We start from the raw sequence: 112,773 nt of genomic DNA, 5'->3' as shown, positions 1-112,773 counted from the left end.
CACGAACGCTTGCATGCTGTGGACGTCAAGCATTTCATTCATTCCTGGAATCGTATTAAAGCATTCTAATAATAGTATTGGACTTATGAAACGCAAGCGTTTATTTGTTTGCCCAATGAAACAAGGGGGATTGCCATGAACTATAAGCTTCAGCGTTATGCTTGCTTGGCAGCACTCAGCATTCCCGTGTTGCTCGGCGGCTGGGCCGCGGTGGCGCAGCCCAAGCCGAATGAGGAGCTGGTCATCGTCACCTGGGGCGGAAGCCTCGGCGATCAGTTGCGCGAGGTGCTCTTTCGCCCGTTCACCGCCCAGACCGGCATCCGGATCCGCGAGGATACGGGTCCCCAGATCGAGCGGTCCCGCGCCGAGGTGCAGAGCGGCAAGCCGTCCTACGATACGACGGCGACGAACCTCGCCTTCTTCCTGATCGGGGAAGCGCAGAATCTTTGGGAGCCGATCGATTATACCAAGTTCGATCCGCGCGACCTCGAGGCGTTGCCTGCGGACGTCCGGCTGCCGAACGGCATTGGAGCCTATGTCTACGCGCACGGCATGAGCTTCAGCGCGAAGGCCTTTCCGGAGGGGAAGCCGCAGCCCAATAGCTGGGCCGATTTCTGGGACGTGGCGAAGTTCCCCGGTAAGCGCACGCTGGCCGATTGCGGATCGGCGACGCGGCCGGTGCCGGAGGCCGCGTTGCTGGCCGACGGCGTGCCCATGGACAAGCTCTATCCCATCGATATTCCGCGCGCCGCCAAGAAACTGAAGGAGCTCGCCCCGCACGTCGTCTGGTGGAAGAATCCCAATCAGCCGGGGCAGTTCCTGGCCACCGGCGAGGTCACGATGGCGATGGCTCCGACGAACCGGATCCAGGCTCTCATCGATCAAAACGTGCCGCTCAAGATCGTCTGGAACCAGAGCCAGTGGACCTTCGACATCTGGTACATCCTGAGGGGGGCTCGCAATTCCGCCGCGGCGTCCCGCTTCTTCGCCTTCGCGTCGCAGCCGGAGCAGCAGGCGAAGTTCGCGGCCGTTTCCGCCATGGCCCCGACGAACCCCCGGGCCATCGACCTGATCAAGCCGGAGGTCGCCAGGACCCTTCCGACCTCGCCTGAAAACTTCAAGGTCATGTACAAGAAGAACGAGGCCTGGTGGGAAGCCAACCGCGAGAAGTGGACCGAGGCTTGCCTGGCGGCGCTCACGCCCTGAATCGAGGTCGGGAATGCGCCGGTCCGGACGCGATTTGCAATCGGCGGCGATGCTGCCGATTGTCCCGATCCTCGTCTTTCTCGCCTTCTTCTATGTGTTTCCTCTTCTGTCGGTGCTCAAGCTCAGCGTGACCGAGCCCGCCATCGGCCTTGACCATTACGAGCGATTGGCGACGACCCCGATCTATCTGAAGGTCTTGTCGAACACCTTTCAGATCGCATTTATCGTCGCTGTTCTCGCGGTCGTATTGGGCTATTTCATAGCTTATCTGATCGCGAATATCGGGCAGAGATGGTCAACCCTGCTCCTGATCTGCGTCCTGGTGCCGTTTTTCACCGGCGTGATCGTCCGTAACTATGCCTGGATCTTCATGCTCGGCAGCAATGGTGTCGTGAACGGAACCCTGAGGTGGCTGGGGATCACCAGCGAGCCCATTCAGCTGATCTTCAACCGGCTCGGTGTGATCGTGGCGATGGTCCATGTCCTGCTGCCCTATACCGTGCTCGTGCTTCTCAGCGTCATGCGCGGCATCGACAAGCGGCTGCTCACGGCCGCGGCCAGCTTGTCGGCGGGCCCATTCACCGCCTTCCGCAGGGTCTTCCTTCCGCTGACGTCGGCGGGGGCCGGCGGTGCGTTCGTTCTGGTCTTCGTGCTGGCCCTGGCCTTCTTCGTCACGCCGGCCATGGTCGGCGGCCCTGCCGAAACGATGCTGGCGAACCTCATCGCCCAGCAGACGGGCTTGCTGAACTGGGGCTTTGCGGCCGCGCTGTCGACCTGCCTTCTCGTGGCGAGCCTGCTTCTCATCTGGTTGATGCAGCGGCTCTTCGGCGGGCTCGGCCTGGTCGATCGCTCGTTCTCGGCGGCGGCGCCGGCACGCAAGCGTGTCCGGGAAGGCGCGATCATGCGCCGGATCGACCGGATCCTGGACCCCGTCTGGCCGGCGCTGCCTCATGCGATCGGCGGCCTCGGGCTTATCTATCTCGCCTTGCCCATTCTCATCACCTTGCCGCTGTCCGTGAACGACGCCCCCTATCTGTCCTTTCCACCCCAGGGCTTCACCTGGCGCTGGTACGACAAGTTCTTCTCGGATCCGGACTGGATCGAGGCGACGGTCAACAGCCTCAAGGTCGCGGCCCTGGCGACCGCGATCACGATGGCCCTGGCCGTGCCGGCCTCCATCGCCATTGCGCGCTCCTCCTCCTCCTTCGTGGCGCGCTTCGCCTATGCGCTCATCCTCTCGCCGCTCATCCTTCCCGGGATCATCATCGCGATCGCGGTTTTCGCCCTGCTGACCACGCTGGGCCTGACCGGGACGATCACCGGCGTCGCCCTGGGCCACGTCATCGGCTGCCTGCCGCTGGCGACCGTCGTCCTGGTCGCGGCGCTGCGCAGCTTCGACCGCAATCTTGAGCGGGCTTCGCTCAGCCTCGGCGCCGGTCCGGTGCGCACCGTCAGGCTCGTCGTCCTGCCGGTCGTGGGCACGGCGGCGTTCTCCGCGACGTTCTTCGCTTTCCTGCACTCGTTCGACGAGCTCTTGGTCTCGCTGTTCGTCAGCGGCGTGTACGCGCGGACGCTGCCGAAGAAAATGTGGGAGAGCCTGGAGGAAATCGATCCGATCATCGCTGCCGTCTCGACTCTCCTGATCCTGGTCAGCGTCGCTGCGGTCCTGATTTACGGGTTCCTCGGGCAGCGCAAGCCGCGGCGGGCGGGGGCTGCCCGATGACCCGAGCGCCCATTCTCGGCCTTCGCTCGGTCACGCGCCGGTTCGGCCCCGTGACGGCCGTCGATTCCGTCGACCTCGATGTTGAGCGCGGTGAATTCCTGACCCTGCTGGGGCCGAGCGGCTCGGGCAAGAGTACGCTGCTCATGATGATCGCCGGCTTCGAGCGGACGGATTCCGGCGAGATCCATCTCGACGGCGTCGCCCAGCGGGACATCCCCGCCTACAAGCGTGGCATCGGCGTCGTCTTCCAGAGCTACGCCGTGTTTCCCCATCTCAGCGTGTTCGAGAACGTCGCCTTCCCTTTGCGGAACCGGGGTTGGACGGAGGCCGACATCCGCGGCCGCGTGGAGGAGCTTCTGGAACTGGTCCGCCTCGACGGCATGGGCTCGCGCTGGCCGAACCAATTGTCGGGCGGTCAGCAGCAACGTGTCGCGCTGGCGCGCGCGCTCTCCTTCAACCCGCCGCTGCTGCTGCTGGACGAGCCCCTGGGCGCGCTGGACAAGCGGCTGCGCGATCACATGCTGGCGGAGTTCCGTCGCATCCATCGCGCGCTGGGGACGACGATGCTCTTCGTCACGCATGATCAGGACGAAGCCCTCGCGATGTCCGACCGGATCGCGGTGATGGACCGCGGCCGCATCGTCCAGCTCGGCCGGCCGCGGGCGATCTATGAGCGCCCCGCCAACAACTTCGCGGCGGGTTTCGTCGGCGATGCGAACCTGCTCTCGGGAATCACCATGCCGGATGGCATCGTGCGCCTCGAAGGGGGGTGGGACGTCCGCTGCGGGCATGAGGTTGCCGAAGGACAACCCGTCAACCTGCTGGTGCGGCCGGAGCACCTGCTGCCGGGCGCGCCGGCCAATCCGATCCAGGCCGAGGTCGAAGAGCGCCTCTATCTCGGACACACGACCAGATACGTGCTTCGCGCGGTGAATGGCCTTCTCCTGCAGATGCGGGTGACCAATCGCTTCGATACCCCCGATCTCGAGATCGGCGCAAAAATCTCGGTCGGGTTCGAACCCGGATGCGCCTGCCTGCTGACAAAGTGAGATCAATCATGGCTCTTCTTTTCAAAGGTCTTCCCGACAACATCGACGTCTGGCGCCGCGAGCTCACGGCGCTGATCCCCGATCTGGACATGCGCGTCTGGCCCGATGTCGGCGACCCGGCGGAGATCGATGTCGCGTTCATGTTCAGGCCCCCGCATGGCGAGTTCCTCAAATATCCCAATCTGCGCGCCATCCTGAATCTGGGCGTCGGGGTCGATCCCCTGTTGACCGATCCGGACCTGCCGCGTCACCTGCCGATCGCCAGGATCGTCGATCCGAGCCTGACCAGCGAGATGGCGAGCTATCTGGTTCATTCCGTTCTCCACTACCACCGGCGTTTCGATCACTTCAGGGAGCTGCAGCAGCAGAAGCGCTGGGAATACGAGCGGCCGCGCGGCAATGCCTCCTGCCGTGTCGGCATCATGGGGCTCGGCGTTCTCGGGGGCGGGGCCGCCGCGACATTGCGGGATCTGGGCTTCACCGTCGCCGGCTGGAGCAAGTCTCCCAAGACGATCGAGGCTGTCCAGTCCTTCCACGGTCGGGACGGGCTCGACGCCTTTCTCAGCCGGACGGACGTTCTGTGCTGCATTCTCCCGTCCACCCCCGAAACCAAGGGTTTGCTGAACGCCGCGCTGTTCTCGCGCCTGCCGAAAGGCGCCAGGTTCATCAACATCGCCCGCGGCGCGCTGGTGGTCGAGGCCGACCTGCTGGCGGCCCTGGACAGCGGGCATTTGGCCGGTGCCACGCTGGACGTGTTCGCGACCGAGCCGCTGCCTGTCGAAAGCCGGTTCTGGGACCATCCGAAGGTGATCGTGACGCCGCATGTCGCCGGCAGCACCACGCCTGCGACCTCCGCCCCGATCGTGGCGGAAAACATCCTGCGCGCGCGCGCCGGAAAACCGCTGATCAACCAGATCGACGTCGACGCCGGATACTGATCTTCCGGCTGCCGGAGATCCTGCTTCGCCTCGATCCCTTCCAGGAGAGGGTGCCTCCATGAATGCGCGCGATCTGATCCACTGCGTCGACGAGGCGGCCTGCCTGGCGCTGCTTTGCGACTGGGTCAGGCACAAGAGCTACACGGAGACCGATGGGGAGAAAGCGCTCGTCCATCATGTCGTGAAGCAGATGTCCGCCATGGGCATCGCGGCCGAAGCGCAGCCTTTCGACGAGGGGCGTCGCGCCAATGCGATCGGGCGCTGGCAGGGGATCGGGGGCGGAAAAAGCCTCCTGTTCAACGGCCACCTCGACACCAACCCCGCGACCGAGGGCTGGACCGTCGACCCGTGGGGCGGCCTCGTCGATGATCGCTTCATCTACGGTATCGGCGTGTCCAACATGAAAGCCGGCGATGCCGCCTCCTATTGCGCGGTGAAGACGCTGCGCGATGCCGGCGTCAGGCTGAAGGGCGACGTCATCCTCACCTATGTGGTCGGCGAGCTGCAGGGAGGTGTCGGCACGGTCGCCGCCATACGCAACGGTGTCCGGGCCGACTATTTCGTCAACAGCGAGCCGACCGACCTGCAGGCGGTGACGATGCATGCCTGCTCGTTCATGTATGAGATCGAGCTTTTTGGCGACACGCGCCACCTTTCGAAGCGCGAGGAGGCCGTTGACGCGGTCATGGCCGCGTGCGACCTCGTCCCCCGGCTGAACGCGATGACCTTCTCGGGCGCGCCCTCGGCCGAGCATGAATCGATCAACAGGATGCATGTTGGCATCATCCATGCGGCCCTGGGCAAGGAGCTGCACGAATGGCGGCCGCCGCAGGTCGCCGACTATTGCAGGATCAAGGGTTCCGGCCGCTTCGCGCCGGGGCAAACGCAAGAAGGCGCTGCCTCCGACGTGAAGCGGGAACTCGCCGCCCTGGAGCGGCGCTTCCCCGGTCTCAGGACGAGCTTCCGGATCACGAAGAGGGAAGGGCACCAGTCGATGCCGGCCTTCGAGGTCGCCAAGGATGCGCGGATCATTCGGGCCATCAACGCGGCCTATGAGTCCGTCCGGGGCTGCGAGCAGCCCACCGGGGCGATCAAACCACCGGGCTTCTTCGGCACCGATGCCGGCCATCTCTACGCCGAGGCGGGGATGGAGGGCGTCGTTTGTGGCCCCGGCGGCAAGTACAACACCATGCCGGATGAACGCGTGGAGATCAGCGAGTTCCTCGACATGATCCGCATTTACATGCTCACCATCATCGATATCTGCGAACTCGCCTGACGCTGTTCAATTCTCGCGGCGCGCAAAGCAACGATCCGCGGCCAATCTGCTAGAGCATTTTCGAGCGAAGTGGGCACCGGTTCGCGTGAAGAAAATGCGACAAGACAAGGAGCTGGAGCATTTCTGCGATTCGGAGAAACGCGGAAATGCTCTAGGAAACGACATGAATCGGACGACATCGAAGATGTATAGCTATTTCAAGCATCGGCGCGATGCGCGTTACCGGCTCGTCATCTCCAGTGAAGCTCCGTTTCCGCCCGAGCTTGAGGCATATGACTGGGTCTTCCTGGAGGAGCGGCCGCCCGCGGGCGTTCACATCGAGGTGATGAACGACATCGCGCAGAATGGTTTTGGCTTCTTCGAGAGGGGTATCCGGCTTCAGGATATCCCAGCCGCCTGAATGGTCGAAAGGATCAGGTCATGGCTGAGTTTTATTGCGACTACGTCCATCGGCGCCTGCCGAACTACCGGATGGTCATGCCGAAGGATGTTCCCATTGCGGCCGGTGGCAACATCGATGATTGGGATCTGCTGCGGGTGAGGGCAGCCAATCAGCTGAATCCCACCGGGCGCGGCTATGTCGATACGGCAGGCTATACCATCATCAGGGTTCACGTGCCGCTGGAAGAGATCCGGAAGCTTTGATCTCGGCCGTCCCCGAGGCGCAGGGATCTCTCAGCCGTGGAGCAGGCGGCGGCCGAGCTGCGCCGACGCGGGCGCCGCAAGCCTGGCGGCCGGCCTGAAGGCGGATCAGGTGTAGCGGATGAAGGGACTCGAGGCCGAGAACGCCCGGCTGTGCCGTGCAGTCGCGGACCTGACGCTCGACAAGTCGATCCTGAAGGAGGCGGTTTGGGGAAACTGGTAAGCCAACGATCTCGAAGGGATACGCAGCTTCATTAACCGGACAGGTCGAGCTCTACCGCCGCTGCGAGCCCACGACCGCCCGCAGGTAACCACGATCTTTCGGAGCCGCTTGGAAATAGGGCTGAACCATCTGAGCCCCAAAAAGCAAAAAGCGCCGGGAAACCCGACGCTTGCATGCTTCTCAAGCCTTGAGATTGTCTGGAGCGGGCGAAGGGATTCGAACCCTCGACCCCAACCTTGGCAAGGTTGTGCTCTACCCCTGAGCTACACCCGCATCCGAGACAGCCGCGCCTTGATGACGGCGCGGCCGGGTTTTGCCTCAAAGCGCCGTGAAGCGCAAGCTCCCCGGCGAAAGTTTTTTCGCCCCCTCCGCGTGAGGCGCAATAACCCTCGCTGCAGGGGATCATTGGCACCCGGGCCCGCAACACCCCGCGGCGCCTGAAACGGCCGAAGCCGCCATGGGGTGGTCCCCGGTGCTGTGGCGGCATGCCGCCTCGGCCGTCCGCTGCCGTCACGGCGTCTTTCTGCTCGCGTAGCGCGCCTTCGTCTCCTCGTTCATGGGATATAGCCCCGGCAGCGGCACGCCGCGGTCGATCTCGTTCATGATCCAGGCCTCCATGCGCTCCTGCTCGGGCGCCTCCGCGAGGACCTGCTCGAGATAGGTCGCAGGGATCAGGACCGCGCCGTCCTGGTCGCAAACCACGACGTCGTTCGGGAAGACGGCGACGCCGCCGCAGCCGATCGGTTCCTGCCAGGCGACGAAGGTCAGCCCCGCCACCGAAGGCGGCGCCGAGATGCCGTTGCACCAGACGTCGAGGCCGCTGTCGAGCACGCCGGCGACGTCGCGCACGACGCCGTCCGTCACCAGCGCGGCGACGTTGCGCTTGGCCATGCGGGCGCAGAGGATGTCGCCGAAGATGCCGGCGTCGGTGACGCCCATCGCGTCGACCACGGCGACACAGCCCTCCGGCATCGCCTCGATGGCGGCCCTGGTCGAGATCGGCGAGGCCCAGGACGCCGGCGTCGCCAGATCCTCGCGCGCCGGGACGAAGCGCAGCGTGAAGGCCGGGCCGACGATGCGCGGCTGGCCGGGCTTGAGCGGCCTGGTGCCGCGCATCCAGACGTTGCGCAGGCCCTTCTTGAGCAGGACCGTGGTGAGGGTGGCGGTCGAGACCGCCTGCAAGGTCTGGATAGCTGCTTGGTCGAGAGCCATGATCGTCCTCAGATGCTGGCAATGAGGCCGCCGTCCACGCGGACGATCGAGCCGGTGACGTAGGATGCCTTCGCGCTGGCCAGGAACGCGACGACATCGGCGTATTCCTGCGGGTCGCCATAGCGGCCGGCGGGGATCGTGCCGGTGCTCTCGGCCGAGACGTCGGCGGCGCTGCGGCCCTCGCGCTTGGCCTTCTGCTCGTCGAGGAAGGTGATGCGCCGCGTCGCGATGCGGCCGGGCACGACGACATTGCAGGTCACGCCGTCGCGGGCGACCTCGCGCGCCAGCGTCTTCGACCAGCCGAGAAGGCTCGCCCGCAGCGCGTTGGAGACGCCGAGATTGGGGATCGGCGCCACGGCGCCGGAGGAAGCCGATGTGACGATCCGGCCCCAGCGGCGGGCGCGCATGCCGGGCAGGACGCGATCGGTGATCGCGATGACCGAGAGCACCATGGCGCGGAAGCTGCCCTCCCACAGCGCCGGGTCCTGGCCGGCCGCCGGCGTCGGCGGCGGGCCGCCGGTGTTGTTGACGAGGATGTCGACGCCGCCATGCCGCGCCTCGATGCCGGCGATATGGGCCTCGATCGAAGCGAGATCGGCGAGGTCCCAGGCAAGCGCCTCGGCCTTGCCGCCGGCGGCCGTGATCGCCGCCGCGGCCTCCTCGGCCGCCGCGAGGTTGATGTCGGCGGCGACGATGCGCGCGCCCTCCTGCGCCAGGCTGCGGGCGATCGCGCCGCCCAGCCCCCCGCCCGCGCCGAAAACCAGCGCCGTCTTGCCGTCTATTCCGAAGTCCATCGCTTTGGTCCCATGAGAGTGCCGTGTCTTGCGGGGAGATCTCCCCGTCAGAGCGGCGTATTGAATTCCTTGATCAGCCCGTCCTTCGGCCAGAGCCCGGTGCCGGGCCTGGTCGAGACATGGAGGAAGCCGTCGACGGGTTGCGGCACCTCCTCGAAGATGGCGTTGTAGGCCATCCATTTGTGGAAATGATACTCGACCAGCGTGCCGTTCATCAGGCCCGCCTGCAGCGCCACGTTGTGCGGGCCGGCGCCGTTGCCATGGCTGATCGGCTTGTTGAAGGCCTTGGCCATGCCGGCGATGCGGATGCCGGCGGTATAGCCGCCATCGTTGTTGACGTTGGGCTGGACGATATCGACCGCGCCGGCGATGAGCTGGTCGCGGATCGAGTATTTGGCGTTCTCGGCGATCGCCATCGGGATGCTGGTCTTGGCCTTGAGCTCGAGCATCAGCCGCGGGTCGTTGTCGAGCAGCGGCTCTTCGAAGAAGGCGATGTCGAGCTCGCGGCACATCTCGCAGAGGCGGATCGCCTGGACCGCGGTCATGCGGGCATTGCCGTCCATGGCGATCTTGACGTGCGGCCCGACGGCGTCGCGCATCGCCTTCATGCGGATATAGTCGTCGTCCGGGTCCGGCACGGTCTGGCGGCCGACCGTGTTCTTCAGATGGTTGTTGCCGAGCGCGACGAGATGCTTCGACTCGGCCGCCAGTTCCTCGACGCTGTAGACCGGCGCCCCGCCATAGGCGGCGCCATGGGTGATGTAGACCGGGATCTTGTCGAAGGCGCCGCCGAGCAGTTGGTGCACCGAGAGCCCGCAGGCCTTGCCCTTGATGTCCCACAGCGCGATGTCGATCATCGCCAGGCCGCTGACCAGGGAGCGGCCGAGATCGCGATGGGCGAAGATGAACTGCTTCCAGAGCTTGTAGGCGATGCGCTCGATCAGGATCGGATCCTCGCCGATGAGCACCGGCTGGACGTAGCGGTTGATGAAGTTGACGATGATCGGATGGGCATAGCCGCCCATCGCCCAGCCGACGAGCCCGTCGTCGGTCTCGATCTCGACCATGATCGCCTGCTCGACATTCGGCAGCTTGCGGAAGGGCGGCGGCGTGATCGGGATGTTGGTGAGGTGATAGGCCTGGACGCGTGCGATCTTCATGGGCGTGGCTTCCCGTCGTGATGGGCTAGAGCATCGAACCGGAAAGTGGAATCCGCTTTTCGGAACAATCCGATGCTGAAACAAAAGCCTGGATCGCCGCTTTGCGTCCGGCGGGACGCGCGGCGATCCGGGATCAGGTGCTGGCCGCGATGCCGCAACATCAGCCGTTCCAGGCCAGGTGGCCGAAGAAGTCGCGCGTGCGCTGCTCGCGCGGCTGCTCGAAGACCTCGGCGGGCACGCCCTCCTCGACGACGCGGCCCTTGTCGAAGACGACCACCCAGTTGCCGACGCGGCGCGCGAAGGTCATCTCATGGGTGACGACGATCATCGTCATGCCCTCTTCGGCGAGGTGCTTCATGACGTTGAGAACCTCGCCGACGGTCTCGGGGTCGAGCGCCGAGGTCGGCTCGTCGAAGAGCATGACCTCCGGCTCCATCGCCAGCGCCCGGGCGATGGCGACGCGCTGCTGCTGGCCGCCCGAGAGCTCGCTGGGATGGCTCGCCGCCTTGTCGCCGAGGCCGACCTTGACGAGCAGGGCCTGCGCCTTGTCCTCGGCCGCGGCCTTGTCGGTGCCGAGCACGGTGCGCGGGCCGATGGCGACGTTCTCGAGCGCGGTCTTGTGCGGGAAAAGCTCGAAATTCTGGAAGACCATGCCCATGCGCCGGCGCACCGGGGCGGCCAGCGCGGGTGTCGGCAGGGTCTGGCTCTCGAAGACGATGCGCCCGCCCTCGATCGCCTCCAGCGCGTTGGTGCAGCGCAGCAACGTCGACTTGCCGGAGCCGGAGGGGCCGATCAGGCAGACGACCTCGCCCTTGTGGACCCGCGCCGAGACGCCGTTCAGCGCGACGAAGTCGCCATAGCGCTTGATCACCTCCTCGTAGACGATGACCGGCGGCCGGTCGGCGCCGACGCGGGCCGCGTTGACGGGATCGGTCATTCCTTCACTCCGTAGCGCTTCTGCAGCCAGTCGACGAGCTTCGCCTGGGGAAAGCCCAGCGCCCAGTAGATCACGGCGAGCGCCGTCAGCACCTCGAGGATCCGGTAGGTCTGCGAGCGGATCTGCATGGCGTTGTAGGCGAGGTCGCCGACCGCGATGACCGAGACCAGCGAGGTGTTCTTGAACAGCGAGACCCAGTTGTTGGCGATCGCCGGCACGACGCGCGAGACGGCCTGGGGCAGGACGATCTTCAGGAAGGTCTGGCTGCGGGTCATGCCGAGCGCCAGACCCGCATTCCATTGCCCCTGCCGGATCGAGCTCACGCCGGCGCGGAAGGCCTCGGCGTTGTAGGCGGTGACGGAGAGCGCCAGGGCCAGAAGCCCGGTGGTGAAGGGCGGAATGTCGATCGACGCGATGATCGGCAGGACATAGAAGGTCCAGTAGACCAAAAGGATCGCCGGCACGTTGCGGAAGAACTCGACATAGGCCGTGCCCAGGAAGGCGACCGGCGCGATCGGCGAGCGCCTGAGCAGCATGATAAGCACGCCGCCGGGCAGCGCGATCGCCATGGTCAGGACCGAGAGCAGGATGGTGGTGCCGACGCCGCTGAGGAAGGCGCCGCGATATTGCCAGATGACGCTCCAGTCGTAGGTCATGACCGCCCCAGATGCGCAAGGCGGCGGTAGATCCGGTCGACGCCGCGGGCCACGGGGAACATCAGCAGGAAGTAGACGACGAGCGCCACCGTGTAGACCTCGAGCGGGCGCAGGGATTGCGAGGAGACCACCTCCGAGGAGCGCATGAACTCGGGGACGGCGATCACGGCCGAGACGGCGGTCTCCTTGATCGTCATGGTCACGATGGTCGCGTAGGGCGGCAGCATGCGGATCGCCGCCTGGGGCATGACGACCTGGCGGATCGCCTGGCCGGTCGTCATGCCGAGCGCGAGCGCCGCCCGCATCTGGCCGGTGCGCACCGACTCGATGCCACCGCGCACGATCTCCGAGACATAGGAGCCGACATGGAAGGTCAGCGCCACGAAGGCGGCGATCAGCGGCGGCAGGGTGACGCCGAAGGCCAGCGGAAAGGCGAAGAAGGTCCAGATCAGCACGACGAGGACGGGCAGCGCCCGCATCGAGTCGACATAGAAGGTCAGGATGATCTTGAGCCAGCCCGGCCCGTAGACCCGGCCGGCGCCGACGAGGACGCCGAGCACGGTTGCGGCGACGATGACCGACGCCGACAGTCCGAGTGTCACCGTGAGGCCGAGAGCCAGGAAGCGCCAACTCTCGACAAGCGGCGAGAAATCGAAATCGAGCACTGGACCCTCGCCCCGATCGGACGGCTACCGGAAGCCTCCCGGGCCGCCGCTCACATCTTCTCGTTGATGACGCGCAGCTCTTCCGCCCTCAGCTTCTGGGACATGCCGTCGGCGACCTTGCGCATCCAGTCGCGGAAGACCGCCTCGTTCTTGTTGAGCGCCAGGCCGACGGGCTGCGACTTCTCCGTGCTGTCCTGGCAGTTGTTCTCCTTGGGCAGGACGGAAAGGCCCTTGACCTTCCGGCTGAGCGCGACCCAGGCGAAGGTGTTCACCGGGGCGGCGTCGGCCCGGCGCGCCACGATCTCGTCGACCGGCACGACGTTCGAGGTGATCTGCCCGCGCAGCTTGGCCTTGGCGAAGCGCTCCTTGACCCAGGCCTCCTGGGCGGCGCCGACGAGATAGGCGATGGTCATGCTCGGATCGTTCAGGTCGTCGATCGTCTTGGCGTTGGCGAAGCGCTCGTTCGCGGCAAGCCCGAACATGCACAGGCTCTGGCGCGTGTAGAGCACGAAATCGACCACCGCGAGGCGCTCCGGCGTCTCGGCGACGGGAGCGAGCGTGATATCGACCTGGTTGGTCGGCAGCACCGGGATCTTGGTGTCGTTGCTGACCGCGACCTCCTGGATCTTGACGCCGAGCAGCCGGGCATATTCGTTGGCCAGCATCCAGGCCGGGCCTTCCCAGCGCTGGCCGCCGCCGGTCGTGTTCTCGAACAGCCAGGGCGGGTTCGCCAGCATGCCGACGCGCAGCACGCCCGATTTGCGGATGGCGTCGACGCGCGGGCTCTCGCCCGGCTTCGGCGCCTCCTGCGCCAGCGCGGCCGAGGCGAGGCCGGCGACCGCAAGCGAGATCAACAGCTTGGACCATGTCTTGAAACGCATCGAAAGCCTCCCCTGAAGAGCCTGGGCGGGGCTCGTCGTCCCCACCTCCTTGTCATGTCGAGGGGGAGTATGCTGAGCCGGAAATCGATCGGTCAACCTATGCTGGCCTACCTTCTGAACATCATAAAAAGTGATGTCCCGTGCTACGTGTCCTCCGCTAGGTTTGCCGATGCGCGCGCCCCGATCCGGGGCTTTTCCGCCGCAAGGAGGCTCCGGCATGTTCCGCTCCATCCTGCTCACCGGTGCCGCGGGCGCGCTCGGCCGCCGGCTGCGCCCCCTCCTGCGCCAAAACTTCGCCGAGCTGCGCCTCTCCGACGTCGCCCCGGTCGAGGCGGCGCAGGAGAACGAGGAGATCGTGCCCTGCGACCTGCGCGACCCGGACGGCGTCGAGCGGCTCGTCGCCGGCATGGATGCGGTCGTCCATTTCGGCGGCTCGCTCAGCCGCAACGACTGGGGCAGCGTGATGGAGGTCAACATCGCGGGCACCTACAATCTCTACGAGGCGGCGCGCCGGCAGGGCGTGCTGCGCGTGGTCTATGCCAGCAGCAACCACGTGATCGGCATGTATCCGCGCAGCGAGCCGCTCGATCTCGACGCGCCCTTGCGGCCGGACAGCCTCTACGGCGTCAGCAAATGCTTCGGCGAGGCGCTCTCGCGCTATTACTGGGACAAATACGGCATCGAGAGCGCCTGCCTGCGCATCGGCTCGGCGCTGGCCGAGCCGAACGACGAGCGCTCGCTCGCAACCTGGCTCAGCTACGCCGATCTCGACCAGCTCGTGCTGCGCTGCCTGACGACGCCGCATCTCGGCTGGACGGCCCTCTACGGCGTCTCCGACAACGACCGCTCCTGGTGGGACAATCGCAAGGCCGGCTATGTCGGCTTTAGCCCGCGCGACAATGCCGAGGATTTCGCGGGCCGGGTCGCGGGCTCAGCCTCGGCGCTCGACCCCGCCGATCCCGCCCTGTTCTTCCAGGGCGGCGTGCGCTCCTCGCACGATTACGTCGACGAGGCGGCCCGCGCCCGCTTGCGGCGCGAGCGTCAGTCGAAGCCGTAGAGCCGCGCCGGATTCTCGACGAGGATGCGCCGGCGCAAGCCTTCGTCCGGCAGCCAGGAGAGGAATTCCTCGAACTGCGCCGCGTCGTCCGGCTTGTTGCCGATGGCAAAGCGCGGATGCGGCCAGTTCAGGCCCCAGACCAGCCGGTCGGCACGCGCTTCGGTGAGCCTGCGCACGCGCAGCGCCACTTCGGACCAATCGTTGCCGTCGCCGAGGCCGTAATAGAGCGCCGAGAGCTTGAGCCAGACCTTGCCCGTGCCGAGCAGGGCGATGAGCCCCCTGAAGGCGGGCCCGTCGATGCCGCCGCCGAGCGGCAGGCGGCCGAGATGGTCGATGACCACCGCGGTCGGCAGCTTTGCGATCACCGCCGGCCAGTTGGCGATGTCGCGGCCATCGCCCTGGATCTGCAGGTGCCAGCCCAGCGGCGCGACACGCCGCGCGATCGCCGGCGCATCGGCGAGGCCAAGCGCGCCGGGTTCGGTCGTCATGATGCGCAGGCCCTTGACGCCGGCCGCCGCCAGCGCGCGCAGCTCCTGCTCCGGCGTATCGGGTGCGACGATGGCGATGCCGCGCGCATGATCTGCGCCGGCCTCGGCCATCGCCGCCAGCATGGCGCCGTGGTCGGTGCGATAGGCGAGCGGCTGGACGAAGACCGTGCGGGCGATGCCGAGCCTGGTCGAGAGCGCGCGATAATCGGCCAGCGTCCGCTCCGGCGAGGTGTCGCCCGCCGGCAGCGGGAAGCGGTCATAGGGTCCGTAGATATGCGTGTGACAGTCGCAGACCGGCCCGAGCCCCTGCGCCGCCTTGGCTTCCTTCAGCATCGTCATCGCGTTCCGTCACCCCAGCCGGTCCTGCGGACCTCGTCCACGAAGGCCCGGATCAGCCGCGAGCGCGGCGAATTCCTGAGCCAGATCAAACCGATGCGCCGGCCCAGAACCGAGCCGGGCAGCCGCAGTTTGTTCAGGGCGAGCCCCTCCGGCCAGGGCGGCGACCAGTCCGGCACCAGCGAGACGCCGAGCCCGCGATCGACCAGCACGGCGATGGCGTCGAGCGCGTCGAGCTCGAAGCGCTCCTTCGGCCGGATGCGGAGCTTGCGCAGATAGGCGTCGCTGTAGCGCCCGCCCCAATGGTTGCGGTCGTAGCGGATGAAAGGCTCGCGCCGCAGGATGTCCTTGACCTCGGTCCGCTCCATCGCGGCCGGGGTGATCAGCACGAGCGGCTCCTCGCGGAACATCTGCCAGCCGCAGGTCTTGGGCAATGGAAAGGGCGGCTCGACCACCACGGCGGCGTCGATGTCGCCGCCCAGGATATCGGCATAGAGGTTCTTGGACGTGCCGGGCACGACGTAGAGGTCGAGATTCTCGTAACGTGTCGAGAGCCCCTGCAGCACGTCCGGCAGAATGCCGGTGAGAGCCGACGAGATGGCGCCGAGCCTCAGTTCGCCGGCGATGTCTTCGCCCGCCGCCAGCGCCCTGAGGTCGCGGACTTCGCGCAGGAACAGGCGCGAACGCGGCAGGATGGCGGCACCGGCTTCGGTCGGCTTGACGGTGCGGCCGGTGCGGGCGAGGAGGTGGACGCCGAGTTCCCGCTCGAGGGCCCGGATGCGCTGCGCCAATGCGGCCGGCGTCAGGTTCAGGCGCCGCGCGGCCTCCGCCAGCGAGCCGCTTTCGACAACGGTCGTGAAGCTTTCGAGGAAGCGCGTATCCATTCCCGCCTTGTAGCGGCGCTTCGGGCACGCCGGCAACAGATCTCAGCCTGCGGCATGCAGCATAGGGTGCCGACGAAAGGTTGGAGACGAGGAACAGGCTTCACGACGCAGGAGACCGCCTTCGCGCAGCCGGTGTCGCGCGTGATCGCGACGGATTCTGGATGCCGATGACAAGGAGATCCAATGGTCGGAGTGGCAGGATTTGAACCTGCGACCCCCTCGTCCCGAACGAGGTGCTCTACCAGGCTGAGCCACACTCCGATCCGCTGGTGGGCGGCTTATAGCCAGCGCGCGGCTCCGGCGCAACAGGCTGTTTAGAGGTTGCGGAGGAATTCTTCCGGGCGGGAGCGGACAAGGCGGCTTCGCGGTTGCGTGCGTCTCCTCGGCGTTCTAGAAGGCGCCACATATTGGGGCGTCGCCAAGTGGTAAGGCAGCGGTTTTTGGTACCGCCATTCGGAGGTTCGAATCCTCCCGCCCCAGCCACGCAGTTTGCGGTTTCCGGGTTTCACTTCGCGCTCGAACTGTGTGGGAACGGTGACGGGACATGGGCTTCCATCCTTCGAAAGCCCGGCTCCCCGGTCAATTGCTGGCCGTCACCATGTCCGCCTCAAGGGGCGCGCTCCACCCGAAAATGGGCCAAAATCGGTCAATCATGAGGGCCGTTGGTATTAGGCGAACTTGGAAGAGAGCTGGCTCGGTTTTAGGCAGCATTCCAGCGTCAGCTAGAGCATTTTCGAGCGAAGTGGACCCCGGTTCGCGTGAGGAAAATGCGATAAAACAAAGACTTGTAGCAATTCCGCGATTCGGGGAATTGCGGAATTGCTCTAGTGGCGCGGACGAACCTGCGTAGCGTGCTCAGCCTGGCCGCCCTCGCACCAGCAGCCAGACGAAGACCGGTCCGCCGATCAGGGCCGTCAGCACGCCGAGCGGGATTTCGATCCGGGCTCCGCTGCGAGCGATCGTGTCGACCGCGACCATGAAGCTGCCTCCGAGGAGAACCGCCACGGGCAGGAGCCTGTCGAAACGCGGGCCGGCGATCATGCGGGCCATATGCGGCACCATCAGCCCGACCCAGCCGACGACACCGGAGATCGCGACCGCCGCGGCAGTGATCAAGGTCGCGGCGGTGATGACGATGCCGCGCAGCCAGACCGTGTCGATGCCGAGCGCCCTCGCCTCCTCCTCGCCGAGGCCGAGCACGCCGATGCGCCAGCGCAGCAGGACGAGCGGAGCAAGCCCGATCAGAACGACCGGCGCCGCCGCCAGGACGTCGCCGCGCTGGATTCCCGAAAGCGAGCCGAGCAGCCAGAAGGTGATGGCGGGCAGTTGCTCGTAAGGATCGGCCAGGACCTTGACCAGCGCGATCGCCGCGCCGGCCAGCGCGCCCACGACGATGCCGGATAGCACGAGAACCAGCATATCGGCGCCGCCACGGAGCGCGCGGGCCAGCAGGGCGACGAGGAGCACCGTCGCGATGCCGCCGGCGAAGCCGAGCAATTGTACGGCGAGGACGGGCAGGCCGAGCAGGATGCCGAGCACTGCGCCGAGCCCGGCGCCACTGGAGACGCCGAGAATGTCCGGCGAGACGAGCGGATTGCGGAACAGGCTCTGATAGGCGCTGCCGGCGGCGGAAAGCGCCGCGCCGACGAGCAGGGCCGCCAGCACGCGCGGCAGGCGGATGTCGAAGACGACACGTGCGGCCGCCGGGTCCGTCTCCGCTCCCACCAGCAGGGCCAGCACCTTCCCGGGCGCAAGCGGATAGGGGCCGACGCCGCAGGCGATGACGACGGCCCCGGCAAGGATCAGGACGAGCGCCGGCAGGACGGAGCGATGCATCGCGCGGGTCAGGGCGTGCCGCCGAGCAGCCGATCGAGCGCCGCACCGTCGATCTCGACCTGATAGAACAGCCGGTAGAAGGCCGCGACCTCGGCGCGAAGATCGCCCGCGACCTTGCCGGGATAGAGCTTGTGCATGAGCCAGCTCAACCCGATCAGCCGGTTTGCCGATGGCGGGGAATCGATGAAACCGAAGGGCAAGGCCGGCGCGACGAAGATTCGGCCGGCCTTCACCGCGGCGAGTTCCGACCAGGGCGGGCGCGTGGCCAGGCTGTCGCGCAGCGCGGCATCGAGCGTGACGATCGCATCGGGAGCGAAGACGAGCAGCCGCTCCGCGCCGACCCGGACCAGCCCGCCGCTTTCGCGCAGGCCCTCGACCGGGTTGATCGCGCCGACGCGCTCGATCATCTCCGTGTTGATCGAGCCGCGCGTGCCGCTTTCGAACCCGTCCGGGCCGCGCGCGAGATAGACCTTCGGTCGCTCGGCCGAGGGGATATTCGCCAGGGTCGCGTCGACCGCCGCGAAGATGCGCTCGGCCTCCTGCGCCAGCGCCTCGCCGCGTGCTTCCACGCCGAGCACCCGGCCGAGCAACCGCAACGCCGCCGGCGTGTTGGCGAAGCGGCCGTCGATCAGGAGATAGGGAATGCCGGTCTGGGCCTGCACCCGATCGGCGAGCGAGCGGTAGGTGTCGTTGAGCGTGCCGAAATCGATGATCAGATCGGGCTTCTCGGCCAGCAGCCGCTCCAGGCTCAGCGTATTGCCGCGGCCTGTCAGGCGGCCGAGCTCGGGCAGGTGGCGCGTCGCCGGCAGCAGGAAGGGCTTTTCCTCGGTGCGCGGCGCCCTGACCCAGCCGATCATCTTGTCGGGCGCCACGACATAGAGGAGCGTCGATGCCGGCGGCCCGGCCGCGAAGACGCGCACTACCCTATCCGGCACCTCGACGACGCGCCCGGCCGAATCCGTGACCGGGCGGGCGAAGGCATGGGTCGCGCAGCCGAGCCAGAGCAGCAGCACCGCCGAAACCGGGACAAGCAGCCGCCTCATCGCTCACCTTTCTTGTCATGGGGTGCCATAAAGCCGTTTCGGAGCAGCACGTCCCGAGCCTCGCCGCTTAGGAGCAAGGCTGCAAGATCATGGCCGGCTCGCGTCGCGGTGCGCGCCACAGCCAGGCCGTAGCTCGCGGTGACGGCGCAGTCCCGGGGCAGCGTCACGACCGCACATGGGCCCGCAGCGTCGAGTCCCAGCGTGCCGGAGCGATAGCCCAGGACGATATCGGCCTGCCCCGTCTCGATCAGCCAAGCGCTCGGCGCTTGCCCCACCGGCACTTCGGAGGTGAAGCCGCCGCCGAGGAGCCGCCTTGCCCTGGCCGCGAGCGCGGCTCCGGCGCCGGGCCGCAGATGGTCGATCCGCGCGAAGACCAGCTCGGCATAGTCCCCCGAAGGGTCGGCGCCCGGCGTCGACGTCGCCAGCACCAGCTCCGGATCGAGCATGGCGTCGACCAGCCCGGCCGGGCCGATCGCGAGATCGCGGCGAACGAGCGCGCAGATCTCGTTGCGGGCAAAGCAGACCGGCTCGCCGTACCGCCCGGCTTCGAACAGGCGGCGGGGATGCTCCATATTCGCCGAGGCGAAGACCTGCGCGCCTTCCCCGGCCTCGATGCGCCGGCGCAGCAGGCCGGCCGGACCGAACAGCGCCTCGACCCGCACCGCATGGGCCTGCTCGAACAGGGGCAGCAACTCGCCGAAGGCGCGGCGCAGGCTGCCGGCCGCATGGAGCGTGACAGGCTCATTCGGCACGGCGGCCTCCCGGCGCGGTTTCGGCACCGCGCGCGACCTGGCTGCGGAAGACCGGGGCGAAGGCGGTCAGCTCCCGGCCCTCGGCGGTGAAGCGCAGCAGGCGCACCGGCACCTTGTAGAGATCGGCGAGATGGGCCTCCGTCATGGTCTCGGCGGTGGGGCCGATCAGATGCCGCTCGTCGTCACGCATCAGCAGCACCCTGTCGGCGATCGCGAGCGCATGGTCGGGATGGTGCGTGGTGAACAGCACCGCGAGCTGCCGCTCGTCGGCGATCTTGCGGATCAGGGCGATCACCTCGTCCTGATGATGCAGATCGAGCGCCGCCGCCGGCTCGTCGAGCAGCAGGACCGGCGTCTCGCCGGCAAGCGCCTGGGCGATCAGGACGAGCTGGCGCTCGCCGCCCGAGAGCGATGTGAACGAGCGCTCGGCCAATCGGCCGATGTCGAGCTCGGCGAGGCAGGCAGAGGCGATCTCGCGGTCGCGCCGGCCTGGCGTGCGCAGCAGCGGGATGTGTCGCGTGCGGCCCATCAGCACGATGTCGAAGGCGCTGTAGGAGAAGGCCGGCAGGAACGCCTGCGGCACGAAGCCGACATCGCCTCGCGCCTCGACGCTGCCGGTGCTCGGCCGGATCAGGCCCGCCACCGCCCTCAGCAGCGTCGACTTGCCGCGCCCGTTGGGGCCGAGCACCGCGACGATCTCTCCCGACGAGACGGTCAGGTCGAGGTCGCGAAACTGCCAGCGCTGGCCGTCATAGGAATGGCCGGCCTTGATCGTCCGAATGCGATGCTCAGCCATGGCCGCGCCCCTCACCGCCGGTGCGCAGGAAGACAAGCGCGAAGATCGGCGCGCCGATCAGCGCCGTCAGGATGCCGAGCGGGATCTCGCTCTGGCTCAGCGTGCGCGCGACATCGTCGACCAGCACCATGAAGAGGCCGCCGGCCAGCATGGCGCCCGGCAGCAGGGCGCGGTGGTCGGGGCCGACCAGCATCCGCGCCAGATGCGGCACGACGAGCCCGATCCAGCCGATCACGCCGCTGACCGCGACCTGCGCCGAGACGATCAGGCCGATCAGCGCGAGCACCAGCCAGCGCGTCGGCCCGGCCCGCACGCCGAGTGCCTGCGCCTCCTCATCGCCCAGCGAGAGGATGTTGATGCGCCAGCGCAGCAGCAGGATGAGCGCGGCACCCGGTACGAGCGGCCCCAGCATCAGCGCGAGCCTGGCGTAGTCGGCCGTGGCGAAGGAGCCGAGCAGCCAGAACACGATGCGCGGCAGCTTCTCCTCGGCATCGGCGAGATATTGCGCCAGGCTCACCAGCGCCCCGAAGAAGCCGCTGACCACGACGCCGGCGAGCACCAGGACCAGCATGTTGCGCCGGGCCACGACCGCGCTCAGCGCGTAGACCATCAGCAGCGCCAGCATGCCGAAGACAAAGGCCAGCATCAGCAGGAGGCCGCGCGACTCGCTCAGCAGGATCGCGAGCGTGCCGCCGAAGGCCGCTCCGGTCGAGACCCCGATGATGTGCGGACCGACGAGCGGGTTTCGGAACACGCCTTGCAGCGCCGCTCCGCAGAGAGCGAGTCCGGCGCCGGCGAACAGGGCGGTCAGGACGCGCGGCAGCCTGACCACCAGGACGACATGGCGCTCGATCGCGTCAGGCTCGCCCGCCGCAAGCAGGATCTGTCCGACGCGGACGGGCGAGATGCCGTAGCGGCCGATGCCGAGCGAGACCAGCACGGCGATGATGAGCGCCGCCGCCAGCAGCCCCAGCGCGAGGCCGGGGCCGGCACGAGCCGTCAGGCGCATCCCGGAGCGATCGGCGCTCGCCGTCAATGGAAGGAATCGTAGCCGGTGCGGTAGAAGCGCTTGTAATAGGCATCGGCTTCCGCCTGCATGTCGATATCCGCGAAACGCTCGGGGTAGAGCTTCTTGGCCATCCAGAGCTCGCCCAGCGCCATCGCCTCCGGCATCGGATAGCCCCAGGCCTTGGCGTATTCCGGCATCAGGTAGATGTGGCCGGCCTTGACGGCCCGGATCGGCTGCCAGGCCGGCGCGGTCTTGATCTCCTCGACTACGGCCGGATAGCGCTCCTGCACGAAGATGACGGCGGGGTTCCATTTCAGGACCTGCTCCATCGTCACCTGCTTGAAGCCCTGCAGCTCGGCGGCGACGTTGGCCGCCCCGGCGCGCTTCATCATGATGCCTGTATATTTGCCCGAGCCATAGGTGGCGAGGTCGGGATTGGCCATATAGGCGCTCACCCGCTCGGCCGGTGTCACCGCGGCCAGGCGTTCGGCGACGAGCCTGCGCTTGGCGCTGGCGGTGGCGATCAGGGCCTCGGCCTCGTCCTTGCGATCGAGCACCGTGCCGATCAGCCTCACGCCCTCGGCGAAACCGCTCTCATAGGCGGCCTCCTCGTCGGCGACGACCGGGCTGACCTTGGCCGCTTCGCCGGCCGGCGCGGTCAGGAGCGAGATCGCGATCACCGGAACGCCGGCCTTCTCGATCTGGCCGATCATCTCGGCCGGGGCGTAGTTGGTGACGAAGACGACATCGGGCTTCAGTTGCAGCAGCGCCTCGATATTGACCTTGGTCAGGCCGCCCGGCATCGCGAGCTTCGCCAGTTCGGGGGCGAGCCGTGCGTAATTGGCGCCGAGCTGCTGCTTCCACTGGTCGAGGATGCCGACGACCTTGCCGGTCGCGTTCATCTGGACGGCGAGATTGAGCGTCTGGTGCTGGAGCACGACGGCCCGCGAGACGCTGTCCGGCAGCGTCACCTGCCGCCCGAGCTGGTCGGTGACCTGGCGTTCGGCGTGTCCAGCCGCGGCCATCAGCGGCGTCAGCAAAAGGCCGAGAAGGAAAGCTGCGAAGCGACGTTTCATGGCAAATCCCGCAGATATCGACGCAACGCCGCGATCACCAGCGTTGTATCTGCATGGGAATAGCGCGTGCCGCTTCGGGCAGCAAGCGTGGCGCCACGACATGATTGCTGGATGGGGATTTGGCAACTGAGAGCGAAAGTCCGCTTCTTTGCGACAAGCGAGTGTCAGCCGATGGCGCCCTCGCGCAGCGGATGAGGTATCATGATCTTGGGTGCGGCATCCTGATGAAAGATGCATCGTCGTATATGGCGTGCACAGTGGCGGCGACCCCAACCAGCAGCAGCGCCGCGCCCGCGAGCGAGCACATGGCGGGCATTTCCCCGTCGATGATGCTGCCCAGGATGATGGCGAACAGAACCTCGGTCATCATCAATTGGGCCGCGAGCGCGGCCGGAACCCGCTGCGACGCGTAGGACCAGGCCCAGGTCGCGACGAGTGAGCAGAGGACGCCGGTCGCGACGCCCCAGGCGATCAGCGGTAGGGCCTCGGCGCGGAAGAGGCCAAGATTGGCCAGCTCCAGCATCCCGACGATGGGCGCCGCCGGCAGAAACGCCAGCATCGTGGCTCCGCTCCCGACCGAGATCAGCGCAGCCCAGGTCAGCGCATCGATGCTCTTTCGGACTGCGAGCACGCGCTCGTTCAGCAGGGCGAACGCGATCCAGATCCCCAGCGCTGCGAACGAGGCGGCGAGGCCAAGCACGAAGCCAGGCGGCAGTGCGGACGTATCCGAGAGCACCACAGCGCGGGCATTGACCAGCAATAGTCCGGCCGCGACCAGCAACATCGGAAAAACGATCCGCACCCGGGTGCGGGGATTAAAGTAGCGAAACCCGATGATGCCGAGCACGATCGGAACCAGCGAGATGATCAGCGGCGGCAGCAAGCCCCCCGCGCTCCGGATGGCGATCGCGACCGCGAAAAAATAGCCAACATAGCCAAAGGCTCCGAGCAGGAAGCTCATGACGATATCGCCGGCCGAGATGCCTGCGAGTGCATTGTGCCGATAGAAAAGGACGGTGAAGCCTGTGATCGCCGCGACGATGAAGCGGACAAGCGCGAGGTCGACCGGCGAGTAGGGTTCGACCAACCGCGGCGCGATGAAATTCAGTGACCAGATCGCGCCTGCCGCAAGCGCGGCAAAGATGCCCCAGCTCACGGAACTGCTCCTCGCGGCGCTCGCATCCGCGGGGGTCCGCTCCTCACAGCGATCCGACAAAACCGCCACCCGCCTTCCTGTCTGCCTACCCGGTTGAACGGGTTTGCGGTGCGAGGTCGAACTCGGTGTTGTGCTCGCCGAGGGCCGGCGGAAGCCGACGATAGGTCGCAGGCGTCCGGCTCAGCTTGATCGGAGCGCCGGTGCCGCTGTAGCCATCCTTTTCGACGATCATGCCGCGATGTCGGGTATGGGGATGCCTGATCATCTCCTCGACACTTCGCACCGCGCCGCAGGGTACGCCGTTGCGCACCAGTCTTTCGGCAAGCTCCTCGCAGTCATGCTGGGTCAGGCGCTCCTCCAGTTCGCGCTTCAGCGCGTCGCGGTTGAGCACGCGCCCGGAATTGCTTGCGAAACGCTCGTCCTTCGCGAGATGGGGGCATCGGAGCAGGCTCGTGAGCTTGGCGAACTGCCCGTCATTCCCGACCGCGAGAAAGAGTGGCGCGGTCTTCGTCGCATAGGAATCATAGGGAGAGATGTTGGGGTGGGCATTGCCGGTCCGGCCCGGCACCTTCCCGGACAGGAGGTGGTTCGGGATCTGCGGATGCAGTACCGAGATGCCACAATCATAGAGCGACACGTCGACAGACTGGCCTTTGCCGCTGCGGGTGCGCTCCTGCAGCGCCAGCATGATGCCGAGCGCGGCGTTGAGTCCGGTCACAAGGTCGACGATCGGGACGCCGATGCGCAGCGGCCCACCATCGGGTTCGCCGTTGACACTCATCAGCCCGCAGGCGGCCTGAACGGCGGCATCGTACCCCGGCAGGCCACCGAGCGGGCCGTCGGCGCCGAAGCCCGAGACGCAGCAATGGACCAGGCGGGGAAAGCGCTGCGAAAGCACCTCCTTGAAGCCCAGCCCCCAGCGCTCCAGCGTGCCGGGCTTGAAGTTCTCCACCAGCACGTCGCTATCGGCCAAGAGATGTAGCAGCGCCTCGCGCCCGGCTTCCTGGGCAAAGTCGAGCACGATGCTGCGCTTGTTGCGGTTCACGCCGAGGAAGTAGGCGGAGAAGCCATCCTTGAAGGGAGGGCCCCAGGCCCGCGTCTCGTCGCCGCCGGGCGGCTCGATCTTCAGGATCTCCGCGCCATGATCGCCGAGGATCTGCGTGCAATACGGGCCGCCCAGCACGCGCGTGAGATCTACGACGCGCAGGCCGGCGAGAGCCCCGCCCGATTTCGTTTCGCCCATCGGGGTCTCCTTCAAGCGCTTGTCGATCAGTAGGATTTGGGAAGGCCGAGGACCTTCTCGCCGATGAAGTTGAGAATCATCTGGGGGCTGACCGGCGCGAGGCGCGGAATGAGTGCTTCCCGCAGGTAGCGTTCGACGTGGTATTCGGACGAATAGCCCATGCCGCCATGGGTCATCACCGCGGTTTCGCAGGCCGAGAAAGCCGCTTCCGCGGCGAGAAATTTCGCGGCATTGGCCTCTGCCCCGCAATCCTGCCCGGAATCGTAGAGGCGCGCGGCTTTGGTGACCATGAGCTGCGCGGCCTCGAGATTCATCCAGCAACGGGCCAGCGGGTGCTGGATGCTCTGGTTCTGGCCGATGGGCCGGTCGAAGACCACGCGGTCCTTGGCATATTGGACGGCCCGCGACAGCGCAGCGTAGCCGATACCGATCGCTTCCGACGCGATCAGGATGCGCTCCGGGTTGAGCCCGTGCAGGATCTGCTTGAAGCCCTGACCCTCGACGCCGATGAGGTCCGCCGCCGGTACCTCCAGGCCGTCGATGAACAGCATGTTCGAATCGACCGCGTGGCGACCGAGTTTGTGAATCAGCCGGACCTCGACCTTGCTGCGGTCTAGGTCGGTGTAGAACAGGCTGAGCCCATCGGTCTTGCGCTTGACCTGATCCAGCGGCGTGGTGCGGGCGAGCAGCAGGAACTTGTCGGCCACCTGCGCCGTCGAGATCCAGATCTTCTGGCCTGTGATGACGTAGTGGTCGCCACGGCGTTCCGCCCTGGTCTTGATCTGGGTGGTGTTAAGCCCGGCATCGGGCTCGGTCACCGCGAAGCAGGCCTTCTGCTCGCCACGGATCAGCGGCGGCAGCATGCGCGCCTTCTGCTCCGGCGTCCCATAGACCACGACCGGCTGGAGGCCGAAGATGTTCATATGCACCGAGGATGCACCCGACATCGCCGCGCCGCTCTCGGCAATGGTGCGCATCATCACCGCCGCTTCGGAGATGCCGAGGCCCGACCCGCCATGCTCTTCCGGCATGGCGATGCCGAGCAGTCCGGCGTCGGCGATGGCGCGATAGAATGCTTCTGGGAAGCTCGCGGTCGCGTCCTGCTTCTGCCAGTAGCTGTCGTCGAACGGGACGCAGATCCGCTGCACGAGTTCGCGGATCTGGGCCTGTTCGGGGGAAAAGGAAGCTTCCATTCGGAATCTCATTTCTTGTCTGGTCGTCGAGCGCTGCCGATCGGGGCGTTTCGGCCGGCGCGGATGCGAGCCGGCCGTGCCGGAGGCCGTTACGCCCGGGCGATCGGCTGCGCCTTCGGGCCGTAGGGGTAGTAGGGTGGATGATCGCCGATGGCGGTCATGTCGACCTCCACCAGTGTCGGGCCCTTGGTGGCGATCGCGGCCGCGGCGGCCGGCCCGAACTCCTCCTTCGAGGACACGCGCCAGAATGGAATGCCTGCAAGGGCCGCGACCTTCTCGAGATCCGGCCCGAGCAGGTTGTCGAAACGGCGGCGGCCACCGGCTGCCGCATCCTGGATGTGACGGATGACGCCGTAACCGCGATCGTTCATCACCAGAATCGTCACGTCGAGGTCTTCCTGCACGGCCGTCCAGAGCTCGGTCATGTTGAGGAAGAAGCCGCCGTCTCCGGTCATGATCACGACCTTGCGCTTGTCGGGGCAGAGGGCCGCGCCGATGCCCAGCGACAGGCCCTGTCCGATGCCCGCTCCGATCGGGTAGATGTTCGCCCTGGTCTCGAACAGCGACAGCAGCTTGTTGCCCCAGGTGCTGTTGTTGATGGTGATGTCGCGCGCCCAGATCGCATCCTTCGGCATGACGTCGCGCAGGGTCTGGGCGAAATCGCCATAGGGGCCGAGCGTGGCCTTGAAGGCTGCGCGGGTCTCCTGCTTGAGCGCCCGGAATTCGGCGCCGAAGCCGGGATCGAGCGCGAGCTTTCCCTCGATGCGGTCGGCAATCGCGGTGAGTGTCAACGCCGCATCCGCGCACACGAAGGTGTCGGCCGCATAGGTCCGGCCGTTGGCGAGCGGATCGACGTCGATCTGGATGCGCGTCCGGGGCAGCGCCAGCGCGCCGTCGCCGGTTTCATGGCCGCGCAGGCGCGACCCGGCCACGATCATCAGATCGACGGTTTCGTAGAAGCTTTCGACCATAGGCAGGCCATTGCCGTTCAGCGACCCGAGGCACATCGGGTGATCCTCCGGGACGACGCCGCGCCCGGCCCAGCTCGTGACCATGCCGAAGCCGAGATCGAGCAGGCGGCGCGCGGCCGGGCCGGCCTGCGCGGCGCCGCGCCCGAGCCAGAGCATCGGCCGCTTCGCACGCAGGATGCGTGCGACCACGGCGTCCAGTTCGGCCTGCGCCGGCGGCCGGGGCGGCGATAGGGGTGGGGTAAAGGTGTCCAGCGTTTCAGGGCGCTGGAGCGGCGCGCGCTGGACGTCGATCGGAATCTCTACGCTCACCGGGCCGGTGGGCGCCTCGAGCGCATCCGCGACGGCGCGCGTCAGCACGCCTAGCGCTTCTTCTGGCGTCCGGATCCGGTAGGCCGATTTGCCGACGCTGCGCAGCATGCCGAGCTGGTCGGCGACGTCGTGGACCGTCCCCGCGCCGCGGTCGACGAACCGCGTTGCGGTCTGGCCGGTGATATGGAGGAGAGGGGTGCCGGCGAAGCGCGCCTCGAGCAGGCCCGTGACGGCATTCGCCGCGCCCGGCCCCGTGCTGGTGAAGAGGACGCCGAGCTTGCCCGTCGCCCGTCCGTAGCCGTCGGCCATATGCCCCGCGCCGAGTTCTCCGCGGGTCATGACGAACCTCACCCGATTCCGGCGCGAGATGGCGTCCAGCATCGGGATGTTGTGCACGGAGACGATGCCGAAGACAGTCGAGACTTGGCAGAGGTCGAGGAACTCCGCGACAAGGTCGCTGACTGTATAGGGAGTATTCATCGGGTTCTTCCTGCGGACAAACGAGTCATCTTCGCTCACATCTGGCTGACGAGCTTGGTCGAGAGATAGGCGTCGAGCCCTTCGATGCCGCCTTCCGAGCCGTGGCCGCTTTCCTTGACGCCACCGAACGGGGACTCGGGAACGGAGACGAAGAAGTTGTTGATGCCGAGCATGCCGGCCTCGACCGATTCGGCAAGCGCGCTGACGTTGCGCTGCGCCTCGGTGAAGGCGTAGGAGGCCAGACCATAGGGGAGACGGTTGGCCTCCTTGATCATGTCATCGAAATTGCCGAAGCGATTGATGATCGCGACCGGCCCGAACGGCTCCTCGTTCATGATGCGAGCGCTGATGGGCACGTCGGCGAGCACGGTCGGCTTGTAGAAGTGGCCGGCATTGCCGATCCGCTCGCCACCCGTGCGCAGGGTCGCGCCGTGCTGGCGGGCATCCGCGATGAGCGTATCCATCGCCTCGATTCGCCGCTTGTTGGCGAGGGGGCCCATCTGGATCCCGTCGTCCAGGCCGTTGCCGACCCGCAGGCCCTCCGCCAGCCCGGTGAAGGTATCGACGAAGCGCTCATGCAGCGATTCATGCACGTAGAAGCGGGTCGGCGCGATGCAGACCTGGCCGGCATTGCGGTACTTGAAGGTGACGCTGGCGGTGGCTGCCTTGATCGCATCGGCATCGTCGAGGACGATGACCGGAGCATGGCCGCCGAGTTCCATCGTCGTGCGCTTCATGCCCTCGGCCGCGAGCTTGGTAAGCTGCTTGCCGACCGCGGTCGAACCGGTGAAGGAGATCTTGCGCACGATCGGCGAACCGATCAGATGGGTCGACACTTCGGCTGGGTCGCCGAATACCAGTCCGAGGATACCCTTCGGCAGGCCCGCATCGGCCAGCGCCCGGACGAGGGCTATGGCGGTCGAGGGGGTCTCCTCCGCAGCCTTGAGGATGCAGGCGCAGCCTGCTCCGAGCGCGCCGGCGATCTTCCGCGCGGGGGTGAGGGACGGAAAGTTCCAGGGCGTGAAGGCGGCCACGACACCGACGGGCTCGCGCAGGACGAGATGGCGCTGGCCCGCAAGGCGCGTCGGTACGATGCGCCCGTAGGCCCGGCGGCCTTCCTCGGCGTACCATTCGAAGGTGTCCGCGGCGGCGATGGTCTCGACCCGGGCTTCCGCCAGCGTCTTGCCTTCTTCAAGCGTCAGCTGGGTCGCGATGTGGTCGGCCCGCTCCCGGATCAGGTCTGCGGCCTTGCGCAGGATCCGGCTGCGCTCGTAGGGCGAAGTCCGGCGCCAGACCTCGAAGCCGGCCTGCGCGGCCTCCAGCGCCCGGTCGAGGTCGGCGGCGGTCGCAAGCGGCAGTTCGCCCAGGACTTCGCCGGTCGCCGGGTTGATCACCGATTTCGTGTCGCGCCCTTTCGCGCCGATCCATTCTCCGGCGATGAACAGGGAAAGCTCGTCATATGTGGCGGTCATGATGTTCGTTATCCTTGTCGATGACGGGTTCAGTCGCGTTCGGCAGTCACGCAGGACCGTCTCTCGCCAGATCTTTCAGGCTGACACCCGAAGCTTTTCGATCCCAGACTTGGTCGAAAGCGGCTGTCATCAGGAGCTTCTTCTGAATCTTGTTCGTCGGCGTCCGTGGCAGGGCGGCGAGGAAGGCGATGTAGCGGGGCACCATGTAGTGCGGCAGCGTGCGCGCGAGGTGGCGGAGCAAGGTCTCCGGATCGGCCTGCCGGCCTGGCTTCAGCACGACGCAGAGCTTAACGTCGTCGTCGTCCTCGAACTCGGAGGGAACCCCCACCGCCGCACATTCGGCGACGCTGGGGTGCCCGGACGCAGCGCTCTCGATATCGTAAGAGGAGATGTTCTCGGCGCGGCGCCGGATGCGGTCGCCCAGGCGGTCGACGAAATAGACATAGCCGGCGTCGTCGATGTAGCCGGCGTCACCGGTGTGAAACCAAAGGTTCCGCCAGGCGTCGACCGTCTTGTCGGGCATGCCGTGGTAGCCCTGCATGATGAGCCAGGGCTTCGTCGGCCGGATGACGAATTCGCCGACCGAGCCTGTGGCGACCTCCTCATCGCTGTCGGGATCGACGACCCGGAAATCGTACCAGTCGGCGTCGACCTTTCCGCAGGATCCGGCCCGCAGCGGTTCGTCGTAGGGCGCCCAGCAGACCGCGTTGATTTCGGTCATGCCCCAGCATTCGATCCCGCGGATGCCGAAGCGCTCTTCGAAGGCGTGGGCGACGGCGCGGGGGAACGGCACCATGATCATGCGCCGGAGCAGGTGCTCGCGATCGTCGGTGCCGGGGGGACGGGCGTGTATCATCTCCACCATCGGCCCATGGCCGAGGCTGACGGTGGCACCATGGACGCGGACGCGGTCGAGCCAGTGGGCTGCGTCGAAGCGTTGGTCGAGCACGATCGAGCCGCCAGCCATAAGCATGGCCTGGACCCCCATGAACTTGCCGGCCATGTGGAAGAGGGGATGGGCGCAGTAGAAGCGATCCGAGGCCTGCAGGCGCAGCTTGTCGACGGTACGCTGCGCTAGGAAGGCGATCTGCGCAAACGGCATGCGCACGGCCTTGGCCGGCCCGGATGTGCCGGAGGTGTATATCATCGAGCCGATGTCGGTATGGCTGACTGCGACTGGCGCGGCGAGCGGTTCGCTCTCGATCAGGCTCGAAAAGGGGATGAGCTCGATCCGGGCGAAGGCTGGTGGCTCGGCGGTTGCCTCCTCGTCGGTGCTGAAATAGATCGCCTTGCGAAGATGGGTCAGCGCCGCCTCGCTCGCGCGCAGGACCGGAAGGTGAGCTTGCGCGATGATGATGATTCCGGCGCCGATCGTGTTGAGGGCGTGCTCGAGCACCGCGCCCCGGTATGCGCCGTTGAGCGCCACCTCTATGCCCCCCGCGCAGTTGATGCCCATCCATGCATGCAGCGTCGCGAGGCTTGTCGGCCCCATGACGGCGACCGTCTCGCTCTTCGCGACGCCCAGCCGACCCAGCCCCGCCGCGATGCGCAAGGCTGCCTCATAGGAGGTTGCCCGGGTTGCGTGCCCCTCGCCGAGGACCGTGATGAACGGGGCATCCGGCGCCAGCGCCGCTTGCTCGCACAATATGTCGGGGAGCGTGTTCAAGCGGGGATCGGCTGTCATGCCGGCCGGCCCTTGCCGGCTGGCCCGAGGGCGCCCGCCCGCAAAAGCTGCGCGATCTCATCCGTGTCGTAATCGAACTGCGCGAGGATCTCGCTGGCGTGATACCCCAGCGGCGGTGGGCCACGCCGGATCTCGGGGCCGGTTCGCGACAGCTTCAGCGGACTCCCGACCAGCTCGACCTCGCCCTGCCCGGGTATGGTCATGCGCGCGACCATGCCGTTGTGCTTGACCTGGGGGTGCGAGAGCGCCTCCTTCAGCGGCAACACCGGGGAGCAAATGATGTCTTGTGCCTCAAAGCGCGCGACGCATTCCTCGGTGGTGTATTTTGCGACCTCGCGGCTGATCAGCGCGCTGAGATCGTCCTTCCGTGCGATCTGCAGGTCGATGGTCGCGAATTCCGGCTCCTGGCTCAGATCGGAGATTCCCAGAGCCTGGCAAAACAAGCGCAACGGATTGGGCCGGAAGAAGCCGAGGATCGTGACCCAGCCGTCACTGGTCGGCACGACGAAGCTCAGGCCGCGCTTATGCCAGTTGGTCTCGTAGTCATACATCAGCAGAGACGCGGCCTCGGCGCTCTGGATTGCCATCGCGGTATCGAGCAGGCAGGCATTCACCTGCTGGCCCCGGCCCGAACGGGTGCGTTCGAGGAGGGCGAGAAGAATGCCCTGGACCAGGATCATGCCGGACGAGAAATCGACTGCGGCGGCGCCCATGATCCGTGGCTGCTCGCCGGGCTCGACGCCGGCCAGCGCGATGCCGCTGAGGCTCTGGGCGATCATGTCCTGCGCCGGGCGGTGGGCGATCGGGCCATCCTCGCCGAACCCGGTCGCAACCGCATAGACGATACGCGGGTTGATCGCCGCGACGTCTTCATAAGAGAGGCCGAGGCGCTCCATGACGCCCGGACGGTAGTTGTGGATCAGGACGTCCGCTTTCTCGATCATGCGCAGCAGCGCTACGCGGCCTTCGGGGACCTTCACATCCAGCGTGATCGAGCGCTTGTTGCGGTTGGCGGAGGCGAAGTAGCAACCCACCAGCCCGCGGTCGCGGGCGTATGAGTCCATGTTGCGCATGACGTCGCCGGCGCCCGGACGCTCGACCTTGATGACGTCGGCTCCGAAATCGCCCAGCACCTGCGCGGCGAGCGGGGCCTGGTAGACCTCGCTCATATCGATGACCAAGGTATCGGCGAGAACTGATGGGCTCATGACGCTATCCTCAGTCCTGATAGACATGCTTCGCGATGATCAGGCGCTGAATCTGGTTCGTTCCCTCGTAGATCTGGGTGATCTTCGCATCCCGCATCATGCGCTCGACCGGATAGTCCTCGAGATAACCGTAGCCGCCATGCAGCTGGACTGCGTCGGTCGTGACCGCCATTGCCGTGTCGCTGCACAGCAGCTTGGCCATTGAGGCGAAGGCGCGCGCCTGCCCGGGGTCGGTCTCGATCAGGTTCACGGCGCGATAGAGCAGGGCGCGCGAGGATTCGACCTTCACCGCCATGTCCGCGACCATGCCGCGTATCATCTGGAAGCGAGAGATCGTCTGCCCGAACTGCTGCCGGCCCTTGGTGTAGCGGACGGCTTCGTCCAGCGCGCCCTGGGCGATGCCGAGCGCCTCGGCCGCGATCACCGCGCGCGAATTGGTCAGTCCGACATTCATGTACTCGTATCCCTTGAAGGGATCGCCGACGACGCGGTCTGCACTGATGCGGCAGTTCTCGAGGATGACGTCGGCCGTCGGCGAGCCGCGCACGCCCATCTTCCGCTCGCGCGCTCCGAAGCTGATGCCGGGATCATCGCGATGGACCGCGAAGATGCCGAACTGCCGGCCCTCCCCGGTTCGGGCCAAAACCATATACCAGTCAGCCCAGGTAGCGTTGGTTATGAAGCGCTTGGTGCCGTTCAGCATCCAGCCGTCGCCGGCCTGTTCCGCCCTGGTCTTGATGCCGGCGAGGTCGGAGCCGCCCGCAGGCTCGGTCAGACACCAGGCTGCCACCTGCTCTCCCGAGGAAACCGGTCGCACGATCTCCTCGACGAGCATGGGAGAGCCGAAGCGGACAAGCGGATCCAGAACGATCCAGCTCGTGAACAGAGAGAGCGCGGACGTAGCGCAGACGCGGGCGATTTCCTCGACGGCAATGACCTGGGTCATCAGGTCGCCGCCTTGGCCGCCGAACTCCTCGGGGAAAGGCAGTCCGATCAGATTGGCGTCGCGAAACGCCTTGATCGATTCCTCCGGCAGGGAGCGGGAACGATCGACCTCCGCGGCATGGGGGGCCACGCGCTCGTCCGCGAGCCGCCTGACCGTCGCGCGAAACTGTTCATACGCCTCGGCATCGAGCATGTACCTTCTCCGCGTAGTGAAATTCAGGTGCCAAATACCGGTGGCCAGTCGATGCCGGTTTTCCGGGGGGCTTCCTCGGTCGCGACCACAGCCGCGATCTCGTCGGCGGTGAGGCCAATCTGTTTCAGGACGTCAGCGGTTGCGTCGTCGAGGTCGACCGGCCGCGCCTGCCCGGGCGTTCTGCTGAAGCGGGGGACGACGGGCGCAGGCGTGGCTCCCCCGGTCGGTTCGCCGGCCTCCATCACGGCCTCGTCGGGCGCGAGCACCGGGGTTACGCATGCATTCGAGCCGACGAAGCGCGCTCCCCAATCGGCCATGGGCCGGGTCGCGAAGGCCACTTCAAGCGTCGAGGCAATGAAGGGCCATTGCCGCGTGTCCATATGGTCTGGCGTCGGTCCGGACCCGACCGCCTGCCAGAGTGTCTCGAAGAAGCCGCGCTCGAACGCGCCGACGGCGACATAGCGCCCGTCGGCACAGGCGTAGCAGCGATAGAAGGGAGCATTGAAGAGGCCCTCGCCGCGGCTCGGCATGACCGGGGTGCCCCAAAGCGGGTAGACCATCGCCAACAGCGAGCGGGCCCCTTCGACCATCGAGACATCGACATATTGTCCGCGGCCGGACGTGTTGCGCTCGATCAGAGCCGCGAGGATCCCGAAGGCGGCCAGCATGCTGCCGGCGGCGAGATCCGCGACGATGTTCAGCGGAGGCTGCGGCGGCCCGCCGGCGGGACCTAGCGCGCCCAGGACGCCGCTCACCGCGAGATAGTTGATGTCGTGGCCGGCTTCCTGCGCCCGCTTGCCGGTCTGGCCGTATCCCGTCAGCGAACAGTAGACGAGGCGGGGGTTGCGCGCCGAAACCGCCTCCCAGCCGACGCCAAGCCTGTCGGCGACGCCGGGCCGGAAGCCCTCGACCAGCACATCGGCTGCGTCGATGAGGCGGAGCAGGGCCTCGCGCGCAGCATCGATCTTTAGATCGAGCGTGATGAAGTGCTTGCCACGAGACAATTCTGGGATTGCATCGCCCGCACGGCCGCCGGCTACCGTGAAGACCTCGGCACCGAGATCCGCCAGAAGCATTGTCAACGGCGGTCGGATTCCAGGCCAGCGTGGCGGAGTAAAAGCAGGCCACTGGCGTTGAGGGTGGCGGATATGGCAGGGGCCCCGATCGGGGCCCCTGCCATATCGCGCTGTCGGGATTGATCAGGGGATGATCTCGCCGGTTTCTGGATCGGCTTCGTTGGCGGTGGTCTGTTTTTGCCCCGCCGCGGCGGAGGCGCGCCGGCGGCCGGCCGATTGTTTGAGGCGGTAGCTGTCGCCGTTCATGGCGAGGATGCTGACGTGGTGGGTCAGGCGATCGAGCAGCGCGCCGGTGAGGCGCTCCGATCCCAGGACGGACGTCCAGTCCTCGAAGGGCAGGTTCGAGGTGACGATGGTTGAGCCGCGCTCGTAGCGTTGCGAGAAGATCTCGAACAGGAGCTCGGCGCCGGTCGGCGACAGCGGCACATAGCCGAGCTCGTCGACGATCAGCAGCTTGACCGCCTGCAACTCGCGCTGGAGCCTGAGCAGGCGCTTCTCGTCGCGGGCTTCGAGGAGCTGGTTGACCAGCGAAGCCGCCGTCGTGAAGGCGACGGAGAAGCCCTTCTGGCAAGCGGCCAGCCCGAGCGCGAGGGCGACATGGGTCTTGCCGGTGCCGCTGTTGCCGAGCGCGATGATGTTCTCCCGGCGCAGGATGTAGCCGCAGCGCGCCAGCTCCAGCACGAGCATCTTGTTCAGGCTCGGGATCGCCGTGAAGTCGAAGGTGTCGAAGCTCTTCACCGCTGGGAAGCGCGCCGCCCGGATCCGCCGCTCGACCGTGCGCCGCTCCCGGTCGATCAGTTCGAGCTCGACCAACCGTAGCAGGTAGCGGGGATGATCGACGCCGTCGCGGGAGCATTCCCGTGCCACCTTGTCGTACTCGCGCAGGACGGTTGGCAGCTTCAGTTGCTTGAGGTGGTGCGCCAGCAGGACCTGCGGCGTTCCAGCGGTCGTGCCCGCCGGCATCGTCTCTTTCCCCGAGCCCGTCATGCCGCGGCTCCCGGCAGGAGCACGGCGTAATCGGCCGCCGAGGTCGTCTTCACCGTAGTCCTCGGCAGATACGGATAGGCCGCCAGATCCAGACGGGCCGGGCGCCGTTCCAGCCGCGCCAGCGCGATCAGCTTCACCGCATCGAAGCCGATCGCGCCCAGCCGGATCGCCTCGCCGACGGCGAAGCTCACGACCTCGCGCGGCAAGGCCTCCAGCAGCCGCAGCACCTGGATGAACTCGCGCTTGCCGCGATTGCCCATGCGCGCTTCCAGGAGATGGCGCAGGTGCTGGAAGGCCTCGGGCAGGTCCCAGCCCTGCAAGGCCGCGGCCTGGTCGAGGGCGTTCGGCTTCTCCTCGATTAGCGCCAGATAGTGCAGCGGATCGGAGACGAACACGCCCGTCCCGTAATTGCGGGGATGGCGGGCAATCTCCTCGCCCCGGCACAGGATCACGACCTCCTCGACGAAGCCCTTCACCACCACGTCCTGGAAGCCATAGGCCGTCGGGACCGAGTAGTCGTTCGACCGATATCGGACCAGCGCCGTCGACGAGACCCGCGCACCACGCTTCTCGCACGGCTCCAGCGGCACTGCCGGCAAAGGGCGCAAGACCCCGAGATCGGCAACAAGCCGCTCTCCGATCGTCTGGGCATGCCGGCCGGCCCGCTCGTCCTGTCGCCGGCGGCAGCGCTCGGCCAACATCGCGTTCAGTTCGGCGAAGCTCGCCGCCAAAGGGATCGGCGTCATGAAGTTCGAGCGGGCATACTTCACCAGCCCCTCGACCTTGCCCTTGTCATTGCCCTTGCCCGGGCGCCCGAACCGATCCCGGAACAGATAGTGGCTCACCAGCTCCGTGAAGGCCCGCGTCCGCTCGCGCCGGCCATCGCCGCAGATCTTCGCCACCGCAATGCGGGTGTTGTCATAGAGGATCGACAGCGGCACACCGCCGAAGAAGCCAAAAGCCGAGACGTGACCGTCCAGGAACGCTTCCGTCGTCTCGCGCGGATACGCCTTCACGAAGCAGGCATCCGACTGTGGCAGGTCCAGGCAGAAGAAGTGGATCTTCTGCCGCACGCCGCCGATCACCGCCAGCGCCTCGCCAAAATCCACCTGGGCGTGACCGGGCGGATGGGCCAGCGGAACGAAGGTCTCGCGGCCCCGCGCCCGGCAGAGCCGCACATGGTCCTTCACCACCGTGTAGCCGCCGGCAAAGCCGTGCTCGTCCCGCAGCCGCTCGAAGATCCGCTTCGCCGTATGGCGCTGCTTCACCGGAGACGCCCGGTCTCCGTCCAGGATCGCCTCAATCACCGGCAGCAGCGGACCGAGCTTCGGCTTCTCGACCGGCTTCGTGCGCGTGTAGCCCGGAGGGATCGAGAACCGGCACATCTTGGCGATCGTTTCGCGGCTCAGCCCGAACACGCGAGCCGCTTCCCGTCGGCTCTGCTTCTGATTGAAAACGAAATCGCGAACCGCCGCGTAGACCTCCACAGCGAACATCCCCGCCGACCCCGAAAGGGATCAGCCTATCCAGTGGACGACTTTTACGCCGCCCGCGCCCGCACAAACGCAGGCGCTTCACTGGATGGTTTTCTCACCGCCCTGCACATTGGCTGCAGCAAGCCGCTCGCCTGGCAATCAGGGGGAGATCTGGCCGATCTCCTCGGCATGGTCGACATAGACCAGCCCCTGCCGCGTCAGCTCTTCGCGCATCTTGTACATGTCGAGGCCCAGCACGCCGGAAGCGAGACGCTGGCGCTTCTCATCCTCGTTGGCCTTGCGCGCCTTTGCCTTGGCGGCGACATCGGCGGCCTGCAGGCGCGGCACGACCAGCACGCCGTCGTCATCGGCGACGATGACATCGCCCGGATTGACCACCGCGCCTGCGCAGACCACCGGCACGTTGACCGCGCCCAGCGTCGCCTTGACCGTGCCCTTGGCCGAGATCGCGCGCGACCAGGCCGGAAAGCCCATTTCGTGGAGCGACTTCACGTCCCGCACGCCGGCGTCGATGACGATGCCGAGGACGCCGCGCGCCATCAGCGAGGTCGCGAGCAGGTCGCCGAACATGCCGTCGGTGTTGTCGGTGGTGACGGCGACGACAAGCACGTCGCCGGGCTGGCACTGCTCCACCGCGACATGCAGCATCCAGTTGTCGCCGGGTTGGGCAAGCACGGTGACGGCGCTGCCCGCGATGGCGGCGCCGGCCCAGGCGGGGCGCATATGGGGCTTCATCAGCCCGGTGCGGCCCATCGCTTCATGGCTGGTGGAGACGCCGCATTCGGCGAGATCGGCAATGGCGCCTTTATCGGTGCGGGGGATGTTGCGGACGACGACGGTTTTCACGCGAGTTCCTCCAGAACCATCGGGAAGAGCCGCTGATAGGCCTCGCCATAGGTCATCGACCGGCCGGAATTGCGGCCGCCCTGCATGCCACGGTTCAGCGCGACGCGGGTGTAGTACTCCCAGAGGTGCTTCTGGGCGGCGAGGATTTCGAAGGCGGCGCGCTTCTTCTCCCAGACATCATCGATGTTGAGGATGACGTTGGGCTTGAAGTCGCACTGCTCGGGCTGGTGCGGCTCGAACAGGAAGACCGGCGGGGCGGAATAGGCGCGGTTCGGGTCGGGCTTGTGGCCGGCCGCCTGCGCGATGATGCGGGCCTCCTGCGCCAGCCGCGTCGCCTCGGGATGGTCGATATTGTAGGGATCGGCCAGCGCGTGGGTCAGCACGAAGGACGGCTTCAGCTCGTGGTTGATGTCGACGAGCCGGCCGAGGATCTCCTCCGTGCCCCGCAGCGGATAATCGCCGGCATCGAAGAACTCGATCTCCGCGCCGAGCAGCTCGGCGGCGCGCTGCGCCTCGTCGCGGCGCTGCTCCTTGACCGCGGCCATGCTGACGCCCGCCTTCTTCCAGGCGAACTGGCTCTCGCCGCGCTCGCCATAGGATAGGCAGGCGATCTTGACGCGATAGCCCTTGGCGGTGTGGAGCGCGATGGCGCCGCCGGCACGCCAGACGAAATCGCCGGGATGGGCGGTGACGACGAGGCCGGTCTTCTGGGAAGCAGTCATGGGTTGAACCTTCGAGGTTGTGTTTGGGATGTCTCAGGCCGCTTCGGCGCGGGCATAGGCGGTGCCGTCGAACAGCAGGCGGGCCGTTCGCAGCAGGCCGGCGCGCTCGACGACGGGCTGTTCGGCCGTGCCGCCGACCTCGATGCGGACGCTGAACTCGCCGGTCGGATGCTCGACCGAGAGAGTCTTCACCCGGCCTTCGGGGATTTGGGCGACCGATGCCGCGGGCGACCCGGGCAGGACGCAGGCCGTCGCCACCGTCACCGCCGCAAAGACGCCGATGGAGGCGTGGCATTCATGCGGGATGAAGCTGCGGGTCGAGACATGGCCGCCCGGCTGCTGCGGCGGAGCGAGGAGCGCGATCTTCGGAACGACCTTCTTTGCGACATCGCCGAGATTCATCAGCGGCCCGGCGGCCAGCCGGATGCGCTCGATGTGCGCCTTGAGCTCACCGTCCTTGTCGAGCTCGTCGCGTGGCTCGTAGCCGGTTCGCCCGACATCGGCCGCCCGCATCACGATCACCGGCATGCCGTTGTCGATCAGCGTGCAGGGCACGCCGTCGACGATATCCACGGCGTTACCGGTCGGCAGCAGCGAGCCGCAGACGGAGCCGGCTGCGTCGAGGAAGTCGATGGTGACGGGCGCCGCCGTGCCCGGCACGCCGTCGATCCGCGCGTCGCCCCCGTAGTTCACGCGTCCGCCGGGCGTCTCGATCAGCAATTCGGCGATGGTACCGGTGTTGATGGTGCGGACGCGAACCCGGGTCCGGTCTCCCGTCGGCGCGATCAGCCCGCGCTCGATCGCGAAGGGCCCGACACCGGAGAGGATGTTGCCGCAGTTCGGCGTCGTGTCGACGACCGGCTGGGCGATGCCGACCTGGCCGAAGAGGAAGTCGATGTCGCAATCCGGCAGGGTCGAACGGGAGACGATGGCCGTCTTGCTCGTCAGCGGGTGGGCGCCGCCGACGCCGTCGACCTGGCGCGGATCGGGGGAGCCGAAGATGCTGAGCAACAGACGGTCTCGCGCGGCGGGGTCGGACGGCAGGTCTTCCGCGAGGAAATAGGCGCCCTTGGACGTGCCGCCGCGCATCAGCGCGCACCTGACGGGAATCTGCATAGTCTATCTCCCTCGCGTTGCGGTCGCCGTGGTGCCGGATTGTTCTCAGTGCGCCAGGATCTTCGACAGGAATTCGCGGGCTCGCTCGCTCGCGGGAGCGGCGAAGAACTGCTCCTTGGGGGCGTCCTCGACGATGCAGCCCTGGTCCATGAAGATGACGCGGTCGGCGACGCGCCTCGCGAAGCCCATCTCGTGGGTCACCACCGCCATCGTCATGCCCTCACCGGCGAGCTCGATCATCACGTCGAGCACTTCGCTGATCATTTCCGGGTCGAGCGCCGAGGTCGGCTCGTCGAACAGCATGACCTGCGGGTCGAGCGCGAGCGCGCGCGCGATGGCGACGCGCTGCTGCTGGCCGCCGGAAAGATTCGCCGGCCTCGAATCCGCCTTGGCCTCGAGGCCGACGCGCTTGAGCAGGCTGCGCGATCGGGCCTCCGCCTCGGCGCGCGAGCGCTTCAGGGCGCGGACCTGCGCCAGCATGATATTCTCCAGCGCCGTCATGTGCGGATAGAGCTCGAAATGCTGGAAGACCATGCCGATGCGCATGCGCAGCTTCGGCAAATTGGTGCGCGGCGAGCCGACCTCGACATCCTCGAATCTGATACTGCCGGACTGGAAGGGCTCCAGCCCGTTGACGCACTTGATCAGGGTGCTCTTGCCGGAGCCGGACGGGCCGCAGACGACGACGACCTCGCCCTTGGCGATCTTCGTGCTGCAATTGTGGAGCACCTGCGTCGAGCCATAGGCCTTCGAGACGCTGTCGATGACGATCGTGGGATTGTCCATTGCATTGACCTTGAGAGCGAAGGCCATCAGCTGACCGCCAATCGCGCATAGAGCCAGCGGCCGATGCCCGAGAGGATCAGGCAGATCACCAGATAGGTGAGGGCGACGAAGGCGAGGATCGTCACCGGCTGGAACTCACGGGCGTTGACGAGCATGGCGTTGCCGGTGAACTCCGCGACGCCGATGACCGAGGCTACTGAAGTGAACTTGAAGAGCCGGACATACTGATTGAACAGCGTCGGGATGATGCGGCGCACCGCCAGCGGGACGACGACGAAGCGCAGAGCCTGGCCCTGCGTCAGCCCGGTCGCCAGCGCGGCCTGGTTGAGCGTCGGCTTGACCGTCATCAGGCCGCTGCGGATGTCCTCCGCGAGGTAGGCGCCGATGAACAGGATGAATGCGACGATCGTCGCCTTGTAGGCGGTGGTTTGATAGCCGAACAGCGCGGGCAGGCCGAAGAAGGCGATGAACAGCACGACCAGCAGCGGTGTGCCGCGGATGAACTCAATATAAACCCGCGCTACGGCCGAGAGCACCGGCACGCGGCTGTAGAGAATAACCGCAACGACCAGTCCGAGCAGCGTGCCGCCCAGCGCGACCATCGCCGAGATCTGAAGGCTGGTCGCCAGCCCCTGCAGCATGAAGGGCAGGTTCTTGAGAATGACCTCAGGCATCGGCCACCCTCCGGGCGAGACCGTCGCGCGTGCCTGACAGGATGGTCAGCGTCTGGCTGACCAGCGTCACCAGCGCGAGATAGAGCAGGCAGACGGTGATGTAGATCTCGAAGGTGCGGAAGGTCTGCCCCTCGATCGCGCTCGCCTGGTAGGTGATGTCGGCCACCGCGATCACCGAGGCCAGGGAGGAATCCTTGATGAGCTGCGAAAACACGCTGGCGAGCGAGGGAATAATGGCTCGGATCGCCTGCGGATAGACAACGAAGAGCATGGCCTGCGCATTGGTCAGCCCGCTGGCGAGCGCCGCCTGGCGCTGGCCGCGCGGCACGCTGCCGATACCCGAGCGGACGATCTCGGCGACATAGGCACCCGAATAGAGCGAGAGTCCGAGGACACCGCACCAGAAGGCCGGGATCTTCAGGAAAGACAGGCCGTTATACCAAAAGTACATATGGATCAGCAGCGGGATGTTCCGCATCGACTCTACATAGGCGATCGAGAGCGCGCGCAGCGAGCGGGACTGCGCCGTCGCCGCAGTGCCGACCAGGATCCCGATGAGGATCGCGAGCACCAGCGCCGCCGCCGAGAGCAGGACCGTGGTGATGAAGCCGTCGATGATGAGCGCGCGGTTGTCCCAGATCGGGCCGAACTGCAGGGTATAATTCACCGGTCAGACTTTCTGTGCCGGCGGGCCTTTCGGCCCGCCGAAGCCCGTTCTCACGGCCAGGTTTCGATGGGGTAGGTCGGATCCGCGTTGAACCACTTGCGGTAGAGCGCGGCGTACTCGCCGGAGGTCCACAGGTCCTGGAGGGCGAAGTTCACCGCGTCGCGAAGCTCTGCGTCGCCCTGACGGATGCCAATGCCGAACGGCTCGATGCTGAAGAGCTCACCGACGATCTTGAACTTCGGGTTGTCCTTCTGGAAGCCCTGGAGGATGTTCAGGCTGCCGGTCAGCGCGTCGACACGGCCCTGGGCCAGCGCCAGCCAGGCGCTGTTATAGTCCTTGAAGGCGGTGACCTTGGCCTTGGGCGCGGCCGTCGCGATATTCTTCTCCAGCGTCGTGCCCTGCTGGACCGCAACCTCCTTGCCGTCGAGGTCCTTGAGGCCGGCGACCTTGCTGTCGCTGGCGACCATCAGCGACTGACCGCCGGTGTAATAGGTGATGCTGAAGTCGATCGCCTTGTCGCGCTCGCGCGTGTGGGTCATGGACGCCGCGACGATATCGACATTGCCGCTGACCAGCAGCGGCACGCGGGTCGGCGATGTCACCTTCACGAACTCGACCTTGACGCCGAGCTTCTCGCCGATCTTGCGGACGATATCGAGATCGAAGCCGGCCGGCTCGTTCTTGTCGTCGAGGAAGCCGAAGGGCGGCGTGTCATATTTGACGCCGGCCCGGATCGTGCCGCGCTCCTTGATCTTGGACATGCTGTCGGTCTGCGCCTGCGCGGCGCCAAGCGGCGCCAGAATGGCCGCCGCGGCGAGGGCCGCCGCGAGCTGGAGTTGTCGGCGATCGATCATGGTCTTCGGTTCCCCTGGTTTTGGTTGACGACATGGTTTCAGGCGGCGAGGCCGATGCGCGCGATCCGGTCGAGCGCTTCCTCGAGGTCGGCATCCGGGCAGGTCAGCGACAGGCGCAGATGGTTTTTGCCCGGCGTGCCGAAGAAGGAGCCTGGCAGCGACGAGACGTCGATCTCGTCGAGCCAGCGCTTGGCCACGGCGACGTCGTCGCCGGCGATTGCCGGGAAGAGGTAGAAGGTTGCCGGCGGCATGCTCGCCTCTATGCCGTGGATCTTGGACAGGCCGGTCACCGCGATCTCGAGGCGGCGGCGGAAGGTCTCGCGATATTGCGGCACGACCTCGTCATGGAGCGAGAGCGCTGCAATGCCGGCGAGCTGGATGAAGTCAGGCACGCAATAGACCGAGTGCTGCATGAACTTGAGCACGGCCTTGGAGAGCCCGGCCGGCATCATCAGCGCGCCGAGGCGCCAGCCTGTCATGCCGAAGGTCTTGGAAAAGCTGTCGACGACGAAGGTGCGCTCGCGCCCGCCCGGCAGCGCCTGCGGGCTCGGGAAGCGGCCGCTATGCAGCAGGTCGCAATAGACCTGATCGAAGATGATCCAGATGTCGTGGCGAACGGCCAAGTCGACGAGGCCGGAGATCTCCTCGGCGGCCAGCACCCGCCCGGTGGGGTTCACCGGCGAATTGACGATGACGGCCTTGGTGCGCGGCGTGACGGCACGCTCCAGCACGTCCAGGTCGAGCCGGTCGAGCAGCGAGAGCGGCACGGGCGTGCCGCCGCAGAGCCTGACGCAAGGGCCGTAGCTAACCCAGCCGGGTTCGGGCACCAGGACCTCGTCGCCGGCCTCGACCGTCGCCATCAGCGCCGTGAGCAGCGCGAACTTGCCGCCCGGCGTAACGATGATGTCGGCGGGATCATAGGCCGTGCCGGAGCGGAGCTGCTCGCGCTGGGCGATGGCTTCCCGCAGCGCCGGCAGGCCGGCCGCCGGCCCGTAATGCGTTGCGCCGGCGCGCATGGCGCGCTCGGCCGCGTCGATGATGCGCGGATCGGTGTCGATGTTCGGATCGCCGCTCGACAGTGCCAGGATACGGCGGCCGGATGCCCGTGCCGTGCGGACCCGCTCGGTCATCTCGACGGTGGCGGACGGCTTTAGCGAGGTGACGCGGTCGACGAGTGTGCGTGGCATAATGGCAGAGTCCTGGAAGCAGGTGTTCAGGCGGTTCGGTGAATGGCGGGCGTGAAGCCGAGCTGCCCCCGGTCGCAAGGCGGGGCGCGGAAGCCGGCGGCGGCGAAGGCGACCATCTCGGCGAGCGCCGCGTCCAGATCAGACGGGTCGCACTGGCCGTCGGAGAGCGCCTGAATGCGGCCGGGGTTCGACAGCGTGTAGTAGTGCGCGCCGAGCAGGAAGTGGAAGCGCCAATGGACGTCATTGGCCGAGAGATGCGGAGCCGCAGCGGCGATGGCCGCGATGAAACGCTGGCTCGTCGCGTTGAAATGTTTGGCGATCAGGTTCTTCGACAGCTCTGCCTGCTCATGCGCGACGACCGAGCGCAGTCGCATGAAGCGCCGCGCGCCCGCGTCGTCGGAGGGCTGGGCGAAGGACGGGCGCAGGAAGGCCGCAAGAACCTGCTCGAGCATCGGTGCACGGCCGGCCCCTTCGCCGCAAGCGTCCAGCAAGGCGAGCCGGGCCGCGTTGATGGCACCCGAGCGCCGCGCGAAGATCTCTTCCAGAAGGATCTGCTTCGAGCCGAAATGATAATGCACGGCCGCGATATTGGCGTCGCAGGCGCGGGTGATCGAGCGCAGCGAGACGGCCCGATAGCCCTGCTCTGCGAACATCTCCTCAGCCACATCCAGAATGCGATCTGCCGTGGCAGCCGGCTGGCTATCGCCCATGCCAATCCCGTTCATACGACCTATTCAATCACTTTATTGAAATAGGTGTTTGCGAGAGTCAAGCTGCTATGGGCAAGGCAAGAGGTGTTCCAGCCCGTGAGGCAACGTTCATCCGGGCTCAACTGGCACCGGGCGCGGCCTCGCGCCACTGCCGGCACGGCGATGGCTTGAAGACCGGCCTGATCCGTGGCGGCCTCGTCTTCAGGCCGCGCGTCGCTCGCCGACGCCGAGCCAGCCCAGCAGCCTGGCCCGCAGGCCCGGCAGCGCGGCGTCGTCGACCCGGCGCGGGCGTGGCAGCGCGACCTTCACCTCATGCGCGATGACGCCGTCCTTCATCACGAGGACCCGGTCGGCGAGCAGCAGCGCCTCCTCGACGTCGTGGGTGACCAGCAGCACGGCGCAGCGGTGGCGCTGCCAGAGCTCGCCGACCAGGGCCTGCGCCTTGAGTCGGGTCAGCGCGTCGAGCGCGCCGAACGGCTCGTCGAGCAGGAGCAGGTCGGGTTCGCGCACCAGCGCCCGGGCCAGCGCCGCGCGCTGCGCCTCTCCGCCCGAAAGCACTTTCGGCCAGGCTTCGGCCCGATGCGACAGACCGACCTCCGCCAGCGCCGCATCGGCGCGGGCGCGGCTTTCGCCACCGGGCAGGCCGAGCGTGACGTTGCGCCAGACCGGCTTCCATGGCATCAGCCGCGGCGCCTGGAAGGCGACGGCGCGGCGGACCGGAACCACGACCTCGCCGCCGATCTCGTTGTCGAGATCGGCGAGCACGCGCAGCAGCGTGCTCTTGCCGCAGCCGCTCGCCCCGACCAGCGCCACGAATTCGCCGGCGGCGATGTCGAGGTCGAGATCGCGGATCACGGCGCGCTCGCCAAAGCGGCGGGTCAGGCCGCGCACCTTCACGGCCGGCTGGGCGTCGCTCATGCTCAGGCTCCCGAAAAAGCCGGCCGCCAGGCCAGCAGCACGCGCTCGAGCAGCCGCACGACGGCATCGACCGCAAGGCCCAGCAGCGCATAGATCGCGAGGCAGACCACGATGACATCGGTCTGGAAGAACTCGCGGGCGTTGTTCATCAGATAGCCGATGCCGGCCGTGGCGTTGATCTGCTCGCCGAACACCAGCGCCAGCCACGCCACCGCCAGCGAATAGCGCAGGCCCACCAGCGCGCCCGGCATGGCGCCGGGCAGGATGACGTGGCCGATCAGCCCCGCGCGCCGCAGTCCCAGCGTGCGCGCCGCCTCGACCAGCGACTGGTCGACATTGCGGATGCCGGCATAGACGTTGAGATAGAGCGGGAAGGCCGTCGCCAGCGCGATCAGCGCGATCTTCGGCTGCTCGCCGATGCCGAACCAGATGATCAGCAGCGGGATCAGCGCGATGGCCGGGATGGTGCGCAGCATCTGGACCACGGAATCGATCAGGTCCTCGCCGATGCGCGACAGGCCCGAGACGAGCGCGAGCCCGACGCCGATCGTGCCGCCGATGGCGAGCCCCGCCACGACGCGGCCGAGCGAGGCCAGGATCGCGGCCTGCAACTCGCCGCTGGCGATGAGATCGCCCGCACTGCCGACGACGGTCGCCGGCCCCGCCAGCACTTCCGCCGGCAGCAGGCCGAAGACCGAGGCCAGATGCCAGGCCAGCACCAGCAGCACAGGCCCGCTCGCGCGCCGCAGCAGCCGCGGCGGGCCGCGTCGCCTCACGGCGGCGGGCTGCACGCGGGCCAGGCGCCGTTCGCCTTCGACCGGAACGGGGCGGGACGCGTTCGCGGGACGCACCGCGGCGATGCGCGGAGCGCCCGCGCGCAGGAACGAGATGTCGGCCTGGGTCATGGTCAGGCTCCGATCGCCAGCTCGCGATAGAGGATGCGGTCGAAATCGATCTCGCCGCTCAGCACGCCTGCCGCCGTCCAGGTTTCGAAGGTCTTCTTCAGCCCGGCCGCGACGCCGTCGTCGACTGCGAGGCGCCGGTAGGCCAGATCGTCGTCCGAGAGCTCGCGGGCGATCTCCTCGTCCTGTTTGGCGAAGCCGCGATACCAGGCGACATAGGCCTCGCGATTGGCGCGGCCCCAGCGATAGGCGCGCTCGACGCGGTCGGCGTAGTCGGCGAGCGCCGCCCGCTTGCCGGGATCGTCGACGGCGCTCTGCGAGGCGGCATAGATCAACAGCCCCGAATTGATGCCGGCGCCATCCGACAACACGCGCGCGCCCAGCGCGCTGCGGATGCGTGCGCCATAAACCCCCCAGGTCGCCCAGGCGTCGATGCTGCCGGCGCCGAAGGCCGCGCCCGCATCGACCGGGTTCAGGAAAGCGAGCTTGACGTCGCTCTCCTTGAGCCCCGCCTTGGCCAGCTCGCCGATCACGAGATAATGCGAGACGCTGCCGCGCGTCGTCGGCGAGATCGTCTTGCCGGCGAGATCGGCGACGCTTCCCGCCTTGCTGCCCTTGGGCACATAGAGCCGCGTGCCGCGCCCGCCATTGCTCCAGGCCGCCACGACCTTGATCTTCGAGCCGCCGGCGATGGCGCTGACGGTCGGTGAATCACTGGCCGCGCCGATATCGATGGCGCCGGCCTTCAGCGCCTCGTGCAATTGCACTGCGGCGGGGTAGACCGACCATTCGATCTTGTAGGGCACGTCGTCGAGCAGGCCCGCGGCCTTGAAACGGCTGTGGTTCTGGCCGACCTGGTCGCCGATCCTGAGCGTGACCTTGCCGAGCTCGGGGCCGGCGGCGCGGACGACATGGGGAGCGGTGACGAGACCGGCTCCCAGGCCGGCCGAGAAGAGGCGACGGGTGAGCGTCATCGAAGAATCCTTCGCTGTTCAAGGGCTGGAGTCAGCGCGCCGTGCCGGGATGGGCGTGGATCGGATCGACCCAGTAGACGTCCTCGGGCTTCTCGACCGGGTCGACATCGGTGATGTTGACGACCACGGCCTCGTTGTCGGAGCGCACGAGAACGCATTCGAGAATCTCCGCCGGATCGGCATTGATTTCCTGATGCGGGACGAAAGGAGGCACGTAGATGAAGTCGCCCGGGCCGGCCTCGGCGACGAATTCGAGCCTGTCGCCCCAGCGCAGGCGAGCCCGGCCACGCACGACATAGATCACGCTCTCGAGCGCGCCGTGATGGTGCACGCCGGTCTTGGCATCGGGCTGGATCGAGACCGTACCGGCCCAGATCTTCTGCGCGCCGACGCGGGCATGGTTGATCGCCGCCTGCCGGAACATGCCCGGCGTCTGTGCCGTGTTGGAATCGAGCCTGTCGCCGGCGATGACGCGTACGCCGTCATGTTTCCAGCGGTCCCGGCCGTCCGCGCCCGTCTCGGCGGAGCCGTGACCGTGATCGTGATGATGATGGTCGCCGCACATCTCTTCGCTCCAAATATCGATGCCATGACGATAGCATTACGATCAGATATTGCGAACGGGGAGGCGGTTTGTATCGTCGGGCGGCAGGCAAATTATGATTTTGGGTCGTAACGAATACTTTGTTCTGCGATACCGATTGGGAGATAAAATCTTTTTCTCTCTCCGCCGCCGCCCCGAGCATGACCGTCTCCGCTCATGCTCGCTCGTCCTCGGCAGCGTCCTGAAATCGAGACGATGTATCTCGCGACACCCCGAAAAACGAAAAGCCCGCCTCCAATCGATCGTATCTTTAAAAGATCATTTCGTTTGACTAAACGAACGATTTTGCCGAATTCTCAGGGCAGGCAGGCGCCTCGCCGACAGCAGCGGAGGCGTTTCGGCGTCTCAAGGCAAGGAACGGCAGGCAAGGAACGGCCGATGGCAGATCTTCGCATCACGGGCTTCTCGGGAAATCCGGCCCGCCCCTCCCGCACACGCGCTCTGGTGACGACCGTAGCGGAGACCGCCGCGGCGCGGCTCGGCGGCGAGGCCGCGATCCACGATCTCGTCGATCTTAGTCCCTCGCTCGGCACCGCGCGCCGGCTCAGCGAGCTCGACCCGCAGGCGAGGGGAATCGTCGAGGCGATCCTCGCTGCCGACGTCCTCGTCGTCGCCAGCCCGACCTACAAGGGCAGCTATTCCGGCCTGTTCAAGCATCTCTTCGACCTGATCGACCCGCTCGCCCTGGCCGGCAAGCCCGTGATCCTGGCCGCGACCGGCGGCGGCGACCGGCACGCGCTGGTCGTCGAGCATCAGCTGCGGCCGCTTTTCGGCTTCTTCGCCGTCCACAGCGCGCCGACCGCCCTCTACGCCGCCGAGCGCGACATCGAGGACGGTCGCGTCACATCGCAGGCGCTGCTCGCCCGGATTCGCCAGAGCGTGGACGAGGTCGGACGGCTGCTGCCGCAGGCCCGGCGGGTGCCGGCCCTGCTCGCCGCCGAATGACCCCGAATCGCCCATCCCCGCTACAGGAGCTTCGACCATGAGCATCGAATTCATCGGCTTTGTCGGCAATCATCCGGCCTCGGAGACCGTGGCGCGCAGCGGCCCCGTCATCGACCTCACCTATGTCGAGACTCTCGCCAAGGCGCAGGAACAGGGCGGCTTCGACCGCGTGCTCTTCGCCTTCCACGCGACATCGCCGGAGAGCATCCTGATCGCGCAGCATGCGGCCTCCGTGACGCGGCGGCTGAAACTGATGATCGCGCATCGTCCCGGTTTCACCGCGCCGACCGTCGCGGCCCGCCAGCTCGCGACGCTGGACCACATCAGCGGCGGGCGCGTCGGCGTCCACATCATCACCGGCGGCGACGACGCCGAGCTCGCGCAGGATGGCGACGCCCTGACCAAGGACGAGCGCTACGCGCGCACGAGCGAATATCTCGACATCGTCCGCAAGGAATGGTCGAGCGCCGAACCCTTCGACTATGACGGCGCTTATTATCGGGTCCGCCGCGGTTTCTCCGAAGTGAAGCCGCTCAAGGCGCCGATCCCGGTCTATTTCGGGGGGGCTTCCGACGCGGCGATCGCGGTCGCGGGCCGCCATGCCGACATCTACGCGCTCTGGGGCGAGACGCACGACCAGGTCCGCGAGCTGATCGCCCGCGTGCGCGCCGCCGCCCAGACGCACGGGCGCCAGCCGCGCTTCTCGCTCTCGCTGCGGCCGATCCTGGCCGATACCGAGGAAGCGGCCTGGGCCAAGGCCGACCGCATCCTCGAAACCGCCAAGGCCCGCATCGCCCTGAGCGGCTTCGCCCGCACGGCGCAGGGACCGGCGAACGAGGGTTCGCGCCGCCTGCTGGAGGCCGCCGCGAAAGGCCCGCGGCTCGACAAGCGGCTCTGGACGGGGCTCGCGGCGCTGACCGGCGCCAAGGGCAATTCCACCTCGCTCGTCGGCACGCCCGACCAGGTCGCCGAAGCCATCATCGACTATTACGATCTCGGCGTGACCAGCATCCTGATCCGCGGCTTCGACCCGATCGCCGACGCCGTTCAATACGGCGGCGAACTGATCCCGCGCGTGAGGCAGCTGGTCGCCGCCAGGGGCGTCGACCGAGCTGCATAGTCCGGTCGGCTGCGTCTGCTTCCAGGCGAGGGCGCTTCGGCGCCGAAGGAAGAGTCGCAGGGACCGCGACGCGTTCCATTCGATGGGGCGCTCAGCCCTCCGGTGTCGATGCCGACGAGCGGCGGGCCGTCACGGCGAGCGCCAGCAGGCTGAAGATGGTGAACAGGACCTGGGCTCCCGCCTGTGCCGTATTGGTCGTCGCGTCGTATTGCGGCGCGACCTCGACCAGATCACCGCCGACATAGTCGATCCCTCCCAGCCCGCGCAGGAGCATCAGCGCCTGGAGGGAGGTCAGGCCGCCGATTTCGGGCGTGCCCGTCCCCGGCGCGAATGCCGGGTCCAGGCTGTCGATGTCGAAGGTCAGGTAGGTCGGACCGCCGCCGGCCACGCGGCGCGCCTCGGCGATGACCGCCTCGACGCCCATGCGGGCGAATTCGTCGGCATGGATCACCGTCATCCCGGAATCACGGGAGAATTCCCAGAGATATTCCGCCCCGCCGCGAATGCCGATCTGGATGATGCGGCGCGGATCGAGCACGCCATCCAGCACCGCCTGCCGGAACGGGCCGCCATGATGGAACCGGGAGCCCTCGTAAGGACCGCTGGTGTCGCAATGCGCGTCGATATGGATCATGCCGACGGGTCGCTTCTCGCCGACCGCGCGAAGGATCGACTGCGAGATCGAATGATCGCCGCCCACCGAAAGCGGGGTGACCCCGCCGGGTCGTGGATATCGCCGCCGCCGGCCTCGCCGTATTTGGCGCGCAGCCGTTCCAGCTCGCTCGACCGGTTCACCGCGGAGATTCATCCGGCGATGCTGACGGCCGATCTCGACGAAAAGCTCGCGCTGATGCGGGCGACGGTCTTGCCGAGCCCGATCAGGATCGATTCGGCCGTCAGGAATTCGGCCACGACGCTCCATTCGATCATTCCGTCGCGAAACGCCAGAATGATGAAAATCAAAAAGGATATGACCAGTATTCCAGAAATATACCGACCATAATGCTTGCGCCGGACGCGCCGGAGCCCGTCCGCAGACGAAAAATCCTCAACGATTTCTTTCGTCGCCGGTTCCATTGTCGCCGTTGCTTTTACCTGTCTTCGAGCCGCTACGGGCAGGGGAATGCTGAAGCGGTTTGGGGCCGCGATAAAGAGCGGCCGCCAAATGTTTACATTCGGCATATCGAATTGATCTGCCGGCCCGGTCCAGCACCGCGGATCAACAAGCATTCCTCGCCCGCTGGTGGTGCGGCGTCGAGCATGACGGGCAGCATCCTGGTGTCTGCGGCCTGTCTGGGTTGGGCTCTTGGTGTGTCGGACGGCAATAGCGCCTCGGGAACGCTGGTCCCGCCGTTCGGGCTCGCCCCCGACGCCGGCTGACCTTGCGGATCGACGAGAAGCCCGCGCTCCCACCGCTGCGGTTCCGCTCCTGTTTGCCGGCAGGCTGCCTCGTCTCTGCCAGCTTCGATGCGCCGGTGCTCGCGGTCCTGCGCACCGGCACGACGCTGAAGATCCAAGCGACGGCAGGCGGCGGTGTGCCCACCCCATTCTCAATTCCACTGCAGGGATTCGCAGCGGCACTCGATCGGGGTCGCAGTCCTTTCACGCTGAGGGTGAGCTTCTCGAACCACTCCGCCGAAGCCGTCACGACGCTGTCATCTCGACCCGATAGCGCTCCTTCCCGTGCACGGTCCATGGCGGCGGTGGCCAAGCCCAGCCGGCGTCGTGGCCATGGGAAACGACGGCTTCGAGAAACTTTCATGTTGCGGATCGAAAACCTGACCAAGCGTTTCGGCGACAGGAACGCCGTCGACGATGTCTCCCTGTCCATTCCCGCCGGTGAGATGGTCGGCGTCATCGGCCGCTCCGGAGCCGGCAAATCGACGCTGCTGCGCATGCTGAACCGCCTTGCGGAGCCCAGCAACGGCCGCATCTTCTGCGAGGATCGCGACATCACGGCGCTGAAGGGCACCGCGCTTCGGCGCTGGCGCCGCGACACCGCGATGATCTTCCAGCAGTTCAACCTCGTCGGTCGCCTCGACGTCATGACCAACGTGCTGCTCGGTCGGCTCAACCATCGCGCGGCGGCGCTGACGCTGGTGAAGAGCTTCGCAGAGGACGACAAGATCCGTGCCATCGCCGAGCTCGAACGGCTCGACATGGGCCATCTGCTCGCACAGCGCGCCGAGACCCTTTCGGGCGGCCAGCAGCAGCGCGTCGCCATCGCCCGCGCCCTGGTGCAGGAACCGCACATCATCCTGGCCGACGAGCCGATCGCCTCGCTCGACCCGCGCAACACCCAAATCGTGATGGATGCGCTGTTCCGGATCAACCGCGAGCACGGCATCACCGTGGTCTGCAACCTGCACGACCTCGATATCGCGGCGAAATATTGCGACCGGCTGGTCGGCATGGCCGCCGGCAGGGTCGTCTTCGACGACGTGCCGCAAGCGCTGACCCGCGAGGTCGCTGCCGGGCTCTACGGCATCGAAGCCAGGGATGCCGGCGCCGAGGCGCTCGACGCACTCGACGCCATCGCCACCGCCGAAGCGAAGCGCACCAGGCAGAAGATCGCCTGAGCCGCCCCATCGACCACGCGCAAGTAGACTTTATCACCCAAAGGAGCAGACCCAATGCTGACCCGTCGCCATGCCCTCAAGCTCACCGCTGCCGGCTTCGCGCTCATCGCGACCCCGGCCTTCGCCCAGGACTGGAAGGCGAAGTATCCCGAGCTCGTCTTCGCCATCATCCCATCGGAGAACGCCTCGGGCGTCGTCGAGCGCTACACTCCCTTCGTGAACTATCTCGCCAAGGAGCTCGGCACCAAGGTGACGCTGCGCATCGCCAACGACTACGCCGCCATCATCGAGGGCCAGCGCGCCGGCAACATCCACATCGCCTCCTATGGCCCAGCCTCCTTCGCCCGCGCCCGGATGACCGGTGCCAGGACAGACGCCTTCGCCATCGAGACCAATCTCGACGGTACCAAGGGCTATTATTCAGTCTTCTACGTGAAGAAGGATTCGCCCTATCGGACGATCGAGGACCTCAAGGGCAGGAATCTCGGCCTCGTCGACCCGAACTCCACCTCGGGCAACAACGTGCCGCGCTTCGCGCTGAACGGCATGAAGATCGAGCCGGAAACCTTCTTCGGCAAGGTCGTCTACACCGGCAGCCACGAGAACGCGATCATCGCCCTGCAGCAGGGGACGGTCGACGTCGCCGCCAACTGGTGGAACGACGAGCAGGAATCGAACCTCCAGCGCATGGCCCGCAAGAGCATGGCCAAGGCCGAGGATTTCCGGATCATCTACAAGTCCGAGCAGATCGTGAACTCGCCGATCGCCTATCTCACGGACCTGCCGGACGATCTCAAGGCCAGCATCCGCGACGCGGTGCTCAACCTCGCCAGCAAGGACAAGGCGGCCTTCGACAAGATCTACGAAGGCAAGGCCGGCCCGCTCGTCGCCGTCGACAACAAGGCCTATGATCCGATCATCGAACTCAACCGGTTCGTCGACGACCTGCGCAAGAAGAAGTCGTCGTAAGACGCACGCCTGGCCGCGACCGGAACCCATCTCCTGCATCGAAGTCGGTTGTTGCCGACTTCGACACTCTGAATGCTGATCTCGGGCAAGCCCGAGATCAGTGAGGGGGGCAGGGGTGAGGTGTCGGCCGTTGGACCGGTTGGCTCGGGCCTCGCCAACGCAGCGGCCACCTCCCGGCATTTCCGGTTAGCGGCCTACCTCTTACCCTGCCTTCTCCCTGTGGGAGAGGGTTCCCCGCGCCCCTGTCGGCAAGGGACCACACGGTTCATGACCCTCGCGATCGACCGCAACGACCCCGTCATCCGGGTCCATGCCGAGGCCTACCGGCAGGCTTCGTCCGTCAAGCGCCGGCAGACCCTGATCGGCGTCGCCGTGTTCATCGCCTGCGTGCTGCTTTCGGCCCGTGGCGCTGAAGTCGATCTCGCCAGATTCGCCGAGAACATCGGCCGCTTCCCCAAATACATCCACGAGACGCTGCCGACGCTCAGGCTCGCCAGCCTCGGCGCAGACCTTTCCGAATGGTATTGGGGCCTGAAGGGCTGGCTCAAGCTGCTCTGGCAGACCGTTCTCATCGCCTATGTCGGCACGGTGCTCGGGACCGCCGGCGCCGTCCTGCTCTGCTTTTCGGCCGCCGCCAATCTCGGCCGCTCCGCCTGGCTGCGCTTCGTCACGCGCCGCTTTTTCGAGTTCTGCCGCACTGTCCCCGAGATCGTCTTCGCACTGATCTTCGTCATCGCTTTCGGGTTGGGACCGCTGCCCGGCGTGCTCGCGATCGCGATCCACACCACGGGAGCGCTGGGCAAGCTCTTCTCCGAAGTGGTCGAGAACATCGATTTGAAGCCGGTCGACGGCGTCACCGCCACCGGTGCCGGGTGGTGGCAGGTCGTGCGCTTCGCGGTCGTGCCGCAGGTGCTCTCGAACTTCGCGAGCTATGCGCTGCTGCGCTTCGAGATCAATGTCCGCGGCGCCTCGATCATGGGCTTCGTCGGCGCCGGCGGCATCGGCCAGGACCTGATCGAGGCGATCCGCAAGTTCTACTTCACCGATGTCAGCGCCATCCTGCTGCTGATCATCGTCGCCGTGATGCTGATCGACTACGGCACGGAGCGGCTGCGCCATGCCCTCCTCAGCCTGGAGCATCGCAGATGAGCCTTACCCTCTCGATCGCCGAACGCGCCGACATCCTGCGCCGCCACGAGGCCGCTATCCGCGGCTCGCTCAAGGCCAGGCTCACGACGATCGCCACCGTTGCCGCGCTGCTCGGCCTCTTCGTCTACGGGCTGACGACGCTCGAAACCTCGCTCTGGAAGATCGTCTCCGGGGTCGGCAATCTCGGCAGCTTCGTCGTGCTGATGCTGCCGCCCGATCCCGGCTCCTGGGCGCGCGCCGTCATCTTCGCGAAGGCGCTCATCGAGACCGTCGCCATCGCCTTCCTCGGCACCGTGCTGGCGGCGGCGCTCGCCTTGCCCTTCGGTTTCCTCGCGGCGCGCAACGTCGTCGCCAACCGCATCGTCCATTTCCTCGCCCGCCGCTCGCTCGACACGGTGCGCGGCGTCGATGCCCTGATCTGGGCGCTGATCTGGGTGAATGTCGTGGGCCTGGGCCCATTCGCCGGCATGCTCGCCATCATGACCAGCGATCTGGGCGCCTTCGGCAAGCTCTATTCGGAAGCGATCGAGGCCGCCGACCGCAGGGCCGTCGAGGGCGTCGCCTCGGTCGGCGGCGGCAAGGCGCACGAGATCCGCTTCGGCCTCATGCCGCAGGTGCTGCCGGTGATCGCGAGCCAGGTGCTCTACTTCATCGAATCGAACACCCGCTCCTCGACCATCATCGGCATCGTCGGCGCAGGCGGCATCGGCCTCTATCTCGCGGAGTCGATCCGCACGCTGGAATGGCGGCAGGTCTCCTTCCTGATCCTGCTGATCCTCGCCGCCGTCTCGGCCATCGACTTCCTGTCGGGCAAGCTGCGCTTCGCCGTCATCGGCAAGCGGGCGGTGTAGGCTCAGCCATCATGGGCTGGCCCGGGATGGGCGGGGGAGGGGGAATCCCCGAAAGGCTCGATCACCATCTCCATGCGCGCGCCGGCGAAGACGCTCGAAACCAGGTGGATCGGCGTCAGGTCCGGCAGCGCATCAATGGCGGACGAGACCATCACCGCCGATGCCGGCGCGATTTCCAGCAAGCCCGCCTCGCGCTCATCGGCGAGCCGCGCCGTCAGCCGCGTCGACAGGCGCACGTAATCCGCGATGCCATAGTGCTTGAAGGCGGCGGTGATCGAGCCCTCCGCATCGCGATAGGCCCTGTCGAAAGCCGGGAAGCGCTCGACCGGGAGCCAATGCGTGCTTGTACCCATCGGCACGCCATCGGCCAGGCTCACGCCCCGCACACGCCAGAGCGGCGCCCCGGCCTTCAGGCCGAGCGCCGCGCAGGCCGACGCCTCGCCCCGGATCGTCTTAGCGCAGAGCATGCGGCTCGTGCCGACGATACCGAGCTTGCCCATATTGCTGCGCATGCTGACGCGCCGGCCGATCGGGTAGGGCACGCGCGGGGTGCCGACCTGCGTGCCGCGCCCGCGCGACACCGTCACCAGCCCGAGATCGGCAAGGTGCCGGAACGCCTGCCGCACCGTATGGCGATGCACGCCGTAACGATCGGCCAGCGCGGTCGAGGCCGGCAGCGTATCGCCCGGCCGATAATCCTCGCGCTCGATCGCAGCCATCAGGTCGTCGGCGATGCGCCGCCAGACCGGGCCGCCCTCGCCGTCGAGGACCGGGGCTTGCGCCGTGCCGTCCGTCATCAAAAGGTCATCCGAAAAGTATAGACATTCACCATCATCAGGGACATTATAGTCTAGACATTTGTGGCTGACCAGCGAGCCGGCGGATGAACCCGAAAACACCCCGACAACAATGGATGGCGACCCTGGCGCGCGCCACCCGCGACGAGATCGCGAGCCTTCTCGGCGTCCTCCCCGAGCATGAGGTGCTGAAGGCGCCCGAGACCGGCACCGTGATGGTGGAAGGCCGGGCCGGCGGCGCCGGGCGGCGCTTCAATCTCGGCGAGGCGACGGTGACGCGCTGCGTCGTGCGCCTTCCGAGCGGCCGCATGGGCTTCTCCTATGCGCTCGGCCGCGACCACCGCAAGGCGCGGCTCGCAGCCCTGCTCGACGCCCGCCTCCAGGACGCGGCCGCCGGCGGCGAGCTCGCGCAGGGTATCGCAGCGCTGGCCGTTCGGCAGGCGGCGGCCCGCGATCTCGCCTCGCGCAAGGCGGCGGCGACCAAGGTCGATTTCTTCACGCTGGTCAGGGGCGAGTGATGACGGCGCAGGACAGGATCTCCCCCGGCTTCTCCGATCCGGTCTTCCAGTCGCAGGCCGCCTTCCGCGCCTTGCTCGCGGCGCTCTCCGAACCCGGCACGCTCCAGGCCGTCGCCGCTGACATCACGCCGCCGGAAGGCCTTGCCATGGCCACTGCCACGACGCTGCTGGCGCTGGCCGATTACGAGACCCCGGTCTGGCTGCCCGAGGCGCTGCGCGACGGCGCGGCCGCCGCCTGGCTGCGCTTCCATTGCGGCGTGGCGCTGGTCGACGAGCCGGCCGGGGCCGCCTTCGCCGTGCTCGACGGTGCGGCCGACGAGCCCAGGCTTTCCGCCTTCAACCTTGGCACGGACCAGTTCCCGGATCGTTCCACCACCGTGATCGTCCAGGTCGCGGCGCTGGAAGGCGGCACGGCCTTCACGCTCTCCGGCCCCGGCATTCCCGGCAGCCGTACGATCGCGCCGCGGGGCCTGCGCCCCAGCTTCATCGCGGAGCTCAGCGATAACGGCGCGCTCTATCCGCTCGGCGTCGATGTCGTGCTGGCCCATGGCGATGGCGTGATCGGCCTGCCGCGCTCGACTGAGATCGGGGAGGCAGTCTGATGTATGTCGCCGTCAAGGGCGGCGAGGCCGCGATCCTCGCCACGCATGATCTCGTCGCCGAGGCGCGCCGGGGCGACCCGGCCGTGCCGGAGATCAGCGTCGCCCAGATCCGCGAGCAGCAGGCGCTGGCCTGCGCCCGCGTGATGAACGAGGGCTCGCTCTATGACCGGGACCTCGCCGCGCTCGCCCTGAAGCAGTCGCAGGGCGACGTGATCGAGGCCGCTTTCCTGATGCGCGCCTATCGCACCACGCTGCCGCGCTTCGGCTCTTCCGAGCCGCTCGATACCGCCGCGATGGCGATCCGCCGCCGTGTCTCGGCGACCTACAAGGATCTGCCCGGCGGGCAGGTGCTCGGGCCGACCTATGACTATACGCATCGCCTCTTCGACTTCGCCCTGATGGAACCGCAACAGGCCCCCTCTGCCCTTGGGGGAGAGGGTAGGCCGCGCAACGCACAGGACGCGGCAGCGCCAAGCCTTCCCTCATCCGACCCGGCTCCGCCGGGCCACCTTCTCTCCCGAGGGGAGAAGGAAAGAGCCCCGCTCGATCCTCATATGCCGCGTGTGCCCGATATCCTCGGCGCCGAAGGGCTGATGGAGGCGGAGGAGCCGCCGGAGGGCGATCCGCGCCCCTTCGACCTGACGCGCGATCCGATCGCCTTTCCGGCCGAGCGCGACGTGCGCCTGCAATCGATGGCGCGCGGCGACGAGGGTTTCCTGCTCGGCCTCGGCTATTCCGTGCAGCGCGGCTTCGGCGGCACGCATCCCTTCGTCGGCGAGGTCCGCGTCGGCGAGGTCGCGGTCGAATTCGTGCCGGAGGAACTCGGCTTCGCGGTCGATCTCGGCGACGTCACCCTGACCGAATGCCAGATGGTCAACCAGTTCCAGGGCTCGAAGGAGGTGCCGCCGCAATTCACCCGCGGCTACGGCCTCGTCTTCGGCCATAGCGAGCGCAAGGCGATGTCGATGTCGCTGGTCGACCGGGCGCTGAAGGCGCGCGATTTCGGCGAGGCGACGACCTATCCGGCGCAGCAGGACGAGTTCGTTCTCTACCACGCCGACAATGTCGAGGCGGCCGGCTTCGTCGAGCACCTGAAGCTGCCGCACTACGTCGATTTCCAGGGCGAGCTCGAACTGATCCGCCGCATCCGCAAGGAGCGCGAGGAACGGCTCGCCCGCGAGCAGGACACGCTGCCGGAGGCCGCGGAATGACCCTTCACCAGGTTCCGGCCTACAACTACGCCTATCTCGACGAGCAGACCAAGCGGATGATCCGCCGCGCTTTGCTCAAGGCCGTCGCGGTGCCGGGTTATCAGGTGCCGTTCGGCTCGCGCGAGATGCCGCTCGCCCGCGGCTGGGGCACCGGCGGCATCCAGATCACCGCCGCGATCATCGGCCCGGCCGATACGCTCAAGGTGATCGACCAGGGCGCCGACGACACCACCAACGCCGTCTCGATCCGCAGGTTCTTCGAGCGCACGGCCGATGCCCGCACCAGCGAGGCGACCGGGGAGGCGACGATCATCCAGACCCGCCACCGCATCCCGGAGGCGCCGCTGAAAGCCGGGCAGGTCATGGTCTATCAGGTGCCGATGCCGGAACCCTTACGCCGCCTGGAGCCGCGCGAGGCCGAGACCCGCAAGATGCACGCCTGGGCCGAATACGGGCTGATGCAGGTCAAGCTCTACGAGGACATCGCCCGCTACGGCGAGATCACCAAGACCTATGACTATCCCGTCATGGTCAACGACCGTTACGTGATGGCGCCTTCGCCCATCCCGAAATTCGACAACCCCAAGATGCACATGTCGCCCGCGCTGCAACTGTTCGGCGCCGGCCGCGAGAAGCGCATCTACGCGCTGCCCCCCCATACCCGCGTGAGGAGCCTCGATTTCGAGGATCATCCCTTCCGCATCCAGAGCTGGTCGCAGCCCTGCGGGCTCTGCGGCGCGGCCGACAGCTATCTCGACGAGGTCGTCATCGACGATCGCGGCGGGCGCATGTTCGTCTGCTCCGACAGCCATTACTGCGAGACCCGCCGGGCTGAAGGCCATCGCGGCACCATGCTGGGCGATGCGACGGCAAGCGGGCTGGTCGAGGAGACCGCCCCATGACCCTTCACGCCACGTTCCCCGACGCCGACCTCGACCCCGCCCCGCTGCTCTCCGTCGCCGGCGTCGGCCGCTTCTATGGCGGGCGCATCGGCTGTGCCGATGTCTCCTTCGAGCTCTGGCCGGGCGAGGTGCTCGGCATCGTCGGCGAATCCGGCTCGGGCAAGTCGACCCTGCTGCGCTGCCTCGCCGGCATCGACAGGCCCGACGAGGGCGAGGTCATGTTCCGCGGCGGCCCCGAGCCGCTCGACATCTACTCGGTCTCCGAGCAGGAGCGCCGCAGCCTGATGCGCACCGCCTGGGGCATCGTCCACCAGAACCCGCGCGACGGCCTGCGCATGGACGTCACCGCCGGCGGCAATGTCGGCGAGCGCCTGATGGACCGCGGCGACCGGCATTACGGGAAGATCCGCGAGCGCGCCCTCGACTGGCTGCAACGCGTCGAGATCGCCGGCTCCCGCATCGACGACCGGCCGCGCCAGTTCTCCGGCGGCATGCAGCAGCGCCTGCAGATCGCCCGCGTGCTGGTCTCGCAACCGCGCCTCGTCTTCATGGACGAGCCGACCGGGGGCCTCGACGTCTCGGTGCAGGCGCGCCTGCTCGACCTGCTGCGCGTGCTGGTGCGCGATCTCGGCCTCGCCGCCATCATCGTCACCCACGACCTCGCCGTCGCGAGGCTCCTCACCGACCGGCTGATGGTGATGAAGGATGGCCGCGTCGTCGAGCAGGGCCTGACCGACCAGGTCCTCGACGACCCGCATCACGCCTATACGCAACTCCTGACCTCGGCGGTGCTGAGTGTGTGACCTGTTCTCCTGTCGTGGGTTCCGGGTCCGCGCCTGCGGCGCGTCCCGGAATGACAGCGGCGCCCCCGTCACATCCCCGTCACCGCGAATCGGCAAGGCACTGACCCCATGACCAGGATGATTCAGGTCGAGAACGTCGCCAAGACCTTCACCCTGCACAACCAGGGCGGAGCGCGCCTGCCCGTCTTCGACAACGTCGATTTCAGCGTCGAGGCCGGCGAGGCGCTGGTGCTGGCGGGCGCGTCGGGTGCCGGCAAGTCGAGCCTGCTGCGTATCCTCTACGGCAATTACAGGCCGACATCGGGCGTAATCCGCATCACCCATGCCGGCCGCCCCGTCGACATCGTCTCGGCCGTGCCGCGCACCGTGCTCGACATCCGCCGGCGCACGCTCGGCTTCGTCTCGCAGTTCCTGCGTGTCATCCCGCGCGTCTCGACGCTCGACATCGTGCGCGATCCGCTGCTGGCGCGCGGCGCCGATCCCGAGGTCGCGACCGGGAAGGCGAGAGCCATGCTCGCCCGCCTCAACCTGCCCGAGCGGCTGTGGACCCTCGCGCCCGCGACCTTCTCCGGCGGCGAGCAGCAGCGCGTCAACATCGCCCGCTCCTTCGTCGATCCGTCGGCAATCATGCTGATCGACGAGCCGACCGCCTCGCTCGACGCCGCCAATCGCGACGTCGTCGTCGACCTCATCGCGGAAGCGCGCGCCGCAGGCTCCGCCATCGTCGGGATCTTCCATGACGAGGCCGTCCGCGAGCGCGTCGCGACCCGCTATCTCGACATCACCGCTTTCAGGAAGACTGCCTGATGCAGACCGTTCTCACCAACGCCAGGCTGATTCTCGAGAACGAGGTCGTCACCGGCACGATCGCTTTCGACGCAACCGGCATCACGGCGGTCGATCAGGGCAAGACCTCCCTGCCGGGCGCCATCGACGCCGGCGGCGACTATGTCGCGCCCGGCCTCGTCGAGATGCACACCGACAACATGGAAAAGCATTTCATGCCGCGCCCGAAGGTCTTCTGGCCGAACGGGCTGGCGGCAGCGCTCGTCCATGACGCGCAGATGGCGGCGGCCGGCGTCACCACCGTATACGACGCGGTCTGCGCCGGCACGCCGTTCTCGGCCAAGGACTACCGCAAGGACATCTTCGCCGACGTGATGAAGGCGCTGGCCGAGGGCAGGCGCGAGAACGTCTTCCGCATCGACCACCGCGTCCATATGCGCTGCGAATTGACGAGCCCCGACCTGCTCAGGGACATCGAGCCCTATCAGGACGACGCGCTCGTCCAGCTCGTCTCGCTGATGGACCACACGCCGGGCCAGCGCCAGTGGCGCAACATCGAGCATCTGCGCACCTACTCGCTCGGCAACGGCAAGACGCAGGCCGAATTCGAGCAGGACGTGGTTGTGCGCCAGCAGGAGGGCGCCGCGAATGTCGCGAAGAACTGGTCGGCCGTCGTCGATATTTTCCGCAGGCGCGGCATCCCGCTCGCGACCCATGACGACACCACTCCCGAGCATGTCGAGGAAGGCATCGCTTCCGGCGCGGTGATCTCGGAATTCCCGACCACGCTCGAAGCCGCCGCCGCCGCCAAGCGGCACGGCCTCGCCACCGTCGCCGGCGCGCCGAACGTCGTGCGCGGCGGCTCGCATTCGGGCGGGGTCTCGGTCTCGGAGCTGGCGGAGAAGGGCCTGCTCGACGGCCTTTCCTCGGACTACGTGCCCGCGAGCCTGCTCCAAGCGGTGATCAAGCTCAAAGCCAGCCACGGCATCGCGCTGCCGGAAGCGATGGGCATGGTGACCTGGAAGGTCGCCGACATCCTCGGCCTGAAGGACCGCGGCCATCTCAAGACCGGGCTCAGGGCCGACCTCGTCCGCTTCAGGCTCATCGGCACGACGCCGGTCCTCGGTGCGGTCTGGTCGAGAGGCGAGCGGGCATTTTGAGCAAGCCCCGCTACGCCGTCTATTACGCCCCCGCCGCCGACAGCGCGCTGTGGCGCTTCGGCTCGGCCGTGCTCGGCTACGACGCCTCGACGGGCGAGGACGTTCCCTTCCTCGTTCCGCCCGGCTGCGACCCGGCGACATGGCCTGAGCTTACGCAGGAACCGCGCCGCTACGGCTTCCATGCCACGCTGAAGGCGCCTTTCGAGCTCGCCGAAGGCCGCAGCGAGGACGAGCTTCTGAGCTTTGCCCGCAACCATGCCGCCGGGCTGGAAGGGGTGGCGCTCGCGGGCCTCAGCGTCACCGCGCTCGGCTCCTTCGTCGCGCTGACTCCCTCCGCGCCGGGCGCGGATCTGCAACGCTTCGCCTTCGCGCTGGTGCGGGCCTTCGAGCCCTTCCGCGCGCCGCTGGCCGAAGCGGATCGGGCGCGGCGGCTCGCAAGCCCGCTCACCCCGGCGCAGCACGCCTATCTCGATGCCTATGGCTATCCTTACGTGGGCGATGCCTTCCGCTTTCACATGACATTGACCGGTTCGCTGCCGGACGGACGGATCGCTCCGGTCCGGCAGGCGCTCGCAGCAGCCTCCGCGGCGGCGCTGCCTGCAGGTCCGGTCAGGCTGGATCGCTTCGCCCTGTTCAGGCAGGACGATCGCAAGAGCCGCTTCCGCCTGCTCGATTCCTACCCGGTCGACTAGAGCAATTCCGCGATTCTCCGAATCGCGGAATTGCTCTAGGTCTTTGTTTTATCGCATTTTCTTCACGCGAACCGGTGTCCACTTCGCTCGAAAATGCTCTAGGAACCTTGCCGCGCGAGCCCGCGCAGCATGGCGAGCAGTTCCTGCGCCGCCTCGGCCACGCTGCGGTCGTTCATGATCGTGACGATCTCGGCACGCCCGGTGGTCAGCGACGCCTCGCGCTTCAGCCGGGCGGCGATATCGGCCTCGCTCTCGCGCCCGCGTGCCGCCAGCCGCTGCGCCAGCACCGCGACCGGGGCGGTGATGTTGAGCACCACGACCCGCGCGGCCAGCCGCTCGGCGGCGGCGATGACGGTACGCGAGACGTTGGCGAGCACCACGGCCCCCTCGGCGATGCCCGAAAGTTCTGCCGCCGGAATGCCGTAGCTCAGCCCGTGTGCGCGCCAGCTCAGTGCCAGCTCGCCCCGCGCCTCGGCCTCGCGGAACCGGGCCCCGTCGCAGGAATCGTGCTCCTCCGCGCCGGCCATGGCGGGGCGGGTGATCAGACGCCGGGCAAACCGAAAGCGGGGATCGCCGACGAGCCCGGCACGGCCTGCGGCCATCAAGGTGTCCTTTCCCGCCCCGGAGGGTCCGACCACGAGGACGAGCGCGCCCGCTGCTGAAACGGGGGTGGCGAGATCTCGATGAGGCAAGCACATGGTCGGAAGAAACTCGGACTGGAACCGGTCGTCGACCCGATGGTGCAGATCGGCAAGACCGCGCTTGGATGCCGCATCGGGATCGGCGCCACTGTCGGGTTCGTATCAGGCGACTTGCCCTTTGTCGTGAACGACGCAAATGACATTCATGCGACGACCGGCAGGGTTCGATGCTCCAACAATGCGATGGATCATCGTTACCGTCCAATGGGACGCGCGATCACTTAGCCGCCCGTCGAGGGCGGCTAAGGTCGCTTCGACAAAAAGCGTCGTTTTCGCTATTTCGCGCCGGCGGTCGGATAGGAACGCCAGGTCTTCAGGAACGCGTCGCGCTGGTCGGCGGCTTCCTTCTCGTCGATGTCGAAGACCTTGATCGCCGACATCTCGGGCAGCTTGACGATCTTGGACACTTCGATGTCGCTCCGGCTCGGGCGGCGGAACGAGGTTTCGAGCAAGGACGTCTGCGTTTCCTTCGACATGAGCCCGTCGAAGGCAGCCTTGGCCGCGGCGCCGCCCGGCGCTCCCTTGACCAGGCCGGCGAAGTCGGCCGTGATGAAGGTGCCGTCCTCCGGGTAGATCAGGTTGAATTCCTTCTGCCCGCCGTCGACGTAAGGGTAGCCGTTCGCCTCGAAGCCGAGGCCGACCGCGTATTCGCCCATGGCGACGCCGCTCTGCACGGCCGAGGACGAGGACGAGACGGTCAGGTTCGCCGTGAGCTGCCTGAGCTTCTCGTCGCCGATCATCTTATGCAGGCCCCACAGGATGGTGTAGCCGGTCGAGCTGTTGGCCGGGTCGGCGATCACGACCTTGCCTTTCCATTTCGGGTCGAGCAGCTCGGTCCAGGTCTTGGGCGCGGGCAGATTGCCGAGCTGATTGGTGTTCACCATGATCACCACGACATGGACGTTCGCCGGGGTGAAGAGGTTGCCGGGATAGCGCAGCTTTTCAGGGATCGCGGCAAGCTCCGGCGAGGCGTAGGCCTCGAACAGCTTTTCGAAGGCGCCGACGGTGTTGAAGCTCGAGCTCCAGAACAGGTCGCCCTGGACGTTGGAGGCTTCTGCCTCCAGGCGCCGCAGCAGCACCCCGCTTCCGCCGGTGACGGAATTCAGCCTGATCTCCGGAGCCTTCTTCTTGAGCGAGCTCGCGACGGCTTCGATCGCCTGCTCCGGATTGGACGAATAGAGCGTGACCTTCTTCTCCTGCGCCCAGGCGGTGGTGCCCAGCGTAAGCGACAGCAAGGCGGCTGCGGCGAGATTGCGAATGACCATTTCATTTCCTCCGGCTTATTTGGTTGGGTGACGTCATGACCTTCATTTCGACGCGAAGACGTCGACCTTGAAGATTTTCGTGGCGACGATGATCGGGATGAGGATGACCGCGATCAGGACGAGGCCATAGGCAGAGGCATAGGCCATCAGATTGCTGCCGATCAGGCGGAAGACCTGGATCGTCAGCGTTTCCCGCCCGCCCGAATAGACCAGGATCGAGGCGCTGAGCTCCGAGACGCTGGTCGTCCAGGTGAGGATGGCGGCCGAGGCGATGGCCGGCCCCATCATCGGCAGCACCACCTTGACGAAGGTCCGCAGCGGCGGCGAGCCGAGGCTGATCGAGGCTTCCTCGATCGAGTTGGGGATGTTGTGCAGGGTCGCCTGCGAGCTGCGCATGCCGAAGGGCAGGCGGCGCACCAGCAGGGCGAGCACCATGATCGTCGCCGTCCCGGTAAGGGGCAGCCAGCCGGCATTGAACGAGACGATCAGGCCGATGCCGAGCACCGTGCCCGACAGCGCCAGCGGGATCGAGGAGATGTAGTCGAGCCAGGGCGTTATGGCGTTGCGCTTCTTGATGATGAGGTAGCTGACGAGAGCGCTGAAGCAGATGCCGATCAGCGTGGCCGCGCCGGCATAGATCAGCGAGTTCACCAGCGGCTGCGGAGCGGTCACGAAGACGCGCTCCATGTTAGCCAGCGTCCAGTTGCCCCATTGCATGACCGGGCCGCGGGAGACGGTGAAGGCCCCGATCGCGATGACCGCGAGCGGCACGAGCGAGATCACGACGATCAGGCTCGCGGCGAGGCCGATGGCGGCGGCCCTCCAGCCGGCGAGCGGGACGGGCTTGGCGCCGCGGCCCTGGGCGATCTCGAAGCGGCCGCGGGAGATGATCCAGCGGTTGATGAACAGGATCAGCATCACCATGACGACGGAAACCGTCGCGAAGGTGCTCTGCATCACCGGCGCGGCCCCGCCTTCCGAGACGGCCGCCTGATAGGTCGCGACCGAGAGCAGCGGCATCTGGTTCGACAGGATCATCGAGATGGCGAAGTTGCCGACGACCATGGTGAAGACCAAAAGCGCGCTCGCCAGGACCGAGGGCATGATGATCGGCAGCATGACCTTGAGGCGCGAGCGCGCCGGCGAGGTGCCGAGACTCTGGGCCGCTTCCTCGAGATGCACGTCGAAGCCGCTGATCGCCGCGACCGTGCCGATATAGACATAGGTGTAGTAGACGAAGGTCATCACCGTGATCAGGCCGAACCAGCCGTAGAAGCTCGGCAGCTGGACGCCGTAGTCGCGGAAGAAACGGGTGATCAGCCCGTTGTTGCCGAGCGCCATCAGCCAGGTCTGGGCCGAGATCACCTCCGGGATGACCAGGGTGATCAGCGGCAGCAGCGCGATGATCGACTTGCCCGGAAAGCGGTAGCGGGCCGTCACATAGGCGAGCGGCACGCCGATCAGGACGCAGGCGCAGGTGACCACGGAAGCGAGGATCAGCGTGTTGAGGATGGCGCTGAGGCCGCGCGGATCGGCGAGCAGGCGGGCCCAGCCGCTCTCAGCCCCGCCGACGAAGCTCGCGGTCAGGATGTTCACAAGCGGATAGACGATGAAGGTGAGGAGGACGACGAGGGCCGCGAGCGAAAGCCACAGCCAGGGGGCGCGCAGATCGGACGAGGTGATCATGACGCGATCACCATGGCCTTGGACGGATCGATGGTGGCGACGACGTCGGCGCCGATCTCGAAGCCGTCGTGCCGGTCGCCATGGGCGTCGACGCTGATCACGGTCTCGTCGGCGAGCGCCAGCTTGTAGCTCGTCTTGCCGCCGAGATATTGCCGCTTCACCACCCGCCCGGACAGGCCCTGGGCGGCGGCGGAGGCTTTCGGCGTCAGCCGCAGGTCCTCGGGGCGCATGATCAGGATGCCGTCCCGTGCCGCGGCCGGCAGGCCGTTGCGCGCCAGGATCGAGCCGCCGCCCAGCGCGACGCGGACCGTCCCGTCCGGGTTGGCGTCGGCGAGCGTGACGTCGATCCGGTTGGCCGCGCCGACGAAATCGGCGACGTAGGAGGTGCGCGGCGTCGCATAGATCTCCTTCGGCGTGCCGAGCTGCTCGACCTTGCCCTTGTTCATCACGCCGATCTGGTCGGACATGGACAGGGCTTCCTCCTGGTCGTGCGTCACGAAGACCGTGGTGATGCTGGCCTCGCGCTGCAGGTCGGTGATCGTCTCGCGGATCTGGACCCTGAGCTTCGCGTCGAGGTTCGACAGCGGCTCGTCCATCAGCAGGACCTGCGGCTTGATGACCATGGCGCGGGCGAGCGCGACGCGCTGCCGCTGGCCGCCGGAGAGCGCCGCCGGGTGCCGGTCCATCACATGGCCGAGCCCGACATGCTCCAGCTCGTGCCGGACCTTCTTCATCATCGCCTCGCCGCTTTCGCCGCGTGCGCGCAGGCCGTAGGCGACGTTTTCCGCCACCGTCTTGTCGGGAAACAGCGCGTAGTCCTGGAACACCATGCCGATGTTGCGCTTGTGCGGCGGCAGCCGGGTCACGTCCTGCGACTGGAAGCTGATGTTGCCCTTCGAGGCCTGGACGAAGCCCGCGATTGTGCGCAGCAGCGTCGTCTTTCCGCAGCCCGAAGGCCCAAGCAACGTGAAGAAACACCCTTCCGGTATCGACAGGCTCAGATTGGAAATGACGTCCGTTCCTCCGTAACTGACGTACAGATTCTTGATATCGATCCCCATGGCGTCCTCCCCTTCGCGTCGCGTTTCCTTCAGGCGCCGATGTCGAGGCCGTTCAATAGCCCGACGATTTCGCTGTGCTTCTGCCGGTCGCCGGCCGCCAGGATCCGCGGCCCCGATTTCAGCGTGATCGGGTTGCCCCGCCAGTCGGTGATGACGCCGCCTGCGCCCTCGATGATCGGGCGGAACGGGGCGAAGTCGTAGATTTTCAGCCCGGTATCCAGCGCGACATCCGTCCCGCCATCGCTGAGCAGGCCGTAGGCCAGCGCGGCGCCCCCGTAGATGCGCCAGTTTGTCCGCGCGCGGAGCAGGTCGAGCGCCGGCCGCTCCGCCTTAGAATAGAAGTCCGGATTGCTGGTGGACATCATGGCCAGCGACAGGTCCGGGCACGGTTTCACGCGGCAGGGCGCGCCGTTCTTCAGCGTCGGTTGCCCGGAGACGCCGAGCCAGCGCGCGTCGACCGGCGGGATGTCGATGATGCCGAGGACCGGGACACCGCGATGCGCCAGGGCGATCAGTGTGCCGTAGACCGGCATGCCCGCGATGAAGGACGCGGTTCCGTCGATCGGATCGAGAATCCAGACGAACTCCGCATCCTCGTTTTCCCAGGCCTGCTCCTCGCCGATGATGCCGTGCTCGGGAAAGCGGCTCTTGATCATGGCCCTGAGCTCCCGCTCGATTGCCATGTCCATCATCGTGACCAGGCTGCGGTCGGGCTTCAGCGAGACGCCGAGCCGGTCGCGCCGGTTCTGCTCGATCATCCGCCGGGAGGTGTTCGCGAGTTCCGTCGCGAAGGCGACGTGGCTGGCCTCAACGGGCACATCGGGCGTCATCGGCTTCCCCCTTGCCTCGCGCCCGTCTGCGGTCCGCCGGAGCGGGGTGCGAAAATGAGCGATATGACCGATTATGTGTTGTCTATTGCATAATGAGCGATATGTGTCAATTTGTGCATGTGGCAAATGTTCAAAGTTGTGGGTTTCCATGCCGGGCAGGGCAGGCGGGTGTTTTTCCCTGCTAAGGCTTCCAGGACGGGACGAAGGAAGCGCGCGATGTGGCAAGAAGAGCGGCAGCAGAAGATCCGCGACCTCCTCACCGCCTTCGGTCAGGTCTCGACGGACCGCATGTCCCAGAGCTTCGGCGTCGCGCGGGAGACGATCCGGCGCGATCTGGTCGAAATGGAGCAGGCGGGCGAGTTGCGCAGGGTGCGCGGCGGCGCGGTGCCGATCTCCCGCGAGATCTCCAGCTTTCAGGTGCGCCACACCGAGCGCCTGCAGGAGAAGCGGGCCATCGCCGCGACCGCGCTGCAGTTCCTGCGCAGCGGCATGACGCTCTTCATGGATGCCGGGTCCACGACGACGGTGATGTCGGAGGCGATCGCCGGCACGAACGGATTGAGCGACCTCACGCTCATCACCAATTCCTTCGACGCGGCCCGGAACCTGACCGAACCGACGGGCGAGCCCTCGAAGCGCTTCCGGGTCATCATGCTGGGCGGCGAGTTCAAGCAGGACCCGAACGAGACCATCGGCCCGGTGGCGGTCAACGAGATCCATCGCTATCGCGCCGATCTGGCGATCCTGTCGCCATGGGGCGTCGACGCGGTCAAGGGCGCATCCGACTCCTTCCTCTACGGTGCCGAACTCGCCCGCGCCATGGCCCAGAACGCGGAGCAGACGATGATCCTCGCCGATCACTCCAAGATCGGGGCGCCGGCGCGGTCCGTGTTCTGCCCGGCTCCCGAGATCGGCATCCTGGTCACGGATGCGGCCGCGCGCGCGAATCCGAGCTTCGATGCGATCGTCGCCGCGCTGCGCAAGGTCGTCGTGGCGGAATAGGAACCGCTGTTCACCAAGCCTTGAAACGAACGCTCCAGGGGGAAGCGATGCAAGCCGACCGGGTCATCCAGACAGTCGAAAGCCACACCGGCGGGGAACCTTTCCGCATCGTGACGAGCGGCCTGCCGCGGCTTCCGGGCAAGACGATCGTCCAGCGCCGCGACTGGGTGAGGAACAATATCGACGAGGTTCGGCAGGCGCTGATCTTCGAGCCGCGCGGCCATGCCGACATGTATGCCGGCTACCTGACCGAGCCGGTCTCACCCCAGGCCGATTTCGGCGTCATCTTCGTGCACAACGAAGGCTACAGCGACCATTGCGGCCATGGCGTCATCGCGCTGGCGACCGCCGCCGTCGAGCTCGGCTGGGTCGCGCGCAGCGAGCCGGAGACGCGGGTGGGGATCGACGCCCCCTGCGGCTTCATCGAGGCCTTCGTCGCCTGGGACGGCAGGCGCGCCGCCAGCGTGCGCTTCGTCAACGTTCCCTCCTACCTCGTCCATCGCGACGTCAGCGTCGAGACGCCGAGCTTCGGCCGGGTCATCGGCGACATCGCCTTCGGCGGCGCCTTCTATTTCTATACCGATGGCCGCCCCTTCGGGCTGTCGATCCGGCGGGAGAAGGCCGAGGCCCTGATCCGCTTCGGCGCCGAGGTGAAGCAGGCGGCCAATGCGGCCTTCCCGGTCGTTCACCCCGAGATCCCGGAGCTGAACCACATCTACGGCACGATCATCGACGGCGATCCGCTCGATTCCAGCGCGACGCAGGCCAATTGCTGCATCTTCGCCGACCGGCAGCTCGATCGCTCGCCGACCGGCTCCGGCACGGCCGGGCGCGCGGCGCTGCTCCATGCCAAGGGGCTGCTGAAGCCCGGCCAGCGTCTGGTCAACGAATCCATCGTCGGCTCGATCATGACGGCGCGGGTCCTGCGGGAAACCAGGCTGGGAGGGATCGACGCCGTTATCCCGGAGGTCTCGGGCAGCGCGCATATCTGCGGCCAGGCGAGCTGGATCATCGATCGCGACGATCCGCTGCGGCATGGCTTCCTGTTGCGATAGGGCGTTCGATGCCGGCCCTGCGCGATGAGATCATCGCCGCGGCCTGTCGGGTGCGGCAACGATCTTCCAGCGCCTCACGGGCATTCCCGTGTCGAGCCACGACGACGGCCGGCTCCCGTTTGCCGCTCGCCGGCTCCCTTCGGCCGCGATTCCGGCACCGGCCCCATCTCGTCCAGCGTCGGCTTGCGGGCGCGGGTCGGCGGCAGGTTCGCGGCCTCGCCATAGCCGCGCTCGCCCCTGTACTTGCCGGCGCTGGCCTCGATGCTCTCCTGGCGGGCGAGCGGGTCGTCGCTGATCGCGAGCTCCGTCGCCTGCAGGCGCTTGATCTCGTCGCGCAGGCGCGCGGCGGTCTCGAATTCGAGGTCGGCGGCGGCCTCGCGCATGCGCTTCTCGAGATCGGCGAGCGCGGCCTTGAGGTTGTGGCCGGACGCCGGGGCCGCCAACCCCTTGTCGACCGTGACATGGTCGCGCTCATAGACCGAGCCGAGAATATCGCCGATGTTCTTCTTCACCGTCTGCGGCGTGATGCCGTTCATCTCGTTATAGGCGAGCTGCTTCTCGCGGCGGCGATTGGTCTCGGCCAGCGCCCGCTCCATCGAGCCGGTGACGTGGTCGGCGTAGAGGATGACCCTGCCGTCGACGTTGCGCGCCGCGCGGCCGATGGTCTGGATCAGCGAGGTCTCGGAGCGCAGGAAGCCTTCCTTGTCGGCGTCGAGGATGGCGACGAAGCCGCATTCGGGGATGTCGAGGCCCTCGCGCAGCAGATTGATGCCGACCAGCACGTCGAAGGCGCCAAGCCTCAGATCGCGCAGGATCTCGATGCGCTCGATCGTGTCGATGTCGGAATGCATGTATCTGACGCGAACCCCGTTCTCGTGCAGATACTCGGTCAAATCCTCGGCCATGCGCTTGGTCAAAACGGTGACGAGGGTGCGGTAGCCCTTCTCGGCGACCTCCTTGACCTCGTCGAGCAGGTCCGCGACCTGGTGCTTGGCGGGGCGCACTTCGACCGGCGGATCGATCAGCCCGGTCGGGCGGATGACCTGCTCGGTGAAGACGCCGCCGGTCTGCTCCATCTCCCAGCTGCCGGGCGTGGCCGAGACATGGATCGACTGGGGCCGCATCGCGTCCCACTCCTCGAAGCGCAGCGGCCGGTTGTCCATGCAGGAGGGCAGGCGGAAGCCATATTCGGCGAGCGTCGCCTTGCGGCGGAAGTCGCCGCGATACATCCCGCCGATCTGCGGCACGGTGACGTGGCTCTCGTCGGTGAAGACCAGCGCGTTGTCGGGCAGGTATTCGAACAGCGTCGGCGGCGGCTCGCCGGGCTTGCGGCCGGTGAGATAACGCGAATAGTTCTCAATCCCATTGCATGAGCCGGTCGCCTCGATCATCTCGATGTCGAAGGTGCAGCGCTGGTCGAGGCGCTGCGCCTCCAGGAAGCGGCCCATGCGGTTGAGCTCGTCGAGGCGGGCTTTCAGTTCCTCCTTGATCGACTTCACGGCCTGCGTCAGCGTCGGGCGCGGCGTGGTGTAGTGCGAGTTGCCGTAGACCTTGATGAATTCGAGCTCGCCGGTCTTCTGGCCGGTCAGCGGATCGAACTCGGCGATCGATTCGACCTCGTCGCCGAACAGGCCGATGCGCCAGGCGCGGTCCTCGTAGTGCGCCGGGAACAGCTCGATCACGTCGCCGCGGACGCGAAAGGTGCCGCGGGCGAAATCGCCGAGCGTGCGCTTGTATTGCAGGGCGACGAGATCGGCGATGAGCTGGCGCTGCTCGATGCGTTCGCCGAGCTTCACCGAGAAGGTCATCGCCGTATAGGTCTCGACCGAGCCGATACCGTAGATGCAGGAGACGCTGGCTACGATGATCACGTCGTCGCGTTCGAGGAGCGAGCGCGTCGCGGCGTGGCGCATCCGGTCGATCTGCTCGTTGATCGAGGATTCCTTCTCGATATAGGTGTCCGAGCGCGGGACATAGGCCTCCGGCTGGTAATAGTCGTAATAGGAGACGAAGTACTCGACCGCGTTGTCGGGGAAGAAGCTCTTGAACTCGCCGTAGAGCTGGGCCGCGAGCGTCTTGTTCGGGGCGAGGATCAGCGCCGGGCGCTGCGTCTCCTCGATCACCTTGGCCATGGTGAAGGTTTTTCCGGAGCCGGTGACGCCGAGCAGGACCTGGTCGCGCTCCTGCCGGCGGATGCCGTCGACGAGGTCGGCGATCGCGGTGGGCTGGTCGCCGGAGGGCGAGAAATCGGATTTCATCAGGAAGCGGATGCCGCCTTCCGATTTCTCCGGCCGCTCGGGCCGGTGCGGCGTCCAGGGCTTGCCGGGCTGGATGAAGGGGCTGCCGGTGTCGAGCAGATGCTGGAGCGATTGCGCGGTCAGCGCCGCGGCGCTGTCGCTGCCGGGGTCGAAGGCGGAATCGGCCTTCTTCGAGAGCTTGCGCTTCTTGCCGCTGTCTTCGTCCGTAGGCCCGAAGCCGGCGGCGCCGCCCGGCACCGCCGTGCCGCGGTTGATCGCGGGGTTCAAAAGATCGGCGAGATAGCCTTCGAGCGGCTTCAGCTCGGGCTTCGTCGCCTTGGACTTCGGCGTGCGGGCCGAGGACGGCTTCTTCACGGCTTTCGGCCTGGTCGCGATGGTGTCGGGGCTTTTCGGCATGCCCGCAATATGGGCCCGAACGCCGCGCGATGCGAGGGGATTGAGTCCCACCCCGATGCGATTGGTGACGGGAGGTGGCAGGAGGGCTCAGCGCCCGGTGAGCCACGCCGCCATGCCGGCCGCCGCGGCGACGCCGGTGGCGAAGCTCGCCTGCAGCAGATAGCCGCCGGTCGGCGCCTCCCAGTCCAGCATCTCGCCCGCCGCGAAGACGCCCGGCAGGCGTTTCAGCATGAAGCGGTCGTCGAGTTCGTCGCGGGCGATGCCGCCGGCGCTCGAGATGGCGCGGGCGATCGGCATCGGGGCGGCGAGGCTGAGCGGCGCCGCCTTGATCAGGGCGGCCAGCGCCTCCGGTTCGGCGGGAAGTGCCGCGCGGCTTGCGTCGCGCATGAGGGCGATCGCGGCCGGGGCCAGACCCGCCGCCTTGCGCAGATGGTTGCTCAGCGTCTCGCCCTTGCGGCGCCGGGCGAGGCGGGCGGCGAGCTCCGCCGCCGTGAGATCGGGCCTGAGGTCGATCCGGATCACGGCGGCGCCGTCACGCTGAAACGCCTCGCGGATCGGCGCCGAGAGCGCATAGATCGCGCCGCCTTCGATGCCGTCCGCATCGATCATCGCCTCGCCGGCGGCTTCTTCCCCGGCATGGCGGATGACGATGCGCTTCAGCGGCTGGCCGGCGAAGCGCTCCCGCAGCGGCTGCGACCAGGCGACGGTGAAGCCGCCATTGGCCGGCCGGAGCGGAGTGATCGTAACGCCGCGCCTTTCCAGCAGCGCGACCCAGCCGCCATCGGAGCCGAGCCTCGGCCAGCTCGCGCCGCCCAGCGCCAGCAGCGTCGCATCGGGGCGGGCGGTTTCGGTTCCGCCGGAGGCGAGGCTGAAGGTCAGGGCGCCGTCGGCGCTCCATCCGCTCCAGAGCCGGCCGGGTGCCAGCCCGACGCCCAGTGGTTCGAGCCGGCCGAGCCAGGCGCGCAGCAGGGGCGAGGCCTTCATCGCGCGCGGAAAGACGCGCCCGCTCGAGCCGGTGAAGGTTTCTGCGCCGAGCCCGTCCGCCCAGTCGCGCAGCGCCTGCGGCGGGAAGGCGCGCAAGGGCGCTTCGAGCCAGCCCGCCGCCTCGCGATAACGGCCCAGAAAGGCTTCGAAGGGCTCGGAATGGGTGAGGTTGAGGCCGCCGCGCCCGGCGAGCAGGAATTTGCGGGCGGGCGAGGCCATGCGCTCGTAGAGCGTGACGCGATGCCCGGCGCCGGCCAGCCGCTCGGCGGCGATCAGCCCGGCCGGGCCGGCACCGATGATGGCGATGGTCTTTGCCGACATATCCCGCTCTTGCTCGTGTGGTGCAATCAGGGCTTAGACTGGGGCCTCCCGCGAGGGAACCTCATTCGCGCCCGCCTGGACGACGCCATGCCCACCATCGCCGCCTATATCGGTGCCGCGCTTGGCGAGATCGCCGGCTGCTTCGCCTTCTGGGGCTGGCTCAGGCTCGGCAAGCCGGTCTGGTGGCTGCTGCCGGGCTTCGTCTCGCTCGGGTTGTTCGCCTGGCTCTTGACGCTGGTCGAGAGCGCGGCGGCGGGCCGTGCCTTCGCCGCTTATGGCGGGGTCTATATCGCCGCCTCGCTCGGCTGGCTCTGGGCGGTCGAGGGCGTCAGGCCCGATCGCTGGGACCTGACCGGCGGCGCCATCTGCCTCGCCGGCGCCGCGGTCATCCTGGCCGCGCCGCGCTGAGGCGCTGCCCTACCGGCCAGAATGCGGGGCCGGGATCAGCACCGAGGGCATCTCGCGCTGCTCAGCCGCCTCCTTGGTCTCGCGCAGGCGGCTGTCGCGCAGCTCGTTGGCGCTTTCCAGGATCGGATAGGCGATCGAGACGATATGTCCGTGGATGCGCTTGAGGTCGCGGATGATGTCGAGATGGATCGCGCTGGTCTCGATCGATTCCGGCCGCCCCGAGCGCAGGCGCTGGAAATGGCTGTCGCTGGCATGGCGCTCGGCCTCGCGCATCGCCGCCTTGTCGGCGAAGAGTTGGCGGGCGAGCACGAGATCGCGCGTGGCGAAGACGTTGAGCGCCAGCGCCAGCGCCGAGGCGACGCGGTGGTGGAAATCGCGGATCTCGGCCAGCCCTTCCGGCGAGAAGGAGTAGCGCTTGCGGATCTTCTTCTCGGCGAGCTCGCGCAGGTTCTTGTCGATGATGTCGCCGATATGCTCCAGATTGGTGATCAGGGTGATGATCTCGAACAGGCGCCGGCTCTCCTCCTCGGTCAATTCGTTGCGCGAGACCTTGACCAGATAGAGCTTGATCGATTCGTGGATGGTGTCGACGCCGTCATCGGCCTGGGCGATGGCGCGAGAGAGCTTGAGCTCGTCCTTCTCCAGCAGCGTCATGGTGTCGCGCAGCATGGCCTCGACACGGTCGCCGAGGCGCAGCGCCTCGCGCATCGCGCCGGCGAGCGCCTCGGTCGGGCTGTCGAGCGCGTTGGGGTCGAGATAACGCGGCGTCACGGCTTCCGCCTTGTCCGCCTTGCCGGGCATGAAGCGCTCGACCAGCGCCGAAATCGGCTTGACGAAGGGCAGGAAGATTACGGCGCCGACGAAGTTCAGCAGCACGTGGAACTCGATGGCGAGCCGGCCCTCGCTCGAGGCGAAGCCGATGAGCCAGCTCGACAGCGGGCCGACGAAGGGCAGCACCGCCAGCGCCAGCGCGAGCCGGGTCATGAGGTTGCCGACGGCGGCGCGGCGCTGGGCGGCGGGGGCGCCGAGCTGGTCCAGCACCGGGATCAGCGCATTGCCGAGATTGGCGCCGATGACCAGCGTCAGCGCGGTCGCCGGCGGGAACAGGCCGGATGCCGCGAAGGTCGCCACGAGCAGGATGATGGCGATGCTGGAGTGCACGATCCAGGTCGCGGCGACGGCCGCGAGAATGCCGAGCAGCGGCTCCGAGCCCATGGCGGCCAGCACCATGCGGAAGGTCGGCGACTGCGCGAGCGGGGCCGCGGCCGTGTTGAGCTCGATCAGCGAGAGCAGGATCAGGCCGATGCCGACCAGCACGCGGCCGATATTGCGCGGCCGCTCCATCGCCTCGCTGGAGAGATACATCGCGACGCCGACCGCGACGCAGATCCCCCAGAGCCAGCCGAGATCCATCGAGATGACGAAGGCGGCGAGCGCCGTGCCGAGATTGGCCCCGAGCAGGACGGCGAGCGCCATGGCCGGCACGATCAGCGCCTGCCCCGCGAAGGAGGAGACGAGCAGCGTCGTCGCCGTCGAGCTCTGCAGCACCATGGTCACGGCGGCGCCGCTGGCGAAGGCGGCGAAGCGGTTGCGGGTGAAGCCCTGCAGCGCCTGCCGGAGCTGTGAGCCGAAGGCGCGCATCGCGCCGGTCCGCACCAGCCTGACCGCCCAGATCAGTAATGCCACGCCGCCGACGAGGTGGATCAGGATATTGGTCGCGCTTTCGCCGGTCGCCATTTTCGTGCGGTCTTTCCCCGATTCAGGTGATGATCTTCGGCCAAACCTACCAATTTTTGATTAGCCAACTCAACAGAAATACACGCTGAAAGTGCTGAGAATGGGGCATGTGCCGCGCCCCCGTCATTGTGCGGGCTTCAGGTGACGTGGGCAGTCGCCGGATCATGCCCGGTCGGCGCCACCGCTGTCATTCCGGGGCGCGCCACAGGCGCGAACCCGGAACCCACGACCGGGTGAAACATTCAAATGCCCGGTTGCGAGCGGTCCACCCGGTCGTGGGTTCCGGGTTCTTCGCTTAAGCGAAGCCCCGGAATGACGATCGTATGGCAACGGTCCACGCCGGCTCAGGCCGGCGGGATCAGCGTCACGCCCGATTTGGCGAAGGAGACCGAGACGGGTGCGCCCGGCTCCAGCATCTCGCGGGCGCCGTATTGCACGACGAAGAGCTCGCCGACCTCGGTCTCGACCATGATGTCGAGGTGATTGCCGAGATAGGCGCATTTGCGGATCGTGCCGGGCAGCGCGCCGGCCTGCCCGACCGCGCCGATGATGAGCGCCTCCGGCCGGATCGCGACCTTGGCCGGGCCGGGGCTCAGACCGCGCGCCGGCAGGCCGAGCGCCGCCGGGCCGATGGCGACCTCGGCGCGGCCCTCGGCCACCGCCTTCACCGTGGCATCGACGAGGTTGGCGTCGCCGATGAAGTCGGCGACGAAGGGGTTCGCCGGCTGCTCGTAGAGGTCGCGCGGCGCGCCTTCCTGCGCGATCCGGGCGTTGGACATCACGATGATGCGGTCGGAGACGGCGAGCGCCTCCTCCTGGTCGTGGGTGACATAGGCCACGGTCAGGTCGAGGTTCTGCTGCAACTCGCGGATCTCCTCGCGCACGCGCCGGCGCAGCTTGGCGTCGAGGTTGGAGAGCGGCTCGTCGAAGAGCAGCACCTGCGGCTCGAGCACGAGGGCGCGCGCCACCGCGACGCGCTGCTGCTGGCCGCCGGAGAGCTCGGAGGGGTAGCGGTCCTCGAAACCCTTCAGGCCGACCAGCGCGAGCTTCTCGAGCGCCATCCGCTTGGCCTCGTCCTTGCCGAGCCCCTTCACGGTCGGGCCGTAAGCCGCGTTGTCGAGCACGCTCATATGCGGGAAGAGCGCATAGGACTGGAACACCATCGAGACGTCGCGGTCGGCGGCCGAGAGCTTGGTGACGTCCTTGCCGCCGATCAGGATCTGGCCCTCGCTGGCGATCTCGAGGCCGGCGATCATGCGCAAGGTCGTGGTCTTGCCGCAGCCGGAGGGGCCGAGCAGCGTCACGAGCTTGCCGGCCTCGATGGTGAAGCTGATGTTGTCGACCGCCGTCACCGCGCCATAGCGCATCGAGACGTTGCGGAATTCGACGGAAGCGGGTCCGGCCTTGGCCATCTTAAAGTCCTTGCGTCCTTATCCGATCGCGGGGGCGGGGCTCGGCGCGGCGATGGTGCGCCCGCGGGCGCGCCGGCCGAGCCTGCGCTCGCCGACGCTGAACTGGATGAGCCCGATGCCGAGCGCCATGAACACGATCAGCACCGAGGAATAGGCGATGGCGAGGCCGAACTCGCCGGCTTCGACGCGCCCGATGATATAGGCGGTGGAAAGGTTGTACTCGGCCGAGACCAGGAAGATCACGGCGCTGACCGCGGTCATCGAGCGCACGAAGGAATAGACCAGCGCCGAGACCAGGGCGGGCTTGAGCAGCGGCAGCACGACACGCCTCAGCGTGGTGGAGCTGCGGGCGCGCAGCGTGGTCGAGGCTTCGTCCAGGCTCTTGTCGATCTGCGCGAGCCCGGCGATGCCGGAGCGCACGCCGACCGGCATGTTGCGGAAGACGAAGGCGATGACGAGGATGAGCCCGGTGCCGGTGATCTCCACCGGCGGGACGTTGAAGGCGAGGATATAGGCGACGCCGAGCACCGTGCCCGGGATCGCGAAGGAGAGCATCGTCGCGAATTCGAGCGCGGTGCGGCCGCGGAAGCGCTGGCGCGTCAAGAGATAGGCGGTGATGAGGCCGATCGCCGCCGTCAGGGGGGCCGCGATCGCCGCCACCTTCACGGTGGTGAAGAAGGAATCCCAGGCCGAGCCCTCGAAATAGAGGCCGTGGCTGAAATCGATGGCGAAGCCGGTGCGGTAATGCTCCAGGGTGGGGGTGAAATCCCGGCCCATGTTGCGCACGAAGCCGCCGATCAGGATGACGATGTAGATCACCACGGTCAGCGCCACCCAGGGCACGATCACCGCCACCGACAGCCAGGTGATGCGGCGCGGCAGCGGCACGGGCAGGCCGGCATCGCCCTTGCCGGTCACGGTCGTGTAGGATTTGTCGCCGAGCCAGCGCTGCTGCACCCAGAAGGCCCCGAGCGTGAAGGCGAGCAGCACGATGGCGAGCACCGCCGCCTGCCCCTGATTGTAGGAGGCGCCGACCACCGCGAAGAAGATCTTGGTCGAGAGCACCTCGAAATTGCCGCCGAGCACCAGCGGGTTGCCGAAATCGGCCATGCTCTCGACGAAGCCGAGCAGGAAGGCGTTGGCGATGCCGGGCCTGAGCAGCGGCCAGGTCACGGTGCGGAAGGTCTGCCAGCGCCTGGCGCCGAGCGTCTGCGACGCCTCCTCGAGGCTGGGCGAGATGCCCTGCACCACGCCGATCAGTACCAGGAAGGCGATCGGCGCGAAGGCGAGCACCTGTGCGAGCAGCACGCCGGGCAGCCCGTAGAGCCAGCGCGAGCGCGGCACGCCGAACCATTCGTAGAGCAGGGTCGAGACCGCGCCGGCGCGGCCGAAGAGCAGGATCAGCGCGAGCCCGATGACGAAGGGCGGGGTGATGATCGGCAGCACCGTCAGCGCCCGCATGATGCGCTTGCCCGGCATGCCGGTGCGCAGGATCAGGAGCGCGCAGGCGAGCCCCAGCAGGGTGGTGATGACGCCGCAGAGCACGGCCAGGACCAGCGTGTTCCAGGCGACGCCGCAACTGGTGTCCGCGGTGACGCAGCCGAGCCCCCAGATCGAGGCATCGAGGAAGCGCTCGACGAAGGCTGAGGGCGCGAAGGCGCCGTTGCCGTCGAGCAGCGCGCTCCTCAGGATGATCGCGACCGGGAAGAAGATGAAGATGCCGATCAGCAGGACGACGAGGCCGATCGTCGAGGTGGTGAACAGGTCGCCGCGGCAGATGCCGCGATAGGCGAGGCCGTGGCAGAGCAGGAACAGCAGCGAAAGCAGTGTGAGGAAGGCGCCGCCGCCGATGCCGGGCTGGGCCGCGCCCGCGCCGCCCATGAGGGCGGCGAGCCAGGCGATGCCCTGGTCCTTCAGCACGATCGCGAAGGCCTGCGCGAAGAACAGCAGCATACCGACGAGGCCTGCCCAGACCAGCACCCGCGCCGTCAGCCCGCGATCGTGGCTCGCCCAGAAGGCGCTCGCCACCGCAAGCGCGACGCCGGGCGGCAGGAGCCAGGGCGCCTTACCCGAAAGGGCGAGCATGAGCCCGCTGCCGGCCCCGCCGAACGGATATTCGGAAAGCCAGCCCCAGTTCGTCAGGCTCAAGGACTCGACGAAGTACCAGGGCATCAGCGCATAGCCGAGCCAGCCGATCAGCAGCACGAGTCGCGTCGCTGGCGCCATGGTTGCCCTGTTTCCCCGCAGAGGTGATCCGGACCGGTTCGCCCCGGCCCTCTCGATTTCGGTGTGATCTATAGCGACCCCGCCGGGTCGTCCCGGACGGAGCGAAGCGGAGATCCGGGATCCATGCCTGAAGCTCGCCCGGAAGCGCTCCGGCATGGATCCCGGGTCAAGCCCGGGATGACGATGGGAGGTTCATGCAGGAACCTCCCTCCGTCGCGGCAAGGGACCTTGCCTTACTTCGGCAGTGCCTTGACTTCCTTGTCCCATTTGGCAAGCAGGCGGTTGCGCTCGGCCGAGGAGCCGTATTTCACGAAGTCGTAGTCGATCAGCTTCATCTGATCCATCTTCGGCGACTGCGGCGGCACGGGCGAGGCCTTGTTCGAGGGAACCTGATAGGACTTGGCCGGGGCGGCGAGCGCCTGGGCGGCCGGCGTCAGGGCCCAGTCGTAGAACTTCTTGGCGTTCTCGAGGTTGCGCGCGCCCTTGACGATCGACATCGAGCCGATCTCGTAGCCCGTGCCCTCGCAGGGTGCGACCGGCTTGATCGGGTCGCCCTGCACGGCGAAGACGACCGCGTCATGGATGAAGACGATGCCGACGGCGGTCTCGCCGAGGCTTGCCGCCTTCGCCGGCGCGGCGCCCGACTTGGTGTACTGGCTGATGTTCTTGTGGAGCTTCTTGAGATAGTCGAAGCCCTTCTCCTCGCCCATGATCTGCACGACAGTGGCGAGCAGGTTGTAGGCCGTGCCCGAGGAGTTCGGATCGGCGACCTGGACGTCGTCCTTCAGCTTGGCGTCGAGCAGGTCGGCCCAGCATTTCGGCTCGGGGAGACCCTTGGCCTTGATCTGCTCGGTGTTGAAGCCGAAGCCGAGCGCGCCGGCATAGATGCCCACCGAGCGCTGCTTGGCCGCCTTCCACTGGTTCAGCGCCCAGTCGTGCAGCTCCTTGTTCTTCGGCGATTCATATTCCAGCGTCAGCCCCTCCTCGGCCGCCTGGAGATGCGGATCGCCGGTGCCGCCCCACCAGATGTCGCCGCGCGGATTGGCGGATTCGGCCTTGAGCTGGGCATAGATCTCGCCTGCCGATTTGCGGGTCATCGAAACCTTGATGCCGGTCTCCTTCTCGAAGGCGTTCGACATGGCGCGGCACCATTCCTCCTGGACGCCGCAATACATGACGAGGGACCCCTGGGCGCGGGCCGGCGTGATGGCGAGGGCCGTGGTGGCGAGCGCGGCGAAGAGCCCCGCCTTGAGCCATGATTTTGCTTGCATCGTAATCTCCCTGATCGTCTGCGTTATGTTTGTGAAGCCTGTCGCTTGGCTTGGAAGTGAAACGAGTTCTCGCCAAAGATCAATGGCGCGACGCGCCGGCTAAGCGATTCCGGTGATCTCCTTTAGTTCCACGGCCAGCCCCGGCGTGCAGCACAGGATCGGGTTGCCCTTCGCGATTCCTTCGCCCGCGAAGAAATCGTTGAGATGGGCGCCGGCCTCGTTGGCGACGACGATGCCCGCTGCGACGTCCCAGGCGTTGATGTGCAGCTCCGTATAGGCGTCGCTCCAGCCGCAGGCGACGTGGCAGAGGCCGAGCGTGCCGGAGCCCAGGCGCTTCACCGAGGCGCCTGCGGCATAGGCGCGCCCGATCACCTCGAGGTAGCGCGCCGCGGGCACGCGGGTCGACCAGCCGAGCTCGATCGCCGCGCGGGCGATGTCGGTCGCGCCGGAGACCTTGACAGGCTCGCCGTTCAGCGTCGCGCCCGCGCCGCGGCGGGCGGCGTAGACCTCGCCCAGCGCCGGCGCGGTGACGATGCCGATCTCAGGGGTGCGATCCGCCAGGAAGCCGATGGAGATGCACCAGTTGCGGTCGCCATGGGCGAAATTGGCCGTGCCGTCGATCGGATCGAGGATCCAGACCGCGTCGGAGGGCTCGCCGCCGCCTTCCTCGCCGATGATCGAATCGCCCGGGAAGAGCGTGGAGAGCCGGCCGCGCAGGAACGCCTCGACCTCGCCGTCGGCGACCGTCAGCCAGTCCTGCGCGCCCTTCATGGTGATGCCGAGCGTCTCGCGCCGGTTGAAATAGCCGAGCGCCAGCTGGCTCGCCTCGGCGGCAAGCCCGAGCGCCGCATGATAGCGCAGATCGCGTTCGACCGGGGTCATCGCGGGCCTGCCGGCTCGATGCTGACCGGCTTGCCGGTCTCAGCCGATTGCGTCGCGGCGTCGGCGAGGATCTGGGCTCTCAGCCCGTCATGGCCGCAGGGTGCGGGCCTGCCCTTGCCGCGGCAGGCGGCGATGAAGGCGTCGAGCTCGGCGCGATAGGCGCTGGCATAGCGCTCCAGGAAGAAGTTCTGCACCGGGTCGGTGCGGAAACCCTGCTCGGTCGCGATCTCGACGGTGGTCTCGTGGACGTTGCCGGCGCGCAGCATGCCCTTGGAGCCGTGGACCTCGATGCGCTGGTCGTAGCCATAGGTGGCGCGGCGGGAATTCGAGATCTGGGCGATCTTGCCCGTGGCGGTCTTCATGACGACGGCGGCGGTGTCGACGTCGCCGGCCTCGCCGATCGCCTTGTCGACCAGGGCGGAGCCGAGCGCGAAGACCTCGACCGGCTCCTCCGCCAGGAGGAAGCGCACCATGTCGAAATCATGGATCATCATGTCGCGGAAGAGCCCGCCCGAGCGCTTGACGTAGTCGACCGGCGGCGGCGAGGGATCGCGCGAGATCACGCTGACGATCTCGATCGCGCCGGCCTCGCCCGCGCGCAGGCGCGCCTCCAGCCCGGCGAAATTCGGATCGAAGCGGCGGTTGAAGCCGATCATCAGCGGCTTGCCGGATTTCTCGACCACCGCGAGGCAGCGGCGGATGCGGGCGGCGTCGAGATCGACCGGCTTCTCGCAGAACACCGCCTTGCCGGCGCCGACCGCCTGCTCGATCAGGTCGGCGTGGATGTCGGTCGGGGTGCAGATCAGCACGGCGTCGATCGCGCGATCGGCCAGGATTTCCTCGACGCTCGCGGGCCTGGCCCCGGCCGCGGCGGCGAGCGAGGCGGCAGCCTCCGGCACCGCGTCGGAGACGGCGACGAGTTCGGCATCGCCGCGCCGGGCGACGTTCAGCCCGTGGATGCGCCCGATGCGGCCGGCGCCCAGCAATCCGATCTTCATGATCGCCTTCGGTCCCGTGGTCATGATCGTCGCTGCACCTGCAATGACATGTCGTTCCGATGGCGCGCGCGGTCAGTCATGCGCGCCGAGGATGGTCTGGTCGAAATCGATATTGGCGCCGGTCATCAGCCCCGATTCGGACGAGGCGAGATAGGCGACCGCCTTGGCGACCTCGCGCGGGTCGATCAGCCGGCCGAAGGGCTGGGCGGCAGAGGCCGCCTCGAGCCAGCCATCCTCGGCATCGTGGCGCAGCTTCATGATCGCGTCCTCGCCCGGCGTCGCCATCCAGCCGATATTGAGGCCGTTGACGCGGATGCGGTGCTTCAAGAGCCCGTGGGCGGCGTTCTTCGTCAGCGTGGCGAGCGCCCCCTTGGAGACGCTGTAGGCTGAGAGGAAGGGCTGGCCGCCATGGGCCGACATCGACTGGATGTTGACGATGGCACCCGCCACGCCCTGCCGGCGCATCAGCCCGGCCGCATCCTGGATCAGGAAGAAGGGGGCTTTCAGGTTCACCGCCATGATGCGCTCGTAGAGCGCGGGCGAAGTGTCGAAGATCGTGCCGCGGTCGGTGTCGCCGGCGGCGTTGACGAGGATGTCGAGCCGGCCGAAGGCGCTCTCCGCCGCCGGGACCACCTGCCGCACCGCGTCGGGATCGGCGAGGTCGGCGCGGTGGAAACGGGCATCGCAGCCCACCGCCCTGAGGCTTTCCGCCACGGCCTCGCCACGTGCGGCGTTGCGCCCGGTCAGCAAGAGCCCCGGCGCGCCGCGCCCGGCGAATTCGCGCGCGATCGCCTCGCCCAGCCCCTGGCTGCCTCCGGTGACGATGGCGACCTTGCCGTGGAGTTCGCGGCTGAAGGAACCGGCTTGCGACAACGATCCGTCTCCGGAAGCGAAACGGCAGGGATTTTTTAAGGTCCCTGCTCTTTGGAACAAACATTCCATTCTCGGCATGGGTGAGTCAAGCCGACGCCGCCGGCCGGCTCGACAAAACCGCAAACCTGGGCTCCGTGCCCGGCCCGCGCCGCCCGGCTGGCGTCAACCCCCCGTACGAAAGGACAGGCTGCTCCCGGCCGGACAGAAAACTGCCGCTCTTATGGAGATATCGCAATATAGTTGCAAGATACGACAGAAATACCGCATATTAATGTAATGAACGGCCTTATTAGGAGCCAGGCCGCGCGGCAGACGCGCATCGGCCCTGCGCTGCGCAGTTGACGCTTTCGTTGGCGCATGCGTTGCTGGGGCGATCGAGAACACGGCATGCGAGCGCCGGAGATTTTATGTAAAGGTGGAGGCATTTCGATGAAAGAGCAGGAAATCCGTGGTCTGGTCGCGGATGTGAAGGACGGCGCGCTGTCGCGGCGCTCCTTCATGCGGAAGATGGCGGCCGCCGGCATCGCCGCGCCGTTCGCGACCCAGATCCTGATCTGGAACAACGTCGCGCTGGCGGATGCCACGCTGAAGTACACGCCGACCAAGGCTGGCGGCGGCGGGGCGCTGAAGATGCTGCTCTGGCAGGCGCCGACCCTGCTCAACCCGCATTTCGCCTCGGGCACCAAGGACCAGATCGCCTCGCGCATCTTCTACGAGCCGCTCGCCGGCTGGGACAAGGAGGGCAACCTCATCCCGCAGCTCGCCGCCGAGGTTCCGACCAAGGAGAACGGCGGCCTGTCCGCGGACGGCACGGTCGTCACCTGGAAGATCAAGCAGGGCGTGAAGTGGCATGACGGCAAGCCGCTCACGGCCGACGACGTCGTCTTCACCTGGGAATACGCCGCCGACCCGCAGACCGCCGCCTATACCAGCGGCTCCTATACCAACATCAAGGTCGAGAAGGTCGACGACCACACCGTCAAGGTGATCTTCCAGCAGCCGACGCCGTTCTGGGCCGACCCCTTCGTCGGCGTGGTCGGCATGATCATCCCCAAGCATCATTTCGGCGACTACAAGGGCGCGAAGTCGCGCGAGGCCCCGGCCAATCTGAAGCCGGTCGGCACCGGCCCCTATAAATTCACCGACTTCAAGCCGGGCGATATCCTGACCGGCACCCGCAACGAGGACTACCACGTCAAGATCCAGCCCTATTTCGACACGCTCGAGGTCAAGGGCGGCGGCGACGCGGTCTCGGCGGCGCGCGCCGTGCTGCAGACCGGCGAATACGACTACGCCTGGAACCTCCAGGTCGAGGACGACGTCCTCAAGCGCATGGAAGCCGGCGGCAAGGGCAAGATCAGCGCCGCGCCGGCGGGCGACATCGAGTTCATCATCCTCAACACCACCGACCCCTGGACCGAGGTCGAGGGCGAGCGCTCCCGCGTCGGCACCAAGCATCCGACGTTGAGCGATCCGAAGGTGCGCGAGGCGATCAACCTGCTGGTCGACCGCGACTCGATCCAGAAGTTCATCTACGGGCGCGGCGGCGTCGCGACGGCGAGCTTCGTCAACGAGCCCAAGAAGTTCAAGTCGCCGCGGCTGAAATACGAGTTCAACATCGACAAGGCCAACAAGATCCTCGACGATGCCGGTTACAAGCGCGGGTCCGACGGCATCCGCGAGAAGGACGGCAAGAAGCTCAAATACGTCTTCCAGACCTCGATCAACGCCCCGCGCCAGAAGACGCAAGCCATCATCAAGCAGGCTTGCCAGAAGGCCGGCATCGATCTGGAGCTGAAGTCGGTCGTAGCCTCGGTGTTCTTCTCGTCGGACGTAGCCAACCCCGATACCTACACCAAGCTCTACTGCGACATGCAGATGTACACGACCACGCAGCCGCAGCCTGATCCGGAGCGCTTCCTCAACCAGTGCGTTTCCTGGGAGTACGCCACCAAGGCGAACAACTGGCAGGGCCGCAACATCTCGCGCTATTCCGAGCCGGGCTCCGACGAAGCCTATCGGGCCGGCCAGAAGGAGCTCGACCCGGCCAAGCGCGCCGAGCTCTTCATGAAGGTCGACGAGACCTTCTGCCTGGCGCATGTGTTCGTGCCGCTGCTCTCGCGCACCCGCGTCGTCGGCTCCGCGAACAACCTCGCGCATGATCACAGCGGCTGGGATGTCGACAGCTGGAACATCGCTGCCTGGTTTCGCACCTAGAAGCGACGCAATGCCCGTCACGGCGCCTTGAGGCCGCCGTGACGGCATGGAGCGCGCCGGTCCGCTCTTCGGCCCGCCGGTCGTGAGGCGGACCGGCCGTCATCGGCCCAGCCCGCAGCCCCGCCGCGCGTCGAGAGGCATTTCATGGCGACATATCTCATCCGGCGGCTGCTCATCGCGATTCCGAGCCTGCTCGGGATCAGCGTGATCCTGTTTGCGATCCTGGCGCTGGCGCCGGGCGATCCGTTCTCGGAAATGGCGACGAATCCGAACGTGCCGCCCGAGGTGCGCGAGGCGCTGCGCGCCAGCTTCGGCCTCAACGATCCGATCATGGTGCGCTACCTGCGCTGGCTGTCCAACATGGCGCATGGCGACTGGGGCTTCTCCTTCGCCAGCCGCATCAATGTCGACGACCTGATTCTGCAGCGCGTCCCGACCACGCTCTTCATCGTCGGCTCGTCGCAGATCCTGGCGCTGTGCGTCGCCTTGCCGGTCGGCATCTTCGCGGCGACGCGGCCCTATTCGGTCTTCGACCAGATCGCCAACACGCTCGCCTTCGTCGGCTTCTCGCTGCCGACCTTCTTCACCGGCCTGCTCTTCATCCTGATCTTCTCGGTCAATCTCGACTGGTTCCCCTTCGTCTACCGTTCCGACATCGCGGCGACAGGCTGGCGCTGGTACTGGGAGATGTTCCGCCAGGCGATCATGCCGATCACGGTGCTCGGCCTGTTCCAGGCGGCGTCCTACACCCGCTATGTGCGCTCGGCCGTGCTCGACGTGATCCGCCTCGACTACGTCACCACGGCGCGCGCCAAGGGGCTCGGCGAAAAGACCGTGACGCTGCGCCACATCACGCGCAACGCGCTGATCCCAGTTGTCACGCTGGTCGCCCTGCAGATGCCAGCGGTGTTCGGCGGCGCCATCGTCACCGAGCAGATCTTCCGGATTCCGGGAATCGGATCGCTGCTGATCGACGCGATCCTGGCCAATGACACGCCCGTCATCATGGCCGTGACCTTCGTCTTCTCCTGCCTGGTCGTCCTGTTCAACCTCATCGCGGACCTTCTTTATGGCTGGCTCGACCCTCGCATCTCCTTCGGCTGATCCGGCCGCGGCGGCGCCCAAGGCCGCCAGATCGGTCTCGCCGGGGCACGAGACCTGGCGGCGCTTCAAGCGTCATCGCCTCGCGATGGCGAGCACGGTGGTGCTCGGCCTCCTGATCCTGGGCGTCGTCGCCGGCCCCTGGCTGTGGCCGGTCGCGATCAACGAGATCGACTTCTCGGCTCAGCTCCAGGGTCCGTCCTGGGCGCATCCGTTCGGGACGGACGATCTCGGCCAGGATATCCTCGCGCGGATGATGTATGGCGGGCGCATCTCGCTCGCAGTCGGGCTCGCCGCGATGGTGGTTGCGACGCTCGTCGGCGTGCTGATCGGGGCTCTCGCCGGCATGTCGCGCAAATTCGCCGACCCTCTCCTGATGTGGGTGACGGACCTGTTCCTGTCGCTGCCGCAACTGCCGCTGCTGCTCCTGATTATCTATCTGTTCCGCGAGCAGCTCAAGGCCGTGTTCGGCGTCGAGGGCGGCGTCTTCGTGCTGATCGTCATCGTCATCGGCGGTCTGCGCTGGATGCCGGTGGCGCGGCTGGTGCGCGCGCAGTTCCTGTCGCTGCGCGAGAAGGAGTTCGTCGAGGCCGCCCGCGCCCAGGGCGCGACGAAGATGCGCCAGATGATGCGCCACATCCTGCCCAACGCGCTGGGGCCCGTCATCGTCGCGGCGACGATCGAGGTGTCCTCGGCGATCATCGCCGAATCGACGCTGTCCTTCCTCGGCCTCGGCTTCCCGCCGGACATCCCGACCTGGGGGCGGCTCCTGTTCGACGCCAAGGACCAGCTCGACACCGCGCCGCACTGGGCCATGTTCCCCGGCGCCGCGATCTTCCTGACCGTGCTCTCGATCAACTTCATCGGCGACGGCCTGCGCGATGCGCTCGACCCGCGCCGCGTCATCTGATCTCAAGGGGAAAGCCAGACATGACCTCACCGATCCTGACTGTCTCGAACCTCACCACCTCATTCCGGGTCGAGGGCCAGTGGAAGTCGGTCGTCCGCAACATCTCCTTCGACATCAAGCCGAAGGAGACGCTGGCCGTGGTCGGCGAATCCGGCTCCGGCAAGAGCGTCACCGCGCTCTCGATCATGCGGCTGACCCCGCCGCAGTCGAGCCGGATCGAAGGCTCGATCAAGCTCAACGGCACGGAGCTCCTGACGCTGCCGGATTCCGAGATGCGCAAGATCCGCGGCAACGAGATCGCGATGATCTTCCAGGAGCCGATGACCTCGCTGAACCCGGTCCTGACCATCGGCTTCCAGATCGCCGAGGCGCTGATCCTGCATCGCGGCATGTCGCGCTCGGAGGCCGAGGCCGAGACGGTCCGCCTCCTGGAGAAGGTGCGCATTCCCGCCGCGAAGTCGCGCTTCCACGAATATCCGCACCGCTTTTCGGGCGGCATGCGCCAGCGCGTGATGATCGCGATGGCGCTGGCCTGCAAGCCCAAGCTCCTGATCGCCGACGAGCCGACGACCGCGCTCGACGTGACGATCCAGGCCCAGATCCTCGAGCTGATCAAGACGCTCCAGGACGAGGAGGGCATGTCGGTCCTCTTCATCACCCACGACATGGGCGTCGTCGCCGAGATCGCCGACCGCACGGTCGTCATGTACAACGGCGACGAGATCGAGACCGGCGCGACCGAGGATATCTTCGCCCGGCCGCAGCGGCCCTACACCAAGTCGCTGCTCTCGGCCGTGCCGAAGCTCGGCTCGATGATCGGCAAGGAGCGCCCGATGCGCTTCCCGGTCGTCGACAGGACCACCGGCGAATCCGACGTGCCGACCGAGGTGCCCGACACCGTCAAGGCGGCGGAGCGCCCGGTGCTCGAGGTCGCGGGGCTGACGACCCGCTTCGAGATCCGCGGCGGCCTGCTCTCCTCGGTCCGGGGCCGGGTGCACGCGGTCGAGAACGTCTCCTTCAGCCTCCAGGCCGGCGAGACCTTGGCGCTGGTCGGCGAATCCGGCTGTGGCAAGTCGACCACCGGCCGTTCGGTGATGCGCCTGATCGAGCCGCTCTCCGGCTCGGTGCTGCTCGACGGCGTCGACGTGCTGAAGCTCAGCCAGCACGACCTGCGCGAGCAGCGCAAGCGCATGCAGATGATCTTCCAGGATCCCTTCGCCTCGCTGAACCCGCGCATGAACGTCGGCGCTGCCATTGCAGAGCCGCTCCTGATCAACAACCTCGCCAGCCGCTCGCAAGCGCGCGACAAGGTCGCCGACCTGTTGAAGCGCGTCGGCCTCCTGCCGGAGATGGCGAGCCGCTTCCCGCACGAGTTCTCGGGCGGCCAGCGCCAGCGCGTCTGCATCGCGCGAGCGCTCGCGGTCGAGCCCAGGCTGATCGTGGCGGACGAGGCGGTCTCGGCGCTCGACGTCTCGGTGAAGGCGCAGGTGGTCAACCTGATGCTCGACCTCCAGGCGCGCATGGGGCTGGGTTATCTTTTCATCTCGCACGACATGGCGGTGGTGGAGCGCGTCAGCCACCGCGTCGCGGTGATGTATCTCGGCGAGATCGTCGAGATCGGCCCGCGCGAGGCGATCTTCGAGAACCCGCAGCACCCCTACACCAAGCGCCTGCTCGCAGCGGTGCCGATCGCCGATCCGGCCCGGCGCCTGCAGAAGCGGCCGGTCTCCAACGACGAGATCAAGAGCCCGGTCCGCCCGGCCGACTACGAGCCGCCTGTGCGCCAGTATCGCGAGGTCTCGCCCGGCCACGCCGTGATGATCTGGGGCGAGGAGTGGGAGAAGAAGGAGCCGGTCGCCGCCGCGGCCTGATCCGGCGAGCGGCTGCCGTCGTCATTCCGGGGCTTCGCGCAGCGAGGAACCCGGAATGGCGATTTGCCAATTGCGGAACGGCTCCCTGCCTGGTCGTATTTTCCTCACGCGATCAACCGTTCCTTCCATCCGGACATGCTTTAGGCACGGGGTATGGAAACCGTCTCGCCGCACGAAATCTTCCCGCATGTCCGCATCATCCTGGGCATGGTCATCGGCCTCGGCATCACGCGGCTGCTGGCGGGCATCGCCGGTTTCATCCAGCATCCCGGCCGCCATCGCGTCTCGCTGCTGCATATGCTCTGGGTCGGCTCGATCCTGCTCGAGCTCGTGCTGTTCTGGTGGTGGGAGTTCGGGCTGTCGCGGCTGACGGCCTGGAATTTCGGCGCCTATCTCTTCCTGATCGGCTATGCCGTCGTGCTCTATCTGATCGCGGCGCTGCTGTTTCCCGACAATGTCGCGGAATATGCCGGCTATGAGGATTTCTTCCTCCAGCGCCGGCGCTGGTTCTTCGGCCTGCTCGCGGCGGCTTTCCTGCTCGACATCGTCGATACGATGATCAAGGGCCGCCAGCACTGGAGTGAGCTCAGCGGCGACTATCTGGTGCAGGTTCCGATCGGGCTTGCCCTGTGCCTGATCGCCTATGTTTCCGCCCGGCGCGGCGTGCATGTCGCGCTCGCCGGCGTGCACATCCTCTACCAGTTCTACTGGATCGGGCGCACCGTCTACACGATGGGCTGAGGCACTCAGCCCTTCGCGGCCGGGGTCGCGAAGGGGGCGAAATGCCTCACGACCTCGCGATAGACGCCCTGCTTGAAGGGGATGATCAGATCCGGCGTCTCCTCGAGCCGCGCCCAGCGCCAGGCGTCGAACTCCGCCTTGTGGCCGCCGGCCGGGGTCAGGATGTCGATCTCGGCCTCGGCGCCGAGGAAGCGGAAGGCGAACCATTTCTGCGCCTGGCCGCGCCAGCGCCCCTTCCAGGCCTGTTTGCCGATGTCGGCGGGCAGGTCGTAGGCGAGCCAGCCCGGCGCCTCGGCGATGAGCGCGATGGAGGTGACGTTGGTCTCCTCGGCGAGCTCGCGGCGGGCCGCCTCCAGCGGCGTCTCGCCCTTGTCGATGCCGCCCTGCGGCATCTGCCAGGCATGGCCCGGCGCGACATGCTCGCGCTGGGTCTTGTCGGCGCGTCTTCCGACGAAGACGAGCCCTTCCGGGTTGAACAGGGCAAGCCCGACACAGGGGCGGTAGCCTTCGGGGGCCGCCTCGGTCATCTGAGCGATCCGGTGGTCTTGGGCGCTTCCGTCGTCTTCGGCGTTTCCCTGGCCTTGCTCTGGCGGAAGCCGCGGGCGGCGCTCACGGGAACGATCGCGAGCTTCTTGCCCTCCAGCGATTGGGCCCAGCGGTTGATCCGTTCGATCGAGACCGGCAGCGCGCTGGCGGCGGCGACCGCGATGCCCTGCTCGCGGGCGAGGCTCTCCAGCGCCGCAAGCTCCTTGTCGATGGCGTCGGCGTTGGCGACGCCATCGATGACGCGGTCGATCTTCAGGGCCGGGATCCGGGCGCGGTCGGCCGCGCCGGCAAGAAGGCTGCGCGCCGAGGAGCCGTCGTCGACGACCATCACGCCGCGGCCGGCGAGCTCGCGCAGCACCGGCGAGAGCGCATTCTCGTCGGCGGTGAAGCGGCCGCCGAGGAAATTGACGATGCCGACATAGCCGGTGAAGCGGCCCAGCGCCCAATGCAGCTTGTCGAGGTTCTCCGACGCCTTCGGCCCGGTCAGCAGCGTATGCGGGCCGGGATCGTTGTCGGGATAGTCGAAGGGCTCCATCGGCACCTGCAGGAAGACCTCGTGGCCTTCGCCGCGGGCGCGCTGGACGCTGCGTTCGAGCTCGGCGCCATAGGGCGCGAAGGCGAGCGAGACCGGCGGCGGCAGCTTCGCGATCGCCTCCGCGGTGCCGCTCTGGCTGATGCCGAGGCCGCCAACGAGGAGCGCGATGCGGCCGGCCGGCTTCACCATCGGCTCGGGGCCGAACGGGCGGGCATAGACCTTGGCCGGCGTCGCCCCGTCGGGGCCGAGCTTGGGCAGCAGGCCGTAGCGCGAACGCTCGACCAGCCGGCTGTCGGGGGCGGGGGCGAGCCTGATCGGGCCGGCCTCGTCGGGAACGGTGATGACGATGGCGCCCGGCGCCTCCTCGCCCGGCCTGAACACGGTCACGCCGGCGCTGTTCTCGAGCTCGGCGGCGCTGGCGGGCTGGCGCGGCGCGTCAGTGGCCGGGCCGGCGGTGGCGGCGCCGGCGGGGAGGGCGGGGGCAGGGGCGGCGCGCTTCCCGATAGCGGCCACGGCGATCGGCTCGCCGCCGTCGGGATCGCGGTTGAGCGCGACCGTCAGCAGGAGCCCGAGCACGACAAGGCCGACGCAACCGGCCGCCGCGGTCGCGAGCCAGCGGCCCCACGGCTTGCCGGCGGCCCTCGGGCGATCCTGGCCAAGCGGTCGGTTGAGCTCCGTCAGCGGCTTTCCGGCCTGTATCGGCCGTCCTCGAGATTGCGATTCGGGGCCGAATCAGCGGCCCGCGCGTCAGAGTACGCGCCGACCGGAGCGCATCGCAATCCGATCGGTCAGGCGGTCCGGCAAGCCCGTGGGGTCAGTTCGGCTGCCTGGGCGCCTCGGGGGTGGCGGGCGCCTCGGGCGCAGCCGGCGTCTCGGCCGGGGCCGCGACGTCCTTCTTGACGCCGCGCAGCTGGTTGAGCGCCGCGATGAGCTGGGTGTCCTTGGTCGCATCGGCCGGGACATAGGAGCTCGAACCGGACTGTTCCTCGCCCTCGCCGGCCTTGAGATGGCCCTTGAGCGCGGCTTCGCCCTTGTTCTCGACGAGCTTGTCCTTGATCTCCTGCGGGATGTCCTGCTGCACCTCGATGTCGGGCGTGATGCCCTTGGCCTGGATCGAGTTGCCGGACGGGGTGTAGTAGCGCGCCGTGGTCAGGCGCAGGCCGCCGTTCGAGCCGAGCGGGATCACGGTCTGGACCGAGCCCTTGCCGAAGGAGCGCGTGCCCATCACGGTCGCGCGCTTGTGATCCTGCAGGGCGCCGGCGACGATCTCGGCCGCCGAGGCCGAGGAGCCGTTGATCAGCACCACGACCGGCTTGCCCTTGGTCAGGTCGCCCGACTTGGCGTTGAAGACCTGGGTCTCCTCGGCGTTGCGGCCGCGCGTCGAGACGATCTTGCCGCGATCGAGGAAGGCGTCGGAGACCAGCACGGACTGGTCGAGGCGCCCGCCGCGGTTGTTGCGCAGGTCGATGACGAAGCCCTTCAGCTTGTCGGCGCCGATCTCGGAGGTGATCTTCTCGATCGCCTTGCGCAGGCCGTCATAGGTCTGCTCGGAGAAGGTGCCGATGCGGATATAGCCGACATCGCCCTCGACCCGCTCCTCGACGGCCGGCACGACGATGGTCGAGCGGGTCAGGGTGAATTCGAGCGGCTCGGTCTTGCCGGGGCGGTCGATCTTGAGCGTGACCTGGGTGTTGATCAGCCCGCGCATCTTCTCCACGGCCTGGGTCAGTGTCAGGCCCTTCACCTCGGTTCCGTCGATCTGGCGGATGATGTCGTTGGCGAGGATGCCGGCCTTGGAGGCGGGCGTGTCGCGAATGGGCTTGGCGACCTTGAGGACGCCGTCCTCCATCGACACCTCGATGCCGAGACCGCCGAACTGTCCGCGCATGTCGGTGTCCATGTCGCGGAAGGACTTGGAATCGAGATAGGACGAGTGCGGGTCGAGCGAGGAGACCATGCCGTTGATCGCGGCCTCGATCAGCTTCTGCTCGTCGGGCTTGTCGACATAGTCGGTGCGGATCTTCTCGAAGATGTCGCCGAACAGGTTGAGGCTGCGATAGACCTCGGCCGAGGCGGCCACCGCGCTGGTCGAGGAGAGCAGCCTGGTCTGTGTGGCGAGACCGGTCAGGCCCGCGCCCATGATGGCGCCGGCGAGAACGAGGGAAACCTTGCGCATCATCCGCGAGCCTTTTCGCCTTGCGATTTCGTCCACCACGGCGTCGGGTCGATCGAGACGCCGTCTTTCCTGAATTCGATATAGAGAACCGGCTGCCCGGTTCCCACCCCTACTGTCGTCGCGGCAGCTTCCGACGTTTCGCCCATTGCCGCAACCGGCTCTCCCGCCAGCACGAACTGATTGAGCGCGACATCGATCCGCTGCATGCCGGCGAGCAATATGTAGTATCCGCCGCCGGCGTTCAGGATCAAGAGTTGTCCGAACGAGCGGAACGGTCCCGCATAGACCACCCATGCATCGGAAGGCGCCGAAACTAGGGCGTTCGGCCGGGTCTCGAGCGAAATCCCGCGAATCGTGCCGCCGGCGCCGTCCGGATCGCCGAAACCACGCAATCGTGATCCCGCCGCCGGCAGGGAGAGCAGGCCCTTCGTCTCCGCGAAGGCGATCTTGGGGGCAAGCCGCGCCGGGTCCTTGAAGGCGAGCGCCGTCATGCGCTCGCGCTGCTCGCGCGTCGCCTGCTCGATCGCCTGGCGGGCGGCCTCGGCCGCCTTGTTGGCGACGGAGATCTCCTTCTCGATGGTCTCGACGAAATCCCTGAGCGAGCGGGCCTGGCCGGCGAGCTCGCCGCCGAGCGCGGCCTGCGCCGCGACATCCTTGGCGGCGCTGGCCTCGCGCTCGCGCCTCACCTCGATCAGCGAGGCGAGGCGCTGGCGCTCGGCCGCGATCTGCTCCATCTCGGCGCCGATCCGGGTCTTTTCGGCGGCGATGCCGTCGCGCAGGCGTACGAGCTCCGAAAGATCGGTGCCGAGGATCTCGACCTCCTGGCGCAGATCCGGCACCACCGCGCCGAGCAGCATCGAGGCGCGCACCGCTTCAAGGATGTCCTCGGGGCGCACCAGAACGGCCGGCGGCGGGCGCCGCCCGATGCGCTGCAGGGCCGCCAGCACCTCGGCGATCAGGGCGCGCCGGCTTTCGAGCGATCGGCGGATCGCGGCCTCGCTGGATTGCAGCAGGGAAAGCCGCGTCTCCAGCGCGCCGAGCCGCTCCTCGCCGGCCTGCGTCCTGGCGGTGGTTTCGAGCAGGGCGGTGTTGAGGGCGGCGCGGTCGGCCCGGATCGCGGCGATCTCGCTTTCGAGTTTCTCGCGCGCCTCCTTGTTGCCGGCGAGGCGCTGCTCGATCGCCTTGAGCTCGCTCTCGCGCGCCTGCTTCTCGACGAGCTTCTGCATCGCCTCGCGCTGGAGGGCTTCCGGGTCCGGCGGGGGCGCCTGGGCGAGGGCGGTTGCGCATGCCGCCATCGCGAGGAGCGCAGCGCGAATCAGGGAGCGGAACGGGCTCATGCGCGATGATAGGGGTGACCGGCGATGATCGTCATCGCCCGATAGAGCTGTTCGAGCACCAACACCCGCACGATCTGGTGCGGGATCGTCAGGGCGCCGAAGGCGAGCGTGATGTCGGCCTTCTCGCGCAACGCCTCGCTCAACCCGTCGGCGCCGCCGATGACGAAGCCCGCATGGCCGGTGCCGGCGTCGCGCGCCGTGGCGAGGCGCTGGGCGAAGGCGTCGCTGCCGAGCGGGCGGCCGCGCTCGTCGAGCGCGATGATCAGGCCGGGCTGCGCCTTGGCCAGAATCGCCTGCTCCTCCTCGCGCTTGCGCTCCTCGGGGCGCCGGCCCCGGCCCTCGGCGATCTCGACGATGTCGGGGCCGGAAAGCCCGATGCCGCGCCCCAATGCGGCTGCCCGCTCGCGATAGCGCTCGCTAAGCGCGCGTTCCGGCCCGTCCTTGAGCCGGCCGACGGCGATGACCGTAAGCCGCATCGGGAGACGGCGTCAGCCGGCGAGGCGTTCGTTCGGCCGGTCGGTGCCCCACATCTTCTCGAGATTGTAGAACTGGCGCACCTCGGGCCGGAAGACGTGGACGATGATGTCGCCGGTATCGATGAGCACCCAGTCGCAGGCCGGCATGCCCTCGACCTGCGGCGAAGGTTTCCCGCTGCTCTTGATGGCTTCGATCAGGGCCTCGGCGATCGCGGCGACATGGCGGTTGACGCTGCCCGATGCGATGATCATCGCGTCGGCCAGCGAGGTCTTGCCCACGAGGTCGATCATCGTGATGTCCTGCGCCTTCATGTCCTCCAGGACGCGCTGGACGAGGGCGATGCTCTCGGCGGAGGGGTTCTCCGCGGGAGCGGCCTGGGGAAGCGGCTTCGGCTCGGCTTCGCCAAGGGTTTGACGGGTCAGTGACGTATCCTCTCGATCCCGACGCGCTCGCGGCGCGACGAAAGCCAAAATAATTCGGGCGGCCCCGGAATTCAATCGCTCCCGGCCGCGCGGCGCAGCATCGTCGAGGACAGGGTCGAGCGCTTGCCATGCAGGAAGACCCAGGCGGGCGGGCGCATCCGCGGCAGGCTCGCCGCCCGGTTTTCGGGCAGGCGCCAGCGCGCCAGAAAATGGGCGGCGGGCGAGGCGGTGGCGCTGAGGGTCGAGCCTGGCCGGTCGATCACCGCGATCGGCATCATCGCGGCGATGGCGCGCCATTCGTTCCAGCGGTGGAAGCCGGCGAGATTGTCCGAGCCCATGATCCAGACGAAATCCACGCCCGGGCAGCGCTGCTTCAGCGCGCGCAAGGTGTCGGCGGTGTAGCGCGTGCGCAAGCTCGCCTCGATGCCGGTGACCGCGATGCGGGCATGGTCGGCAACAGCCTGCGCCTGGTCGATGCGCTCGGCGAGGCTGGGCAGCCTGGCATTGTCCTTCAGCGGGTTGCCCGGCGAGACCAGCCACCAGATGCGGTCGAGCCTGAGGCGGCTGAGCGCGGTCAGGCTCGCGAGCCGGTGGCCGTCATGGGCCGGGTTGAAGCTGCCGCCGAACAGGCCGATACTGAGGCCGGGCATATGGGGCGGCAGCCGGGGAGGCGCGCTCGTCATGCCTCAGGGGCGGGTCTGGCCCGCGCCGTGGACGCGGTACTTGAAGGAGCAGAGCTGCTCGACGCCGACGGGGCCGCGTGCATGCATGCGCCCCGTGGCGATGCCGATCTCGGCACCGAAGCCGAACTCGCCGCCATCGGCGAACTGGGTCGAGGCGTTGTGGACGACGATGGCCGAATCGACCTCGGCCAGGAAGCGGGCGGCGGCGTCGGCGTCGGCGGTGACGATCGCATCGGTGTGGTGCGAGCCGTAGCGCTCGACATGGTCGATCGCGGCGTCGAGGTTTCGCACGGTCTTCACCGCGATGATCCGGTCGAGATATTCGCTCGCCCAGTCCTCCTCGGTCGCGGCGGTCACGCGGGGATCGACGGCGCGCGTCGCCGCGTCGCCGCGCACGGCGCAGCCGGCATCGAGCAGGGCCGTGACGAGCGGGGCGAGATGCGTGCCGGCGCAAGTCTCGTCGACCAGCAGCGTTTCGGCCGCGCCGCAGACGCCGGTGCGGCGCAGCTTGGCGTTGAGCAGGATCGCGCGGGCCATGGCGAGGTCGGCTTGCGCATGGACATAGACATGGCAGTTGCCGTCGAGATGGGCGAAGACCGGCACGCGCGCCTCGCTCTGGACGCGGGCGACGAGGCTTTTTCCGCCGCGCGGGACGACGACGTCGATCGCGCCGCCAAGGCCTGAGAGGATTTCGCCCACGGCGGCGCGGTCGCGCGTCGGCACCAGCTGGATCGCGTCGGCCGGCAGGCCGGCGGCTTCCAGCCCCTCGCGCATGGCGGCGGCGATCTCGGTGGCGGAGCGGAAGGAATCCGAGCCCGCCCGCAGGATCGCGGCATTGCCGCTCTTCAGGCAGAGCGCGCCGGCATCGGCCGTGACGTTGGGGCGGCTCTCGAAGATCACGGCGATGACGCCGAGCGGCGTCGCGACGCGCTCGAAGCGCAGGCCGTTCGGCCGCGACCATTGCGCCAGCACCCGCCCGAGCGGATCGGGCAGGCTCGCGACCTCGGCGACGGCGTCGGCGATGGTCGCAAGGCGCGTCTCGTCGAGGGCGAGGCGATCGATGAAGGACGCGCTCAGGCCCGCCGCCTTGCCGTCCGCGAGGTCCTGCGCATTGGCGGCGAGGATGCGGGGCGCGCGGGCGCGTAAGGCGTCCGCCATGGCGATGAGGGCGGCGTTGCGCTGTTCGGTAGGGGCGAGCGCGACCTTGCGGGCCGCGGCACGGGCGCGCCGGCCGACCTCCTGCATGACGGCGCCGATATCCTGACCGGCCCCGTTCGTCGCGATGATGCGCAATGCGCCGTCGCCCGTCATGTCGACCTCTTCCTAACCTTGTCCGAGCGCCATGTCGTCCCGGTGGATCATCTCGGCGCGGCCGGGATGGCCGAGCACCGCCTCGATGTCGCGCGAGGCCTTGCCGAGGACCAGCGCAGCCTCGCCCGCATCGTAGGAGACGAGGCCGCGGCCGAGCAATCGTCCCTCGGGATCGCGGATCAGCACCGCGTCGCCGCGCGCGAACTCGCCCTCGATGCGGGCGACGCCGACCGGCAGGAGGCTCGCGCCGCCGCTGAGCGCGCGGGCCGCGCCGGCATCGACATGGAGCGTGCCGCGCGGCTCCAGGGAGCCGGCGATCCAGGTCTTGCGGGCGGTGGCGGGCGTCGAGGCGGTGAGGAACCAGGTGCAGCGCCCGCCTGCGGCGACCGCCGCGAGCGGGTTCTTGGCGCGCCCGTCGGCGATCAGCATGTGGGTGCCGCCGGCCGCCGCGATCTTGCCGGCCTCGATCTTGGTGCGCATGCCCCCGCGCGACAATTCGGAAGCCGCGCCGCCGGCCATGGCGTCGATCCCGGGCGTGATGCGCTCGACCACCGGGATGTGCCGGGCGTCGGGGTCCTTGTGGGGCGGGGCGGTATAGAGCCCGTCGATATCGGAGAACAGCACCAGAAGGTCGGCGCCGGCCATGGTCGCGACGCGGGCGGCGAGACGGTCATTGTCGCCATAGCGGATCTCGGTGGTGGCGACGGTGTCGTTCTCGTTGATGACGGGCACGGCGCGCAGGTCGAGCAGGCGGCCAAGCGTCGCGCGCGCGTTGAGATAGCGGCGGCGCTGCTCGGTATCGGCCAATGTCAGCAGCACCTGGCCGGCGGTGAGGTCGTGGGCGCTGAGCGCCTCGGCCCAGTGGCGGGCGAGCGCGATCTGGCCGACCGCCGCCGCCGCCTGGCTTTCCTCCAGCCGCAACGGGCCCGACGGCAGGCCGAGCACCGTGCGCCCGAGCGCGATCGCGCCGGAGGAGACGACGAGCAGGTCGGCGCCGCGCCGGTGCAGATCGGCGAGGTCCTCGGCCAGTGCCGCGAGCCAGGCATGGCGCAGCCGGCCGCGGCTCCGGTCGACCAGCAGGCTGGAGCCGACCTTGACGACGATGCGGCGGAAATCGGAAAGCAGGGGCGTCTTCACGTGAAAGCACGGCGTTGTTGCGGGCGGTCCTCCTGCCTGTTGGGGAAAACGCCGCGCTTGTAAAGCGCCGCGGCATATCTGGGCCGCCGCATTGACAGGGACGGGCCGGCCGACCATATCCCGGCTTCAGGCCCGATTGGCGCCGTTGCATGCGTTTTCGGCGTGCGGCATGGGGGAGCTGCCGGCTCGATAAGCGCTGGAAGCGGGGCTGCCGCGCGTCGATTTCGATACCAATCCGCCCCGATCTGGATTACTTCGCCCGCGCGGACCGTTTGATGTGTCCGTAACAACACGAGAGAAGACCACCCTTGAAGAACCCGAACGACCGCAGCTTCACCGACCGCCAGTCCAACTCCGCCAATGCCAAGAAGGCGCTGCTCGAGCGCTTCAAGGCCCGGCCGAAGGCCGACGACCCGGTGATGGTGCAGCGACGCGCGGAGCGGGAAGCCATCGCCGCGGCGCGCGCCGAGCGCGAAGCCGAGAAGGCGAAGATCCGGGCCGAGAAGGAGCGCCTGGAAGCGATCGAGCGCGCGCGCATCGAGGAAGAGAAGCGCCAGGAAGAGCTCGCCCGCGAGGCCGCCCGCAAGGCGGAGCAGGCCAAGCGCGACGCCGAGCGTCCGCGCAAGGTGCTGCTGGAAGCCGTGCAGTACATGCAGATGCGCTCGGCCGGCAAGCGCCGCTGAGGCCTGTTTCCCGCAATCCGTGAATGCGATCTGGGGCGCCGCGAGCGCCCCTTTTCATTTTGCTTAACCGTGAAGACGAGCCCTATCGGCAAATCCGCCCGCCCGGATTAATGTGCGCGCCGGATTGAACCTTCTTCCCGCTCGCCGCGACCAATGGGTGCGAGTCGGGATGCCTGGCCTTTCGAGGGGCGATGCATACGGAAACGGACGAGGATCTCGTCAAGCGGATCGCTTCGGGCGACCGGCTCGCGATGAAGGTGCTGTTCTCGCGGCATCAGGTGCGGGTCTACCGTTTCGTGCTGCGGCTCGTCCGCGACGAGACGCTTGCCGAGGATGTGATCAGTGACGTGTTCATGGATCTCTGGCGACAGGCCGATCGCTTCGAGGCGCGTGCCTCGGTCGCGACCTGGCTCACGGCCATCGCCCGCAACAAGGCCTGGTCGCTGCTGCGCAAGCGCCGCGACGCCGAGCTCGACGAGGATTACGCCGAAAGCCTCGAGGACGACGCCGACGGCCCCGAGGTCGTGCTCCAGAAGCAGGACAAGGGTCTCGCCATCCGCGCCTGCCTCGAGCGGCTCTCGGCCGAGCACCGCGAGGTCATCGACCTCGTCTATTATCACGAGACCTCCGTCGAGGAGGCCGCGCGGATCGTCGGCATCCCCGAGAACACCGTCAAGACGCGGCTGTTCCACGCCCGCAAGAAGCTGGGCGAGATGCTCAAGGCCGCCGGCATCGACCGTGGCTGGCCGTGAGGCTGTGACTTTCACCAGGCGCGGCCCCGCCGCCCGAGGAGTGGCGTGATGAACGACAGCATCGTGAGCGATAGTGAGCGCCGCGCGCTCGAGGAGCTCCTGCCCTTCTACGCCACCGGCCGGATCTCGGACACCGACAGGCGCCGTGTCGAGGCCGCGCTCTCCGGCGATGCCGGGCTTGCCGCGCAGTTGTCTCTGATCCGCGACGACAGGACCGAGACGGTCCTGCTCAACGAGAGCCTGGGCGCGCCCTCGCCGCGGGTTCTCGACCGGCTGATGGCCGGCATCGAGGCCGAAAGCCGCCCGGCGCCGCTGATGGCGCGCGCCACGGAGACCGGCCGCGGCCTTCTGGGCTGGCTCGGCGGGCTTCTGGCCGCGCAGCCGCCGCGCCGCCTCGCCTATGCCAGCGCCGCCGCGCTCGCGCTGATCGCGGTGCAGGGCGTGGCGATCACCGGTCTTGCGCTGCGCGAGGGCGGCGCCGGCTTCCAGACCGCCTCGGTGCCGGGCATGCGGCCCTCGGAAAGCTATGTGCTGCTGAGCTTCGCGCCCGAGGCCAAGGCCGGCGAGATCGCCTCCTTCTTCAAGCGCTTCGACGCCTCGGTGGTCGACGGGCCGCGCGCCAACGGCTTCTTCAAGGTGCGCGTCGGCGACGCCTCCCTCTCCTCCGCTGAGCTCGATGCGATCGCGGCGCGGATGAAGGGCGAGAGCGCCATCGTCTCCTTCGTCGCGCCGGCACCGTGACCCGGCAGCCGCGCCATGGCATGATGTCGCCGCCGCAGGAGCTTTGAGGCCGTGCCGTTCCCGCTCGCTCGTCGGAAGAGATCCTGGATCCGGTGCCTCGTCGGCGCCGGCCTGCTCGCTTGCGCGCTTTCGCTGCTGCCGGGGCCGGCGCTCGCCCAATCCGCCGGCGACGGCAGGCGCGCCGCGCCGGCCGCGAAGCCGCAGCCTTCCGCCGGCGGCGGCGGCGTCAACCGCTCGATGCGCGTGCCGCCCGGCGCCTGGCTCCAGCCGCGCACGCAGCGCAGCGTGGTTCCGGCCCCGGACGAGACCCGCTTCGTCCCCGACGAGGTGCTGTTCGAGCTCGCGCCGAACGCCGAGGCGGATGTGGTCCTGCGCCGCTATGGCGCGACGCTGATCGCGAGCCAGCGCTTCGAGCTCGCCGGCGTCACCGTGATCCGCGCCCGGATCGAGCCGGGGCGCGACCTGCGCGCCGTGCTGACGCAGATGGGCGACGACAGCAGCATCGCCGGGGCACAGCCGAACTTCCTGTTCGAGCTGCAACAGGACCCCCTTTCCCGCGTCAGCCTGCCGGCGGGGGCGGAGACCGCCTCCTCGGGAGAGACCGCCCAGGCGCCGGCGCCGAGCCTGCGGCTGGGCGATCCGGCCGTGGCGACGCGCGGCGCCGCCGCGGTCAGGCGCATCCTGCCGCCGCAATACGTCGTCGAGAAGCTGCGCCTCGCCGAGGCCGCCAAGCTGGCGCAGGGGCGCGGCGTCCGGGTCGGCCTGATCGATTCGGGCGTGGACATGGAGCATCCCGAGATCAGGGGCTCGGTGCTGGGCTATCTCGACGCGATCGACGGGCTGGCGACGCCGCATGCGCACGGCACCTCGATGGCCACCGCGATCGTCGCGCACGGCGAATTGCAGGGCGTCGCCCCGGCGGCGCGCCTCGTCGTCGCCCGCGCCTTCGGCGGCCCGCAGGCGACCTCCGCCAACGGCAAGTCGTTCCAGATCGTGACGGCGCTGGAATGGCTCGTCCAGCAGCGCGCCAGGGTGGTCAATCTCAGCTTCGCCGGCCCGCAGGACCGCCTGCTCTCGAAGGCGCTGGCCGGCGCGAAGGGGCGCGGCGTGATCGCGGTCGCGGCGGCGGGCAACGGCGGCAGCCGGGCGGCCCCGCTCTATCCCGGCGCCGACGCGAACGTCATCGCCGTGACGGCGACCGACGCCGAGGACAAGGTCTTCTCCGAGGCCAATCGCGGCAGCTACGTCGCGGTCGCGGCGCCGGGCGTCGACGTGCTGACGGGCGAGCCCGGCGGGCGCTACGCCTTCACCTCCGGCACCTCGATCGCCGCCGCCCATGTCTCGGGGCTGATCGCGCTCCTGCTCGAAAAGCAGCCTGAGCTCGATTCGGACGGCGCGCGCCGGGTGCTCGGCGAAAGCGCGGCGGATCTCGGCTCGCGCGGGCGCGATCCCGTCTACGGCGCCGGACGGATCGATCCTCCGGCCGCTCTCGCGCGGGTGCTGCCGGTCGCGACCGCGCGGCCCTGAGCCGCGAGCACTTGACCTTCGCCCTCGCATCGGCCTGATGGCGCGATGCCGCGCCCGAAACTCCTGTTCGTCATCACCGAAGACTGGTTCTTCGTCTCGCATTTCCTGCCGATGGCGCGGGCCGCGCGCGAGCTCGGCTTCGACGTCGCGGTGATCGCGCGCGAGCGCAACCACCGGCGCGCGATCGAGGCGACGGGCGCCCGGCTGATCGGGCTCGAAGCGGAGCGGCGCAGCCTCGATCCCCGCGCGCTGTTCAAGCAGGTCATGGCGCTGAAGCGCCTGATCGCGGCGGAGAAGCCCGACATCCTGCATTGCATCGCGCTGAAGCCGATCGCGCTCGCCGGGCTCGCCGGCAAGCTCGCGGGCGTCGACGCCCGCGTCTATGCGCTGACCGGGCTCGGCTTCCTCGGCGCCAGGCAGGGCGCGCTCGCGGCGGCCGCGCGCTTGGCGGCGAGGCTCTGGCTGCGTGGCGCCATCGACGGCCCGCAAGTCCGCTTCCTGTTCGAGAACCCGGACGATCCCGCGACGCTCGGGCTCGATCCGCAGGATGCGGCGAAGGTCGCGATCGTCGGCGGCGCCGGCGTCGATCCGCTGATCCTGATGCCCGCGCCGCAGCCGCCCGCCCCGCCGCTCAAGGTCGCGCTGGTCGCGCGCATGCTCTGGTCCAAGGGCGTCGATCTTGCCGTCGAGGCGGTCGGCCTCGCGCGTGCCGGGGGGGCGCAGGTCGAGCTTACCATCCATGGCGCGCCCGATCCGTCCAATCCGAAGGCCATTCCCGAGGCGACGCTGGCGGAATGGGCGGCGCGGCCGGGCATCGCCTGGGCCGGGCCGACGCGCGACATCGAGGGCGTGTGGAAGGGCCATCACCTCTGCATCCTGCCCTCGCGCGGCGGGGAGGGCCTGCCGCGCACCATCCTCGAGGCGGCGGCCTGCGGCCGGGCGATCCTGACCACCGACGTACCGGGCTGCCGCAGCTTCGTCCGCGAGGGGCAGGACGGCATGGTGGTGCCGGCGGGCGACGCGGCCGCGCTCGCCAAGGCGCTGACGATCTTCGCCCGCGCGCCGGGCCTTGCCGAGCGCATGGGCGCGAGCGCCCGCGCGCGCCTGATCGACGGCCATACCGAGCGCGACGTGATGAACGCGGTGAAGGCGCTTTATCTCGGCCTCATCGGCCGCTCCGCGCCGGATGCCGCGGCATGAAGGCCGAGGCCGGCTTCGACCGCGGCGCCTTCATCCGGGCGCAGACCCGGCTCCTGCCGGTGCCGCATGCCCCGGAGATCTCGCTCCACGTCGCCGAGGAGGCGACGGAGCTCTGGCAGAAGACCGAGGAAGAGCTCGCCGTGATCGGTCTGCCGCCGCCGTTCTGGGCCTTCGCCTGGGCCGGCGGGCAGGCGCTGGCGCGCCATCTCATCGACAATCCGGGGATCGTCGCCGGGCGCCGGGTGCTGGACTTCGCCTCCGGCTCCGGCCTCGTCGCGATCGCGGCGGCGAAAGCGGGCGCGGCATCCGTCGAGGCCTGCGATATCGACGCCTTCGCGGTGGCGGCGATCGGCATCAACGCCGCCGCCAACGCCGTCGCGGTGACGCCGCGCTCGGAGGACCTGATCGGCCGCGACGAGGGCTGGGACGTCGTCTGCGCCGGCGACGTCTGCTATGAGCGGGAGATGGCCGAGCGGGTGGTCGACTGGCTTTCCGGGCTCACGGCGCGGGGCGCGGCCGTGCTGATCGGCGACCCCGGCCGCAGCTACCTGCCGAAGGCTCGGCTTGAGGCCATCGCGACCTACGAGGTGCCGGTGACGCGGGCGCTGGAGGATGCCGAGATCAAGCGCAGCTCGGTCTGGCGGCTGCGCTAGATCGCTGCGTTCAGGCCGCGCGCCGCCCGATGCCGCCCTGCTCGGTCCGGAAGGCCGCGACCAGCCGGTTGAGCTGCTCGATCTGGTCGAGCAGCAGGCGGGCGGAGGCGGCGCTTTCCTCGGCCAGCGCCGCGTTCTGCTGGGTTATCTCGTCCATGTGGCTGACGGTCTGGCTCATCTCGTCGATGCCGTTGGCCTGCTCGCCGGAGGCCGAGGCGATCTCCTCGACCGTGCTGGAGACCTTGGCGGAGGCTGCGACGATCCGGTCCAGCGTCTCGCCGGCCTGGCGGACGAGCTTGACGCCCTCCGCGACCTCGGCATCCGAGGAGGAGATCAGGCCGGTGATGTCCTTCGCCGCCCCTGCCGAGCGCTGGGCCAGCGCCCTGACCTCGGCCGCGACCACGGCGAAGCCGCGCCCGGCGTCGCCGGCGCGCGCGGCTTCGACCGCGGCGTTCAGCGCGAGCAGGTTGGTCTGGAAGGCGATGCCGTCGATCACGTCGGTGATCTCCGAGATCCGCTTCGAGGCGCCCTCGATCCGCGCCATCGCGTCGACCGCGTCGCGGACGATGTCGCCGCCGGTGCGCGCGACGTTTGCCGCCTCGTCGGCGAGCGAGACGGACTGGCGCGACGCCAGGTTCGAGGTCTTGACGGAAGCCGCGAGCTGCTCGGTCGTCGCCGCGCTCTCCTCCAGCGCCGAAGCCTGCTGCTCGGTGCGCATCGAGAGGTCCTGCGCGCCGGTGCTGATCTCCTGCGAGGAGGAGGCGATCGCCGCCGAGGTCGCCTTGATGGTGCCGACTATCTCCTGCAGGCGCTCCATCGCCGCGTTGAAATGGTCGCGGATACCGGCGTATTCGGCCGGGATCTCGGCGCTCATGCGATAGGTCAGGTCGCCCTCGGCGAGCGCCGCCATGCTCTCGCCGACGCAGGCGATCGCCTGTTCGCGCTGGGCCGTCTTGGCCTGCTCCATGGCGCGGGCCTCGCTCTCGGCCTTCAGCCGCGCTTCCTCCGAGGCTTCCAGATAGATCGTGATCGCATAGTCCATGTCGAGCATCGCGGCCTTGACGATGGCGCCGATCTCGGCGGAGCGCTCGGCGGCGCCGGGCATGCGCTTGCCCAGCGCGTTCTTCGGCCAGCGCGCCGCCAGCACGCCGGCGAGCAGCTTCTCGAGCACCAGCGCATAGCCGCCGATGTACCAGCGCGGCTCGAGGCCGATGCGGGCATGGATCCGCCCGACCTTGGTGACGGCGTCGACATAGCGCTCGTCGAACTGGCCTGTGGCGATGACGCCCCAATGCTTGCCCTGGCGCTGCTTGGCGCTGTCGAGATGCTGTTCGCTGCCGAAGAACGCCATTGTCTCGGGAAAGCCGCGCAACTGCGTATAGAAGGCATCGAGCGCCTCGGGGATGGCCGTGCTCAACGCGTCGTTGACATCGCGGATGCGGGCCTGCGCTTCCGGTCCGAGCTGCATGAAGGCGAGCCGCCTGGCGAGATGATCCCCTGCCGACATCGATAGATTCCCAGCAATCGACGGCATCCGGGCCGCCCGGGAGCATTCATCCGTCAATAAGGTTAACAACCTATAAGGGTATTGTTGATCTGGCTCGAATTCTACGGGAGCCGGCCATGGGGGCTGCGCATCCGGGTCCCCCCCCGTAAAGCCGGTCAACGTTTCCGTGAGGGCGGCGCAAATCGCCTTGAAGAGAACTTCCTTATCAGCGAAATGATTATAGATCGTTGCTTCGAAACACCCGCGAGGGCGAGGTCGGCGGCGGCGCGGCAGCGTTCGGCGGGGGAGGCGGTCGGGTTGGTTCGAGGGGGACGGCGTCGGCCGGCTTTCGCGCCCATCCGGCCTCTTATCAAATGAGGCTGCCCGGTCTAAGAGATTTCGCGCGGTATTCGGAGCGTCCGGACTTATGAAGCGGTTTGCCATTCTCGTTCTGGTCGCTGCCGTCGCGGGCGGTGGCTATTATGCCTACCGCAACCAGCATGCCGGCACCGAGCAGGCCCGGGCGGGCGCGGTCTCCGGGCCGCGCGCCGTGCCGGTGGAGGTGGCGTCGGTGGAGCTGATGACCGTCAGCGAGGAGGTCGAGGCGCTGGGCACGCTCGCCGCCGACGAATCCGTGGTGATCGCCCCCGAGATCGCCGGGCGCGTCATTTCGCTCGGCTTCAAGGAGGGCGAGCCGGTCAAGATCGGGCAGGCGCTGGTCAAGCTCGACACCGCGATCCTCGATGCCGAGCTCAAGCAGGCCCAGGCCGATCTGGGCCTTGCCCGCGACACCCATGAGCGCCTGCGCGCGCTGGTGCAGCGCGGCTCGGGCACGCAGGTCGCGCTCGACGAGGCGGCCGCCAAGCTCGCCTCGAGCGAGGCGCGCATCCAGCTCGCCAAGGCCAGACTCGCGCAATCGACCATCGTGGCGCCGTTCAACGGCGTCGTCGGCCTGCGCTCGGTCGGCGTCGGCGACTATGTCTCGGTCGGCAAGCAACTGATCACGCTGACCAGCATCGACCCGATCAAGATCGATTTCCGCGTGCCCGAGATCTATCTCAGCCGCCTCAAGGTCGGCCAGCCGGTGCAGATGCGGGTAGACGCGGTGCCGGAGCGCAGCTTCCAGGGGCAGATCTACGCGATCGACCCGGTGGTCGACGTCAACGGCCGGGCGATCCGCCTGCGTGCCGCGATCCCCAACGCGGATCTCGCGCTCAAGCCCGGCCTGTTTGCCCGGCTCGCCATCACCATCGACCAGCGCGAGAACGCGATCGTGGTGCCGGAGATGGCGGTGGTGCCGGATGCGGTCGGCAAGATGGTCTACATCGTCGAGAACGGCAAGGCGAAGCGCCTGAGCGTCGAGCTCGGCAAGCGCCTGCCTGGCAAGGTCGAGATCGTCGGGGGCCTGAAGCCCGACATGCAGATCATCACCGCCGGTCAGATGCGGCTGCGCGACGGCGCTACCATCGCGATCAAGGACAAGGTCGTCCGGACGAGCCGGATCTAGGAACAGACCCTCATGAGCCTGTTCGAACTCTTCGTCCGCCGGCCCGTTCTCTCGACGGTCATGAGCCTGCTCGTGATCCTGATCGGCATCGTCTCCTATGGCCGCCTGACGGTGCGCGAATACCCGAATATCGACGAGCCGATCGTCTCGGTGCGCACCGATTATCGTGGCGCTTCGGCCGAGATCATCGAGACGCAGGTGACGCAGATCCTGGAGAACTCGATCGCCGGCATCGAGGGCATTGAGATCATCTCCTCGACCAGCCGCCAGGAGCGCTCGTTCATCCAGGTGCGCTTCCGGCCGGACGTCGATCCCGACGTCGCCGCCTCCGACGTGCGCGACCGCGTCAGCCGCGTGCGCAGCCGTCTGCCCGACGAGATCGACGAGCCGGTCATCGCCAAGGTCGAGGCCGATGCGCAGCCGATCCTCTATCTCTCGCTGACCAGCTCGCGCCACGGGCCGCTCGAGCTCACCGATTTCGCCGACCGCTTCATCTCGGACCGGGTCCAGAACGTGACCGGCGTGGCGGAGGTGCGCATCCTCGGCCAGCGCCAATATGCGATGCGCATCTGGCTCGATCGCGCCCGCATGTCGGCCTACGGCATCACCGTCCAGCAGATCGAGGCGGCCGTCCGGGCGCAGAACGTCGAGATCCCGTCCGGCCGGATCGAGAGCAACGACCGCGAATTCACCGTGCTGTCGCAGACCAGCATGACCACGCCGGAGGAATTCAGCGAGATCGTCGTCAAGGACGCCAACGGCTTTCCCGTCAAGCTGCGGGACATCGCCAAGATCGAGCTCGGAGCGCGCGAGGAGCGCAACGCCGCCTGGTTCAAGGGCACGCCCTCGGTGACGATCGGCATCGTCAAGCAGGCGACGGCGAACCCGCTCGACGTCTCGGCCGGGATCGAGGAGGCGCTGCCGGGCATCATCGAGGACCTGCCGCAGGGCATGTCGATCGCCAAATCCTACGACACCTCGGTCTTCATCGACCGCTCGATCAAGGCGGTCTACCGGACGATCATCGAGGCGATCGCGCTCGTCGTGCTGATCATCTTCCTCTTCCTGCGCTCGGTGCGCGCGACGCTGATCCCGCTGGTGACGATCCCGGTTTCGCTGATCGGCTCGTTCGGGCTGATGTACGCGTTCGGCTTCACCGTGAACACGCTGACGCTGCTTTCGATGGTGCTCGCCATCGGCCTCGTCGTCGACGACGCCATCGTGGTGCTGGAGAACGTGCACCGCCATATCGAGAACGGCATGAAGCCGACGCAGGCCGCGGTCCGCGGCATCAACGAGATCGCCTTCGCCGTGGTGGCGATGACGCTGACGCTGGTCGCGGTCTATGCGCCGATGGCCTTCTCGACTGGGCGCACCGGCAAGCTCTTCATCGAGTTCGCGCTGACGCTGGCAGGCGCCGTGCTGGTCTCCGGCTTCGTCGCATTGACGCTGACGCCGATGATGTGCGCCAAGCTCCTGCGCCATCACGACAAGCACAACTGGCTCTACAACCTGCTGGAGCGTGGCTTCCAGGGGTTGTCGCGCGGCTACAAGGCGTCGTTGCGCGCGGCCTTGTCGGTGCGCCCGCTCGTCGTGCTGCTGGCGCTGGGCGTCGCAGGCTCCGGCTATTACTTCTTCACCCATCTGCGCGCGGAGCTGGCGCCGGTGGAGGATCGCGGCACCATCAGCGCCTCGGGCGTCTCGCCCGAGGGCGCGACCTTGTCCTTCACCGCCGACTATGCCCGCCAGGTCGAGGAGTATTTCAGCAAGATCCCGGAGGTCGAGACCTATCTCGTCATCGTCGGCTTCCCCGACGTGACGCGCGCCGTCGGCTTCGCCCGGCTCAAGCCCTGGGAGGAGCGCGAGCGCAAGCAGCAGGACCTCGTCGCCGAGATCAACAGGGGGCTGTCGCAGATTCCCGGCATCCGCCTCTTCGCCACCAATCCGGCCTCGCTCGGCCAGGGCAATGCCAACAGCAAGCCGGTCGAGTTCGTGCTGCGCTCCTCGGAGCCCTATGCGCAGATCAGGGCCTATGTCGACCAGCTCATGGCCGAGGTCGGCAATTCGCCGGTGCTGACCAATCTCGACACCAACCTCATCCTCGACAAGCCGCAGATCAAGGTCACGATCGACCGGCAGCGCGCCGCCGATCTCGGCGTCGGCGTCGATATCATCGGCCGCACCATGGAGACGCTGCTCGGCGGGCGGCAGGTGACGCGCTTCAACATGAACAGCAAGCAGTACGACGTCGTGCTCCAGGTCGAGGGCGCGGAGCGCAATACCCCGCAGGCGCTGCAATCGATCTACCTGATGGGCCGCGGCGGCGCGGTCGTGCAGCTCTCCAGCCTGGTCAAGGTCGAGGAGACGGTCGCGCCCAAGGAGCTCGTCCGCTTCAACCAGCTGCGCTCGGCGACAGTGACCGCGATTCCCGCGCCGGGCTATTCGCTCGGCGACGCGCTGAAGGTGCTGGAGGAGGGGGCGGCGCGCGTGCTGCCGAATTCGGTGCAGGTCGATTATTCCGGCCAGAGCCGCGAGTTCAAGCAGTCTGGCGCCTCGATCTTCATCGTCTTCCTGCTGGCGCTGGGCTTCATCTATCTGGTGCTGGCGGCGCAGTTCGAGAGCTTCGTCGATCCGGTCGTGATCATGGTCTCGGTGCCGCTCTCGCTCACCGGCGCGCTCGCTGCGCTCTATTTCACCGGCGGGACGATGAACGTCTACAGCCAGATCGGCCTGATCACGCTGGTCGGGCTGATCACCAAGCACGGCATCCTGATCCTGGAGTTCACCAACCAGCTGCGCGAGGAGGGCAAGGAGACGCTCGACGCCCTCGTCGAGGCGGCGGAATTGCGCCTGCGGCCGATCCTGATGACCACGGGTGCGATGGTGCTCGGCGCCCTGCCGCTGGCGCTCGCCCATGGCGCCGGCGCGGAAAGCCGCTCGCAGATCGGCTGGGTCATCGTCGGCGGCATGAGCTTCGGCACGCTGCTGACGCTCTATGTCGTGCCGGTCGCCTACAGCTACCTCGCCCGCAAGGTCCACGGCTCGCGCCACGCCCCGCATGACGAGGCGCATGGCACGGCCCATCCCGCCCCGGCGGAGTAGCGCCCGCTACTGCAGCCTCACCGAGACGCTTTCGCTCGCCCCGGTCGCATCGACGACCGAGATGCGCAGGAAACCCTTGCTGGACGGGCGCCATTGCGTCTCGCGGCGGCGCTGTGGCGCGGTCACCGGCGTGCCGTCGACCAGCCAGGTATAGGGCGGGGCGCCGCCGGCGGCCTTGAGGTTGAGCCGGCCGTCGCCGTCGAGTGCGGCGGCGGAGAGGTCGATGCGGGCGCCGTCCGGCGGGAAGGCGAGCTTCAGCGCCGGTGTCGCCATCGCCGTCACGGTCTTGGGCACGTCCTGCCTGAGATGCCTGAGCGGCGGCGGCAGATGGCCGGTGCTGGCGACGATCGCATCCGCCGGCCGCGGGAAGGGACGCGGGTCGATGCCGAGCCGGGCGAAGGCGTCGAACAGGATCGGCGCGGCGACGGCCCGCCCGACGAGACCGGGCACGGCGCCGTTGTCGGCCCGGCCGACCCAGACGCCGATCGTGTGCCTGCGGTCGAAGCCGACCGCCCAGGCGTCGCGATAGCCATAGGACGTGCCGGTCTTGTAGGCGATGCGGCCGGGCGGGGCGTTGAGCGGCGGCGGCGCGCCGATGAGCGTATCGGCGACATACCAGGCGGCGACGGGATCGACGAGGCGCGGGGCCGGGCTGTTGTCCGGCATCGCCTGCGGCCGGATGCGCAGCGGCACCGTCGCGCCACCGCGCGCCAGCCCGACATAGGCGCGCGTCAGGTCCTGGAGCGTGATGCCGAGCCCGCCGAGCCCGACGGCGAGACCGGGCGCGCCGCTTTCCTTCGGCAGGGCTATGGTGATCCCGGCATCGCGCAGCCGCGAGAGGAAACGCTGCGGCCCGAGCGCGGAGAGCAGCTCGACCGCCGGCACGTTGAGCGAGAGCTGGAGCGCCTTGCGGGCGCTGACCATGCCCTGGAAGGTCATGTCGAAATTCTCCGGCGTGTAGATGCCGTAGCGGGCCGGCCGGTCCTCCAGCATCGTCTCGGGATGGGCGATGCCGTTGTCGAAGGCGAGCGCGTAGATGAAGGGCTTCAGCGCCGAGCCCGGCGAGCGCAGCGCCCGCGTCAGGTCGAGCGCGCCCGCCCGCTCGGCCGCGAAATAATCGACGCCGCCGACCGAGGCGCGGATCTCGCCGGTCTCGTTGTCGACGGCGAGGATCGCGATCGAGACCTGGGGGT

The 112,773-nt window shown here is 67.7% G+C and carries 106 protein-coding genes, 3 tRNA genes and 3 pseudogenes (2 of these 112 only partly in view); 43 read left to right on the top strand and 69 right to left on the bottom strand.

Going from position 1 to position 112,773, the window contains the following annotated elements; all coding sequences use genetic code 11:
• Positions 1-42: the 5' portion of a LysR family transcriptional regulator gene (locus tag M9917_RS02060; protein WP_297250639.1), read on the bottom strand. 900 nt of this gene lie to the left of the window's left edge; the window shows 42 of its 942 coding nt (coding positions 1-42); its start codon is at positions 40-42; its stop codon lies beyond the left edge, outside the window.
• Between the two features lie 93 nt (positions 43-135).
• Here M9917_RS02060 and M9917_RS02055 point away from each other — a divergent pair, with 93 nt between their 5' ends.
• From M9917_RS02055 to M9917_RS02020, 8 genes and pseudogenes are all read left to right on the top strand, one after another.
• Positions 136-1,206 carry an ABC transporter substrate-binding protein gene (locus M9917_RS02055; RefSeq protein WP_297250638.1) on the top strand — a complete coding sequence of 357 codons (1,071 nt, stop codon included), beginning with the start codon at positions 136-138 and terminating at the stop codon, positions 1,204-1,206.
• A gap of 49 nt (positions 1,207-1,255) precedes the next feature.
• Positions 1,256-2,929: an ABC transporter permease subunit gene (locus M9917_RS02050; RefSeq protein ID WP_297250637.1), complete on the top strand. Its 1,674-nt coding sequence runs from the start codon at positions 1,256-1,258 to the stop codon at positions 2,927-2,929.
• Positions 2,926-3,978 (top strand): ABC transporter ATP-binding protein, encoded by a 1,053-nt coding sequence (locus M9917_RS02045; RefSeq protein WP_297250636.1) that lies wholly within the window; start codon positions 2,926-2,928, stop codon positions 3,976-3,978. Before M9917_RS02050 ends, M9917_RS02045 begins: the two co-directional genes overlap by 4 nt.
• Positions 3,979-3,986: 8 nt before the next feature.
• Positions 3,987-4,916: a 2-hydroxyacid dehydrogenase gene (locus tag M9917_RS02040; protein ID WP_297250635.1), complete on the top strand. Its 930-nt coding sequence runs from the start codon at positions 3,987-3,989 to the stop codon at positions 4,914-4,916.
• A gap of 58 nt (positions 4,917-4,974) precedes the next feature.
• Positions 4,975-6,195 (top strand): M20 family metallopeptidase, encoded by a 1,221-nt coding sequence (locus tag M9917_RS02035; RefSeq protein ID WP_297250634.1) that lies wholly within the window; start codon positions 4,975-4,977, stop codon positions 6,193-6,195.
• 184 nt (positions 6,196-6,379) lie between these two features.
• A complete protein-coding gene (locus M9917_RS02030; RefSeq protein WP_297250633.1) occupies positions 6,380-6,595 on the top strand; it encodes a hypothetical protein in 216 nt (71 codons plus the stop codon).
• Positions 6,596-6,615: 20 nt separating this feature from the next.
• On the top strand, positions 6,616-6,840 hold the full coding sequence (locus M9917_RS02025; protein ID WP_297250632.1) for a hypothetical protein: 225 nt from the start codon (positions 6,616-6,618) through the stop codon (positions 6,838-6,840).
• Between the two features lie 115 nt (positions 6,841-6,955).
• Positions 6,956-7,077 (top strand): annotated as a pseudogene (locus M9917_RS02020) (IS3 family transposase); the annotation flags it as partial.
• Positions 7,078-7,258: 181 nt separating this feature from the next.
• On the opposite strand, the gene M9917_RS02015 reads toward M9917_RS02020, so the two are convergent.
• The 8 genes from M9917_RS02015 to M9917_RS01980 all read right to left on the bottom strand — a co-directional run bounded on the left by M9917_RS02015 (position 7,259) and on the right by M9917_RS01980 (position 13,365).
• A tRNA-Gly gene (locus M9917_RS02015) sits at positions 7,259-7,333 on the bottom strand.
• Positions 7,334-7,570: 237 nt separating this feature from the next.
• Complete coding sequence (locus M9917_RS02010; protein ID WP_297250631.1) at positions 7,571-8,272, bottom strand: ribonuclease activity regulator RraA; 702 nt, start codon at positions 8,270-8,272, stop codon at positions 7,571-7,573.
• An 8-nt stretch (positions 8,273-8,280) separates the two neighbouring features.
• Positions 8,281-9,066, bottom strand: coding sequence for an SDR family oxidoreductase (locus M9917_RS02005; protein ID WP_297250630.1), 786 nt, complete (start codon positions 9,064-9,066; stop codon positions 8,281-8,283).
• 47 nt (positions 9,067-9,113) lie between these two features.
• On the bottom strand, positions 9,114-10,226 hold the full coding sequence (locus M9917_RS02000; RefSeq protein WP_297250629.1) for a mandelate racemase/muconate lactonizing enzyme family protein: 1,113 nt from the start codon (positions 10,224-10,226) through the stop codon (positions 9,114-9,116).
• A 160-nt stretch (positions 10,227-10,386) separates the two neighbouring features.
• Positions 10,387-11,163 (bottom strand): amino acid ABC transporter ATP-binding protein, encoded by a 777-nt coding sequence (locus M9917_RS01995; RefSeq protein ID WP_297250628.1) that lies wholly within the window; start codon positions 11,161-11,163, stop codon positions 10,387-10,389.
• Positions 11,160-11,819: an amino acid ABC transporter permease gene (locus M9917_RS01990; protein ID WP_297250627.1), complete on the bottom strand. Its 660-nt coding sequence runs from the start codon at positions 11,817-11,819 to the stop codon at positions 11,160-11,162. The genes M9917_RS01995 and M9917_RS01990 overlap by 4 nt, the downstream gene beginning before the upstream one ends.
• The gene (locus M9917_RS01985; RefSeq protein WP_297250626.1) at positions 11,816-12,484 is read right to left on the bottom strand and encodes an amino acid ABC transporter permease; all 669 of its coding nucleotides are present in this window, start codon (positions 12,482-12,484) and stop codon (positions 11,816-11,818) included. The genes M9917_RS01990 and M9917_RS01985 overlap by 4 nt, the downstream gene beginning before the upstream one ends.
• Before the next feature lie 50 nt (positions 12,485-12,534).
• Positions 12,535-13,365 (bottom strand): substrate-binding periplasmic protein, encoded by an 831-nt coding sequence (locus tag M9917_RS01980; protein ID WP_297250625.1) that lies wholly within the window; start codon positions 13,363-13,365, stop codon positions 12,535-12,537.
• 217 nt (positions 13,366-13,582) lie between these two features.
• Here M9917_RS01980 and M9917_RS01975 point away from each other — a divergent pair, with 217 nt between their 5' ends.
• Positions 13,583-14,422, top strand: coding sequence for an NAD-dependent epimerase/dehydratase family protein (locus M9917_RS01975; protein ID WP_297250624.1), 840 nt, complete (start codon positions 13,583-13,585; stop codon positions 14,420-14,422).
• Here M9917_RS01975 and M9917_RS01970 read toward each other — a convergent pair.
• The 3 genes from M9917_RS01970 to M9917_RS01960 all read right to left on the bottom strand — a co-directional run bounded on the left by M9917_RS01970 (position 14,407) and on the right by M9917_RS01960 (position 16,391).
• Positions 14,407-15,243 (bottom strand): amidohydrolase family protein, encoded by an 837-nt coding sequence (locus tag M9917_RS01970; protein ID WP_297250623.1) that lies wholly within the window; start codon positions 15,241-15,243, stop codon positions 14,407-14,409. The two genes, M9917_RS01975 and M9917_RS01970, sit on opposite strands and share 16 nt — an antisense overlap.
• A gap of 2 nt (positions 15,244-15,245) precedes the next feature.
• Positions 15,246-16,130: a LysR family transcriptional regulator gene (locus M9917_RS01965; protein ID WP_297250622.1), complete on the bottom strand. Its 885-nt coding sequence runs from the start codon at positions 16,128-16,130 to the stop codon at positions 15,246-15,248.
• Between the two features lie 184 nt (positions 16,131-16,314).
• Positions 16,315-16,391: transfer RNA gene (locus M9917_RS01960), tRNA-Pro, on the bottom strand.
• Positions 16,392-16,538: 147 nt separating this feature from the next.
• Here M9917_RS01960 and M9917_RS01955 point away from each other — a divergent pair.
• A tRNA-Gln gene (locus M9917_RS01955) sits at positions 16,539-16,613 on the top strand.
• A gap of 372 nt (positions 16,614-16,985) precedes the next feature.
• Here M9917_RS01955 and M9917_RS01950 read toward each other — a convergent pair.
• The 30 genes from M9917_RS01950 to M9917_RS01805 form a co-directional block, all read right to left on the bottom strand.
• Positions 16,986-17,966 carry a FecCD family ABC transporter permease gene (locus M9917_RS01950; RefSeq protein WP_297250621.1) on the bottom strand — a complete coding sequence of 327 codons (981 nt, stop codon included), beginning with the start codon at positions 17,964-17,966 and terminating at the stop codon, positions 16,986-16,988.
• Positions 17,967-17,974: 8 nt separating this feature from the next.
• On the bottom strand, positions 17,975-19,009 hold the full coding sequence (locus M9917_RS01945) for an iron ABC transporter substrate-binding protein (protein ID WP_297250620.1): 1,035 nt from the start codon (positions 19,007-19,009) through the stop codon (positions 17,975-17,977).
• Positions 19,006-19,761, bottom strand: coding sequence for a substrate-binding domain-containing protein (locus M9917_RS01940; RefSeq protein WP_297250619.1), 756 nt, complete (start codon positions 19,759-19,761; stop codon positions 19,006-19,008). The genes M9917_RS01945 and M9917_RS01940 overlap by 4 nt, the downstream gene beginning before the upstream one ends.
• A complete protein-coding gene (locus M9917_RS01935; RefSeq protein WP_297250618.1) occupies positions 19,751-20,557 on the bottom strand; it encodes an ABC transporter ATP-binding protein in 807 nt (268 codons plus the stop codon). Before M9917_RS01935 ends, M9917_RS01940 begins: the two co-directional genes overlap by 11 nt.
• Entirely contained in the window at positions 20,550-21,566 is a 1,017-nt protein-coding gene (locus tag M9917_RS01930) for a FecCD family ABC transporter permease (RefSeq protein WP_297250617.1), read from the bottom strand. Before M9917_RS01930 ends, M9917_RS01935 begins: the two co-directional genes overlap by 8 nt.
• A gap of 23 nt (positions 21,567-21,589) precedes the next feature.
• Entirely contained in the window at positions 21,590-22,642 is a 1,053-nt protein-coding gene (locus M9917_RS01925) for an ABC transporter substrate-binding protein (protein WP_297250616.1), read from the bottom strand.
• A 199-nt stretch (positions 22,643-22,841) separates the two neighbouring features.
• Positions 22,842-23,798: a DMT family transporter gene (locus M9917_RS01920; protein ID WP_297250615.1), complete on the bottom strand. Its 957-nt coding sequence runs from the start codon at positions 23,796-23,798 to the stop codon at positions 22,842-22,844.
• An 85-nt stretch (positions 23,799-23,883) separates the two neighbouring features.
• Positions 23,884-25,041 (bottom strand): CaiB/BaiF CoA transferase family protein, encoded by a 1,158-nt coding sequence (locus tag M9917_RS01915; RefSeq protein WP_297250614.1) that lies wholly within the window; start codon positions 25,039-25,041, stop codon positions 23,884-23,886.
• Between the two features lie 26 nt (positions 25,042-25,067).
• Complete coding sequence (locus M9917_RS01910; RefSeq protein ID WP_297250613.1) at positions 25,068-26,234, bottom strand: acyl-CoA dehydrogenase family protein; 1,167 nt, start codon at positions 26,232-26,234, stop codon at positions 25,068-25,070.
• A gap of 89 nt (positions 26,235-26,323) precedes the next feature.
• The gene (locus M9917_RS01905) at positions 26,324-27,994 is read right to left on the bottom strand and encodes a thiamine pyrophosphate-binding protein (protein ID WP_297250612.1); all 1,671 of its coding nucleotides are present in this window, start codon (positions 27,992-27,994) and stop codon (positions 26,324-26,326) included.
• A gap of 35 nt (positions 27,995-28,029) precedes the next feature.
• Entirely contained in the window at positions 28,030-29,466 is a 1,437-nt protein-coding gene (locus M9917_RS01900) for an NAD-dependent succinate-semialdehyde dehydrogenase (protein WP_297250611.1), read from the bottom strand.
• A gap of 46 nt (positions 29,467-29,512) precedes the next feature.
• On the bottom strand, positions 29,513-31,150 hold the full coding sequence (locus tag M9917_RS01895) for an AMP-binding protein (RefSeq protein WP_297250610.1): 1,638 nt from the start codon (positions 31,148-31,150) through the stop codon (positions 29,513-29,515).
• Complete coding sequence (locus tag M9917_RS01890) at positions 31,147-32,358, bottom strand: CaiB/BaiF CoA transferase family protein (RefSeq protein ID WP_297250609.1); 1,212 nt, start codon at positions 32,356-32,358, stop codon at positions 31,147-31,149. Before M9917_RS01890 ends, M9917_RS01895 begins: the two co-directional genes overlap by 4 nt.
• Positions 32,359-32,368: 10 nt before the next feature.
• Complete coding sequence (locus tag M9917_RS01885) at positions 32,369-33,496, bottom strand: acyl-CoA dehydrogenase family protein (RefSeq protein ID WP_297250608.1); 1,128 nt, start codon at positions 33,494-33,496, stop codon at positions 32,369-32,371.
• A 23-nt stretch (positions 33,497-33,519) separates the two neighbouring features.
• Positions 33,520-34,572 carry a CaiB/BaiF CoA transferase family protein gene (locus M9917_RS01880; protein WP_297250607.1) on the bottom strand — a complete coding sequence of 351 codons (1,053 nt, stop codon included), beginning with the start codon at positions 34,570-34,572 and terminating at the stop codon, positions 33,520-33,522.
• 123 nt (positions 34,573-34,695) lie between these two features.
• Positions 34,696-35,559, bottom strand: a complete 864-nt coding sequence (gene istB, locus M9917_RS01875) for an IS21-like element helper ATPase IstB (RefSeq protein ID WP_465246306.1) — start codon at positions 35,557-35,559, stop codon at positions 34,696-34,698.
• A complete protein-coding gene (gene istA / locus M9917_RS01870; RefSeq protein WP_297250232.1) occupies positions 35,556-37,055 on the bottom strand; it encodes an IS21 family transposase in 1,500 nt (499 codons plus the stop codon). Before istA ends, istB begins: the two co-directional genes overlap by 4 nt.
• A 138-nt stretch (positions 37,056-37,193) precedes the next feature.
• Positions 37,194-37,901, bottom strand: coding sequence for a 4-carboxy-4-hydroxy-2-oxoadipate aldolase/oxaloacetate decarboxylase (locus M9917_RS01865; RefSeq protein ID WP_297250606.1), 708 nt, complete (start codon positions 37,899-37,901; stop codon positions 37,194-37,196).
• Entirely contained in the window at positions 37,898-38,623 is a 726-nt protein-coding gene (locus M9917_RS01860; protein ID WP_297250605.1) for a PIG-L deacetylase family protein, read from the bottom strand. Before M9917_RS01860 ends, M9917_RS01865 begins: the two co-directional genes overlap by 4 nt.
• A 33-nt stretch (positions 38,624-38,656) precedes the next feature.
• Positions 38,657-39,739 (bottom strand): 4-oxalomesaconate tautomerase, encoded by a 1,083-nt coding sequence (locus tag M9917_RS01855; protein WP_297250604.1) that lies wholly within the window; start codon positions 39,737-39,739, stop codon positions 38,657-38,659.
• Positions 39,740-39,784: 45 nt separating this feature from the next.
• Positions 39,785-40,552, bottom strand: coding sequence for an amino acid ABC transporter ATP-binding protein (locus tag M9917_RS01850; protein WP_465246312.1), 768 nt, complete (start codon positions 40,550-40,552; stop codon positions 39,785-39,787).
• On the bottom strand, positions 40,552-41,199 hold the full coding sequence (locus M9917_RS01845) for an amino acid ABC transporter permease (RefSeq protein WP_297250603.1): 648 nt from the start codon (positions 41,197-41,199) through the stop codon (positions 40,552-40,554). The genes M9917_RS01850 and M9917_RS01845 overlap by 1 nt, the downstream gene beginning before the upstream one ends.
• Positions 41,192-41,866, bottom strand: a complete 675-nt coding sequence (locus tag M9917_RS01840; protein WP_297250602.1) for an amino acid ABC transporter permease — start codon at positions 41,864-41,866, stop codon at positions 41,192-41,194. Before M9917_RS01840 ends, M9917_RS01845 begins: the two co-directional genes overlap by 8 nt.
• A gap of 50 nt (positions 41,867-41,916) precedes the next feature.
• Positions 41,917-42,720: a transporter substrate-binding domain-containing protein gene (locus tag M9917_RS01835; protein WP_297250601.1), complete on the bottom strand. Its 804-nt coding sequence runs from the start codon at positions 42,718-42,720 to the stop codon at positions 41,917-41,919.
• A 38-nt stretch (positions 42,721-42,758) separates the two neighbouring features.
• Positions 42,759-43,907, bottom strand: a complete 1,149-nt coding sequence (locus M9917_RS01830; protein ID WP_297250600.1) for a pyridoxal phosphate-dependent aminotransferase — start codon at positions 43,905-43,907, stop codon at positions 42,759-42,761.
• Between the two features lie 26 nt (positions 43,908-43,933).
• Positions 43,934-44,617, bottom strand: coding sequence for a TetR/AcrR family transcriptional regulator (locus M9917_RS01825; protein ID WP_297250599.1), 684 nt, complete (start codon positions 44,615-44,617; stop codon positions 43,934-43,936).
• 201 nt (positions 44,618-44,818) lie between these two features.
• A complete protein-coding gene (locus M9917_RS01820) occupies positions 44,819-45,535 on the bottom strand; it encodes an ABC transporter ATP-binding protein (protein WP_297250598.1) in 717 nt (238 codons plus the stop codon).
• Positions 45,536-45,537: 2 nt separating this feature from the next.
• A complete protein-coding gene (locus M9917_RS01815; RefSeq protein WP_297250597.1) occupies positions 45,538-46,440 on the bottom strand; it encodes an ABC transporter permease subunit in 903 nt (300 codons plus the stop codon).
• Between the two features lie 2 nt (positions 46,441-46,442).
• Entirely contained in the window at positions 46,443-47,411 is a 969-nt protein-coding gene (locus tag M9917_RS01810) for an ABC transporter substrate-binding protein (RefSeq protein ID WP_297250596.1), read from the bottom strand.
• Positions 47,412-47,442: 31 nt separating this feature from the next.
• A complete protein-coding gene (locus tag M9917_RS01805) occupies positions 47,443-47,976 on the bottom strand; it encodes a cupin domain-containing protein (RefSeq protein ID WP_297250595.1) in 534 nt (177 codons plus the stop codon).
• Between the two features lie 417 nt (positions 47,977-48,393).
• Here M9917_RS01805 and msuE point away from each other — a divergent pair, with 417 nt between their 5' ends.
• Positions 48,394-48,960, top strand: coding sequence for an FMN reductase (gene msuE / locus M9917_RS01800; protein ID WP_297250594.1), 567 nt, complete (start codon positions 48,394-48,396; stop codon positions 48,958-48,960).
• A gap of 37 nt (positions 48,961-48,997) precedes the next feature.
• A complete protein-coding gene (locus M9917_RS01795) occupies positions 48,998-50,080 on the top strand; it encodes an LLM class flavin-dependent oxidoreductase (RefSeq protein WP_297250593.1) in 1,083 nt (360 codons plus the stop codon).
• Positions 50,081-50,171: 91 nt separating this feature from the next.
• Here M9917_RS01795 and M9917_RS01790 read toward each other — a convergent pair.
• A pseudogene (locus M9917_RS01790) lies at positions 50,172-50,798 on the bottom strand (arginase family protein); the annotation flags it as partial.
• Between the two features lie 8 nt (positions 50,799-50,806).
• Here M9917_RS01790 and M9917_RS01785 point away from each other — a divergent pair.
• The 6 genes and pseudogenes from M9917_RS01785 (at position 50,807) to phnE (M9917_RS01760) (ending at position 55,628) form a co-directional block, all read left to right on the top strand.
• On the top strand, positions 50,807-51,460 hold the full coding sequence (locus M9917_RS01785; protein ID WP_297254897.1) for a hypothetical protein: 654 nt from the start codon (positions 50,807-50,809) through the stop codon (positions 51,458-51,460).
• 2 nt (positions 51,461-51,462) lie between these two features.
• Positions 51,463-51,609 (top strand): annotated as a pseudogene (locus M9917_RS01780) (invasion associated locus B family protein); the annotation flags it as partial.
• Positions 51,610-51,840: 231 nt separating this feature from the next.
• Entirely contained in the window at positions 51,841-52,659 is an 819-nt protein-coding gene (gene phnC, locus M9917_RS01775) for a phosphonate ABC transporter ATP-binding protein (protein WP_297254668.1), read from the top strand.
• Between the two features lie 54 nt (positions 52,660-52,713).
• Positions 52,714-53,628, top strand: coding sequence for a phosphonate ABC transporter substrate-binding protein (gene phnD, locus M9917_RS01770; protein WP_297250592.1), 915 nt, complete (start codon positions 52,714-52,716; stop codon positions 53,626-53,628).
• 267 nt (positions 53,629-53,895) lie between these two features.
• On the top strand, positions 53,896-54,777 hold the full coding sequence (phnE, locus tag M9917_RS01765) for a phosphonate ABC transporter, permease protein PhnE (RefSeq protein WP_297250591.1): 882 nt from the start codon (positions 53,896-53,898) through the stop codon (positions 54,775-54,777).
• Positions 54,774-55,628 (top strand): phosphonate ABC transporter, permease protein PhnE, encoded by an 855-nt coding sequence (phnE, locus tag M9917_RS01760; protein WP_297250590.1) that lies wholly within the window; start codon positions 54,774-54,776, stop codon positions 55,626-55,628. The genes phnE (M9917_RS01765) and phnE (M9917_RS01760) overlap by 4 nt, the downstream gene beginning before the upstream one ends.
• A 2-nt stretch (positions 55,629-55,630) precedes the next feature.
• Here phnE (M9917_RS01760) and phnF read toward each other — a convergent pair whose 3' ends face one another.
• Entirely contained in the window at positions 55,631-56,425 is a 795-nt protein-coding gene (phnF, locus tag M9917_RS01755) for a phosphonate metabolism transcriptional regulator PhnF (RefSeq protein WP_297250589.1), read from the bottom strand.
• An 86-nt stretch (positions 56,426-56,511) separates the two neighbouring features.
• Here phnF and phnG point away from each other — a divergent pair, with 86 nt between their 5' ends.
• The 8 genes from phnG to M9917_RS01715 all read left to right on the top strand — a co-directional run bounded on the left by phnG (position 56,512) and on the right by M9917_RS01715 (position 63,099).
• The gene (gene phnG, locus M9917_RS01750; RefSeq protein ID WP_297250588.1) at positions 56,512-56,943 is read left to right on the top strand and encodes a phosphonate C-P lyase system protein PhnG; all 432 of its coding nucleotides are present in this window, start codon (positions 56,512-56,514) and stop codon (positions 56,941-56,943) included.
• The gene (phnH, locus tag M9917_RS01745; protein ID WP_297250587.1) at positions 56,943-57,545 is read left to right on the top strand and encodes a phosphonate C-P lyase system protein PhnH; all 603 of its coding nucleotides are present in this window, start codon (positions 56,943-56,945) and stop codon (positions 57,543-57,545) included. The genes phnG and phnH overlap by 1 nt, the downstream gene beginning before the upstream one ends.
• A complete protein-coding gene (locus M9917_RS01740; protein ID WP_297250586.1) occupies positions 57,545-58,756 on the top strand; it encodes a carbon-phosphorus lyase complex subunit in 1,212 nt (403 codons plus the stop codon). The genes phnH and M9917_RS01740 overlap by 1 nt, the downstream gene beginning before the upstream one ends.
• Positions 58,753-59,658 (top strand): alpha-D-ribose 1-methylphosphonate 5-phosphate C-P-lyase PhnJ, encoded by a 906-nt coding sequence (locus tag M9917_RS01735; protein ID WP_297250585.1) that lies wholly within the window; start codon positions 58,753-58,755, stop codon positions 59,656-59,658. The genes M9917_RS01740 and M9917_RS01735 overlap by 4 nt, the downstream gene beginning before the upstream one ends.
• Positions 59,655-60,461: a phosphonate C-P lyase system protein PhnK gene (phnK, locus tag M9917_RS01730; protein ID WP_297250584.1), complete on the top strand. Its 807-nt coding sequence runs from the start codon at positions 59,655-59,657 to the stop codon at positions 60,459-60,461. The genes M9917_RS01735 and phnK overlap by 4 nt, the downstream gene beginning before the upstream one ends.
• Before the next feature lie 108 nt (positions 60,462-60,569).
• Entirely contained in the window at positions 60,570-61,268 is a 699-nt protein-coding gene (gene phnL, locus M9917_RS01725) for a phosphonate C-P lyase system protein PhnL (protein ID WP_297250583.1), read from the top strand.
• Entirely contained in the window at positions 61,268-62,407 is a 1,140-nt protein-coding gene (locus M9917_RS01720; protein ID WP_297250582.1) for an alpha-D-ribose 1-methylphosphonate 5-triphosphate diphosphatase, read from the top strand. Before phnL ends, M9917_RS01720 begins: the two co-directional genes overlap by 1 nt.
• The gene (locus M9917_RS01715; protein ID WP_297250581.1) at positions 62,404-63,099 is read left to right on the top strand and encodes a DUF1045 domain-containing protein; all 696 of its coding nucleotides are present in this window, start codon (positions 62,404-62,406) and stop codon (positions 63,097-63,099) included. The genes M9917_RS01720 and M9917_RS01715 overlap by 4 nt, the downstream gene beginning before the upstream one ends.
• A 98-nt stretch (positions 63,100-63,197) precedes the next feature.
• On the opposite strand, the gene phnN is transcribed toward M9917_RS01715, so the two are convergent.
• Positions 63,198-63,797: a phosphonate metabolism protein/1,5-bisphosphokinase (PRPP-forming) PhnN gene (phnN, locus tag M9917_RS01710; protein ID WP_297250580.1), complete on the bottom strand. Its 600-nt coding sequence runs from the start codon at positions 63,795-63,797 to the stop codon at positions 63,198-63,200.
• Between phnN and M9917_RS01705 the strand changes: the two genes are divergently transcribed.
• Positions 63,783-64,025, top strand: a complete 243-nt coding sequence (locus tag M9917_RS01705) for a hypothetical protein (RefSeq protein WP_297254896.1) — start codon at positions 63,783-63,785, stop codon at positions 64,023-64,025. The genes phnN and M9917_RS01705 overlap by 15 nt on opposite strands.
• Positions 64,026-64,075: 50 nt before the next feature.
• Here M9917_RS01705 and M9917_RS01700 read toward each other — a convergent pair whose 3' ends face one another.
• From M9917_RS01700 to M9917_RS01685, 4 genes are read right to left on the bottom strand one after another with little or no spacing between them, the layout of a single operon-like run.
• Positions 64,076-65,065 (bottom strand): extracellular solute-binding protein, encoded by a 990-nt coding sequence (locus M9917_RS01700; RefSeq protein ID WP_297250579.1) that lies wholly within the window; start codon positions 65,063-65,065, stop codon positions 64,076-64,078.
• A gap of 42 nt (positions 65,066-65,107) precedes the next feature.
• Positions 65,108-66,751, bottom strand: coding sequence for an ABC transporter permease (locus M9917_RS01695; protein WP_297250578.1), 1,644 nt, complete (start codon positions 66,749-66,751; stop codon positions 65,108-65,110).
• The gene (locus tag M9917_RS01690) at positions 66,748-67,812 is read right to left on the bottom strand and encodes an ABC transporter ATP-binding protein (protein WP_297250577.1); all 1,065 of its coding nucleotides are present in this window, start codon (positions 67,810-67,812) and stop codon (positions 66,748-66,750) included. Before M9917_RS01690 ends, M9917_RS01695 begins: the two co-directional genes overlap by 4 nt.
• A 29-nt stretch (positions 67,813-67,841) precedes the next feature.
• Complete coding sequence (locus M9917_RS01685; protein WP_297250576.1) at positions 67,842-68,792, bottom strand: inositol monophosphatase family protein; 951 nt, start codon at positions 68,790-68,792, stop codon at positions 67,842-67,844.
• Between the two features lie 66 nt (positions 68,793-68,858).
• Between M9917_RS01685 and M9917_RS01680 the strand changes: the two genes are divergently transcribed.
• Both M9917_RS01680 and lhpH read left to right on the top strand, forming a co-directional pair.
• Positions 68,859-69,644, top strand: a complete 786-nt coding sequence (locus M9917_RS01680) for a DeoR/GlpR family DNA-binding transcription regulator (RefSeq protein WP_297250575.1) — start codon at positions 68,859-68,861, stop codon at positions 69,642-69,644.
• A 47-nt stretch (positions 69,645-69,691) separates the two neighbouring features.
• Positions 69,692-70,699, top strand: a complete 1,008-nt coding sequence (gene lhpH, locus M9917_RS01675; RefSeq protein WP_297250574.1) for a trans-3-hydroxy-L-proline dehydratase — start codon at positions 69,692-69,694, stop codon at positions 70,697-70,699.
• Between the two features lie 74 nt (positions 70,700-70,773).
• Here the strand turns inward: lhpH and uvrB are convergent, their stop codons facing one another.
• Entirely contained in the window at positions 70,774-73,353 is a 2,580-nt protein-coding gene (uvrB, locus tag M9917_RS01670) for an excinuclease ABC subunit UvrB (protein ID WP_297250573.1), read from the bottom strand.
• Between the two features lie 87 nt (positions 73,354-73,440).
• Positions 73,441-74,658 (bottom strand): BaiN/RdsA family NAD(P)/FAD-dependent oxidoreductase, encoded by a 1,218-nt coding sequence (locus M9917_RS01665; RefSeq protein WP_297250572.1) that lies wholly within the window; start codon positions 74,656-74,658, stop codon positions 73,441-73,443.
• Positions 74,659-74,745: 87 nt separating this feature from the next.
• On the opposite strand from M9917_RS01665, the gene M9917_RS01660 reads away from it, so the two are divergent.
• Positions 74,746-75,066 (top strand): YnfA family protein, encoded by a 321-nt coding sequence (locus M9917_RS01660; protein ID WP_297250571.1) that lies wholly within the window; start codon positions 74,746-74,748, stop codon positions 75,064-75,066.
• A gap of 9 nt (positions 75,067-75,075) precedes the next feature.
• Here the strand turns inward: M9917_RS01660 and M9917_RS01655 are convergent, their stop codons facing one another.
• The 7 genes from M9917_RS01655 to M9917_RS01625 all read right to left on the bottom strand — a co-directional run bounded on the left by M9917_RS01655 (position 75,076) and on the right by M9917_RS01625 (position 84,465).
• Positions 75,076-76,803, bottom strand: a complete 1,728-nt coding sequence (locus tag M9917_RS01655; protein WP_297250570.1) for a Na/Pi cotransporter family protein — start codon at positions 76,801-76,803, stop codon at positions 75,076-75,078.
• 344 nt (positions 76,804-77,147) lie between these two features.
• On the bottom strand, positions 77,148-78,215 hold the full coding sequence (locus M9917_RS01650; RefSeq protein WP_297250569.1) for an ABC transporter ATP-binding protein: 1,068 nt from the start codon (positions 78,213-78,215) through the stop codon (positions 77,148-77,150).
• A gap of 18 nt (positions 78,216-78,233) precedes the next feature.
• Positions 78,234-80,441 (bottom strand): ABC transporter permease, encoded by a 2,208-nt coding sequence (locus M9917_RS01645; protein ID WP_297250568.1) that lies wholly within the window; start codon positions 80,439-80,441, stop codon positions 78,234-78,236.
• Between the two features lie 233 nt (positions 80,442-80,674).
• A complete protein-coding gene (locus M9917_RS01640) occupies positions 80,675-81,712 on the bottom strand; it encodes an ABC transporter substrate-binding protein (RefSeq protein ID WP_297250567.1) in 1,038 nt (345 codons plus the stop codon).
• A gap of 99 nt (positions 81,713-81,811) precedes the next feature.
• Entirely contained in the window at positions 81,812-82,594 is a 783-nt protein-coding gene (locus M9917_RS01635; RefSeq protein WP_297250566.1) for an inositol monophosphatase family protein, read from the bottom strand.
• On the bottom strand, positions 82,591-83,595 hold the full coding sequence (gene iolG / locus M9917_RS01630; protein WP_297254667.1) for an inositol 2-dehydrogenase: 1,005 nt from the start codon (positions 83,593-83,595) through the stop codon (positions 82,591-82,593). Before iolG ends, M9917_RS01635 begins: the two co-directional genes overlap by 4 nt.
• A 69-nt stretch (positions 83,596-83,664) precedes the next feature.
• Positions 83,665-84,465, bottom strand: coding sequence for an SDR family oxidoreductase (locus tag M9917_RS01625; RefSeq protein WP_297250565.1), 801 nt, complete (start codon positions 84,463-84,465; stop codon positions 83,665-83,667).
• A gap of 429 nt (positions 84,466-84,894) precedes the next feature.
• On the opposite strand from M9917_RS01625, the gene M9917_RS01620 reads away from it, so the two are divergent.
• The 5 genes from M9917_RS01620 (at position 84,895) to M9917_RS01600 (ending at position 91,305) form a co-directional block, all read left to right on the top strand.
• Positions 84,895-86,682: a peptide ABC transporter substrate-binding protein gene (locus M9917_RS01620; protein WP_297250564.1), complete on the top strand. Its 1,788-nt coding sequence runs from the start codon at positions 84,895-84,897 to the stop codon at positions 86,680-86,682.
• A 144-nt stretch (positions 86,683-86,826) separates the two neighbouring features.
• Positions 86,827-87,786, top strand: a complete 960-nt coding sequence (locus M9917_RS01615) for an ABC transporter permease (RefSeq protein ID WP_297250563.1) — start codon at positions 86,827-86,829, stop codon at positions 87,784-87,786.
• Complete coding sequence (locus M9917_RS01610) at positions 87,752-88,693, top strand: ABC transporter permease (RefSeq protein WP_297250562.1); 942 nt, start codon at positions 87,752-87,754, stop codon at positions 88,691-88,693. Before M9917_RS01615 ends, M9917_RS01610 begins: the two co-directional genes overlap by 35 nt.
• A gap of 20 nt (positions 88,694-88,713) precedes the next feature.
• A complete protein-coding gene (locus M9917_RS01605) occupies positions 88,714-90,564 on the top strand; it encodes an ABC transporter ATP-binding protein (protein ID WP_297250561.1) in 1,851 nt (616 codons plus the stop codon).
• Between the two features lie 153 nt (positions 90,565-90,717).
• Positions 90,718-91,305: a hypothetical protein gene (locus M9917_RS01600; RefSeq protein WP_297250560.1), complete on the top strand. Its 588-nt coding sequence runs from the start codon at positions 90,718-90,720 to the stop codon at positions 91,303-91,305.
• A 5-nt stretch (positions 91,306-91,310) separates the two neighbouring features.
• Here the strand turns inward: M9917_RS01600 and M9917_RS01595 are convergent, their stop codons facing one another.
• The 9 genes from M9917_RS01595 to proB all read right to left on the bottom strand — a co-directional run bounded on the left by M9917_RS01595 (position 91,311) and on the right by proB (position 99,929).
• On the bottom strand, positions 91,311-91,832 hold the full coding sequence (locus M9917_RS01595) for an RNA pyrophosphohydrolase (RefSeq protein ID WP_297250559.1): 522 nt from the start codon (positions 91,830-91,832) through the stop codon (positions 91,311-91,313).
• On the bottom strand, positions 91,829-92,962 hold the full coding sequence (locus M9917_RS01590) for a divergent polysaccharide deacetylase family protein (protein WP_297250558.1): 1,134 nt from the start codon (positions 92,960-92,962) through the stop codon (positions 91,829-91,831). Before M9917_RS01590 ends, M9917_RS01595 begins: the two co-directional genes overlap by 4 nt.
• Before the next feature lie 238 nt (positions 92,963-93,200).
• The gene (locus tag M9917_RS01585) at positions 93,201-94,562 is read right to left on the bottom strand and encodes a S41 family peptidase (protein ID WP_297250557.1); all 1,362 of its coding nucleotides are present in this window, start codon (positions 94,560-94,562) and stop codon (positions 93,201-93,203) included.
• Positions 94,562-95,857: a murein hydrolase activator EnvC family protein gene (locus M9917_RS01580; protein ID WP_297250556.1), complete on the bottom strand. Its 1,296-nt coding sequence runs from the start codon at positions 95,855-95,857 to the stop codon at positions 94,562-94,564. Before M9917_RS01580 ends, M9917_RS01585 begins: the two co-directional genes overlap by 1 nt.
• A gap of 38 nt (positions 95,858-95,895) precedes the next feature.
• A complete protein-coding gene (rlmH, locus tag M9917_RS01575) occupies positions 95,896-96,375 on the bottom strand; it encodes a 23S rRNA (pseudouridine(1915)-N(3))-methyltransferase RlmH (RefSeq protein ID WP_297250555.1) in 480 nt (159 codons plus the stop codon).
• Positions 96,376-96,387: 12 nt separating this feature from the next.
• On the bottom strand, positions 96,388-96,687 hold the full coding sequence (gene rsfS / locus M9917_RS01570; RefSeq protein WP_465246311.1) for a ribosome silencing factor: 300 nt from the start codon (positions 96,685-96,687) through the stop codon (positions 96,388-96,390).
• Between the two features lie 182 nt (positions 96,688-96,869).
• Entirely contained in the window at positions 96,870-97,448 is a 579-nt protein-coding gene (locus M9917_RS01565) for a nicotinate-nucleotide adenylyltransferase (RefSeq protein WP_297250554.1), read from the bottom strand.
• Between the two features lie 36 nt (positions 97,449-97,484).
• A complete protein-coding gene (locus M9917_RS01560; protein ID WP_297254665.1) occupies positions 97,485-98,726 on the bottom strand; it encodes a glutamate-5-semialdehyde dehydrogenase in 1,242 nt (413 codons plus the stop codon).
• Positions 98,727-98,804: 78 nt separating this feature from the next.
• Positions 98,805-99,929, bottom strand: a complete 1,125-nt coding sequence (proB, locus tag M9917_RS01555) for a glutamate 5-kinase (protein WP_297250553.1) — start codon at positions 99,927-99,929, stop codon at positions 98,805-98,807.
• Positions 99,930-100,237: 308 nt separating this feature from the next.
• Here proB and M9917_RS01550 point away from each other — a divergent pair, with 308 nt between their 5' ends.
• From M9917_RS01550 to M9917_RS01525, 6 genes are all read left to right on the top strand, one after another.
• Positions 100,238-100,612, top strand: coding sequence for a DUF6481 family protein (locus M9917_RS01550; protein WP_297250552.1), 375 nt, complete (start codon positions 100,238-100,240; stop codon positions 100,610-100,612).
• Positions 100,613-100,803: 191 nt separating this feature from the next.
• Positions 100,804-101,364 (top strand): sigma-70 family RNA polymerase sigma factor, encoded by a 561-nt coding sequence (locus tag M9917_RS01545; protein ID WP_297250551.1) that lies wholly within the window; start codon positions 100,804-100,806, stop codon positions 101,362-101,364.
• Positions 101,365-101,412: 48 nt separating this feature from the next.
• Entirely contained in the window at positions 101,413-102,105 is a 693-nt protein-coding gene (locus M9917_RS01540; RefSeq protein ID WP_297250550.1) for an anti-sigma factor, read from the top strand.
• A gap of 51 nt (positions 102,106-102,156) precedes the next feature.
• Complete coding sequence (locus tag M9917_RS01535) at positions 102,157-103,632, top strand: S8 family serine peptidase (protein ID WP_297250549.1); 1,476 nt, start codon at positions 102,157-102,159, stop codon at positions 103,630-103,632.
• A 45-nt stretch (positions 103,633-103,677) separates the two neighbouring features.
• Complete coding sequence (locus M9917_RS01530) at positions 103,678-104,832, top strand: glycosyltransferase (RefSeq protein ID WP_297250548.1); 1,155 nt, start codon at positions 103,678-103,680, stop codon at positions 104,830-104,832.
• Positions 104,829-105,485 (top strand): class I SAM-dependent methyltransferase, encoded by a 657-nt coding sequence (locus M9917_RS01525; protein WP_297250547.1) that lies wholly within the window; start codon positions 104,829-104,831, stop codon positions 105,483-105,485. The genes M9917_RS01530 and M9917_RS01525 overlap by 4 nt, the downstream gene beginning before the upstream one ends.
• Before the next feature lie 10 nt (positions 105,486-105,495).
• Here M9917_RS01525 and M9917_RS01520 read toward each other — a convergent pair whose 3' ends face one another.
• The gene (locus tag M9917_RS01520) at positions 105,496-106,992 is read right to left on the bottom strand and encodes a globin-coupled sensor protein (RefSeq protein ID WP_297250546.1); all 1,497 of its coding nucleotides are present in this window, start codon (positions 106,990-106,992) and stop codon (positions 105,496-105,498) included.
• Positions 106,993-107,398: 406 nt separating this feature from the next.
• Here M9917_RS01520 and M9917_RS01515 point away from each other — a divergent pair, with 406 nt between their 5' ends.
• Positions 107,399-108,478 (top strand): efflux RND transporter periplasmic adaptor subunit, encoded by a 1,080-nt coding sequence (locus tag M9917_RS01515; protein ID WP_297250545.1) that lies wholly within the window; start codon positions 107,399-107,401, stop codon positions 108,476-108,478.
• Between the two features lie 12 nt (positions 108,479-108,490).
• On the top strand, positions 108,491-111,580 hold the full coding sequence (locus tag M9917_RS01510; protein WP_297250544.1) for an efflux RND transporter permease subunit: 3,090 nt from the start codon (positions 108,491-108,493) through the stop codon (positions 111,578-111,580).
• Positions 111,581-111,586: 6 nt separating this feature from the next.
• Here M9917_RS01510 and pbpC read toward each other — a convergent pair whose 3' ends face one another.
• Positions 111,587-112,773 carry the 3' portion of a penicillin-binding protein 1C gene (gene pbpC / locus M9917_RS01505; protein WP_465246310.1) on the bottom strand. The gene runs 967 nt beyond the window's last position, so only the last 1,187 of its 2,154 coding nucleotides appear in the window; its start codon lies off the right edge, out of view — the gene reads right to left on this strand; the stop codon is at positions 111,587-111,589.

It is taken from the genome of Bosea sp. (in: a-proteobacteria) (genome assembly GCF_023953965.1).
GTDB lineage: Bacteria > Pseudomonadota > Alphaproteobacteria > Rhizobiales > Beijerinckiaceae > Allobosea.
This window is presented reverse-complemented; position numbering and strand designations above follow the sequence as displayed.

Bases quoted from the DNA above. Each gene is read 5' to 3' on its own strand.
- M9917_RS02055 (WP_297250638.1), top strand. From the start codon at position 136: ATGAACTATAAGCTTCAGCGTTATGCTTGCTTGGCAGCACTCAGCATT.
- M9917_RS02050 (WP_297250637.1), top strand. From the start codon at position 1,256: ATGCTGCCGATTGTCCCGATCCTCGTCTTTCTCGCCTTCTTCTATGTG.
- M9917_RS02045 (WP_297250636.1), top strand. From the start codon at position 2,926: ATGACCCGAGCGCCCATTCTCGGCCTTCGCTCGGTCACGCGCCGGTTC.
- M9917_RS02040 (WP_297250635.1), top strand. From the start codon at position 3,987: ATGGCTCTTCTTTTCAAAGGTCTTCCCGACAACATCGACGTCTGGCGC.
- M9917_RS02035 (WP_297250634.1), top strand. From the start codon at position 4,975: ATGAATGCGCGCGATCTGATCCACTGCGTCGACGAGGCGGCCTGCCTG.
- M9917_RS02030 (WP_297250633.1), top strand. From the start codon at position 6,380: ATGTATAGCTATTTCAAGCATCGGCGCGATGCGCGTTACCGGCTCGTC.
- M9917_RS02025 (WP_297250632.1), top strand. From the start codon at position 6,616: ATGGCTGAGTTTTATTGCGACTACGTCCATCGGCGCCTGCCGAACTAC.
- M9917_RS02010 (WP_297250631.1), bottom strand. From the start codon at position 8,272: ATGGCTCTCGACCAAGCAGCTATCCAGACCTTGCAGGCGGTCTCGACC.
- M9917_RS02005 (WP_297250630.1), bottom strand. From the start codon at position 9,066: ATGGACTTCGGAATAGACGGCAAGACGGCGCTGGTTTTCGGCGCGGGC.
- M9917_RS02000 (WP_297250629.1), bottom strand. From the start codon at position 10,226: ATGAAGATCGCACGCGTCCAGGCCTATCACCTCACCAACATCCCGATC.
- M9917_RS01995 (WP_297250628.1), bottom strand. From the start codon at position 11,163: ATGACCGATCCCGTCAACGCGGCCCGCGTCGGCGCCGACCGGCCGCCG.
- M9917_RS01990 (WP_297250627.1), bottom strand. From the start codon at position 11,819: ATGACCTACGACTGGAGCGTCATCTGGCAATATCGCGGCGCCTTCCTC.
- M9917_RS01980 (WP_297250625.1), bottom strand. From the start codon at position 13,365: ATGCGTTTCAAGACATGGTCCAAGCTGTTGATCTCGCTTGCGGTCGCC.
- M9917_RS01975 (WP_297250624.1), top strand. From the start codon at position 13,583: ATGTTCCGCTCCATCCTGCTCACCGGTGCCGCGGGCGCGCTCGGCCGC.
- M9917_RS01970 (WP_297250623.1), bottom strand. From the start codon at position 15,243: ATGCTGAAGGAAGCCAAGGCGGCGCAGGGGCTCGGGCCGGTCTGCGAC.
- M9917_RS01965 (WP_297250622.1), bottom strand. From the start codon at position 16,130: ATGGATACGCGCTTCCTCGAAAGCTTCACGACCGTTGTCGAAAGCGGC.
- M9917_RS01950 (WP_297250621.1), bottom strand. From the start codon at position 17,966: ATGCATCGCTCCGTCCTGCCGGCGCTCGTCCTGATCCTTGCCGGGGCC.
- M9917_RS01945 (WP_297250620.1), bottom strand. From the start codon at position 19,009: ATGAGGCGGCTGCTTGTCCCGGTTTCGGCGGTGCTGCTGCTCTGGCTC.
- M9917_RS01935 (WP_297250618.1), bottom strand. From the start codon at position 20,557: ATGGCTGAGCATCGCATTCGGACGATCAAGGCCGGCCATTCCTATGAC.
- M9917_RS01930 (WP_297250617.1), bottom strand. From the start codon at position 21,566: ATGCGCCTGACGGCTCGTGCCGGCCCCGGCCTCGCGCTGGGGCTGCTG.
- M9917_RS01925 (WP_297250616.1), bottom strand. From the start codon at position 22,642: ATGAAACGTCGCTTCGCAGCTTTCCTTCTCGGCCTTTTGCTGACGCCG.
- M9917_RS01915 (WP_297250614.1), bottom strand. From the start codon at position 25,041: ATGGGCGAAACGAAATCGGGCGGGGCTCTCGCCGGCCTGCGCGTCGTA.
- M9917_RS01910 (WP_297250613.1), bottom strand. From the start codon at position 26,234: ATGGAAGCTTCCTTTTCCCCCGAACAGGCCCAGATCCGCGAACTCGTG.
- M9917_RS01905 (WP_297250612.1), bottom strand. From the start codon at position 27,994: ATGAATACTCCCTATACAGTCAGCGACCTTGTCGCGGAGTTCCTCGAC.
- M9917_RS01900 (WP_297250611.1), bottom strand. From the start codon at position 29,466: ATGACCGCCACATATGACGAGCTTTCCCTGTTCATCGCCGGAGAATGG.
- M9917_RS01895 (WP_297250610.1), bottom strand. From the start codon at position 31,150: ATGACAGCCGATCCCCGCTTGAACACGCTCCCCGACATATTGTGCGAG.
- M9917_RS01890 (WP_297250609.1), bottom strand. From the start codon at position 32,358: ATGAGCCCATCAGTTCTCGCCGATACCTTGGTCATCGATATGAGCGAG.
- M9917_RS01885 (WP_297250608.1), bottom strand. From the start codon at position 33,496: ATGCTCGATGCCGAGGCGTATGAACAGTTTCGCGCGACGGTCAGGCGG.
- M9917_RS01880 (WP_297250607.1), bottom strand. From the start codon at position 34,572: ATGCTTCTGGCGGATCTCGGTGCCGAGGTCTTCACGGTAGCCGGCGGC.
- istB (WP_465246306.1), bottom strand. From the start codon at position 35,559: ATGACGGGCTCGGGGAAAGAGACGATGCCGGCGGGCACGACCGCTGGA.
- istA (WP_297250232.1), bottom strand. From the start codon at position 37,055: ATGTTCGCTGTGGAGGTCTACGCGGCGGTTCGCGATTTCGTTTTCAAT.
- M9917_RS01860 (WP_297250605.1), bottom strand. From the start codon at position 38,623: ATGACTGCTTCCCAGAAGACCGGCCTCGTCGTCACCGCCCATCCCGGC.
- M9917_RS01855 (WP_297250604.1), bottom strand. From the start codon at position 39,739: ATGCAGATTCCCGTCAGGTGCGCGCTGATGCGCGGCGGCACGTCCAAG.
- M9917_RS01850 (WP_465246312.1), bottom strand. From the start codon at position 40,552: ATGGCCTTCGCTCTCAAGGTCAATGCAATGGACAATCCCACGATCGTC.
- M9917_RS01845 (WP_297250603.1), bottom strand. From the start codon at position 41,199: ATGCCTGAGGTCATTCTCAAGAACCTGCCCTTCATGCTGCAGGGGCTG.
- M9917_RS01835 (WP_297250601.1), bottom strand. From the start codon at position 42,720: ATGATCGATCGCCGACAACTCCAGCTCGCGGCGGCCCTCGCCGCGGCG.
- M9917_RS01830 (WP_297250600.1), bottom strand. From the start codon at position 43,907: ATGCCACGCACACTCGTCGACCGCGTCACCTCGCTAAAGCCGTCCGCC.
- M9917_RS01825 (WP_297250599.1), bottom strand. From the start codon at position 44,617: ATGGGCGATAGCCAGCCGGCTGCCACGGCAGATCGCATTCTGGATGTG.
- M9917_RS01820 (WP_297250598.1), bottom strand. From the start codon at position 45,535: ATGAGCGACGCCCAGCCGGCCGTGAAGGTGCGCGGCCTGACCCGCCGC.
- M9917_RS01815 (WP_297250597.1), bottom strand. From the start codon at position 46,440: ATGACCCAGGCCGACATCTCGTTCCTGCGCGCGGGCGCTCCGCGCATC.
- M9917_RS01810 (WP_297250596.1), bottom strand. From the start codon at position 47,411: ATGACGCTCACCCGTCGCCTCTTCTCGGCCGGCCTGGGAGCCGGTCTC.
- M9917_RS01805 (WP_297250595.1), bottom strand. From the start codon at position 47,976: ATGTGCGGCGACCATCATCATCACGATCACGGTCACGGCTCCGCCGAG.
- msuE (WP_297250594.1), top strand. From the start codon at position 48,394: ATGGCAGATCTTCGCATCACGGGCTTCTCGGGAAATCCGGCCCGCCCC.
- M9917_RS01795 (WP_297250593.1), top strand. From the start codon at position 48,998: ATGAGCATCGAATTCATCGGCTTTGTCGGCAATCATCCGGCCTCGGAG.
- phnC (WP_297254668.1), top strand. From the start codon at position 51,841: ATGTTGCGGATCGAAAACCTGACCAAGCGTTTCGGCGACAGGAACGCC.
- phnD (WP_297250592.1), top strand. From the start codon at position 52,714: ATGCTGACCCGTCGCCATGCCCTCAAGCTCACCGCTGCCGGCTTCGCG.
- phnE (WP_297250591.1), top strand. From the start codon at position 53,896: ATGACCCTCGCGATCGACCGCAACGACCCCGTCATCCGGGTCCATGCC.
- phnE (WP_297250590.1), top strand. From the start codon at position 54,774: ATGAGCCTTACCCTCTCGATCGCCGAACGCGCCGACATCCTGCGCCGC.
- phnF (WP_297250589.1), bottom strand. From the start codon at position 56,425: ATGACGGACGGCACGGCGCAAGCCCCGGTCCTCGACGGCGAGGGCGGC.
- phnG (WP_297250588.1), top strand. From the start codon at position 56,512: ATGAACCCGAAAACACCCCGACAACAATGGATGGCGACCCTGGCGCGC.
- phnH (WP_297250587.1), top strand. From the start codon at position 56,943: ATGACGGCGCAGGACAGGATCTCCCCCGGCTTCTCCGATCCGGTCTTC.
- M9917_RS01740 (WP_297250586.1), top strand. From the start codon at position 57,545: ATGTATGTCGCCGTCAAGGGCGGCGAGGCCGCGATCCTCGCCACGCAT.
- M9917_RS01735 (WP_297250585.1), top strand. From the start codon at position 58,753: ATGACCCTTCACCAGGTTCCGGCCTACAACTACGCCTATCTCGACGAG.
- phnK (WP_297250584.1), top strand. From the start codon at position 59,655: ATGACCCTTCACGCCACGTTCCCCGACGCCGACCTCGACCCCGCCCCG.
- phnL (WP_297250583.1), top strand. From the start codon at position 60,570: ATGACCAGGATGATTCAGGTCGAGAACGTCGCCAAGACCTTCACCCTG.
- M9917_RS01720 (WP_297250582.1), top strand. From the start codon at position 61,268: ATGCAGACCGTTCTCACCAACGCCAGGCTGATTCTCGAGAACGAGGTC.
- M9917_RS01705 (WP_297254896.1), top strand. From the start codon at position 63,783: ATGAGGCAAGCACATGGTCGGAAGAAACTCGGACTGGAACCGGTCGTC.
- phnN (WP_297250580.1), bottom strand. From the start codon at position 63,797: ATGTGCTTGCCTCATCGAGATCTCGCCACCCCCGTTTCAGCAGCGGGC.
- M9917_RS01700 (WP_297250579.1), bottom strand. From the start codon at position 65,065: ATGGTCATTCGCAATCTCGCCGCAGCCGCCTTGCTGTCGCTTACGCTG.
- M9917_RS01695 (WP_297250578.1), bottom strand. From the start codon at position 66,751: ATGATCACCTCGTCCGATCTGCGCGCCCCCTGGCTGTGGCTTTCGCTC.
- M9917_RS01690 (WP_297250577.1), bottom strand. From the start codon at position 67,812: ATGGGGATCGATATCAAGAATCTGTACGTCAGTTACGGAGGAACGGAC.
- M9917_RS01685 (WP_297250576.1), bottom strand. From the start codon at position 68,792: ATGGAAACCCACAACTTTGAACATTTGCCACATGCACAAATTGACACA.
- M9917_RS01680 (WP_297250575.1), top strand. From the start codon at position 68,859: ATGTGGCAAGAAGAGCGGCAGCAGAAGATCCGCGACCTCCTCACCGCC.
- lhpH (WP_297250574.1), top strand. From the start codon at position 69,692: ATGCAAGCCGACCGGGTCATCCAGACAGTCGAAAGCCACACCGGCGGG.
- uvrB (WP_297250573.1), bottom strand. From the start codon at position 73,353: ATGCCGAAAAGCCCCGACACCATCGCGACCAGGCCGAAAGCCGTGAAG.
- M9917_RS01665 (WP_297250572.1), bottom strand. From the start codon at position 74,658: ATGTCGGCAAAGACCATCGCCATCATCGGTGCCGGCCCGGCCGGGCTG.
- M9917_RS01660 (WP_297250571.1), top strand. From the start codon at position 74,746: ATGCCCACCATCGCCGCCTATATCGGTGCCGCGCTTGGCGAGATCGCC.
- M9917_RS01655 (WP_297250570.1), bottom strand. From the start codon at position 76,803: ATGGCGACCGGCGAAAGCGCGACCAATATCCTGATCCACCTCGTCGGC.
- M9917_RS01650 (WP_297250569.1), bottom strand. From the start codon at position 78,215: ATGGCCAAGGCCGGACCCGCTTCCGTCGAATTCCGCAACGTCTCGATG.
- M9917_RS01645 (WP_297250568.1), bottom strand. From the start codon at position 80,441: ATGGCGCCAGCGACGCGACTCGTGCTGCTGATCGGCTGGCTCGGCTAT.
- M9917_RS01640 (WP_297250567.1), bottom strand. From the start codon at position 81,712: ATGCAAGCAAAATCATGGCTCAAGGCGGGGCTCTTCGCCGCGCTCGCC.
- M9917_RS01635 (WP_297250566.1), bottom strand. From the start codon at position 82,594: ATGACCCCGGTCGAACGCGATCTGCGCTATCATGCGGCGCTCGGGCTT.
- M9917_RS01620 (WP_297250564.1), top strand. From the start codon at position 84,895: ATGAAAGAGCAGGAAATCCGTGGTCTGGTCGCGGATGTGAAGGACGGC.
- M9917_RS01615 (WP_297250563.1), top strand. From the start codon at position 86,827: ATGGCGACATATCTCATCCGGCGGCTGCTCATCGCGATTCCGAGCCTG.
- M9917_RS01610 (WP_297250562.1), top strand. From the start codon at position 87,752: ATGGCTGGCTCGACCCTCGCATCTCCTTCGGCTGATCCGGCCGCGGCG.
- M9917_RS01605 (WP_297250561.1), top strand. From the start codon at position 88,714: ATGACCTCACCGATCCTGACTGTCTCGAACCTCACCACCTCATTCCGG.
- M9917_RS01600 (WP_297250560.1), top strand. From the start codon at position 90,718: ATGGAAACCGTCTCGCCGCACGAAATCTTCCCGCATGTCCGCATCATC.
- M9917_RS01595 (WP_297250559.1), bottom strand. From the start codon at position 91,832: ATGACCGAGGCGGCCCCCGAAGGCTACCGCCCCTGTGTCGGGCTTGCC.
- M9917_RS01585 (WP_297250557.1), bottom strand. From the start codon at position 94,562: ATGCGCAAGGTTTCCCTCGTTCTCGCCGGCGCCATCATGGGCGCGGGC.
- M9917_RS01580 (WP_297250556.1), bottom strand. From the start codon at position 95,857: ATGGCGGCATGCGCAACCGCCCTCGCCCAGGCGCCCCCGCCGGACCCG.
- rlmH (WP_297250555.1), bottom strand. From the start codon at position 96,375: ATGCGGCTTACGGTCATCGCCGTCGGCCGGCTCAAGGACGGGCCGGAA.
- rsfS (WP_465246311.1), bottom strand. From the start codon at position 96,687: ATGAAGGCGCAGGACATCACGATGATCGACCTCGTGGGCAAGACCTCG.
- M9917_RS01565 (WP_297250554.1), bottom strand. From the start codon at position 97,448: ATGCCCGGCCTCAGTATCGGCCTGTTCGGCGGCAGCTTCAACCCGGCC.
- M9917_RS01560 (WP_297254665.1), bottom strand. From the start codon at position 98,726: ATGCAGGAGGTCGGCCGGCGCGCCCGTGCCGCGGCCCGCAAGGTCGCG.
- M9917_RS01545 (WP_297250551.1), top strand. From the start codon at position 100,804: ATGCATACGGAAACGGACGAGGATCTCGTCAAGCGGATCGCTTCGGGC.
- M9917_RS01540 (WP_297250550.1), top strand. From the start codon at position 101,413: ATGAACGACAGCATCGTGAGCGATAGTGAGCGCCGCGCGCTCGAGGAG.
- M9917_RS01530 (WP_297250548.1), top strand. From the start codon at position 103,678: ATGCCGCGCCCGAAACTCCTGTTCGTCATCACCGAAGACTGGTTCTTC.
- M9917_RS01525 (WP_297250547.1), top strand. From the start codon at position 104,829: ATGAAGGCCGAGGCCGGCTTCGACCGCGGCGCCTTCATCCGGGCGCAG.
- M9917_RS01520 (WP_297250546.1), bottom strand. From the start codon at position 106,992: ATGTCGGCAGGGGATCATCTCGCCAGGCGGCTCGCCTTCATGCAGCTC.
- M9917_RS01515 (WP_297250545.1), top strand. From the start codon at position 107,399: ATGAAGCGGTTTGCCATTCTCGTTCTGGTCGCTGCCGTCGCGGGCGGT.
- M9917_RS01510 (WP_297250544.1), top strand. From the start codon at position 108,491: ATGAGCCTGTTCGAACTCTTCGTCCGCCGGCCCGTTCTCTCGACGGTC.